Raw genomic sequence first — 113,654 nt, 5'->3', positions numbered from 1 at the left:
GTGATCGTCGCGCACTTCACCCCGACGCCGTGCTCCTTGATGGCGTGGGCGGCGTCGACCGTCACCTGGTCGCTGGTGGCGTCGCGGTTCTCGATGCCCAGGTCGAAGTAGTTCAGCTCGACGTCGAGGTACGGCAGGATCAGCCGGTCCCTGACGGACTGCCAGATGATGCGGGCCATCTCGTCGCCGTCCAGCTCGACGACGGGGTTCGCAACCTTGATCTTGGTCATGAGCCGGAACGTCCCATCTCACGCAGCTAGGGGTCTCCCCGCCGGATGGCGCGGCGCCCCTCCCCCGCCACCGGGAGCGGACCCCGGGAGCGGACCCCGGGGACGGATCCCGGGGGACGGGTCCCGGGGACGGATCCCGGCGGCGGGGAGGGAATGCCTCGTCGTCCTCGCCCTCAAGGTACTCGACGTCACTGCACGGTGAAGTGCAGCACGTCGTCCAGGAAGGGGAGCTTCAGCCACGCGTGCGGCTGGGCCATCAGGGCCAGCAGGAAGATCGCCGCGCCCAGGCCGCCGTACGTGAAGATGTCCGTGAACCGCGAGCGCACGGCCAGCATGCCCACGGACGGCAGCATCCAGCGCAGCACCGCGCCACCGATCAGGGCCAGCCCGATGACGATCGTGCCCACCCGGAAGGCGTCGAAGGCGACGATCAGCAGGCCCAGGCCCGTGGCCCCGAGCACCGCCAGCAGGGGCCACTGGCGCGCGGGCGCCGGGGCGCCGCCGGGGGCCGCCCGGCCACCGCCCTCGGGGCGCGCGGTGTCCCGGGTGAGCTGGAAGCGGCGCGACTTGCCGGCGCCGGGGGGCGAGGGCTTGCCGGTTTCGTCGGCGGGCTTGGGCTCGTGGGCGGCCTTGGGCTCGCCGGCAGCCTCGGGCTCACCGGCCCCCTTGAGTTCGCCGGATCCCTTGGGCTCCTCGGCTCCCTCGGCTCCCTTGGGTCCCTCGGACCCGTTGGCCCCCGCCGCCCCCGGCTTGCCCGACTCAGCCCGCATTGCCGATTCCGGCGGCGCGCTCGGCGGCCTCCACCACGTTGACCAGCAGCAGCGCACGGGTCATCGGACCCACGCCGCCCGGGTTCGGGCTGATCCAGCCGGCGACCTCGCGCACGCCCGGGTGCACATCGCCGACGATCTTGCCGTTCTCGTCCCGGCTGACGCCCACGTCGAGGACGGCCGCGCCCGGCTTGACGTCCTCGGGCTTGATCAGGTGCGGCACGCCCGCCGCGGCCACGATGATGTCGGCCCGCTTCAGGTGCGCCGCCAGGTCCCGGGTGCCGGTGTGGCACTGGGTGACGGTGGCGTTCTCGGAGCGGCGGGTCAGCAGCAGCGGCATCGGGCGGCCGATGGTCACGCCGCGGCCCACGACGACCACCTCGGCGCCGTTGATCTCGACGCCGTGGCGCCGCAGCAGGGTGATGATGCCGTTCGGGGTGCACGGCAGCGGGGCGGGCTCGTTGAGGACCAGCCGACCGAGGTTCGTCGGGTGCAGCCCGTCCGCGTCCTTCTCCGGGTCCATCAGGCCCAGCACACGGTTCTCGTCGATGCCCCGGGGCAGCGGCAGCTGGACGATGTAGCCCGTGCACTCCGGGTCCTCGTTCAGCTCGCGGACGACCGCCTCGATCTCCTCCTGGGTGGCGGTGGCGGGCAGCTCCCGCTGGATGGAGGCGATGCCGACCTCGGCGCAGTCGCGGTGCTTGCCCGCGACGTACTTCTGGCTGCCCGGGTCGTCGCCGACCAGGATCGTTCCCAGACCCGGCGTGACGCCCCGGGCCTTCAGCGCCTCCACACGGGAGGTCAGTTCGGACTTGATCGCGGCCGCGGTGGCCTTGCCATCGAGAATCTGGGCGGTCATGTTGTCCATCCTCGCGGATGCGGTGGCCATGGTTCCAATCCTTGCGGTCCGGCGGGCGCCGCAGGACGCCGGGCGGCGTCCTGCGGCGTCCTGCGGCGCGTTCAGCGTCCTGCGACGCCTTGTGCAGTCGTACTGCCGCGTACGACTCAGTGGAAGAAGTGGCGCGTGCCCGTGAAGTACATGGTCACGCCCGCCGCCTTCGCGGCCTCCACCACCTGCTCGTCACGGACCGAACCGCCCGGCTGGACCACGGCCTTGACCCCGGCCGCGGTCAGCACCTCCAGCCCGTCCGGGAAGGGGAAGAAGGCGTCGGAGGCCGCGTACGAGCCCCGGGCGCGCTCCTCGCCCGCGCGCTGGACGGCCAGCTTGGCCGAGTCCACGCGGTTGACCTGGCCCATGCCGACGCCGACCGTCGCGCCGTCCTTGGCCAGCAGGATCGCGTTGGACTTCACCGCGCGGCACGCCTTCCAGGCGAAGGCCAGCTCGGCCAGCTCGGCGGCGGACAGCGCCTCGCCCGTGGCGAGCGTCCAGTGGGCCGGGTCGTCGCCCTCGGCCTGGAGGCGGTCCTTCTCCTGGAGCAGCAGGCCGCCCTCGACCGGCCGGATCTCCTTGACCGCGCAGGGGGCGTCGGGGCAGCGCAGCACGCGGATGTTCTTCTTCCGGGCCAGGACCTCGACCGCGCCGTCCTCGTAGGCGGGGGCGACGACGACCTCGGTGAAGATCTCCGCGACCTGCTCGGCCATGGCCACCGACACCGGCCGGTTGACGGCGATGACGCCGCCGAACGCGGACAGCGGGTCGCAGGCGTGCGCCTTGCGGTGCGCCTCGGCGACGTCCGAACCGGTCGCGATGCCGCACGGGTTGGCGTGCTTGATGATCGCGACGCAGGGCTCGGCGTGGTCGTACGCGGCGCGGCGGGCGGCCTCCGTGTCCACGTAGTTGTTGTACGACATCTCCTTGCCGTGCAGCTGCTCGGCGGAGGCCAGGCCCTTGCCCTCGCCGTCGGCGTAGAGGGCGGCGGGCTGGTGCGGGTTCTCGCCGTAGCGCAGGACGTTCGCACGGGTGAAGGTGGCGCCGAGGAAGTCCGGGAAGCCGCTGTCGTCCGTGGCCGCGTAGTCGGCCGCGAACCAGCTCGCCACCGCCACGTCGTACGCGGCCGTGTGCTGGAACGCCTCGGCGGCCAGCCGCTTGCGCGCGGCGAGGTCGAAGCCGCCGTCGGCGACGGCCTTGAGCACCTCGTCGTAGCGGCCGGGGTTGACGACCACCGCGACCGAGGGGTGGTTCTTGGCGGCGGCGCGGACCATCGACGGGCCGCCGATGTCGATCTGCTCGACGCACTCGTCGGCCGAGGCGCCCGAGGCGACCGTCTCGCGGAACGGGTAGAGGTTGACGACCACCAGCTCGAAGGGGCGCACGCCCAGCTCGTCGAGCTGCGCGCGGTGCGCGTCGAGGCGCTGGTCGGCGAGGATGCCCGCGTGGACGCGGGGGTGGAGGGTCTTGACCCGGCCGTCCAGGCACTCGGGGAAGCCGGTCAGCTCCTCGACCCTGGTCACCGGGACCCCGGCGGCCGCGATCCGGGCGGCCGTGGAGCCGGTCGACACCAGCTCGACGCCCGCCGCGTGCAGCCCGTGGGCCAGCTCTTCCAGGCCCGTCTTGTCGTAGACGCTGACCAGCGCGCGGCGGATGGGCCGCTGCACGGCTTCGGCGGTCGTACCGGTCGTAGCTTCGGCGGTCACGGGATCCTTACCTTTCGTCCCTCTATGCGGTAGCCGTCGCGGGCCAGGCGCCCCACGACATCGACGAGCAGCGTGCGCTCGACTTCCTTGATGCGCTCGTGCAGCGCGGACTCGTCGTCCTCGTCCCGGACCTCGACCACGCCCTGGGCGATGATCGGGCCGGTGTCGACGCCTTCGTCGACGAAGTGAACGGTGCACCCGGTCACCTTCACGCCGTACGCGAGCGCATCGCGCACGCCGTGGGCGCCGGGGAAGCTGGGGAGCAGGGCGGGGTGCGTGTTGACGATCCGCCCGCCGAAGCGGGCGAGGAACTCCTTGCCCACGATCTTCATGAAGCCCGCCGAGACGACCAGGTCCGGCTCGTACGCCGCGGTGGCCTCGGCCAGCGCCTGGTCCCAGGCGTCCCGCGAGGCGTGGTCCTGCGTCCGGCAGACGAAGACGGGCAGCCCAGCGCGCTCGGCGCGCTCGAGCCCGGCGATGCCGTCCCGGTCGGCGCCGACGGCCACGATGCGGGCGCCGTAGCCGTCCGGGTCGGCGGCGATGGCGTCCAGCAGGGCCTGCAGGTTCGTACCGGAACCGGAGACGAGCACGACGATGCGGGCGGGGCGGGCGGGGGCAGCCACGATGGGGCCCTTTCTCGCGGGTGGCGCGGTAGGCACGTAGACGCGGTGGACGCGTGGACGCGGTCCCGCATCTTTGTATGGTCGTACGAAACAGCAGGGTCGCCGAATACGGGGGACTCTACGAAGCCGCCGACCGCCAGCAACGATACCGGCACACCGGACGGCCCCCGCGGGACGGGGGCACGCACGGGCTGTAGCGTCGGCACCGGGCCGGGCGGGCGGCGCGGGGAAACGGAGCGCGCCACCGTAGGCTCGAGGGTGCAGAACGACGAAACCAGGGGAAGACGCACTCCACATGCCGGACCGACGCCGCCACGCGACTCACCGCCCTCCGCTGCCCGCCGCCACCGTGCTGCGCGAGCGCCAGTCGCCGCCGTCGGCCGCCCCCGGCTCCGACGACAACCCCTTCGCCGCGCCGCCGGAGGGCCGGCCCGACCGGCCCTGGCAGCCGCGGGGCGGCGACGGCGGCGGCGAGGGCGGCGGTGCGGACCAGCAGCCGCCGGTGTGGGGCAGCCAGTGGAGCAGCCGCCAGCCCGGGCGGCACGACGGGGGCTTCGGCGGGCAGGGTCCCGGCGGTTCCGGCGGCGGCCCGGGCGGGCCCGGTGGCGGCCCCGGAGGCGGGCCGGGCGGCGGTCTCCGCTGGGATCCGACGGATCCGGCGCAGCGGCGCGCCCGCTATGCGCTGCTCGCGGGCATGTGGGGCTTCTTCTTCGCCCTCTTCAGCTTTCCGCAGGTGGCCCTGCTGCTCGGTGCGCTCTCCGTCTACTGGGGCATCAGCTCCCTGCGCGCCAAGCCGAAGCCGCGCGACCCGGACGTTCCGGCGCCGGCCGCCCCGGCTCCCGGGGGCTTCCGGCCCCAGACCACGGCGGCGGTCAGCGGGCTGGTCACGGGTGGGCTGGCGCTGGCGATCGTGGCGGCGACGTTCACGATCCACATCGCGTACCGGGACTACTACACGTGTGTGGACGACGCGTTGACGCAGACGTCGCAGGCAGCATGCGAAACCCAGCTCCCGAAGCAGCTCCGCCCGCTGCTGGGGGCGCAGGACTGAGGGGTTGCCGCCGGTTCGGCACCGCCGGGTGCGCAGCCAGTGGCTGATCGCCGTTGCGGCGGTGGAGAATTCCCCGATCCCGCCCCTTCCCGAAACCGGGGGCTCTGCCCCCGGTTTCGGGAAGGGGCGGGGTGGGGGACCTCAAAGCCCCTCGGGCTCCTCGCTCAACGCAACGTCACCCGCCGAATCCCTCAGCGCCGCCCACCGCACCTCCCGCGCACCCGAGTCGTGCCACTCCGGCTCGGAGCCCTCGGGCTCCTTGCGGCGCGGCTTCCACCACGGGTGCCGGTCCGCCGCCGCGGGCGTCCCGTCCTCCGGTGGAGCGTCGAACGTGGGGAGCAGCGGAAGCGTCTCCGGCTCGTACGTCACCGGCACCGGCTCCGGCTCCCGCTCCCGCTCGGCCGGCCCGAATCCGTACCAGGCCGCGACGCGGCGGAACCAGGACGGGCGCGACTCCTCGGCAGAGCCGGAGTCGTCGGCGGCCGACTCGGGCACCTCGCACACCTCCGGTGTCTCCATGGGCGCCTCGGCCGACGCCGAAGGCTCCACCGCAGGCTCCATCGCCAGCCCCAGCACATGCCCCACCCGGCGCCAGCCCGTCAGCCCGTCGGAGCCATCCGCAGAGCCCCGCGGCGCAGCCGCAGCGGCAGCGGCAGCGGCAGGCGCAGCCGCAACTGCCACCCCCTCCGCCACCCGCCGCACCGCAACCCCCCTCCGCCACCGCACCACCAGCGCCCCCGGCACCCCGAGCACCCCGGTCCAGGCCGCGGCCGCCGCGCCCACCCGCCAGCAGGGCGGGCCGAAGTCGGCGAGGGTGCCGTTGCCCAGGGAGCCCGACGCCGCATACGCGAGCAGCATCATCAGCACCCCGCAGAACAGCGACCCCAGCAGCGCGATCGCGGCGACCTCCCGCCGCCCCACGCGGGTGGCGCGGCGCGGTACGGCGGCCCAGGCGGCCGCGACCCCCGCCGCGGCGGTCAGCGCCGCCGCCCCGGCCAGCGCGAGCGGGCCGGCCTCGCCCGCCGCCGGGAGCGCCGCGAGCAGCGGGAAGTGCGGCAGGGCGGGGCGGTCGGGCGCGGCCCCGAGCGCCGCAAGCGGTGCCACGAGGCTGCCCGCGCCGACCGCGAAGCCCGCCCCGAGCCCGTACGCCGCCGCCCAGACCATCGCGTTGGGCAGCAACGCCACGCACAGCAGCCCCACGGCCACCCGGCCGTGCCAGCCGGTGGACAGCTGGGCGAACGACTCCCGGGCCGCGCCCGCGTGCAGGCCCAGTGACACGGTCACCAGCAGCAGTCCGCCGAGGAGCAGGACCCCCGCGGCCGCCGTCCCGGCCCTGGCCACCGACTCCATGTGGGAGCGCGTGAACCAGGCGCGTACGCCCCAGGGCACGTACCGGCGTACGAAGAGCGGGGCGGGCAGGCCGGGGCACCCCGCGCCCCTCCACACCCCGGCCCCGATAAAGGCGCCGGCGACCAGGGGCAGATGGAACAGCGCGCTCAGCGGCGCGACCCGGACCGGGCCCGGCCAGGCGTAGATCGCGGCGGCGACGGCCACCAGCAGATAGCCGCCCAGCATGGCGATGATCACTGTGCGCGGCGGCGGGCCGGTGGTGCCCGGCAGCGCGTCCTCCTCGGGCTCCAGCATGTGCTGGGCGGCGCGGTAGAGGAGCGTGCACGGGACGATGGCGAACAGCAGCGGCAGCAGCCCGATCGGCGCGGGCGCGCCGGAGAGCGTGTCGGTGCGTACGAGGTCGGCGCCGTGGGCCAGCAGCCACAGGTCGGCGGCGACGCGGAGGGCGCCCGCGGGGCCGCTGTCGGGGTACGGCGAGGTGATCCACAGCGCCAGCACGGCCATGGCGAAGGCGCCCAGTCCCAGGCCCGCGGCGAGCATCCCGCCGAAGAACACCGGGCCCGCCGCGGACGGACCGCGCACGGCGGGCCGATGGAGCGGCGGCAGTGCGGGACCGTGATCGGCGTAGTGGCTCACGGGGGCCATGCTGCCAATAACGCGCCTTTCGGGCGTGGAGCCGGTAGCCGGTAAATAACCCTCGTGTCGCCCGTATGGGGCGTATCGGGCGCATCGAATGTATCGGGAGAGGGCATTTTCATGCCCTTATTGCGCCATTCGGAGTTGCGGGCTCCCGCCCGCGTGCGGCCGCCGAACGGGCGTGGGCCCGCACCCCTGACGGAGTACGGGCCCACGCCTCGAGCGCTACGGCCTGGTTGCGGCGTCCGCTCCGGCTCAGCCGGCCAGCGCGGCGCGCGCGAGACGGGCGGTCTCGGACGGGGTCTTGCCGACCTTCACGCCCGCGGCCTCCAGGGCCTCCTTCTTCGCCTGGGCGGTGCCGGACGAGCCGGACACGATCGCACCGGCGTGGCCCATGGTCTTGCCCTCGGGCGCGGTGAAGCCGGCCACGTAGCCGACGACCGGCTTGGTGACGTGCTCCTTGATGAAGTCCGCGGCCCGCTCCTCGGCGTCGCCGCCGATCTCGCCGATCATGACGATCAGGTCGGTCTCGGGGTCGTCCTGGAAGGCCTTCAGGGCGTCGATGTGGGTGGTGCCGATGATCGGGTCGCCACCGATGCCGACGCAGGAGCTGAAGCCGAGGTCGCGCAGCTCGTACATCATCTGGTAGGTCAGCGTGCCGGACTTGGACACGAGACCGATGCGGCCGGGCTTGGTGATGTCGGCCGGGATGATGCCCGCGTTGGACTGGCCGGGGCTGATCAGACCCGGGCAGTTGGGGCCGATGATGCGGGTCTTGTTGCCCTTGGCCTGGGCCAGCGCCCAGAACGAGGCGGTGTCGTGGACCGCGACGCCCTCGGTGATCACGACGGCCAGCGGGATCTCGGCCTCGATGGCCTCGACGACCGCGTCCTTGGTGAACTTCTCCGGGACGAAGATGACCGTGACGTCGGCGCCGGTCTTCTCCATGGCGTCCTTGACGGAGCCGAAGACCGGGACCTCGTTGCCGTCGAAGTCGACGGTCGTGCCGGCCTTGCGCGGGTTCACGCCACCGACGATGTTCGTGCCGGAAGCCAGCATGCGCTTGGTGTGCTTCTGGCCCTCGGAGCCGGTCATGCCCTGGACGATGACCTTGGATTCCTTGGTGAGGAAGATAGCCATGTTTCTGGTGACCTCGTCCCTTACTTAGCGGCCAGCTCGGCGGCGCGCTCGGCGGCGCCGTCCATGGTGTCCACCTGCTGCACCAGCGGGTGGTTGGCGTCGGTCAGGATCTTGCGACCCAGCTCCGCGTTGTTGCCGTCGAGGCGCACGACGAGCGGCTTCTCGACCTTCTCGCCCTTGGACTCGAGCAGGGCCAGGGCCTGGACGATGCCGTTGGCGACCGCGTCACAGGCGGTGATGCCACCGAAGACGTTGACGAAGACGGACTTGACGTCCTCGTCGCCCAGGATGATCTCAAGGCCGTTGGCCATGACCTCGGCGGAGGCGCCGCCGCCGATGTCGAGGAAGTTGGCGGGCTTGACGCCACCGTGGTTCTCACCGGCGTAGGCGACGACGTCCAGGGTGCTCATGACGAGACCCGCGCCGTTGCCGATGATGCCGACCTGGCCGTCGAGCTTGACGTAGTTGAGGCCCTTGGCCTTGGCGGCCGCCTCGAGCGGGTTGGCGGCGGCCTTGTCCTCGAGCTCCTCGTGCGAGGGCTGGCGGAACTCGGCGTTGGCGTCCAGGGAGACCTTGCCGTCGAGCGCGATGACGCGGCCGTCGGCGACCTTGGCGAGCGGGTTGACCTCGACGAGGAGCGCGTCCTCGGCGAGGAAGGTCTTCCACAGGGTCACGAGGACCTCGGCGACCTGCTCCGCGACCTCGGCCGGGAACTGCGCCTGGGCGACGATCTCGCGGGCCTTCTCGATGGTGACGCCCTCGTTGGCGTCGACCGGCACCTTGGCCAGCTTCTCGGGGGTCGTGGCAGCGACCTCCTCGATGTCCATGCCGCCGGCGACCGACGCCATGGCCAGGAAGGTGCGGTTGGTCCGGTCGAGGAGGTACGAGACGTAGTACTCCTCGGCGATCTCCGGAGCGGTCTCGGCGATCATGACCTTGTGGACCGTGTGGCCCTTGATGTCCATGCCGAGGATGTCCGTCGCGCGGGCGACGGCCTCGTCCGGGGTGGCGGCCAGCTTCACACCGCCGGCCTTGCCACGGCCACCGACCTTCACCTGAGCCTTGACGACCGAACGGCCGCCCAGACGCTCAGTGGCCTCGCGCGCCGCCTCAGGCGTGTCGATGACTTCACCGGCCAGCACCGGTACACCGTGCTTGGCGAAGAGGTCCCTCGCCTGGTACTCGAACAGGTCCACGCGCGTCCGTCCCTTTTCCATGGATATCGCGGTTCGTTGTCTGCGCGGGCGTGCCGCAGGGCGGCGTGAGGGCGCGATCTCCGCAAAGGTCCGGGGGTTTGCGCCCCGGGGTAGCACGGGCGAGGGCGGCACACGTTCACCGTTGACGCGGCATGTCCGTCTCGCAGGTTATCCCCGCAGGCGGGAGGTCCCTAAATCACAGGTCACACTCCGGCCGTGATTACGCTCACAGATCGCGACGGCGCCCGTACGCCGCCACCCGGCCGCACGCCCGGCCCGCGCGGTGTCAGGCGGCCGCGTCGGGCACGGGCAGCGGGCGCTTCTCCAGGGCCGCGGCCATCACCTCCGGGAAGAGGTCCGGGGTGCAGGCGAAGGCCGGTGCGCCGAGGGCGGCCAGCGCCGCCGCATGGTCCCGGTCGTAGGCGGGCGCACCCTCGTCGGACAGGGCCAGCAGGGTGACGAACTGGACGCCGGACGCCTTCATGGCCGCCACCCTCTTGAGCATTTCGTTGCGGATTCCGCCCTCGTAGAGATCACTGATGAGGACCACAACGGTCTCCGCCGGACGGGTGATCCGCGACTGGCAGTAGGCGAGCGCCCGGTTGATGTCCGTGCCGCCGCCGAGCTGGGTGCCGAACAGCACGTCCACCGGATCGGTCAGCTGGTCGGTGAGGTCCACGACGGCCGTGTCGAAGACGACCAGGCGGGTGTCGAGGGCGCGCATCGAGGCGAGGACGGCCCCGAAGACGGAGGCGTAGACGACGGACGCGGCCATCGAACCGGACTGGTCGATGCAGAGGATCACCTCCTTCTTCACCGACTGCGCAGCCCGGCCGTAGCCGATCAGGCGCTCCGGGACGACCGTGCGGTACTCGGGCAGGTAGTTCTTGAGGTTGGCCCGGATGGTGCGGTCCCAGTCGATGTCGGCATGGCGGGGGCGGCTGATCCGGGCCGAGCGGTCGAGGGCGCCCGAGAGCGTGGCCCGGGTGCGCTGCGTCAGCCGCTTCTCCAGGTCCTGGACGACCTTGCGGACGACGGCCCGCGCGGTCTCCTTCGTGGCCTCCGGCATCGCCCGGTTCAGCGACAGCAGCGTCCCGACGAGGTGGACGTCCGCCTCGACGGCCTCCAGCATCTCCGGCTCCAGCAGCAGGGCGGACAGCCCGAGCCGGTCGATGGCGTCGCGCTGCATCACCTGAACGACGGAGGCCGGGAAGTACGTGCGGATGTCCCCCAGCCAGCGGGCGATGCGCGGCGCCGACCCGCCCAGCCCGGCCTCGCGCCGCCCCCCGGCGCCCGTGCCCGGCCCCGAGCCGTAGAGGGCCTCCAGGGTCCGGTCCATGGCGGCGTCCGTGCCGCCGAGCGCACAGCCCGTGCCACCGCCGTCCGCCTCGGCCCCGAGGACGAGCCGCCAGCGGCGCAGGCGCTCGGCGGATTCCCCGGCGGATTCCTCAGTAGTGATCGTCGTGCCCGTCATGTGCTCTGCCCCCTAGTCCCCATGTCCCCATGTCTCTTTGCTCCCCCGCCCCCTCGGGCTGCCGGTCCCTCGGTCCCCCGGCCCGTCGTCACGCGGGCGCCCCCGCCGTCGCCATGCCCAGCAGCAGGTGCATCGTCGGCAGCACCGCCGCCGCGCGCTCCTCGTCCAGGCCCGGGCCGAACCCGGTCCTCGCCCCGCCGGCCGCACCCGCCGCGTCCGCGCCGCCCGGCCCGCCCCGCCGGACCAGCTCGCCCAGCGTGCGGCGCACCCCGGGCTCGTACGCGGAGAAGGTGCGCCGCAGCAGGGGCAGCACGTCCGTGAACGCGTCCGGCGGCACGGCGGTGAGCCAGGCGTCGACGAGACCGAGCAGGCGCTCGTCGTGGACGAGCAGCATCCCCCCGGAGCCGCCGCTGCCGACGAACCCCTCGATCCAGGCGGCCGCCCCGGCCGGAGCCGTGCCCGGCGAGAGGGCGAGGCCCATGAGCCGGGCCGCCTCGTCCTCGGCCAGCCGCCCGTCGTCCAGGAGCAGCCGGGCGGCCCGGCCCCGTATGCCGCCGGGGAGCCCGTCCCGCCCGGCGAGGACCTTCAGCACGGCGGCCCAGCGCCCGCGTATCCCGGACGGGGAGCCGGGGCCGGCGGGCCCGTCCGCCGCGCTCCGCCCGGCGCTCTCCGCCAGCAGCGCCACCGCCTGGTGCACCGCATCCACATGGCCGCGCAGTTCGGCCGCCGCGTCCGCGTCGAGGCCCGCGCAGGCGGCGGGCAGGCCGACGAAGATGCGCTCGGCGAGACCCTCGGCCACCTCGCCGAGCGCGGCGGTGTCGGTCCGGCGCACGTCGCCGTAGCGCACGGAGCGGACGAGCGCGGGCAGGGCCTGGGCCAGGTGGGCCACGTCCGCGTCGAGGGCGGCACGGTCGGCGAGGGCGCGCATGACGACGGGCAGCGCGCCGGACAGCCCGGCCAGCAGGCACCGCTCGGCCAGGGAGGTCACCTCGGCGAGGGACCCGGCCCCGCCCGCCAGGGACTCGGCCTTCGCGACCGCCGCGCCCTCCACCGTCGTGCCCCAGGCGCTCGCTTCGGCGAGGCGCACGGACAGCTCCGGCTCCCAGCACAGCCGCCAGCTCTCCCGGAAGGTGCCGAGCCCGGTGCGTGAGGGCAGGGGCTCGCCCCAGCCGACGCCGAGCAGCCGCAGCCGGTGCAGCAATCGGCTGCGCGCGGCGTCGTTGTCCTTGCGGAGATCGAACTCCCAGTCGCGGAAGGCGGCTTCGGGCTTGAGGCGCAGGCTGCGCTGGAGCCGGGCCAGGTCGCGCTGGAGCGGTGCGGCCGGTGCGGACTCGGGGACCTCTCCGAGCACGTCGCCGACGATCAGCCGGTCGTGCACGAGCGCGAGCGGGACGTCCGAGCCGTCGCACATCACCGACCGGATGGCGTCGGTGGTCTCGGCGAGCCCGGCGAGGGGCCGTCCGCGCATCACGGCGAGGGAGTCGGCGAGCCGTACCGCTTCGATGACGTGCGCGGAGGAGACGGGGAAGTCCTCTTCGCGCAGCAGGCGGGCGACGCCGGTCATCCAGCGCTCGACGGGCCGGTCGGGGGCGCGGAAGAGGTGGCCGTACCAGCCGGGCGAGGTGATCCCGGCGCCGTAGCCGCTGTGCCGGGCGAGGCGCCGGTGGGTCCACGGCACCCAGCTCAGCTCGGCCTTGGCCTTGGGCAGGCCCTTGAGGGCCTGCCGGTCGGCGGTGACGGTCCGCTTGGCGGTCAGGGCCGGCACGTGCCAGGCGCCGCAGACGACGGCCAGCCCGTCCCCGAACTCGCCCCGGGCCTCGCGGAGTTTGAGCCGCATGTGCGCTTCCCGCACGCCGTCCCGGTCGGCGCGGCAGCCGTCGCCTTCGAGGCCGTCCTCGCCGAAGACGGCGCGCAGCTCGGCCATGGCCTCGGCGATGGCCTGGAAGGGCGCGAGCGCGTCGCCCGCCGCCGGGCCGCCGTCGCGGCGGTGCTCGACGGCGTCCTCCCACCACAGCTCCGGGTCGTCGTACCCGGCGGCGGCCGCGAGGGCGGCCAGGGGGTCGAGGCGGGGGGCGGCCCCGCCGCCGTCCGGCCCGTCCTGAGGCTCCGGCGCCCCGTCGGCCGCAGGCCCGTCCGGGGCTTCGCCGTGCAGTGCGAGGGTGTGGACGGCGGGCAGGTCGATGAAGCGGACCGGCACGTCGCGGTCCAGGGCCCAGCGGATGGCCGTCCACTCCGGGGAGAACTCGGCGAACGGCCAGAACACCGCGCGGCCGGGGTCGTCCACGGCGTGGGCGAGCAGCGCCACGGGCGGGCGCATGCCCTCGTCCGCGGCGAGGTGGACGAGAGCATCGGCCTCGGGCGGGCCCTCGATCAGCACGGCGGCGGGCCGGCACTGGTCGAGGGCCGCACGGACGGCCCGCGCGGAGCCGGGGCCGTGGTGGCGCACGCCCAGCAGCACCGGGGCGGCGGAACCGGTCATGCCGACACCTCGCGGCAGGCGCGGTAGAAGTCCTTCCAGCCGTCGCGCTCGCGCACGACCGTCTCCAGGTACTCCTGCCAGACGACGCGGTCGGCGGCCGGGTCGCGGACGACGGCGCCGAGGATGCCCGCGGCCACGTCGCCCGCGCGCAGCACGCCGTCGCCGAAGTGCGCGGCGAGGGCCAGGCCGCCGGTGACGACGGAGATCGCCTCGGCCGTGGAGAGCGTGCCCGAGGGCGACTTGAGCTTGGTGCGGCCGTCGGCGGTGACGCCGTCGCGCAGCTCGCGGAAGACCGTCACGACGCGGCGGATCTCGTCGGTGCCGCCGGTCGCGGCCGGCAGGTCGAGGGAGCGGCCGAGCTGGTCGACGCGGCGGGCGACGATGTCCACCTCGGCGTCGGCAGTGGCGGGCAGCGGCAGCACCACGGTGTTGAAGCGGCGGCGCAGGGCGCTGGAGAGGTCGTTCACGCCGCGGTCGCGGTCGTTGGCGGTGGCGATCAGGTTGAACCCGCGCACGGCCTGGACCTCTTCGCCCAGCTCGGGGATGGGCAGGGTCTTCTCGGACAGGATGGTGATCAGGGTGTCCTGGACGTCCGCGGGGATGCGGGTCAGCTCCTCGACCCGGGCCGTCATGCCCTGGGCCATGGCCCGCATGACGGGGCTGGGCACGAGCGCCTCGCGGCTGGGGCCGTGGGCGAGGAGGCGGGCGTAGTTCCAGCCGTAGCGGACGGACTCCTCCGCCGTGCCCGCGGTGCCCTGCACGAGCAGGGTGGAGTCGCCGCTGACGGCGGCGGCCAGGTGCTCGGAGACCCAGGTCTTGGCCGTGCCGGGCACGCCGAGCAGGAGCAGTGCGCGGTCGGTGGCGAGCGTGGTGACGGCGACCTCGACGACTCGGCGCGGGCCGACGTACTTGGGCGTGATCACGGTGCCGTCGGGCAGCGTGCCGCCGAGCAGGTAGGTGGCGACGGCCCAGGGCGACAGCCGCCAACGCTCGGGCCTGGGGCGGTCGTCGGCCGCCGCGAGGGCCTTCAGCTCGTCGGCGAAGGCGTCCTCCGCGTGCGGTCGCAGGGCTTCGGTCTCGATTCCGGACACGGTCACAAGTCCCCCTCGTCGTGCGGGTTCCGGGATGTGTCCACCACCCTGCACCACACCACTGACAATCGGCCCCGGCGGAGCGAAACCGCAGGTCAAGGCGATTGTCAGTGGGGGGCCCTACCTTCGTGACCATGAATCCGCAGGGGGAACGCTGGACGGCGGAACAGGTGCTCGCGCTGGCACCTGACGCCGCATCACGCAAGGCGGGCGCGAAGCTCGCGGCGCCCGGTCCGTGGTCGGGCGCGGGCGCACAGCCGGACGGGGGCGCGGGCGCGGTCTGGGGGGAGTGCGCGGGCAGCGGCAGCAAGCCGTACCGCACGGTCGTGGACCTGGCGGGGCAGAGCGGGCCGGGCTTCCACTGCAGCTGCCCGAGCCGCAAGTTCCCGTGCAAGCACGCTCTGGGGCTGTTGCTGCTGTGGTCCGAGGGGGAGGAGGCGGTGCCGGTCTCGCCGGTCCCGCCTCCCGACTGGGCAGGGCAGTGGCTGGAGCGGCGCCGGGAGCGCGCCGGGCGGTCCGCGGCGGGGGCGGCGGCCCCCTCGCCGGCGCCGGGGGATGCGGACGCGGCGCGGCGCCGCGCGGAGCGGCGGGCGGGGCGCATCGCCTCGGGCGCCGCGGAGTTGGAGCAGCGGCTGTCCGACCTCCTGCGGGGCGGGCTCGCGGCGGTCCAGGGGGCGGCGTACGGGCAGTGGGAGGAGACGGCGGCCCGCATGGTCGACGCCCAGGCGCCGGGACTGGCCGCGCGCGTACGGGAGTTGGCGTCCGTCGCCGGGGCGGGGGCGGGGGCGGACCGGGCGTCGCGGCTGCTGGAGGAGTGCGCGCTGCTGCACACGCTCGGCCAGGGGTACCTGCGCGTGGACGAACTGCCGGAGGCGCTGGCGGCAACGGTCCGCAGCCGCGTGGGCATCTCGGCCGACACGGCCTCGCTGCTGGCCTCCGGCCCGCCCGTCCGGGACCACTGGCTCGTCCTGGCCCAGCAGGACAGCGACGACGGCCGTCTGATCACCCGTCGCATCTGGCTGCACGGCCGGAAGACGGGCCGTATGGCCCTGCTCCTCGCCTACGGCGCGCCGGGCCGGGCCGTCGAGCTGTCCCTTCCCGTGGGCCTCGCCATGGACGCCGACCTGGTCTTCCACCCCGCCGCCCGGCCGCTGCGCGCGGTTCTGGGCACACGGCACTCGGCGCCCGGGCCCTGCCCGGCCCCGCCGCCGGGGGGTGACGCGCGCGCGGCGCTGCACGCCTACGGCGAGGCGCTGCGGGACGACCCCTGGCTGGAGGCCTGGCCGGTGGTCCTGTCGGCGGCCGTCCCGATACCGGACGCGGAGGGGCACGGCTGGCAACTGGCCGATGCCGAGGGTGATTTCGCCCTGCCGGTGGACGGCCGGTGCGGGGGCGACGACCCGGGTCTGTGGCGACTGGCCGCCGTGTCCGGGGGCACCCCGGTGCGGGTCTTCGGGGAGTGCGGGCACCGGGGCTTCACCCCGCTGGCGGCGTGGGCCCCCGAGCCGGTGGCGCTCTGAGCCGGGCGCCAGGTACCGGACCGGCGCTCCCACGCGACACGGCCCGGCAGGAACGGCCCCGTGGACACGGGCCGACACGCAGGAACGGAAGGCAGGCAAGCACATGACGACCGGCACCTGGGACGACCTCGTCTCCGCCGCCCTGCTCGGCACCGAGCGGCGCACACCGCCCACCCGGCCCCGGGAGGGGCAGGACTCCGCCGCGGCGCTCCTGGACGCGGCCGCGCTGCGCACCGTGCAGCGGCGCGCCGCACTGCTCCCGGCGGCCGCCGCGGCACGGCCCGCGGCCGCACCGGAGGATGCCCGGGCCCCGCTGCCGGAAGCCGCGCGGCGGCGGCTGACGCTGCTGCTCGCGGACCGGGCGGCCCCCGGCGGCGGACGGCGCGGCAGCACACCCGACCTCACCGAACTGCTCCCCCAGTGGCTGGAGGCCGCCAACGACCACGGCTACCGCGCCCCCGAGGCGCTGCTGCCCGGCCTGCTCGAGGCCGCCCGGGCCCGCAGCGACCTGCGCCCGGCGGCCCTGGCCCTCGGCGGGCCCCGTGCCCTGTGGCTGGCCCGGCTCAACCCGCAGTGGAAGTACGCCCTGCGCGGCCGCCCGGCGGGCGGTGCGGCCCCGGCGGCGGGCACCGGCTCCGGGCCGGAGAGCGAGCAGCGCGTCTGGGAGGAGGGCCTGTTCGCCGAGCGGGTCGCCGTGCTGACGGCCGTACGGCGCCGTGATCCGTCCGCCGCGCGGGAGATGCTCACGGAGGCATGGCCGAAGGAGCGCGCGGAGGACCGGCTGCTGCTCCTGGACGCGCTGCGCGAGGAACTCTCCCTCGCCGACGAACCCTTCCTGGAACAGGCCCTGTCCGACCGCAGCCGCAATGTGCGGGCCGTCGCGGCCGAGCTGCTGTCCGCCCTCTCCGGCTCCGCGCTGTCGGCGCGGACGGCCGAGCGCGCCAGGGCCTGCGTGGCCTTGGACCGCACCGGGGGCACCGGGCCGCGCATCGTGGTCGAGGCCCCGCACGAGTGCGACTCCGGAATGCAGCGGGACGGCATCGTGGCCAAGCCGCCGTCGGGTCGCGGCGAGCGCTCCTGGTGGCTGAGCCAGCTGGTGGAGACGGCTCCGCTGGACATCTGGTGCGAGCGCCTCGGCGTGGACGGCGCGGCCGCGGCCGTGGCCCTGCCGGTGGCCGACGGCTGGCAGCCGGAGCTGCACGCGGCCTGGTGCCGGGCCGCAGTGCGCAGGCGGGACGCGGAGTGGTCGCGCGCTTTGCTCGGCCCGGCGACGTCACCGCCCAGGCCGGAGGGCTCCTCGTGGCTGGACCCGGCGAAGCTGCTGTCGGCGCTGCCACCGGAGGAACGGGCCGCGTGGGTCGCCGAGTTCATCGGGGCGCACGGGCTGTCGGAGGCGTTCCGGCTGCTCGGGGTGTGCGAGGTGCCCTGGGCCGAGCCGCTGGGACGGGCGGTCGTGGACGCCCTGGACAGCGCCCGGGACGCGGGCGGCTACCCGTGGAGCTTCAGCGGGGTGATGGGCCTGGCCGAGCGCTGCCTCGACCCGCACCAGGCCGACCGGCTGGAGGCGCTCACCGCCCGCCCGGAGACGGCGCCGGACGCTGCCGGCGAGTCGGGCGCATCCGGTGCGTCCCGTACATCCGGTGCGTCCGGTGCGGCGAGCTATTGGGAGGAGGCGTTCCAGCGCCTCATAGGCACGCTCCGGCTGCGCGCCACGATGCAGGCGGAACTGGCCGGGGACGCGCCCCGGCCCCGCGGGGACGGGCGCTGACCTGCTGGGACGTCCTCCGGCCCACGGGCCGTGCCCCGCCCTTGCGGGGCGCGGCCCGGCAGGTCAGGCGTCGGCCGGGTGACGGACGTTGGCGTTGACCCATTCCACGATCGACGCCGTCGTCGCACCGGGGGTGAAGATCGCCGCGACGCCCTGGGCCTTGAGCGGGGGGATGTCCTCCTCGGGGATGATGCCGCCGCCGAAGACCTTGATGTCCGCCGCGTCGCGCTCCCTCAGCAGCTCTATCACCTTGGCGAAGAGGGTGTTGTGCGCGCCGGAGAGGATGGACATGCCGATCGCGTCGGCGTCCTCCTGGATCGCGGTGTCGACGATCTGCTCGGGCGTCTGGTGCAGACCGGTGTAGATGACCTCCATGCCGGCGTCGCGCAGCGCCCGTGCGATGACCTTGGCGCCGCGATCGTGGCCGTCGAGCCCCGGCTTGGCCACCACCACACGGATCGGACCGGTCACTCCCATCACTGCCTCCATGTACGGCTGCCGTCAACCGGCCGCGAGGTTCCCCGCGCCCACAGGGCCGAGGACGTGAACGAACGTTATCCCCAGCATCCCGCAACCGGCAGTTTCGTGGCGAGGAGCGAGGGGCAAATCACACGTGGGACACCACGTTCGCTACGCACCGCTCCCTTCCCCCGCGCCTCATGGGCCACACAAGCCGCTCGTTCTTCCGAGCCGCCGGGCGGGGGCGCTGCGAGGGGAGCCGCGACGGGGCCGCCGGGCCGGTGTGCCGCCAGCCGCACGGCACAGGGGCCCGGCAGGCCGCGACCGGCTGCCTGTGAGAGCACCCGGGAGAGGGAGTCGCCTCCGGGTGCCGTTTCGGGAGGTCGGTCGGCCATGGGGCCCTCTTCTTTCATCTCCAGCTTCTTACGCACGCGTGCGTTTCTGCGTTCCTGCTCGCTCCTGCGCCCGCGCCCGCTCGCGCTCCCGTCGGCCGCGCTGGTGCGGTCCACGGTCCTGGAGCTGGCGATCCTCACCGCGCACGTCCTGATCTACCCCACCGGAATCGCCCAGGAGCGCCGCCCGCCGCCGGCGCCCGCGGCACCCGGACCGCCCGCCTCTCCCGCGGCGGACGCCGTGGCGCCCGCCGTGCAGCTGCCCGTCCTCCTGCTCCACGGCTTCGTCGACAACCGCTCGGTCTTCGTGCTGCTGCGCCGTTCGCTGCGCCGCCACGGCTGGCAGCAGGTGTGGTCCCTCAACTACTCCCCCCTGACCACCTGCGACATCCGCACGGCCGCCGCGCTGCTGGGCCGGCACGTCGAGGAGGTGTGCGCCGCCACGGGCGCGCAGCGGGTCGACATGGTCGGGCACAGCCTGGGCGGCCTGATAGCGCGCTACTACATCCAGCAGCTCGGCGGCGACGCCCGCGTGCGCACCCTGGTCACCCTCGGCACGCCGCACGGCGGCACGCGGGTGGCGCCGCCGATGTCCGTACATCCCCTGGTGCGGCAGATGCGCCCCGATTCGGAAGTCATCGCGGCGCTCGCCGCGCCGGTCCCGCATTGCGCGACGCATTTCATCGCCTTCTGGAGCGACCTCGATCAGATCGTGGTGCCGGTCGAGTCGGGCCGTATCGATCACCCGGATCTGCTTTCCCGCAACGTGCGGGTGAGCGGCGTGGGGCACCTCGCCCTGCCCGTGCACGGGACGGTGGCGGCGGGCATCCGCGAGGCGCTGACCATGGAGGAGTCGGCCGCGGGAGCATCGGGAGCCGTTTCGGTCGCCTGACGGAACGCTCCGCTCCGGGCTGGTGCGGCTCCGCCGCCGCTCCCCCTGCCGCCCTGCGTGTCCGATAACGAGTCGAACGAATGTCGAACGTCAAGTCGACTCATCGCGACTCAGTCCACCAAAAGGCGGCTAAATGCCCAACGCCCCGCCGCCCGAAACGTGATGAAGATTGTCGCAGCCGCATACCGCCGGGTACAGTCGCCGCTAATTCTCCTGCTGCCAAGGCGAAATGGAACTGGTGGTGAACGACCGTCACCCGTCGGCGGGTCCCGGCCCGACCGTTCCCGCTCCCGATGCCTCCTATGGGCACTACATGCCGTACGGGCAGCAGAGCGCTCAGCAGACCTTCACCGGCTACGACGGCTACCACGGCCATGACAGCGGCCAGTGGGACGTTTCCGGCACGAGCGGCACGAGCGGCACTTCGGGCCAGTGGGACACCACCAGCCAATGGGGCGTCACCGGCCAAACCCAGACCTGGGACTTCAGCGGTTACGACACCGGCGCCTACGGCAACGGGCAGTCCGACACGCCCAGCGCCGACGGCCAGTGGGACGTCTCCGGCGCTCACAGTGGTCAGTGGGACTCGGGTGCCTGGAGCACCGCCGCGCCGGCGGCCGGTTCGTACGACACCTCGGGGCACGGCTACCACTCGGGCTGGGGGCACCGCCCGGACGAAGTCTGGGGGAGGGACACCGGCACCTACGACCACGGCCAGGCACAGGCACAGGCCTGGGAGTCGACCGGGCAGTACGCCTCCACCTCCTGGGACGCCGCCGGCCAGCACGGTCAGTCCAGCCAGTCCGGCCAGTGGGACATCAGCGCCCAGCCGACCCAGATGTGGGACACCAGCGCCTACGCGTCCATGGACGACCACCACCCGGAACCGGGCGGAGCCGGGCCCGCCGCCGAGCCGCAGCGCACCCCCACGGTCATGGTCGACCTCTCCGAGGTCGGGGCCGCGCCCGCACCGGCGCCCGCCGCCCGCGCCGTGGCCGACGCCGAGACCCGGACCATGTCGTTCGTCGAGCCCCCGGAGCCCGAGGACACCGCGGCACCGGAAACGGCACCCGAAGCGGCCCCGGCCCCGGCGCACCGGGACGCCCACGCGGCCCGCGCCAACCGCCGCAAGGGCGCCCCCTCCCGGGCCGGCTACCGGCCCCGCCGCAAGGCGCTGCTCACCGTCGCCGTGCCCTCGGTCGCCGTGATGGGCGTCGCCGGCATCGCCGCCGCCTCCGTGGTGACCGGCGGCAAGAAGGACGACACCACGCACACCGCCGCGGCCGCGGCCCCGGACACGTCCGTCAAGCTCTCGGCGGCCAACAGCAAGCTGGACACCCAGCTGGCCGGCCTCAGCCGGGGCGCCGACGACTTCGCCACCCGCGCCAACCGCACCCAGGAGCGCATCGACCTCAAGGCCCGCCAGGACGAGGAGCGCAAGCGCAAGGCCGACGAGGCCGCCCGCAAGGAGCGGGAGCGGCCCAAGTTCTCGCTGCCCGTCACCCAGCACGGGCTCAGCGCCTACTACGGGCAGGCGGGCGTCAACTGGATGTCGGTGCACACCGGCATCGACTTCCCCGTCTCGTACGGCACGCCCGTCATGGCGGCCACCGACGGCACCGTCCGCACGCAGTACAACGTGGCCTACGGCAACATGGCCATAGTGACGGCACCGGACGGAACGGAGACCTGGTACTGCCACCTCAGCAGCACCAAGATCCGGTCCGGGTCCGTCAAGGCCGGGGACGTCATCGCCTACTCCGGCAACTCCGGCAACTCCACCGGACCGCACCTGCACTTCGAGGTGCGGCCCAACGGCTCGGCCGTCGACCCGCTGCCGTGGCTGCGCGGCCACGACCTCGACCCGACGTAGGGGCGCGGGGCTGCGTCGATATGCGACTCCGTCGCCGGGGCGCGACCAGGCCACAGACGGCCCGCAGCCGCCGACCAACAGCACCCGGCAGACGGAACCGCGCCCCCGGCAAAAGAGCTAGAGCTTCTCGACCGGCGCGTACCGCAGCAGCAACCGCTTCGGCTTCTCGTCGCCGAAGTCGATCGTGGCCTCGGCGTTGTCCCCGCTGCCCTTGACGGCCACGACCGTGCCCAGCCCGAACGAGTCGTGCGTGACGCGGTCGCCGATGACGAGCGCCACCACCTCCCGCTCCTTGGCCCGCCGCGTCGCGAAACCGCTCGGCTGCGGCCGGGACGTGCTCCGCGACGAGAACCCCGAGGTGATACCGGACCCGGCGCCCAGCGAGGACGCCGAGGGCGTGGCGGGCCCGGTGCGGCGCCACGACACGTACTGCTCGGGGATCTCCTCCAGGAACCGCGACGGCGGGTTGTAGGCGGGCTGGCCCCAGGCGCTGCGCATGCTCGCCCGGGTCAGGTACAGCCGCTCGCGGGCGCGGGTGATGCCCACATAGGCGAGCCGCCGCTCCTCCTCCAGCTCCTTCGCCTGGCCGAGGGCGCGCATGTGCGGGAAGACGCCGTCCTCCATGCCGGTGAGGAAGACGACGGGGAACTCCAGGCCCTTGGCCGTGTGGAGGGTCATCAGCGTGATGACGCCCGTGCCCTCTTCGTCCTCGTCCGGGATCTGGTCGGAGTCGGCGACGAGGGCGACCTTCTCCAGGAAGTCGGCCAGCGTGCCCGGCTCCTCGCCCTCGCGCTCCTGCTCGAACTCGAGCGCGACGGCCGCCAGCTCCTGGAGGTTCTCGATGCGGGTCTCGTCCTGCGGGTCGGTGGACGCCTGCAGCTCGGCGAGGTAGCCCGTGCGCTCCAGCACCGCCTCCAGCACCGTGGCGGGCCCGGCCCCGGACTCGACGACGGTGCGCAGCTCCTCCATCAGCACGTTGAAGCGCTTGACCGCGTTCGCCGAGCGGGCCGCCATGCCGTACGCGTCGTCCACGCGCCGCAGCGCCTGGGCGAAGCTGATCTTCTCGCGCAGCGACAGCGCGTCGATCATGGCCTCGGCGCGCTCGCCGATGCCGCGCTTGGGGACGTTGAGGATGCGCCGCAGGGGCACGGTGTCCTCGGGGTTGGCGAGCACCCGCAGGTAGGCCAGGACGTCCCGGACCTCCTTGCGCTCGTAGAAGCGGACGCCGCCGACGACCTTGTAGGGCAGGCCGACGCGGATGAAGATCTCTTCGAAGACGCGGGACTGGGCGTTGGTCCGGTAGAAGACGGCGACGTCCCCGGCCCTGGCGTCGCCGGAGTCCGTCAGCCGGTCGATCTCGTCGGCGACGAACTGGGCCTCGTCGTGCTCGGTGTCGGCCACGTAGCCGGTGATGGCGGCGCCCGCCCCGGCCTCGGTCCACAGGTTCTTCGGGCGGCGGTTCTGGTTGCGCTCGATCACCGCGTTCGCGGCGCTCAGGATCGTCTGCGTGGAGCGGTAGTTCTGCTCCAGCAGGATCGTGGTGGCGTCGGGGTAGTCCTCCTCGAACTGGAGGATGTTGCGGATGGTGGCACCGCGGAAGGCGTAGATCGACTGGTCGGCGTCGCCCACCACGCACAGCTCGCCGACGCCCTCCTCGCCCGCGTTCTCGTCCGTGCCCACCAGCTCGCGCACCAGGGTGTACTGGGCGTGGTTGGTGTCCTGGTACTCGTCGACCAGGACGTGCCGGAAGCGGCGGCGGTAGTGCTCGGCCACGTCCGGGAACGCCTGGAGGAGGTGGACGGTGGTCATGATGATGTCGTCGAAGTCCAGGGCGTTGGCCTCGCGCAGCCGTGCCTGGTACATCGTGTACGCCTGGGCGAGCGTCTTCTCGAAGCCGTCGGCGGCCGTCGCCGCGAAGGCCTCCTCGTCGATCAGCTCGTTCTTCAGGTTGGAGATCTTCGCGCTGAAGGACTTCGGCGGGAACTTCTTCGGGTCGAGGTCGAGGTCCCGGCAGACGAGCGCCATCAGCCGCTTCGAGTCGGCCGCGTCGTAGATCGAGAAGGAGGACGTGAAGCCCAGCTTCTTGCTCTCCCGGCGCAGGATCCGCACGCACGCGCTGTGGAAGGTCATGACCCACATGGCGTGGGCGCGCGGGCCGACGAGCTGCTCGACGCGCTCCTTCATCTCGCCCGCGGCCTTGTTGGTGAACGTGATCGCGAGGATCTGCCCGGGGTGGACGTTGCGCGCGCCCAGCAGGTGGGCGATGCGGTGGGTGAGGACGCGGGTCTTGCCGGACCCGGCGCCCGCGACGATCAGCAGCGGCGACCCGGTGTGCACGACGGCGGCACGCTGCTGGTCGTTCATCCCCTCGAGCAGCGCGGCGGGGTCGACGACGGGGCGCGCGGCACCGTCGCGGTAGTAGGCCTCGTGCGGCACGGGTACGTCGAAGGCCCCGCCGAACAGGTCGTCCGGCAGGGGCTCCGGGGTCGCGTCCTCCGGGGGCGGCGGGGGGTGCTCCTCGTCGGAGGGGGCCAGATCCGCCAGGAAGCTGTCGTCAAAGAGGCTGCTCATCGCCTCCCGAGTCTAGGCCGCCCCACTGACAGCCGGTCCCGGATCCCGTCAAAGGTGGCCACGCCCACAGCGGGGCGCGGTCGGCGGGGAGGAGGCCGGGCCCACCGGCGGGAGGCCCGACCCGCATCACGGAAGATCAGACCCACATCACGGCGATGAAGACGTTCGCCGCGGTCAGTGCGCCGACGGTGCCGAAGGCGGCCGCCTCGACCTTCTCGTCGTCCCGCTTCACGTAGACCAGGCCCAGGATCACGATCAGCAGCGCCAGCTTCACGCCGATCTTGAAGGTGTTGATCGTGTGGTCCTCGGCCTGGTTGAGGCCGACCAGCGCGACCCCGGTGACCAGCATGGTCAGCGCGCCGTGCAGCATGGCGGGGACCATGCGCGCCTCGCCCTTGCCCATGGCCTTCATCTGGGTCAGGAAGCCGCCCAGCAGGGAGGCGATGCCGACGATGTGCAGACCGACGACGGCGTGAATCAGTACGTCCATGAGGCCCGACCTTAACCGGGCCCGTACCACCCCCCGGCCGCCAGGTGGGGCGGGATCCGCGCTTCGATCACTCCGCGGCCACATCCTTCCGAACCGGCCGGGGCCGACCGGCCACGTGCGGTCGCCGAACATCGGAATTGGGGCAATACCGGTCATGCCCGTTTCCGGGTGACCCTGCGGTTTAGCGTCCTCCTCCAGACGGCGGTGGCCCGCCCACACCCCCCTCGCGCGGGCCGCCGCCGCCATCCCTTGCGGACCGGAAGGAAGTGACGGCCGAGGTGGCGACGCACCGAAAGCCCAAGCAGCACCCGCTCGCCGGCGGCACCGCCCGCACCGCGGCCACCCTCGCCCTGGCCGGAGCCGCCACCGCCACCGCCCTCGAGGGCACCGGCCACGCCGCCCCCGCGCTCACCCCCGCCCAGGCGAAGGCCCAGGTGGCCCGGTACTACCAGCAGGCGGAGGCCGCCACCGAGCAGTACAACGGCGCCAAGGAGCGGGCCGACCGGGCCCGGGCCGCCCTCGACCGGCTCCAGGACGAGGCCGCCCGCAAGACCGAGCGGCTCAACGCCGCCCGCAACGCCCTGGGCTCCTTCGCCACCGCCCAGTACCGCTCCGGCGGCGTCCCCGTCGGCGTCCGGCTGCTGCTCTCCTCCTCGCCCGACCGCTTCCTGGACGAGGCCTCGCTGGCCGACCGCGCGGGCTCCCGGCAGGCCACGGCCGTGGCCCAGGTGCGGCACGAACTCCGGGACGTCCAGCGGGTGCGCAGCACCGCCGGCACCCGGCTCACCGAGCTGAAGGGCGAGCAGGCCGAGCTGGCGCAGCACAAGCGCACCATCGAGGCGCAGCTCGACAAGGCCAGGAAGCTGCTGGCCGAGCTGCCGACCGAGGAGCGCGCGGCGGTCGAGAGCGCGGACACGGCGACCGGTGCGACGGCCGGCGCGACCGTCTCGCACGTCAAGGGAGCGGCCGAGGCCGCAGGGGACGCCGTACGGTCGGCGGCAGGGGCGACAGGGGCGGCAGCTCCCTCGTCCCGCGCCGCGCAGGCGGTGGCCTTCGCCTACTCGGCGCTCGGGAAGCCCTATGTGTGGGGGGCGACCGGCCCGTCCTCCTTCGACTGCTCGGGGCTGGCCCAGGCGGCCTGGCAGGCGGCCGGGGTGTCGCTGCCGCGCACCACCTACACCCAGATCAACGCCGGGCACCGGGTCGCGCGGAACCACCTGGCGCCGGGCGACCTGGTGTTCTTCTACCCGGGCATCAGCCACGTGGGCATCTACATCGGCGACGGCAAGATGATCCACGCCCCGCACCCCGGGGCGCCCGTGCGGATCGCCCCGGTCGACGAGATGCCGTTCGCGGGCGCCTCCCGGCCGGTGTGACGACCGCGGTTGATCGGCTCGATCAGTACTCGATCAGTACGAGACCTGCTTGGTCAGCCACCGGAAGACGTCGGGCACCTGGCGCTTCCACACGGCCGTCCCGTGGCCGCCCGCACCCGCCGGTATCAAGGTGACCTGTACGGTCGTCGGCGGCTTGGCCGCCTGCTTGACGGCCTGCCCGCCCTGGTAGCCGTCGGCCTCCGCGCCCGAGAAGAACAGCGCCAGATGCGGCGGGGTCTTGGCCCGCTCCAGCATCTTCAGGGGGTTGTTCTCGTCGCGCAGCTGCGGCGTCTTCGCGGTGAGGGACGAGGGCTCGCCCGCGGGGTCGTTGTAGCCGGACAGGCTCACCGCCGCGCGGTAGCGGTCGGGGTGGGCGATGGCGAGCCTGGCGGCGCAGTGGGCGCCCGCGGAGTAGCCGGCGACGGCCCAGCCGTCGGGCTTGTCGGACACCCGGAAGTTGTCCAGGACCATCTTGCGGACGTCGACGCTCAGCCAGGTGTCCGCGTTGACCTTGCCGGGTATGTTGGCGCAGCCGCTGTCGACGTCGCCGAGCAGCGTGGTGCGCGGGGCCACGATGATGAACGGCGCGACCTCGCCCTTCTGCATCATCGGCTTCAGCTGCGAATTGACCTCGAGGGTGCCGAACCAGGCCTTGGCGGAGCCGGGGAAGCCGGGCAGCACCTCCACCACGGGGAACTTCTTGTCCTTGTACGCGGGGTCGTCGTACTGCGGCGGCAGCCAGACGTAGACCTCGCCCTCGACGCCGGATATCCGGCCCTTCAGCTCGGTCTCCTGGACCCCGGGCCCCATGCGCTTGTCGGACGCCGGCGCGAACTTCTGCAGCACCTTCGGCTCGTCCTTGACCGACTTGCCGCCCGTGCCGTCCGGCCCGAGGTCGGCCGCCGCCCTGACGTGGTCGCCGGTGCCGAACAGATCGGCCCAGTTGTCGAAGAGCCCGTTGGTGTTGTTGACGATCACGAACACCAGGACTATCGCCGTGGCCTGCGCGAACAGCAGCATGAAGAACCGGGTCACGTGCCGTACGAGCTTGGGCCCGCCGATCTTTCCCCAGAGCGTGAGCGGCAGTGCGAGGGCCACCACGACCAGGACTATCGCGGTCAGGAAGAAGGGGGTTCCCGTCAGGCTCATGGGGTCATCGGGCTCTCGTTTCCGGTTCTGCGCCTCTCGCCTGTGTCTAGATGCGGCGGAGGGCGGGAAGGTTCCGCGACTGCTTGACGGGGGCGTATGCCGGGGGCGGGGGTGGTGGCATCCTCCACCCCGAGCTGATACTCTCCGTAATCAGTCGACTCCGCATCGTGTTCACGGGGAGGACCTATGCCGCCTGCCACCGCTTCGGGGCTCAAATGGACGACCGACAGCACCGAACTCAAGACGATTGCTCTCCTGGACGTGCCGTGCGCCGCTCCGCAAGCGGACGCCCGGCTGCAGATCACCGGGCGGCAAAGCAGCAGCCTCGCGCACACGTGGCACAAGCGCGACCTGGGATGGAACTCCTGGGAGGCATGGGGGACGTACGACGGAACGAGCAACCCGGTCGGCTGCCAGGCCACGCTGCGTGATGCGAGCGGCTCCGTCAACATCTTCTGGCGGCTTGCCAACGGACAGCTGTGGTGGCTGCGCCAGTCGTCAATCAACAGTGGCTGGACGACTCCCCAGCGGATCGCGATGGACGTCGGGGGCGACCCCGCCGTCGCTCTGAACGCTGACAACAGGGTCTCCGTCTTCTACAACGACACCAGCGGTCGCCTGTGCCACGTCTACCAGCAGCGGACGGACTACACCGGCTGGAGCGACGACCCGAACGTGCTGGGCGGCGACGCGGGTGACAGGACCCGGTTCGCCCCTGCCGCCGCACGGAGCGGGGACGGCAGGCTGCACGTCTTTGTCACCGCCAAGAACGGTGACGTCCTGGCCGTCTCCCAGACCGAGGCGGACGCGACGGAAAGCTGGAGCAAGCCCGTGCCGATCTCGGCCGACAAGGGCCCCGCAGACGGCGGTCCGTCCGCAGTCACCGACGCCAACCAGTGCGTCCGCGTCTTCTGGCGCTCGGGCAGCACCGGCTATCACACGGCCCAGGACGCCTCGTATGCCGCGTGGGCACCTCCGCGGGCGCTCACGGGTGACATCAGGGAGACGCCGCTGGCCGTCCGCGGGCAGGACGGCGTAGTGGAAGTCTTCGCCTACACCACCAACAGCAGATCCGTCTCCATCGCCCGGCAACAGCGCATCAACAGCCCGGACTTCTCCGCCTTCGAATCCATCAGCAGCAGCGGCTGGCTGGGGCCCATGGCACCAACCCTGTTGCCCGACAACCGCATCTGCCTCGTACTGCGCTGGACCGACAACAAGGTCTATGTCATCCCGCAGCAGTGGGCCTGACCGCCGCCACGAACACCACGCACAGGTAAGGAGCACCCGTGCCGCCCTCCACCGCCTCAGGTCTCAAATGGGACGCGAACCCCGTCAAACACAGCGGCACGGGCCTGGAGGCCGGCTTCCTCGGCAGACCCGCGATGGCGCTCAGCGCCGACAACCGCCCCCAGTACTTCGTCCGCACGAAGAGCAACGCCCTGGCCTTCAAGTGGTGGCTCCGGAGCAAGGAGGTCTGGTGCGACAACTGGGCCGTGGCCACCGGCACCGAGGGCAATGTCGGCGGCAGCCCCACCGCCCTGCGCGGTCCGGACGGGCTGACCTATGTCTTCTGGCGTGGGCCGGACAGCTCTCTCTGGCAGTACGCCCAGTCGGACATCAACAGCAACTGGGCCGCGCCGAAGATGCTGCTCGACAAGGCCGTGGCCGGGGACCCGACGGCGGCGCTGAACGCCGACGGCCGGATCTCCGTCTTCTTCACCCACAGCAGCAAGCAGCTCTGCCACATCACCCAGGAGCAGCCGGGCTCCAGGAAGTTCACCCAGCCTTACGGGATGGGCGGCGACCTCTGCACCAGCGAGATTCCCCTGGCCCCCGCCGTCGCCCGCAACAACCAGGGGCGGCTGTTCGTCTTCCGGCACGACGACCGGCACTGCATCAGCGGGAGGGCCCAGAACAAGGCCAACGGCACCATCAACTGGGGCGAGTGGTTCCGCGCCTCGGGCCCGAACGCCAACGTCGGCGGCGCCCCATCCGCCGTCACCGACGCCAATCAGTACGTCCGGGTCTTCTGGCGCTCCGGTACGAGCGGCTACCACTCGGGCGCCGGGCCGGGCCACCGCTCCTGGGCCAACCCCCAGAAGCTGCCGGGCGAGACGGACGCCACCCCGGCGGCGATCCTGACGCAGGACGGGAAGCTGGAGGTCTACCAGCTCAAGGACAAGAGCAACTTCACGGTCTGCCGGCAGGACGCCGTCAACCGCGGTGACTTCTCCCTCACCGATGCCGTCGCCGGCACCGGCAAGTACTCCGCCGACGCACCGCCCGCCCTGACCCTGACGCCCGACAACCGCGTCATCGTCGGTCTGCGGGGCAACCCGGACGGCTTCGCCTACTACCACCAGCAGATCTGGTAGCGGCGGTCCGCGCCGTGCCGGACCGCCGTCAGGGCTCGCGTCAGACCAGGCGCCGCGCCGTCGCCCAGCGCGTCAGCTCGTGCCGGTTGGACAGCTGGAGCTTGCGCAGCACCGCGGAGACGTGCGACTCCACCGTCTTCACGGAGATGAAGAGCTGCTTGGCGATCTCCTTGTAGGCGTAGCCGCGGGCGATCAGGCGCAGCACCTCGCGCTCGCGCTGCGTCAGCCGGTCCAGGTCCTCGTCCACCGGCGGCGCGTCCGTCGACGCGAAGGCGTCCAGGACGAAGCCGGCCAGCCGGGGCGAGAAGACCGCGTCGCCGTCCTTGACCCGGAAGACGGCGTCGATCAGATCGGCGCCCGTGATGGTCTTGGTGACATAGCCGCGCGCACCGCCGCGGATGACGCCGATGACGTCCTCCGCGGCGTCGGAGACGGACAGCGCGAGGAAGCGCACGGGCGCCTCCTGATCGGCCATCATGGCGGCGCTGCGGCGCAGCACCTCCACCCCGCCGCCGCCCGGGAGGTGGACGTCCAGCAGGACGACCTCCGGCCGGGTCGCGGTGATCACAGTGATCGCCTGGTCGACGTCGGCGGCCTCGCCGACGACCTCCACGCCCGTCCGGTCCGTGGCCCCGATCTCGGCCTGCACGCCCGTGCGGAACATCCGGTGGTCGTCCACCAGCACGACCCTGACGTGTCGCTCCGCCGTCTGCCCGGCCGTCTGTTCGGTCGTCATGACGCCTTCTCCGCCCTCTCCATCTCCAGCTCCACTTCGGTCCCCCCGTCGGGCGCGGAACGCAGTCTCGCCGTGCCGCCGTTGCGCTGCATCCTGCCGATGATCGACTCGCGGACGCCCATCCGGTCGTCCGGCACCGAGTCCAGGTCGAAGCCGGGGCCCCGGTCGCGCACGGAGATGAAGACCGTGCGCCCCTCGACCTCGGCGTAGACCTGTACGGCGCCGCCCTGGCCACCGTACTTGGCCGCGTTGACCATGGCCTCACGGGCGGCCTGCAGCTGGGCGCCCAGCCGTTCGTCCAGGGGGCAGTCGCCGACCACGACGACCTCGATGGGCACCCCGTGGTAGTCCTCCACCTCGGCGGCCGCGGCCCGGACGCCCTCCGCCAGGGTCTGCGGCTCCTCGGCCTCCTCCTTGCCCCGGCCCTCGGGGTTGTAGAGCCAGGCGCGCAGCTCCCGCTCCTGGGCCCGGGCCAGGCGGGCGACCTCGCGGGAGTCCTCCGCATTGCGCTGGATGAGGGTGAGGGTGTGCAGGACGGAGTCGTGGACGTGCGCGGCGACCTCGGCACGCTCCTGGGCGCGGATGCGCATGGTGCGCTCCGCGGAGAGGTCCTGGGCCATGCGGACGACCGAGGGCCCGGCCAGCAGCGCGATGCCGACCAGCACGGCGAGCGAGGCCTGGAGCACGGTGCCCAGGTGCTCCGCCGAGCCCTGGAGCACGACGATGCCCGTGGCGCCGACGCCGACGAGCAGCACGCCCGCCGCGGCACGGGCGACCGGCAGGACGCGCTTGCTGCGGCCGACCTCCATCCAGTGGGCGCGGCGGGCGTTGTCGGCCTGCCGCCAGACGAGGGCGACGCCCGCGCCGATGAGGAGCAGCGGCCAGACATAGGTGTTGGCGCGCCCCAGCTCCAGGCGGTCGATGAAGACCGCGGCGCTGATGACGATGGCGAGGAGCGCGAAGACCTGGCCCCGGTCGGGCTTGCGGACGAGCCTGCGGCGACCGTCCGGGGTGACCTCGGTGGCCACCGGGCGCGGCACCTCGACCCCGCCGATGCCGAGGGGCACGACGAACCAGAACACCGCATACAGCAGTGCGCCCATGCCGTGGCCCATGAACAGCGCGACGAAGACGAGCCGCACCCAGGAGACGGGCACTCCGAGGTGTCCGGCGAGCCCGCGCGCAACGCCGCCGAGCATCCGCCCGTCGGCACTGCGGTAGAGCTTGCGCAGGGGTGGGCTGTCGGGGCGTGGAGCGGTGGTCATGAACTGATCGTCACATGGGGGCGAAGGCGGGGGCATCAGGGTCACCCCTGATCGCTCCCTCATACCGGCTCAGTGCCCGGCGGGCAGCCGGAATCCGTCCTTGACGTCGTCGAAGACCTTCTTGTGCTTCTCCCAGTCGGCCTTCGGCGCCGAGAGGTAGATCGCGTACTCCTTCTCGCCGGGCCGGCCGAAGCCGAGGTCCACGGCCCGGAACTCGCGTGCCTGGCCCTGGAAGGTGAACTCCCATATCGCGGCCGGCTGCCCTCGGTACGTCGTGCTCTGCATGCGCAGCTGCTTGTAACCGGGCAGCTTGCCCTCCGCGACGGACTTGGTCTCGTCGTCCTTCCAGTGCTGCAGGGGATCGGTGCTCGCGAAGTCCAGGACGTTGATCCGCAGACCGACGAGCCCGCTCGGGTCCACGAAGACGATCGCGTCGTTGTCGGGCACCTTCTTGCGCTTCCAGCCGTCCGGCACGGGAAAGGAGACGCCGACCTCCTCCGCGTTGACCAGGTGGTAGCCCTTGGGCACGGCGGGCGGCTGCTGGGAAGGCGCGGTGGATGCGATGTCCCGGGCAGGGCTCGGGCCGGCCTTCTGCTCGGTGGCAGGGGTGGACTCGTCCCCTTCGTCGTCGCCGCCGTCCTGGGGGAGGAGGTACGCGACGGCCGCGAGGCCCGCCACGACGACGGCCGCGGTCGCGAGCCACCAGACCGTCCGGGCACGGCGCGGGCGTTCGGGTGCGGGCGTGGCCCGCACGGTCGGTGCCGTGGCCGTCGGGACGGCAGCAGCAGCGGCCGCGGGCGCTGGCGCTGGCCGGGGCTCGGGCACCACGGGCGGCGCGGGGGCGGTCGTGGGCTCTGGAGCGGTCGCGGGCGGCGGCACCTGGAGGGAGGCCGTCTCGGGCTCGGCCGCGGGCTCGCGCAGGATCTGTTCGACCAGTTCGGCCGGGGGCCGCAGCGCGGGGTCCTTGGCCAGCAGCGTCTCGACCAGCCGGGTCAGCGGGCCCGCGTTGCGGGGTGGCTCCAGCGGGTCCATGGCGATGGAGTACGCGGTCTCGACGGCCGTGTCCCGGCGGAACGGAGGTCTGCCCTCCAGGGCCTGGTAGAGGGTGGCACCCAGGGCCCACAGGTCGGCGGCGGGGCCGGGCTTGGCGCCCTTGACCCGCTCGGGGGCGATGTAGTCGATCGAGCCGACCATCTCGCCGGTCTTGGTCAGGGTCGAGGTGCCGGTGGACTGGGCGATGCCGAAGTCGGTGAGGACGACCCGCCCGTCGTGGCCGAGCAGCACGTTGCCGGGCTTGACGTCGCGGTGCAGGACTCCGGCGGCGTGTGCGGCGCGCAGGGCCGCGATCATGCCGCGGCCGATGCGGGCGGCCTCGTCGGGGGTGACGGTGCCGCGCTTGAGCACGTCGCCGAGCGTCGTCGACGGCACGTACTCCATCACGATGCACGGCAGACCGCCGTCGTCGACCACGTCGTGGACGACGACAACGTTGCCGTGGCTGATCCGGGCGGCGCTGCGGGCCTCGCGGCGGGTGCGCTCGTAGAGGGTGGCGAGTTCGTCCTCCTCCAGGCCCAGGGAGACGTGCAGCCGCTTGACCGCCACCTGACGGCCCAGCAACTCGTCCTCGGCGCGCCAGACGGTGCCCATGCCGCCCCGGCCTATGCGCTCGGCCAGGCGGTACCGCCCGGCGACGATCCTGCCCGCTTCGGCCGTCCCGCCGGGCACCGCGCCGAACGCGGCCCCGCGCCCTGCCCCATCCACCGCGCGCCCCTCCGGATACCCCTGTGTGTGTTCGATGCGACACCCTAACCGTCAGTTCTAAGGGACGATCTCAGGGAACGGCCAGGGTCGCCACGGATGCCGCACGTTCGTTCCGCTTGACACCATGTCCCCATGACCGACGCACCACCGACCGCCGAGCAGGTCACGAGGCCGCCACTGCGGCGCAGCCGCGAGCACAAGGTGATCTCCGGAGTCTGCGGGGGACTCGGCCGCTGCTTCGATATGGACCCCGTCGTCTTCCGTGTCGTCCTCGGCGTGCTGGGGGCCACCGGCGGGCTCGGGCTGATCGTCTACGGCTTCGCATGGCTGCTGATCCCGCTCGAGGGCGAGGACGAGAACGAGGGCCGCCGGATGCTGTCGGGCCGGGTCGAGGGCCCGGCGCTGACGGCGCTGCTGTGCGCGCTGGTGGGCTGCGGCCTGTTCCTGTCGATGCTCAACAACGGCGGCGTGATGGCCTTCGGGCTGATGCTTGCCATCGCCATCAGCGGTGCCGCGTACTGGTCGCAGCAGCGCCACCACCCGGCCGAGGGCGAGGAGGAGGGGGGCACCGCGGAGCCCTCGGTCCCTGGAGCGCACAAGGCCCACAAGCCGCACAAGACCGTCGAGGCTCCGCCGGAGACGCAGGCTCCCCCGGCCCCGGGCGGCCCCTCCTGGTGGCGCGACCCCGTCCGGGACCCGGCTGCTGCCGCGCCGGGCTCCGGCACCCGCTATCTGTGGGGTCCCGACGAAGGCCCGTACGACGCGGAGAAGGCGGCCCGGGAGCGGGCCGTGCCGGTGCCCACCGGCCCCCGGCTGGGCGGCTGGACCTTCCTGCTCGCCATGGCCGCCCTCGCCCTCGGCACGGGCCTGACCTGGCATCACCGGCCACTGGGCACCTCCCTGGAGATCGGCCTGGCCTGCGCGCTGGGCGTCTACGGCCTGGGCATCGTGGTCAGCTCGGTGTACGGGCGCACGGGCGGCGGCACGATCGTCTCGGCGGTGCTGACCGGTGCGCTGCTGTGCGGCGCCGCGGCGCTGCCCAAGACGGTGACCGCCGAGTGGACCCGCACCACCTGGCGCCCGGCGGCCCTGACGGACGTGCAGCGGCACTACCTGGTGGGCAGCGGCGAGGGCGTGCTGGACCTGACCGGGGTGCCCCTCGCCCAGGGCGGGCCGGCGCTCACCACGAGCGCCGAGGTCGGCGCCGGCCGGCTCAAGGTCGTGCTGCCCCCGGACGCCACGGCCGAGCTGGACATCGAGGTCGGTGTCGGCGACATCCAGCTGCCCGGCGAGCAGCCCGGCGACATCGACGTGCGCCCCGGCACCCACAAGCGGACGACCCTGCGCCCGGCCGCGGGCCACACGGCGCACGGAACGCTGGAACTACGGCTCAAGGCCGGTCTCGGCCAGGTGGAGGTGGTCCGTGCGGCGGCATGACTTCGACCCCGGAAGGCTCGTCATCGGGCTGGTCCTGCTGGGGGGTTGCGCGGCCTATCTGGCCGCGGCCGCCGGCTGGTGGCGTTTCCCCTCCTATGCACTGCTGCCCGCCATGGCCGCCGGCCTCTGCCTGGGCGGAGTGCTCTCCGCCCTCGCCTTCGCCGTGCGCCGCCACCGGGCGCGCGGCGCGGACCGGGTGGACGGCCGCCCCGGCCGCCCGGCCGGGCTCAGCTGAACAGCGTGCCGCGCCGGGCGCGCCCTTGCCGGAGACGGGCGCGGTGCCACGCCGCGTCCACCGACAGCAGGGGCGCGCCCGCGAGTATGAGGGGCAGCCAGGCCATCAGATAGGCCAGGTCGTTGCCGTAGTAGTAGGGCGTGGTGGTCCAGCTGACCGTCAGCCACAGGCTCAGCGAGATCAGGGCGCCGCCGGCCGCCGCGAGCCGGGCGAAGACCCCGAACAGGGTGCCCAGGCCGACCGCCAGCTCGCCCAGGGCGATCGCCCAGCCGAAGCCGACGGGGCTCTTCAGCGCCAGGTCGACCAGGCCGGGGACGGCGGCGGTGTCGCGCACCGCGTGCATGAGCGCGCCGATCGAGCCCTGGCCGTCGCTCGCCATGAAGGCGGAGTCGGTGAGCTTGTCGAGGCCCGCGTAGACGAAGGTGACACCGAGGAAGAGGCGCAGCGGCAGCAGGGCGTAGCGGGAGAGGCCCGCCCGCCGGTCCGCCCCCGTCGGCACCGGCGTCCGCGTCCGCATCTCCTCACGACCGATGAACGTCATGACCCGCGCCACCTCTTCCTTCGTCCGCTCGCCTGCGCGACCCGTCGTCACCCGACCATACGCGCGGCGGACGTTCGATGTTCAGGCCTGTGGACAACCTCGGCGCATGCGGGTGGCGAAGTTGTCCACAGGCTCTGGACAGCCGGCCGGGGAGGGTGGGAGCGGGCTCAGCCGCCGGTGCGGATGCCCAGCGCGCTGCCCGCCAGCCACTGCTCCCAGGTGAGGTTCCAGTCGCCGTAGCCGTTGCCGAAGTGGTCCATGGGCTTGGGCTTGGTGCTGCCGGTGACCTGCACGACGTCGCCCTTGCGGCTCAGCCCGTACAGCCACTTGGCATCCTCGGCGGACATGCCGATGCAGCCGTGGCTGACGTTCTCCTTGCCGAAGGACTCGGCGTTGTCGGGGGCCGCGTGCACGTACTCGCCGCTGATCGTCTCGCGCATGCTGTAGTCGTACGAGCCGTAGAAGCCGTCGGGGTGGTTGCGCGGGATGCCGATGGAGAGCGAGTCCATGACGACCCGGCCCTCCTTGGCGAGGATGGTCTTGGCGCCCTCGCGGGTGCCGAAGCCCTTGCTCTCGTCGCCGCCGCTGACCGGGATCGTGCGCAGCGTCTCGCCGTTGCGCACGACGGTGAGCTTGTGGGCCTTGAGGTCCACGGTGCTGACCATCGAGTCGCCGATGGTGAAGGAAATCTTCCGGTCGCGGTCGGCGGCGGTCCCCTCGGCGAGCTTCACCCCCGCGAGCCGGGCGTCCAGGGTCACCTCGGTGCCGGCCGGCCAGTACTTCTCGGGGCGGAAGTGGACGCGGGTGTCGCCCTTGGACTCGTTCCAGTGCCAGGCGCCGGGGACCTTCGCCGAGGTGGAGACCTTCAGCCGCCCCTCGATCCCCGCGCGCAGCTCCCGGGAGACCTTCTGCTGCTTGAAGACCACGGCGATGGGCTGGCCCACGCCGACGGTCTCGCCGCCCTCCGGGGCGATCTCGGGGCGTACGACCCTGGCGGCGCCGGTCAGCGTCTGCGCGGGCGGCGCGGGCTTCTCCGTGGGCGCGGCGGAAGAGGAGGCGGAGGGCGCCAGGGCGGCGGACTTCGCGGGCCGTTCCTCGGCCTCCGCGCCCCCGCCGCATCCGGTGACGGCCAGGCCCGCCAGGGCCAGGGCGGCGGACAGCCCGAGACTGCGGGAACGGGAGAGGCGCATGGTGCTCCTGCCAGTGGTTCTTCCGGACGCATGACACAGCCGGGGCGCCCCCGTACGCCCCGGCTGTCCATCCATCGTAAACAAGGTAAAAGCAATGCAAAGGAGCCCTGGAGGACGAGCCACCCCCGCCGACGGGCGGGGGTCCCGGCCCGTCGCCCGGCGACCCGGCCCGCGCCGGTCTCAGCGCAGCAGCTCGGGCTCGCTGCGGGTGATCTGCTGGTACAGCGGCTGGTAGTTGATCCACGCCACCAGGTCGTTGCCCAGCTGGTCGCGGGTGTGGGCGGCGCTCGCCGCGTCGATGAGGACCGGCTTCCCGGCGGCCTTGGCGACCAGCTGCACCTGGCAGGAGCGCTCCATCGTGATGAACCACCACGCGGCGGCGTCCACCGAGTCGCCGACGGTCAGCAGTCCGTGGTTGCGGAGGATCACCGCCTTGTGCGGGCCCAGGGCGGTCGCGATGCGCCGCCCCTCCTCCTCGTCCACCACGACTCCGGTGTAGTCGTCGAAGAGCGCGTGGTCCTGGTAGAAGGCGCACACGTCCTGGGTGATCGGCTCCAGCAGCTCGCCCAGCGCGGACAGCGCCCGCCCGTAGGTGGAGTGGCTGTGCGCGGCGGCCACGACGTCGGGCCGGGCCCGGTGGATCTGCGAGTGGATCGCGAAGGCCGCCTGGTTGACGTGGTGGCGGCCCTGGACGACCTGCCCGCGGTGGTTGACGAGGATCAGATCGCTCACGGTGATGTGCTTGAACGACATCCCGAACGGATTGACCCAGAAGTGATCCGTGAACTCCGGGTCGCGCGCGGTGATGTGCCCCGCGACGCCCTCCTCGAAGCCGAACCGCCCGAAGAGCCGCAGCGCCGCCGCGAGCCGCTCCTTGCGGTACTGCCGCTCGCCCTCGGCCGAGTCGTGCTTCGGGGGCATGGCGAAGTGGAGCCGGTCGGTGGGTATGGGCTCGGGGGCGGTGACACTGGCGCCGGCCTCGGGCATGGGGGCCTCCTCCGTGATCCATGGCTGTGGACGGAAGCTACCGCCGGGTGCGGGAGGAGGCCAGAAGTGCAGCAGGAACGCCGCTACAGCTCGTTGATCTCAGCGAGATCGATGTCAACCTCGAAGGGGGCATCGAGCCGGGCCGTTGCGCTTGTCGATCACCACGGCCATCTCGCGCCGAACCCGGAACTCGGGCGGCGCGGTGCGACGCAGACCGTTCACCAGCAGATCGATCACAATGCTGTGGAAATCACGCTGCGGGCTCGCGAAAACCAGGCTCCCGTCGATCAACTCCGTGTGCGGCGGGAGGTCGGGCAACGTCAGCAGGTCGTCCACGGTGTACCCGTCCTGCGGCGGCACCGGCCAGGCGTGCGCGGGCTCAGCGGTCATGGTTCCTCATGGACGGGATTCTCGGCCGTAAGCCAGCGTACCCACCGCAAACGCCACCGCCGCCGCTCAAACGAATGAGCGACGGCGGTGGCGTTGACCTTCTGGTCCTACGGGAGCACTACTCCCACTCGATCGTCCCCGGCGGCTTGCTGGTCACGTCCAGCACCACGCGGTTGACGTCGCGCACCTCGTTGGTGATGCGCGTGGAGATCCGCTCCAGGGCCTCGTACGGCATGCGCGTCCAGTCGGCCGTCATGGCGTCCTCGGAGGACACCGGGCGCAGCACGATCGGGTGGCCGTAGGTGCGGCCGTCGCCCTGGACGCCGACCGAGCGGACGTCGGCCAGGAGGACGACCGGGCACTGCCAGATCTCGCGGTCGAGACCGGCGGCGGTCAGCTCCTCGCGGGCGATCGCGTCGGCCTCGCGCAGCAGGTCCAGGCGCTCGCGCGTGACCTCGCCGACGATGCGGATGCCCAGGCCGGGGCCCGGGAAGGGCTGGCGCTGGACGATCTCGTCCGGCAGGCCCAGCTCCTGGCCGACCATGCGGACCTCGTCCTTGAAGAGCTGGCGCAGCGGCTCGACGAGCTTGAACTCCAGGTCCTCGGGGAGGCCGCCCACGTTGTGGTGGGACTTGATGTTGGCGGTGCCGGTGCCGCCACCGGACTCGACGATGTCCGGGTAGAGCGTGCCCTGGACGAGGAACTCGACAGCCTCGCCGTCGGCGGCGCCCTCGGCGACGATCTCGGCCTGGGCCTGTTCGAAGACCCGGATGAACTCCCGGCCGATGATCTTCCGCTTCTCCTCGGGGTCGCTCACCCCGGCGAGCGCGACCAGGAACTGCTCCTGCGCGTCGACGACCTTGAGCTGGACGCCCGTGGCGGCGACGAAGTCCTTCTCGACCTGCTCCGTCTCGCCCTTGCGCATCAGGCCGTGGTCGACGTAGACGCAGGTCAGCTGGGAGCCGATGGCCTTCTGCACGAGCGCGGCGGCCACGGCGGAGTCCACACCGCCGGACAGGCCGCAGATCGCACGCTTGGTGCCGACCTGCTCACGGATGGCCTCGATCTGCTCCTCGATCACGTTGCCCGTGGTCCAGGTCGGCTCGATGCCCGCGCCGCGGTAGAGGAAGTGCTCCAGGACCAGCTGGCCGTGCGTGGAGTGCATCACCTCGGGGTGGTACTGCACGCCGTAGAGCTTCTTCTCGTCGTTCTCGAAGGCGGCGACCGGCACGACGTCCGTGGACGCGGTGACGGTGAAGCCCTCGGGAGCCTCCGAGCAGGCGTCGCCGTGCGACATCCACACCGGCTGCTCCTCCGGCGTGCCCTCGAAGAGGGTCGAGCCGGGCTTGGAGACGTGCAGCGGCGTACGGCCGTACTCGCGGGCGCCGGTGTTGTCGACCGTGCCGCCGAGCGTGGTGGCCATCAGCTGGAAGCCGTAGCACATGCCGAAGACCGGGACACCGGCCTCGAAGAGGCCGAGGGCGTCGTCGAGGCGGGGCGCGCCCTCCTCGTACACCGACGAGGGGCCGCCGGAGAGGATGATCGCCCGGGGGTTCTTGGCGAGCATCTCGGAGACGGGCATCGTGCTGGGCACGATCTCGCTGTAGACCCGGGCCTCACGGACGCGGCGGGCGATGAGCTGAGCGTATTGCGCGCCGAAGTCGACGACGAGCACGACGTCGGGGGCGGCGGGGGGTGCTGCTGGCACGGGAGCGGCCTTCCGGCGGTGGAGGGGGTCTGTATTTGTCGATTCTACCGGGGCGCGGGTGCTTGCTTTTGTCTCACCATCCGAATGCGCATTGGCCCCGGGACCGCTCCCGGGCCATACTGTGCGCCATGCACAAGCACCTGACCTTCGTCTTTACCTATGGCACCGGGCCCGTCCGGCTGCCATGGTCGTGCTGCTTGAGCAACTGACAAGCGACAGACTTCCCAGGCGCCCCGGGCCGACAAGGCCCGGGGCGCCTGTCGTTTCTCCCGGGCTCTGCCGCTCCGGGGCCCCGGCCCCGGTCTCCGGAGATTTGGAGAAACACACATGAGCACCACGACCGTCGCCAAGCAGCCCGCCGACACCGGCGCCCGCACCGAGGAGGCCGCGGGCGTGATCGTCGACGCCCGCGAGCGCATCGACGACCTCGACGGCCGGATCATCGGGCTCGTCCAGGAACGGATGGCCGTCTCGGCGGTGATCCAGCGGGAGCGCATCTCCTCCGGCGGCGGGCGGGTCAGCCTGTCCCGCGAAATGGAGATCCTCCACCACTACAGCGAGCAGCTCGGCCGGCCCGGCACCACGCTGGCCATGACCCTGCTGGAGCTGTGCCGGGGCCGCATCTGAGTTCGGTGGCCGTCACCCGTACGGCGCGTGACCGGCCGCCGACCGGCTTCGTTGGAACCGGTGTCGCGCCAGCCAGGAGCGGCCCACCGAGTATCCACGCGTGGCTTCCGTCCCTGTTCATCTGGGCGCCCGGCAACGACAGGGCGGATCCATCGGAGTGTGTGACGCGCGAGCACGCGCGTCGTGGGACCTCACTCCGGTGGCAAGGCGGTCGGACGGCAGGGGACAGCAGCCCGGCCGCCACTCAGGAGCGGTCGGTTCCAGGGACGCCTGGAACCGACCGTATCCGGTCGAAGCGGTTGCGCACCGCGCGGCTCATCCCGCACGATGCCAGGGGAAGGGCACGGCCGAGGTCAAGTCCCTTGGCCCGCACCGCCATTGGTCCACACAACCTCAGCCCGCGGCGCTCCCCCCGGCGCCGCTCCGCGGCACCGACGCTGCCCTGTTCTCGGTGCCGGCAGTCAAGGGCCCCGAGGCCGTCCGCACGCCCCCGCGGAGCCGGCCCGGGGCCCTTCGCCATGCCGGTCCCCTCGCCGCATCGCCGACCGGAGACGGCATTGATCGTGACTCCTGTCACATAAGCCCGATATTTCACCGCAGACCGCAACCTTTCCCCTGGGCCCGTCAGTCATGTACGCGTAATCGCAGGCCTTCGGAAGAGGAATCGATGAAGCTTCGCCGCACCCTGGCGACCGCAGCCGTCCTGGCCGCGGTCGGGCCCGCCGCCGCCCTGCTCGCCGTGCCCGCGTACGCCGCCGAGCACGCACCCGCCGCGGACGTCACACCCTCGGCCTCCCCCTCGGTCCCGGCCGGCGACGCCAAGCCGCCCACGGCCCCGGCCAAGCCGAGCGCCTCGGGCACCGGGCAGCCGGCCCAGAAGCCCGCCGAGCCCTCGAAGGCCCCGGGCGCGCCCTCGTCCGAGCCCCCGGCCAAGCCGTCCACCGCGCCGACCGCCACGCCCTCCCCGGACTACACCCGGCCGACGTTCTGCTCGCCCATCTTCGACGAGGACCGCGGCAAGACCGGGCTCCGCGGCCTCCCGAGCAAGATCGTCTCGGGTTCGGGCTGGCACGAGTTCACCTACCGCGTGACCAACGTCTCCAAGGTGACGGTGATGGAGACCGACATCTCCCTCATGCTCGGCACCGCCGACCCCAAGATCAAGGACGTCGACGAGCTGGACGTGACGGTCGAGTGGTACAACACGGCCAAGCACAGCTGGACGGCGATCGAGGGCGGCGGCGCCGACGTCCTCGCCAACTACGACTTCGCCACCGTGAAGAAGCTCAAGCCCGGCGAGTACGCCGACGCCAAGATGCGCATCAAGGTCGGCGAGAAGGCCAAGGCGGGGACCGGCTACTTCTTCACCATCGGCCACTCGTACGGCGAGGACGGCAAGTGCGGCTCCGACGAGATCAGCCAGTTCGACTTCACCGTCCTGAACCCGGGCAGCAAGCCCGGCAAGGTCGACGACGCCAAGGGCAAGCCGGGTAAGCCGGGCAGCATCGACACGAGCCGCCACCAGGGCGGCGGTCAGAGCGGCCAGGGCGGCAACAAGCCCGCCGCCCAGGGCGAGCGTCCCGAGATCCCCGTCAGCGGCAAGCTCGCCGAGACCGGCTCGTCCTCCTCGATGCCGCTGATCGCGGGCATCGGCGGCGCCGCCGTGGTCGCGGGCGCGGGCGCGCTCTTCGTCGTCAAGCGCCGCAAGGGCAACGCCTCCGCGTAACTCCCGGCCGGCGACAGCGAATAGGTAAGGACCGCACTCCATGGAGTGCGGTCCTTACCTGTGTGCCGCCTGTGTGCCACCTGTCCGCCGCTACCCGCGTCGTACGTACAGCGGCAGCCGCAGCGCCCCGAACGCCTCCTTCGGCACCACCGGTCGGCGCGGCTCGACGGCGGCCACACGCGCGTACGGCTTCCCCTGCGGCGGACGCGGATCGGCCTCGCCCTTGTTGGGCCAGAAGGACATCGCCCGCTCCGCCTGCGCGGTGATGGTCAGCGACGGGTTGACGCCCAGGTTCGCGGAGACCGCCGCACCGTCGACCACCGAGATGCCCGGGTGCCCGTACAGCCGCTGATACGGGTCGACGACGCCCCGCGAGGCGTCCGGGCCGATGGGGCAGCCGCCGATGAAGTGGGCGGTCATCGGCATGCCCACCAGCTCGCCGACGTTGCTGCCCGGGAAGCCGTTGATCTCCCGGGCCACGAGGGCCGCCGCCTCGGCCGCCTGCGGGATCTGCCGGGGGTTGGGGGCACCGTGGCCCTGCCGGGCCGTGAGCAGCCCCCTGCCCGGGCCCCTCTGCTTCCGGTACGTGGTCAGGGAGTTGTCCAGCGACTGCATGACGAGGCCGATGATCGTGCGCTCCGACCAGCGGCGGGTGGAGAGGGACATCAGCAGCTGAAGCGGGTGCCGCGCGCAGCGGGCCGCGAACGCCACCCCACGCGGCGCCCGGCCGCCCACCGGCACCTGGAGGATCGACAGGAGGCCCATGGCGTTGGACCCCTTGCCGTACCGCACGGGCTCGATGTGGGTGTCGGCGTCCGGATGGACCGACGAGGTGATGGCGACGCCCCGGGAGAAGTCCGCCTTCTCCGCACCGTGCGCCTTGCGGTAGCGGCGGTCGGTGGTCTGAGCGCCCACCACCGCCTCGGAGTTGGTGCGGGTCAGCTCGCCGAGCCGGGCGGACAGGCGGGGCAGCAGCCCCTTGTCCCGCATGGTGTGCAGCAGCGTCTGGGTGCCGTACGTCCCGGCCGCCAGCACCACGTGCCCGGCGCGCAGCACGTGCGGGCGGGCCTTGCGGCGCCGGTCGGTGGGCACGGCGACCACGCGGAATCCGCCGTCCCGGTGCTCGTGGACGGCCACCACCGTGGTCATCGGACGGATCACGGCCCCGGCGCGCTCGGCGAGGTGGAGGTAGTTCTCGACCAGCGTGTTCTTCGCGCCGTGCCGGCAGCCGGTCATGCACTCGCCGCACTCGGTGCAGGCCCTGCGGGCCGGGCCCGCGCCCCCGAAGTAGGGATCGGGGACCTCCTCCCCGGGCCGGGCACGCGGCCCGCCGCCCGTATCCCCGCCGTCCCCGCCGTCCCCGAAGAACACCCCGACGGGCGCCATGTGGAAGGTGTCCCCCGCCCCCATCTTCTCGGCGGCCGCCCTGAGATGGACGTCCGAGGGGGTCATGGTGGGGTTGAGCCGCGCCCCCAGCATGCGCCGCGCCTGGTCGTAGTGCGGGCGCAGCTCCTCCTCCCAGTCGGTGATGCCCGCCCACTGCGGGTCGTCGAAGAACGCCTTCGGCGGTACGTACAGCGTGTTGGCGTAGTTGAGCGAGCCGCCGCCGACCCCGGCGCCCGCGAGGACCATGACCTTGCCGAGGAGGTGGATGCGCTGGATGCCGTAGAGGCCCAGGGCCGGCGCCCACAGGTAGTTGCGCAGGTCCCAGGAGTTCCTGGGCAGGCTGCCGCGGGTGAAGCGGCGGCCCGCCTCCAGCACGGCCACCCGGTAGCCCTTCTCCGTCAGGCGGAGGGCCGCTACGGAACCGCCGAAGCCGGAGCCGACGACGATCACGTCATAGTCGAAGTCCTGGTCGAAGTCCTGGTCGAAGTCCTGGTCGCCGTCGCGCTCTTCGTGATCGCAGTCGTCGTCTTGCGTCGTCACCGGAGCCTCCAGACCCTCACCGCAGCCGGATCGTCTTCAGCAGCCGCAGCCCGCCCGTCATCAGCCGGGCGTACTGCTCGTCGTCCAGCCCGAACGCCGGGGCCAGCGGCATGATCCGCTGGTGGGCGACGGTCTGGGCCTCGGTGTACTTGAGGATGCCCTCCGAGCCGTGCCGGCGGCCCAGCCCCGAGTCGCCCATGCCGCCCATCGGCGCCCGCGCGCTCCCGTAGGCGGCCGCGTACGCCTCGTTGACGTTGACAGTCCCGGCGTTCAGCCGGGCCGCGACCGCCCGGCCCCGCCGCCCGTCCCTCGTCCAGACACTGGCGTTCAGGCCGTACGGAGTGCCGTTGGCCAGGCCGATCGCCTCCTCCTCGGAGTCGAAGCGGTAGACCGACACGACCGGGCCGAAGGTCTCCTCCGTGCACACCGCCATGGGCGGCTCGACGCCGTCCAGGACGGTCGGCTCGTAGAAGAACGGACCCACGTCCGGGCGGGGGCGGCCGCCCGCAACGACCCGGGCGCCCTTGGCCACCGCCTCGTCCACGTGCCGGACGACGGTGTCCAGCTGCCGCTGCGAGACGAGCGAGCCCATGTCCGCGCCGTAGGCGAGCCCCGTGCCGAGCCGCAGGGCCTTGGTGCGGGCGGCGAAGCGGCGCAGGAACTCGTCGGCCACCGAGGAGTGGACGTACAGCCGCTCGATGGATATGCACAGCTGCCCCGCGGAGGAGAAGCAGCCGCGGACCGCGCCGGCCGCCGCCTTCTCGACGTCGGCGTCGCGCAGCACCAGCATGGCGTTCTTGCCGCCCAGTTCGAGCGTGCAGCCGACCAGCCGGGCGGCGGCCCCCTGCGCGACCTCGCGGCCGGTGCGGGTGGAGCCGGTGAAGGCGACGTAGTCTGCGCCGTTCACGACGGCCGGTCCGACGACCGGGCCCTCGCCGAGCACGATCTGCCAGACGCCCTCGGGCAGGCCCGCCTCGACGAGCACGTCCCGGGCCCAGAGGGCGGTCAGCGCGGTCTCCGTGTCGGGCTTCATCACCACCGCGTTGCCCGCGGCGAAGGCGGGCAGGGCGTCCCCGACGGACAGCTCGAACGGGTAGTTCCAGGGCGCGATCTGGCCGACGACACCGCGCGGCCTGCGCAGCTCGACGACCTTGGTGAGGACGGGCAGAACCCCGGTGTGCGACCGCGGGCGCAGGTACGCCGCCGCGGCCGTCCCGTAGTGGCGGGCGGCGACGGCGACCGCCTGCACCTCCTCGTGCGCGTGCAGCCGGGCCTTGCCGGTCTCCAACTGGATCAGGTCCAGCACCTCGGTCTGCCGGGCGAGCACGAGGTCGTGGAAGCGCCGCAGGACGGCCGCCCGCTGCCGTACGGGCACGGCGGCCCAGGCGCGCTGCGCCTTGTGGGCCCGCTCGTAGGCGGTGGCAACGTCCTCCGGTGTGGAGACGGGGAGTTGGGCGAGGACCTCGCCGGTGAAGGGGGCGTGGCTGGGGGCGGTGGCGCGGTCGGCGCTCACGACGTGACGCGTGAGGCGTGAGACGAGTTCGGGGGTGACCACGTCGGCGGCGGTGCGGGGGCCCGTCGGGGCGACGGGGTTGCCGTCCTCGGCTGTTGCGGTGTCCTGCGGGTCCGTCATGCGGGTGAGCGTATGCCGGGCGGGACGCTTTGGGTACCCGTAAGTAACACGATCGCGTCACCCGCCGGTCCGGGCGGTGCGCCGCGCGGCCGGCGTCAGGGGGACGAGACGGGCCTGGTCCTCACGAACGTGGACAGCGCGGTGTCGAAGTAGCGGCGGGCCTCGTCCGCCTTGCCGACCGGGGAGGAGACCCACAGGTCGTACATCTTGTCCCCCTCGTCCCAGGCGATGTCGTAGGTGTGCCGGGTGCCGCGCGGGGCCTTCTGCTCGGTCTCGTCGAAGCCGTCCCAGGTGAACTCCCAGGAGGCGCCGCGGTGTCCGTTGTGCTCGGTCCGCTCGACCCTGCCGTCGCGGTAGCCGGGATAGCGGTCCGGGGCGAGGGCGGCCGAGGTGCGCATCGCGGCGATCGGGCCGCCCTCCTGGACGTCCTGGATGAGGACGCCGATGCGGAACTCCTTGCCCGGCGAGTAGTAGAAGACGCGCGGCGGCTCGAAGGAGCGGGTGAAGCCGCCCGGCACCGCCAGTGCGAAACCGGCCGGATCCTGCACGGAGCGGTACCCGTCGGGGGCCCTGACCGAGGCGCTGGCGGGCGGTTCGGGGACCGGGGACGGCGCGGACAGGCCGGTGGAGGGCCGGGCGGACCTGCCGTCGTCGCGGGCGGTGCCGTGGTCCATGAGCAGGGCCGCCGCGCCCGCGCCCATGCCGGCCATCGCGACGACGGTGATGGCCGCCATCAGGGCGCCGCGGGCCCGCGTGCCGACCGCCTGGGGCGGGCGGCCCGGCCCGGCGGGCAGGTCGGGGCGGGTCGCCGTGTACCGCGCGGCGGGGACGGGCGTGCGGCCCGACTCCAGGTAGGCGCGCAGCAGGCGCTCGGCCTCGTCCGCGCCCATCCGGTGCGCGGGGTCGCGCTCCAGCAGGCCCCGTACGACCGGCAGCAGCGGGCCCGCCGACACGGGCGGCCGGATCTCGTCGTACACCACCGCGTGCAGGATGCCGCCCAACGAGTCGCGGTGGAAGGGCGATTCGCCGTTCATCGCGGTGCACAGCAGCACCCCCAGCGACCACAGGTCGGACTCCGGGCCCGCGCGGCCGCCCGACATGCGCTCCGGCGCGGTGTATTCGGGCGAGCCGACGAAGGCCCCCGTCTCGGTGATCGTCGTGGCCCCCGACACCTGCGCGATCCCGAAGTCCGTGAGCACGACCCGGCCGGTGCCTGCCTCCAGCAGGACGTTGGGCGGCTTGAGGTCCCGGTGCAGGACCCCGCGCGCGTGCGCGGCGCGCAGCGCGCCCAGCATCGCGATCCCGATCCGGGCCGCCTCCTGCGGGCCGATCGGCCCCTCGGTCGCCAGCAGGTTGGACAGGGAGCGGCCCTCCACCAGCTCCATGACGATCCAGGGGCGGCCGTCCTGCTTGACGATGTCGTGCATGACGATCACGTTCGGATGCTTGATCAGCGCGACCGCGCGGGCCTCGCGCAGCATCCGGTCGTGCTGGGCCCGGGCCTCCTCCGGGGTCTGCTGCTCGTCGGTGTGCAGCTCCTTGACCGCGACTTCCCGGGCCAGCAGCTCGTCCGTGGCGCGCCATACGGTGCCCATGCCCCCGCGGCCGATCTTCCGGCCGAGCCGGTACCGCCCGGCGATCAGACCGCCGTGTGCAGCGTAGGTGCCCATGGGCTCATCTTGCCCCACCTTGCCCTGTCCGACCGGGCCCGTACCGGTCGCTTCACTCCGGGTAGTGGAGCCCGCAGGTGGAAATAGCACCGGAATACTTCATGTACAGTTGTTCCCGCGACGCCGACCGGTCAGCGGAAACGACTGCCGGGGGCAGAGCGCTCGTAGCTTAACGGATAGAGCACTTGACTACGGATCAAGAGGTTGCAGGTTCGAATCCTGCCGAGCGCACAGCGGTGAAGGGCCCCTTCCGGGATCGGAAGGGGCCCTTCGGCCTTTTTGTCTTCTGCCGGCCTTCTGCTTGTCTTCCGTTTGCCTTCTGCTGATCTTCTGCTGGTGTCAGAGGACAGGATCCGTCCTACATGCCCTCTACCGTCGCCCCATGAGCACCAGCCCCCGCATCAGCGACGAAGAACGCCGGGCCCGGCTCGGCCACCGCCATCTCCTCGTCCCGGCGCGGCGCGCGGCCGCCGTCGAGGACGTGGCCGACGCCGTCGTCGGGCTGCACGCCACCGACGCCGCGACCGTCTACCTCTCCGCCTGCGCGCGGCTCGCCGAGCCCTCGGCCGCGGAGGTGGAGCGGGGGCTGTACGAGGACGTCACGCTCGTGAAGCTGCTCTCCATGCGGCGCACGATCTTCGCGGTGAGCACCGAGGTCGCGCCCTGTGTGAACGCCTCCACGGCCCTCACCATCGCCCGGCGCGAGCGGGCGACCCTGCTGAAGGCGCTGCTCACCTGCGCCGACGCGGCCGCGCCCTGGGACGGGCACCGGCTCGCCGAGACCGAGCGCGCCGTGCTGGAGGCGCTCGCGGCACGCGGGGAGGCCACGACGGCCGAGCTGGCCCAGGACGTCCCCGCGCTCAAGGAGTCGCTCGTGTCCGCGCCCGGCAAGCCGTACGAGGGGCGGCAGAGCGTCGGCAGCCGGGTGCTGCGGCTGCTGGCGTCCGACGGGCATGTGCGGCGCAGCCGGCCACGCGGGTCGTGGACGAGCAGCCTGTACGCGTGGGCGCCCGCGCCGCGGCTTCCGGAGCTGCCGGAGCGCGAGGCCAAGGCGGAGCTGGTGCGGCGCTGGCTCGCCGCGTACGGGCCCGCGTCGGAGGCGGACCTGAAGTGGTGGACGGGGTGGTCGCTGCGGGATGTGCGGGCGGCGCTGGCGGACGTTCGGGCGGAGGGTGTGCGGCTGAGCCACGGGGACGGTTTCGTGCTGCCCGGCGACCTCGGGGGCGCGGTGGCCCCCGAGGCCCCCGCCGGGGACTGGGCGGCGCTGCTGCCCGGGCTCGACCCGACGGCCATGGGGTGGCGCGAGCGGGACTGGTATCTCTCCCCGGACCACGTCCCCTTCCTGTTCGACCGGGCCGGGAACATCGGGCCCACGGTGTGGTGGAACGGGCGGATCGTGGGCGGGTGGGCCCAGCGGGCGAACGGGGAGATCGTGTGGCGGGGGCTGGAGGACGTGGGGCGGGCTGCGGTGGAGGCGATCGAGGGGGAGGTTGAGCGGCTGGCGGGGTGGCTCGGGGGTGTGCGGGTGACTCCGCGGTTCCGGACGCCGCTGGAGAGGGAACTGGTGCGGTGAGGGTGGGTGGATGCCGGGGTTTTGTTCCCCTACCCCGCCCCTTCCCGAAACTGGGGCTGCGCCCCAGACCCCGGACCGCGCTGCGCGCGCCGCGCGGCGGAGCCGCAAATCGAGCGCAGCCTCAAACGCCGGACGGGCTGGACTTTCCAGCCCGTCTGGGGGCACCTCCCAGCGGTAGCTGGGGGAGTTTGAGGGCCAGGGGTCCGGGGGCTTGCCCCCGGTTTCGGGAAGGGGCGGGGTGGGGAAAAGAACGCCCGCCCTCAGCCCCGCACCTGCCACCTCACCTCCGCCGACAACCGCTTCCGCAGTTCCGGATCGCGTACCGACCCCGTCTCGTCCGTCGCCCTCGCCGTCAGCGTGTGCGGGCGGCCGTCCGCCGGGACTCCCAGCCGGCGGGGGACCACCGCCGTGCTGCCCCGGGCCTGTACCGCCTCGCGGCCGTCCACGTACCAGCGCACCTGCGTGCCCGCGACCGCCGGCCACACCCGGACCGTCGCCCGGCGGGACACCTCGCCGCCCGCGCCCGACAGCACGCTCGCGTGCCGGTAGAAGCCCGCGATCATCGCCTCCCTGCCCGGCAGGTTGAACTCCCTCCCCAGCGACCGCATGATCGAGTTCTCGGTGGGGCGGAAGAGGCCCTTGGGGTAGTAGCCGCCGCCCTCGTACGCCCCGACCGCGCCGCCGTCCGGCGACTCCTGGCCGATCCAGCGGTACCACTTCGTCCGCTGTGCGGTCATCCGCGCCGCGTCGAGCGTGCTGATGTTGGATTCCCAGGGCTCGGCGCCGGTGTAGGTGCCGTAGTCGTCGTACTGGTACTCGTCGGCGAGCTTGCCCAGCGAGTGGCCGGTCTCGTGGACGGCGATCTGGTCGGACTTGTCGTTGTCCGCCGAGGCGGTGGCGATGCCGTCGTAACCCACCTGCGACACGATGTCGTTGTAGCCCGCGCCGCCGTACTTGGCCGAGTTGGCGAGGACGACCACGAGGTCGGCGGCCGGGGCCTTGGCCGCGTACGACTCGACCTTGTTGGTGTCGACGCACAGCAGCCGCTCCACGCCGTCGCAGAAGAAACCCGACCCCAGGGCGGTGTTCCGCACCACGCCCCGGTCCGGGTCGCCGGAGACGCCCGAGTCCGGGGAGACGGCGTCGACGGCCCACACGTTGAAGAGGTTCCGGTAGGAGGCGTACGGCTCGACGGCGGACATCTTCTCCCACTTGGCGCGCACGGCGGCGTGGAAGGCGTCCTGCTGGGCGGCCGTGTAGCCGTCGCCGATGAAGACGACGTCGAGCTTGGTCTCCACGGGGCCGTTGTGGACGACGGACGTCACGTCGCCGTCGCCCTTGACCCAGGGGCGGAGGGACGGGGCCGGGGTCCGCGGGCCGGGCACGGTCGTGTAGTGGGGGTGACCGCCGGGCTCGGTGAAGTACTCCACCCGTTGGGTGGGTTTGGGGTGCGGAGTCGCTCCAACGGCGGGAGCGGCCGCAGCCGCACTCGTTCCGGCGGCAAGCACGGCCAGGGCGGCCGCGCCTGCCGCGACGGATATTCGTCGACGCATGGGGGGTTCCTCCCGAAACCGAAACCCGCTGCATAAGCAGCGAGTTAAGTCGCGTTAAGATGCGGCTCAACCTAGGGGTTCGGGAGGTCCATGACAATGGATGTGAACAACCGATGTGACAGCCCGGCGCCTACGCCTCGTCCCTGACCAGCCTCAACAGCCGGTCCAGCACCACGGTTCCACTCGCCCGCACGCCGTCGTGCTCGTACTCGTCCGTGACCCAGGTGCGCAGCCCCGCGATGGTCCGCGCGGTGCACAGCGAGTGCTCCGTCTCCACGTACAGGTCGTCGTGGTAGACCACGGCGGCCACCGGCACCGTGTTGCACGCCAGGCGTCCGGCGTCGTACAGCGGGGTCCAGCCCTTGTGCTCGGCGAGCAGTTCCGCCGTCTCCCGCAGCGGGCGGAGGGCCGGCTGGGTGCGCAGCATCCACGGGTGGACGGTCTCCCCGGTGAACAGAAAGCGTGCGCCATCCTCGAAGTGGCTTTCGAACTGCGGAAATTCCCTTCGGATGCGCTCCGCGGACCAGTGGGTAGCACGCCCGTCCTGGGCATAACACGCCTCATGAAGGAGGGTGTAGAGGGGACTCGAGGCACGCGAGAGCACGGCCGCGACCTGTTCGCCGAACGCGTCGGACAGACGGGGCCCGGCGGCGGTCGGCACGAAGGCGTCCTCGAGCAGGTAGTGCAGCCGGTGCGAGCCGTCGCCCGTACCCAGCAGGATGCCGAGCTGCTGGAACGCCTCCACGGTCAGCAGCGAGCCGTCCGGCAGCACCTCCTCGTGCTCGGCGAGGTGCCCGGCTATGCGCCGGGCCGCCGCCTCGTCCCCGGGGTAACGGGCGTAGTGCGCACGGGTCTTGCGCTCCATGCGCGGGTAGGCGGCCCGGTAGACGGTGTCCGCGTCCGCGTCGAGGCCCGGCAGGCCGCCCGTGATCAGCACCTCCGCCAGCCCTTCCGGCGCGTACGAGAGGTAGGTGACCGCACAGAAGCCTCCGAAGCTCTGGCCCAGCACGGTCCAGGGGCGGCCGCCGGTCAGCCGGGGGCGGATGAACTCGCAGTCGCGGACGATCGAGTCGGCGCGGAAGTGGGCGAGGTAGTCCGCCTGGCGCTCCGGGGTGCCGCGCAGCGGCAGGGTCTGCCGGTTGGCGGGCGTGGAGCGGCCCGTGCCACGCTGGTCCAGGAGCAGCACGCGGTAGTCCCGCAGCGCGCGGTCGAGCCAGTTCTCGCGGCCCACGGGCCGCCCGGCGGGGAAGCCGGGGCCGCCCTGGAGGTAGACCAGCCAGGGCAGTTCGTCCCGGACCCGGTCCGCGGCGACGACCTCGCGGGCGTACAGCCGGATGGTCTCGCCGCCGGGGGCCGCATGGTCGAGCGGCACGTCGAAGAACCGGTCCCTGAGGACGAGCCCGGGCTGACGGACGGCTGCGGATGGCGCGGACGACACGAACGACACGGTTGCATCCTCACGTAAACAGTCTTAACTCACGGTTTGAATCACGGCGCAATGTACCGAGGGGCGGAAGTGGCCGAGAACAGCACCCACGACATACGGGCGGACGAGCCGGCCGACATCGGCCGTCGCGTCCTGCGACTGCGTAACGAACTCGGCCTCACTCAGAAACAGTTGGCCGAACCGGCCTACACGGCCGCGTACATCTCCACGCTGGAGGCGGGCAAGGTGCGCCCCTCCGAGACCGCGCTCCGGCACCTGGCCGGGAGACTGGGCACCACCGTGGAGGAGCTGGCCACCGGCCGGCCGCCGCACCTGGCCACCGAGCTGCGGCTGCGGCTGACCGACGCCCGGCGCACCCTGGCGACCGGCGCCGCCGAGGACGCGGCCGTGCTCTTCCGCGCCCTGGCCGGGGAGGCGGCCGGGTTGGACCTGGTGCCCGAGCGGCACACCGCGCTGCTCGGGCTCGGCGACTGCGCGCTGGAGACGGGCGACCTCACCGACGCCCGCGACCTCTTCGCGGAGGCGGAGGCGCTGCTCGCCCACGAGCCGCTGCCGCGCCGCGTGCCCGCCCTGCGCGGGCGCGCCACCGCCCATCTGCTGGCGGGCGAACTCCGCTACGCCTGCTACCTCCTGGAGACGGCGGTCGACGAGCTGAACGCCGCCGGGCTGCACGACCCGGACGCCCTGCTGCTGCTCTACACCGCCTCCATCGCCCCCTACATGGACATGGGGGCGCATGCACGGGCCGCGCACGCCGCGGAGCTGGCGCTGGCGCTCGCGCCCCAGGTTGACAATCCGGCGCTCGTGGCGGGCATGCACCGGGGCGTGGCCCGCACCCTGATCGCCGAGGGCCGGATAGCCGAGGCGGACACCTCCCTCGCCAAGGCCCAGGAGCTGTACCAGCAGTTGCACATCCGCACCGAGCTGGCCCACTGCCACTGGATGCGCGGCTACGTGCACGCCCAGGACGGCAACCTCAGGAAGGCCGAGAGCGAGCTGCGCACGGCCCGCGACATGCTGGCGTCCAAGCGCGCCGCGCTGTTCACCGTGCAGGTGGAGGTGGAGCTGGCGGACGTGCTGCGGCGCCGGGGCAAGGCGGCCGAGGCGGAGGAGCTGCTGCGCCCGCTGCTCTCCCCCACCGCGCTGGGCGCCGAGCGCGGCGCCGTGCACGCGGGCGGCGCGCACCGGCTGCTGGGCCTCATCGCCGAGGAGCGCGGCGACACCGAGGCCGCCGAGGAGCACTACTGCGCCGCGCTGTCCCTGCTGGAGCGGACCGGCGCCGCCGGGGACCTGGCCGATCTGTGCCGGCTGCTGGGCGATCTGCTGCGGCGCACGGGCCGTACGGAGGCCGCCCTGGACGCGTACCGCACCGGCCTGGGCCACCGGGCCGCCCCCGGCACCACCACGCTGGGACCGGCGCCGACCGCGCCCCCGCAGTACCCGTGAGCCACCGGTCTCCGGTGGACGGCGGACGGGCCGCCGCGTGTGGGGAACGCGGCGGCCCGTGCCGTCGGCAGCACCCGTGCCCGGTCCCGGCGCGGGCGCGCCGGGACCGGGCCGGAGTCCGGGGGGAGGTCTCCGCATGGTGCAGCATGGGACAGCACTCTGCCCCTCGGGCGGCCCGCCCGGCATCCGCCGCGGGTCCCGGTGCCCCCCGCCGGTCGGCGGGGGTGTTCCCGGCCAAGGATGGAGTGACAGACTCCGCCTTTGCACCGCCGGTACGGCAGGCTGGAGGTGGCCGGAAAGCGGCCGGAGGGCCTGCCGACGGACCGGACGACGGGCAAGGCGACGGGCCCGGCGACGGCGACAGCAGGGAGAGGGAGCAATTTCGGTGATCCGTGTTGCGGTGGTGGACGACGAGCAGCTCGTCCGGTCCGGACTGCGGATGATCCTGGGCACGGCCCCGGACATCGACGTGGTGGCGGACTGCGGGGGCGGCGAGGCGGTGGCCACCGTGACCGAGTGCGCGCCCGACGTGGTCCTCCTCGACATCCGGATGCCGGACGTGGACGGCCTCACCGTGCTCCGCAGCCTGCGGGCCGGGCCCCGGCCGCCCGCCGTCGCCATGCTCACCACCTTCGACAACGACGACTACCTCGCCACCGCCCTGCGCCTGGGCGCCGCGGGCTTCCTGCTCAAGGACACCGACCCCGAACAGCTCGTCCGGGCCGTGCGCACGCTCGCGGCGGGCGGCAGCGTCCTCGACCCGGGGGTGACCCGCGCGGTCATCGGCGGCTACCTCGCCGCCGAGGCCGAGTCGACGGCCGCCGCGGCGGTGCGCGCCCTGACGCCGCGCGAGCGCGAGGTGCTGGCCCTCCTCGGCGCGGGGCTGGCCAATCCGCAGATCGCCGAGCGCATGGGGCTCGCGCCGAGCACCGTCAAGGACCACGTCCGCGCGGTGCTGGGCAAGCTGGGCGGGCTCAACCGGGTGCAGGCCGCGGTCGTCGCCGACCGGGCGGGCCTGGTGGCCGCGCGACGGGAACGGGGCGTGCGGTGACCCTCCGCGCCCGGTGGGCCGCGCTGCCCGGCCCGCTGCGGGTCTGGGCGCCGGTGATCGGGCCCGCGCTCCTCGCGGCCGGGGACGCGCTGCTGGTCAACGGCGTCACGCCGGGGCTCCGGCTGTGGGTGTCGCTGCTCGCCGCGGTGGCGCTGCTGTGGCGGCGGCGGTTCCCCGCCACCGTCTTCGCGGCCTCGCTGCCGGGCATGTACTTCTCGTACATCTGGCTCGCGCCCATGATCGCGCTGTACACGGTGGCCGCCCGGCGCCCCCGCCGGCTGCTGCTGGCCGTGCTGGGGCTGCTGATGGCCGCCGCGCAGTTCCTGCCGTACCCGGTCTCGGACCTGTCGCTGTCCAACCGGCGCGAGGCGGCCGTCAACCTGGTCGACGCCTTCGTGGTGGCGGCCACGCCCATCGCGCTCGGCCTGCTCACCCGCACCCGCCGCGAACTCGCCGACCGGCTCGACGAGCTGACCCGCAGCCGGGCCCGCGAGGACCGGCTGCTCGCCGACCGGGTGCTGGCCACCGAGCGGGCCCGGCTCGCCCGCGAGATGCACGACGTCGTCGCCCACCAGGTCAGCCTCATCAGCCTGCAGGCGGGCGCCGTGCAGATCAGCACCGACGACGCCCGGGCCCGCGACGGCGCCCGGACCATCCGCGAGCTGTCCGTGCGCACCCTGGACGAGCTGCGCCACATGGTCGGCATCCTGCGCGCCGCCGGAGCCGACACCGAGGAACTCACCCCGCAGCCCAGCCTGTCCGACCTGCCCCGGCTGGTCGAACTGAGCGCGCTCGACGTCGCCTTCGAGGACCGCTCGGGCCCGGCGGCCGGGCGTTCGGAGGCCGTGGACCGGGCCGCCTTCCGCACGGTGCAGGAGGCGCTGACCAATGTGCGCAAGCACGCGCCCGGGTCGAAGGTGCGGGTGCGGGTCGACGAGGAGCCCGAGGGGCTGCTGGTGGAGATCCGCAACGGCCCGGCGGACTCGGCCGCGCCGGCGCCGGGGCTGCCGGGCGGGGGCCACGGCCTGGTGGGGCTGCGCGAGCGGGCGCAGAGCCTGGGCGGGACGCTCGAGGCGCACGCGACGGAGGAGGGCGGTTTCGTCGTACGGGCCCGCTTCCCCCGGGAGACGCACCGGGACGCGGGCGGCGGGCCCGGCGAGCCGGGGCGGGACGCCCCTTAGAGCAGGAAGACCTTCAGGGCGAGACCTTCAGGGCGAGGGCTTCAGGCCGGGAAGCTCAGGCCGGGAAGCTCAGGCCGAGAGCGGGTCGGCCGCCTCCGACGTCGCGCTGTCCAGGTCCGGGTAGACCTCGAACAGCCTGCGCACCCCCAGGGCGGCCAGCACCCTGTTGACGTGCGAGCCGTCCACCGCTCCCCGCTCGGGCAGGATCAGCCGCAGCCGGCCCTGGCAGGAGCGCATCAGCCGGCGGGCGGCGATCAGCACGCCCACCCCGCTGGAGTCGCAGAAGCGGACCTCGCCGAGGTCGAGCACCAGACTCCGCCGGCCGTCCGCGACAGCGTCGTGCACATGCTGCCGGACCGCCGGTGAGGTCACCAGATCGAGTTCGCCGCAGACCTGGAGCACGGCCCAGTCCCCCCGCTCGTGCTCCGACACCTTCAACGTCACGCGCTCGAGCCCCTTCACTCGGACTGTTCTTATGGAATGGACCCTTCCGCGGTGTGGGCTGCCTGGCGCTTCCCCCGTGCCGCGCCGCGTGAAACACCCCCGTCCCGGACGCGGTGCGAGCCGACCGCTGTTGAGCCTATGCCCCGCCGGAAGCCCCAATCCCCATAGATCCGGTCACACCCGCATAACACATCGGCACATTCGGGCGCCCGTGACCAGCATCGATCAGTATCGATCGCCCCGCTCGATCGGATATCCACCCAAAGTGACGACGGCCATACCATGCGCAGCCGTGCCGAAGGTCCACCTTTCCGGGTTTCATCCCAAACGCTCGTGCGCTGTCCGACCCTGCCGATAGATTCGGCAGTGGGGCGTACAGCAGTGCAGAAGTGCAGGAGCGCGTACGGAGGGGCCGGGCCGGATGAGTCACGACGCACCACCTCGGTGGGACCGCAGGATGCAGCAGCGGCTCTCGCACGGCGAGGCCGCCGCGCTCGGCGAGCTGTACGACCGCTACGCCTCCCTCGTGCACGGCATGGCCCACCGCGTCCTCGGCGACGAGGGCGGCGCCGACGCCGTCACGCGCGAGGTTTTCGGCCACATCTGGGAGCACCCCGGGGAGTACGACCCCAGACAGGGCCCGCTGCGCTCCTGGCTCGCCGGGCTCGCGCACCGGCACGCCGTCAGCCGGCTGCGCAGGGCGGCGGACGACGGGGAGCGCTCGCCCGAGGAGATCGAGGCCAAGGTGCGCGCCGCCAGCGCCGCCGCCCGCGCGGACTACATCGTCACGTCCATGCCCGCTCCGCTGCGGGCGGCGCTCGACCTCGCCTACTTCCGGCGGCTGGACTACCGGCAGGCCGCGGCCCGGCTGGGCGTCACGGAGGACGAGGCGCGGCGGCGGCTGCGGCTCGGGCTCCAGCTGCTCTCCACGGCCCACGACGGCCCCCGGGCCCGGGCCGTCTCCCCGCCCGGCGGCTTCCTCGGAGCCGTGCGGTGAACGGCCCGTCCCGCCCTGCTCCCCGGCCCCACCCGGTGCTCAAGTCCCTGCTGGGGGCCTGGGCGCTGGCCGCCTGCTCGGCCGAGGAGACCGCCGCCGTCGAGGAGCACCTGACCGACTGCGCCTCCTGCGCGGACGAGGCCCTGCGGCTGCGCGACGCGGTAGCCCTGCTGCACCCCGAGGACAGCCTCGACCTCGACCCCGCGCTGCGCTCCCGCGTCCTCGCCGGGGCGCTCGTCCGCAGGCCCGCCCGGATCCCCGTGCCGCCCTGGGCCGCGCCCTACGAGGCGGAGACCTCCCGGCTGGACGCGCTGCTGCGCGACATCGGCGAGGCGGAGTGGCGGGTGCCGGTGCGGCTGTCGCGGTTCGACGGGCGGCGGGCCGTGGAGCGCGAGGAGACGGTGGCCGGGGTGATCGGCCATCTGACGGCCGTGGACGGGCTCGTCGCGGGCACGCTGGGGCTGCGGACGGCCGACGACGGCGCGGGCGAGGCGGCAGCGGCAGCGGCAGCGGCAGCGGAAACGGGGCCCGGAGAGGTGCGGGCCGCCTGGCGCGACCAGGGACGGGCGCTGATACGCACCGTCTCCTTCGCGGACGGCGGGGTGGCCGACGCCCCCGTGGAGTACGGGCCGTTCAGCCTGCCGCTGCGGGACGCCTTCCTCGACCGGGCCTTCGAGTGCTGGGTCCACGCGGAGAGCATCGCGGAGGCGGTCGACTACCCGTACGAGCCGCCGTCCTCGTCCCACCTCCACCGCATGATCGACCTCGCCGCGCGGCTGCTGCCGTCCGTGATCGCGGCCCGGCGCCGGGCGGGGCTGGCCGCGCCCGCGCGCACGCTCGTCCTGGCGGGCACTCCGGGGCGGGCGCTGCACCTGGAGATCGAGGGCCGGGGCGGTGGCCACTGGTACATCGCGCTGGACTCACCGGGGTCGGTCGGGACGCCGGCGGGCGAGGTGGCGCATGTGGCGCTGGACGGGGTGGAGTTCTGCCGGCTGGCGGCGGGGCATGTGGTGCCGGGGGAAGCGGCGGCGGGGTCGCTGGGTGATGCGGAGGCCGTGCGCGACGTTCTGTACGCGACGGCTTCGCTGTCGCGGCGGTAGCCGGGGGCCGAGCCCCCGGCCCGGCTCACTACGCGAAGACCACAGTCCGGGTGCCGTTGAGGAGGACGCGGTGCTCGCTGTGCCACTTCACTGCGCGCGCCAGCGCCTGGCACTCCACGTCGCGGCCGATCGCCACGAGCTGCTCCGGGCTCACCTCGTGGCCCACGCGCTCGACCTCCTGCTCGATGATCGGGCCCTCGTCGAGGTCGGCCGTCACATAGTGCGCGGTTGCGCCGATCAGCTTCACACCGCGCGCATGCGCCTGGTGGTACGGCTTCGCGCCCTTGAAGCTCGGCAGGAAGGAGTGGTGGATGTTGATGACGCGGCCGGACAGCGCCTTGCAGAGGTCGTCCGAGAGCACCTGCATGTAGCGGGCGAGCACGACCAGCTCGACGTTCTCCGCCTGGACCAGCTCCAGCAGCTTCGCCTCGGCCTCCGCCTTGTTCTCCTTCGTCACCGGGATGTGGTGGAAGGGGACGCCGTACGAGCCGACCAGCTCGGCGAAGTCCGTGTGGTTGGAGACGACCGCCGCGATCTCCACCGGAAGGGCCCCGATCCGCGCGCGGAAGAGCAGGTCGTTGAGGCAGTGCCCGAACTTGGACACCATCAGCACGATCCGCATCTTCTCGTCGGCGCGGTGGATCTGCCAGTCCATGTGGAAGGAGTCCCCGACGGCCGCGAAGCTGGCCCGCAGCTTCTCCAGGGTCACCGGGTCCTCGGCGCCGAAGTGGACGCGCATGAAGAACAGGCCCGTGTCGCGGTCACCGAACTGCTGGCTGTCCTCGATGTTGCAGCCGGTCATGAAGAGGTAGCTGGACACCGCGTGCACAATGCCCTGCTTGTCCGGGCAGGAGAGGGTGAGGACGTACTGCTGGGCCTGTTCGGTGGTCATAGCCCAATAGCGTCGCACATCCGCGGGCCCCTCCCGACCGGCCACGGCCCCACGCCCAAGGTCAGATCCGGGTCAGATGCGCGAGAACGGCCAGCGAGCGGGGCTGCACGTCCGGGTCGTCCCCGTCGTTCACGGCCAGCCTTGCGTGTGCCTCGCGTGCGGCCCGTACCGCCTCCGGCCAGCCGTGGTGCTCGAGGAACGCCGAGACGGGCGCGTCCGCCCCGACCTGGTGCATGATCCGCAAGACCCGCAGTACGGCGACGTCGACGAGCGCGGCCTCCCCGGAGTCCCGGAAGACGGTGCCGACGTACTTCTCGGCCGACCAGTTGTCCAGCCAGGTGTCCTCGACCAGGCGGTAGACGGCGTCGGTCACATCTCCGTAGCCATCGAGCCCGGCGAGCCAGCACTCACGCTGGAAGACCGGGTCCGAGAGCATGTGCAGCGCGGAGCGCACGTTCGTGCGCCAGCGCCACCACGGCATGTCATTGAGCGGCATGCCGTCCATGGTGGTCGAGCGGCGGCCGCGACGGGAAGACTTCTCCGAACCTTGCACAGCAATCGATCGTACGTTCCTACCGTCCGGCGCCGCCGTCCCCCCTCCGGCTGCTACAGCTGCGACCAGTCGTGCGGGGTCAGCCCGTACTGCTTCGCGATCGGGTTCCACAGGTCCGCGGCCCGCTTCTTCGCGGCCGTCGCGTCGGCGCTGGCGCGGTCGCCGAGGAGGCTGTCCTTGCTCGGGCGCGCTTGGCCGCCGATACAGCCCTTCTTGCCCTTGGCCTGGTCCGCCCAGGCCGCGTAATGGCTGTCCGCCGAGGCCGACGACTTCCACGCCTTGGACAGCTGGGCCTTCAGGTCCGCGTTGTTGGGCAGCTTGTCCAGCTGCGCCTGGTCGAGCCGGGAGGCCAGGCCGTTGCGCTGGCCCGCGGCGTCGCGGAGGTCCCCGGCGGACTTGTCGAGGTCCTTGCAGTTCCGGGTGGAGTCGACCGCCTTGATCACGGCGTCCCGGCTGCTGCTGCTCTCCTTGAGCAGCGCGTCCAGCGCCTTGGCCTGGGCCAGGGCCGGGTCGTCGGACTGCTGGGGCTTGGACGGCTCGGGCTTGGCGGTGGCGTCGTCGCCCTTGTCCGTCGAGGGCGCGGTGGGGGCCGTGCTCGCGGCGGTGTTCTCCTTGCCGCCCTTGTCGTCTCCCCCGCCGCTGAGCAGCGCGCCTGCGCCGAGCCCGGCCACGGCACAGCCCGCGACCACGGCGGCGATCAGCACGGCGGGCGACTTCTTGCGCCCGGGGCCACGGCCACCGCCCTGGGCGCCCCGGGGCGCGTTCGGGCCCTGCGGCGTGCCCGGCCCGCCGGGTACGGGCGCCGGGGCCGCCATCGGGGCGGAGTACGCCGGGGACTGCGGCGCACGGTGACCGGCCGGCGCGGGGGGCGGGACGGGCGGCAGCTGCTGCGTCGGTGCAGCGGCGCGGAAGAGCGTGTCGAACTCGGCGGGCGGCGGACGGTCGCCCGCGGGGGCCATCACGCTGTAGGGCGTGGCGACGTTGACGGAGCCGGCACCGGCATCGGCACCGACCGGCGGCACCACGACGGTGGGCGCCGCGTCCACGCCGGCACCCGGCGCGGCAGGGTTCGTTCCGCCCGGACCCGCAGCCCGGACCGGCGGGATGACGGCCGTGGGGGCCGCATCGGCAGGTGTGCCGCCCGGCGGCGCGTACGGCGGAGGCGGCAGCGGGGCGCCGCCGGGCATCGAAGCACCCGGCATCGGGGATGCGCTCAGCGGGGGCAGCAGGGTCGTCGCCTCGGCGTCGCTCGTCCGGGGCGGAGCGAGGCGGTCCTCGTCCGCGTTGACGATCGGCGGCAAGTACTGGGTGGCCTGCTCGGCGTCCGTCCGCGGCGGCACCAACTGCGTGGCTTCCGAGGAGAATTCGGGAACTCGGTGCGATATAGGCGGAGTCAGGGGCGTGCCGGATATGCCGGGCATGCCTCCGTTGCCGGCTCCGCCCACGGGCGGCAGCAGCGCGGTGGCTTCGGCGTCCGTCCCGGCAGTCGGCGGCGCGTACGGCGGAGGCGGCAGCGGCACACCGCCCGGCATCGGGGCACCACCCGGCATCGGCACACCACCGGCCGCAGGAGCACCACCCACAACCGGAGCACCGCCCGGCATCGGGGGCGCGCCCAGCGGGGGCAGCAGCGCCGTGGCCTCCGCGTCGCCCGCGCCCCGCGGGGCCTCCGGCGGGAGCGGGGTGCTCCTGGTCGCGCCACCCCAGGGGTCGGCCCAATCATGGGCAGGCCGCACTGGCGGCGCGGGCGGGACCGCAGGATGCTGCGGTTCGTTCCCCTGTCCGCTCTGCGTCACCGGGACTCCTCAGGCTGTAACGGGACTTACGGAACCGGCGGCTCACGCTACCGGGTCGCCCCAGTACTCGGCCAAGTACCGCCAATTCGCCCCGTTCACCCCTGTCGCTCCCGGCCGCCCCAGGCCCCGGACCGTCGGTCCGGACCCTGGGGCCACTTCCTATGCCGCCTGCAACTCCATCCGCGCCCCGAACTCCCTTACCACCGGCTCGTCCCGGTAGGGCTCCAGCCGCTGCTGGAAGTCGTCCAGGTACTCCGAACCGCGGTTGGACCGCAGGGTGCCCAGCAGTTCCAGGGCCCGGGTGCCCGTCGCGCAGGCCTCCTCCACCTCGCGCTGCTGGACGTGTGCCGTGGCCAGCAGCAGCAGGTCGATCGCCCGCCTGCGCACCCGGCCCTGCGGATGCACGGCCAGCGCGTCCTCCGCGTGCCGCCGCGCGGGCTCGGCCTGGCCCAGGTCACGGTGACAGTGCGCCAGTTCGTCCGAGAGGTACGCCCGGTCGAAGTGCCGGATCCACGGCGGATCGTCGCCGGAATCCTGCCCGTTGTCGGCGGCCTCCAGCCGGGACACCGCCCGGGAGGCGACCACCTGGCAGGAACGGGCGTCGCCGAGCAGCGCGTGGCCGCGCGCCTCGGCCGCGTAGAACATCGCCTCGGCCCGGGGCGGCACATGCCCCCGCGCCCCCTCCTGCGCCGCCTTGGCGAGCTGTGCGATCTCCCTGGGGTTGCCGAGGGAGGCGGCGAGGTGACTCATGCTGGCGGCCAGGACGTAGCCGCCGTAGCCGCGGTCGCCCGCGGCCTGGGCCAGCCGCAGCGCCTGGATGTAGTAGCGCTGGGCGAGACCGGGCTGGCCGGTGTCCACAGCCATGTAGCCCGCCAGCTCCGTCAGCCGGGCGACGGCGGCGAAGAGTTCGCGGCCGACGGCCTCCCGGTACGAGCCGGCCAGCAGCCCGGAGACGACGCTGTTGAGGTAGTGGACCACCACGGGCCGTACGTGCCCGCTGCCGTACCGGTGGTCGAGTTCGACGAGCGCCTCCGTGGTGGCCCGGACGGCCTCGACGTCGGACGGGCCGACGCGCGCTCCCGCGCTCCGCGCGACCTGGGCGTCGGCGGCGGTGATCAGCCAGTCGCGGCTGGGCTCGACGAGCGCGGAGGAGGCCACCGACGTCCCGCTGAGGAAGTCGCGGCGGCCCACGTCGCTGCGCCACAGCTCGCAGACCTGCTCGATGGCGCCGAGGACGGTCGGGGAGAACTGGAGCCCCACGCCCGAGGCGAGGTTCTTGCCGTTGGCCATGCCGATCTCGTCGATCGTGACCGTGCGGCCCAGCTTGCGGCCGAGGGCCTCGGCGATGACGGCCGGCGCCCGGCCCCGGGGCTGCTGCCCCCGCAGCCAGCGGGCTACGGAAGTCTTGTCGTACCGGAGGTCCAGCCCGTGCTCGGCACCGCACATATTGACTCGGCGGGCCAGCCCGGCATTGGAGCAGCCGGCTTCCTGAATGAGCGCCTGCAGCCGTTCGTTCGGCTGTCGCGCCACGAGTGGCCGTGCGGCCATTTCTTACCCCCTGGGACTGCTATGCGTTCGCGATGAGAACCGCGAGATGCGGAGTAGCCGGTACGGCTGTGAACGCCTTCTCCTGTGATCTTTGCCCCCCTGATATGCGGAGAATGCAGGACTTGCCGGTATTGACATCAATAGCGGCAATGACCTAGGTCAGCGTCCGCCGCCCAGGTGGCTACCCCTTCGCGGCGGCGAACCCCCGCCTGCGCCCCCGTACATGCATCCGTGCGCCCCGCGTGCTGTCGCCGCCCGTTGCGAGGAGGGTCCGCCGGAGCCGTAACCCCTGGTGACAGCGGGAGTTGTGATGAACGTGGAAGAGACCATCGGAGTAGGAGCCCCGCACATCCCCCAACAACGCGCCGAGCACGTACTCGACGCCGCGGCAAGGTACGCGGAGGACCGTCACTGGGACGTATTCGCCGGCACCTGGCTGGAGGCCGTGGAGGGACGGGAGCGCTGCTCGTGCGGTGACCTCGGCTGCCCCGCCCCGGGCGCCCATCCGGCCCGCCCCGACTGGGCCGCCCAGGCCACGGGCAGCGCGTCCACCGCGCGCCGCATGTGGGCGAAGCAGCCGCGGGCCTCGATCCTGCTGCCGACGGGCCGTACCTTCGACGCGATCGACGTCTCCGAGTCCGCCGGGTTCCTGGCGCTGGCGCGCATGGAGCGCATGGAGATCCCGCTGGGGCCCATCACCTGCACCCCGTTCCGCCGGATGCTGTTCTTCGTGCTGCCGGGCGGGGCGGCGAAGGTCCCCGACCACATCCGGAAGCTGGGCTGGGCGCCCTCCTCCCTCGACCTGGTGGCCCGCGGCGAGGGCGGCTACGTGGTCGCGCCGCCCACCCGCATCGGCAACCGGGGCCGCGTCCAGTGGGCACGTCAGCCCACGGCCGCCAACCGCTGGCTGCCCGATGCGGAAGAGCTGGTCAGCGCCCTGGCGTACGCCTGCGGGCGCGAGGCCGCACTCAGCCGCAGCCGCTGACGACCGCACCCGAGCGCCCGCCCCTCGCGCCCCCCGGGGCACCCCCTAGGGTGGCCCCGGGGGGCGGGGTTGTGTTCCGTTCCCCGCAGCTTCACCCAGCACCACGCAACAGCACGGGGATCGAGGAACGAGCAGTGGAACGGGACGGAATATCCACGGCGGCCGCCGTACGCATCGAGGGCCTGTGGAAACGCTTCGGCGAGCAGGTCGCGGTGGCCGGCATCGACCTGGAGATACCGGCGGGACAGTTCATCGGCCTGGTCGGGCCGAACGGCGCCGGAAAGACGACGACCCTCTCGATGGTCACCGGACTGCTGCGCCCCGACTCGGGGCGGGTCGAGATCGCCGGCCATGACGTATGGCAGGACCCGGCTGCCGTCAAGACGCGCATCGGTGTACTGCCCGAGGGCCTGCGGATGTTCGAGCGCCTCTCGGGGCGCGAACTCCTCGCCTACACCGGGCGGCTGCGGGGGCTGCCGGGCGACGAGACCGACAAGCGCGCCACCCAGCTCCTCGACGTGCTCGACCTCGCGGGCGCGCAGCACAAGCTCGTCATCGACTACTCCACCGGCATGCGCAAGAAGATCGGCCTGGCCGCCGCGCTGCTGCACAACCCCGAAGTCCTCTTCCTCGACGAGCCGTTCGAGGGCGTGGACCCGGTCTCGGCCCAGACCATCCGCAAGGTCCTGGAGCGCTACACGGCCTCGGGCGCCACGGTCGTCTTCTCCAGCCACGTCATGGAGCTGGTCGAGTCGCTGTGCTCCTGGGTCGCGGTGATGGCCGCCGGCCGCATCCGCGCCCACGGTCCGATCGCCGAGGTGCGCGGGGACGCGCCGACGCTCCAGGACGCGTTCCTGGAACTCGTCGGCGCCCGGGGCCGGTCCTCGGGCGACGACCTCGACTGGCTGGGCGGCACCGCCCGATGAGCACCGCGGCACCCTCCCTGATCGGCACCTTCGTCCGCATCAAGCTCTCGCTCCTGCGGAACGGCCTGCGCCAGTCGTCGGGCCGCAAGTCCGTCTACATCACCTCGATCGTCCTCACCGCGCTCTTCGGGGCGCTCCAGCTCCTCGGTCTGATCGCGCTGCGCGGCCACGACCACGTCGCGGCGCTGACCGTGCTGCTGGCCGCCGTGCTGGCGCTGGGCTGGGCGTTCGTACCGCTCTTCTTCCCCGGCGGCGACGAGACCCTGGACGCCTCCAAGCTCGTGATGCTGCCGCTGCGGACGGCGCCGCTGGTGGTGGCGCTGCTGGCGGCCTCGCTGGTCGGCATCGGCCCGGCCTTCACCCTGCTGATGCTCGTCGGCTCGGTGATCGCGACGGCGCACGGCACCGTGGCGTTCCTCGTCGGCGTGCCCGCCACCGTGCTGTCGCTGCTGCTCTGCCTGGCGTTCGCCCGCGCGGTCGCGACCGCCAACGTCCGGCTGCTGACCAGCCGCAAGGGCAAGGAAATGGCCCTGCTCAGCGGCCTGATCATCGCCGTGGGCATGCAGTTCGTGAACCTCGGCATGTCCAAGCTGAACGCCATCGGCGGCCTGGCCCGGCTGGAGCCCGTCGCGGACGTGCTGCGCTGGGTGCCGCCGGGCTCCGCGCTGGACGCGGTGCGGGCGGCGGGCGAGGGCTCGTACGGACTCGCCGCGGCCGAACTGGCCCTGTCCGCGGCCGTGCTCGCCGCGGTGCTGTGGTGGTGGCAGCGCGGCCTGGCCGGGGTGATGACCTCCGGGGACGCCTCCACCCTGCCCGCCGCCGAGCCGGCCGGGAAGGCCGGCACCGGAACCGGCTTCGGCACCGGCGCGGCCCGGCTGCTGCCCGCCGGGCGGCCCGGCGCGGTCGTGTTCCGCTCGCTGCGCTACCTCGCGCGCGACCCCAAGGCCCGGATGTCCTGGGTGTCCTCGCTGCTCATCGGCCTGGTGCTGCCGCTCGTCAACGCGGCGCAGGGCAGGGGCAGCATCTACTGGGCGTTCTTCGCGGCCACGATGCTCGGCCTCCAGACGTACAACCAGTTCGGGCAGGACGGCTCGGCGTTCTGGATGGTGATGCAGACGATCAGTTCCCCGCGCGACGCCTACCTCGAGCTGCGCTCGCGCACGGCGGTCCTGACGCTGATCGCCCTGCCGTACGTGACGCTCGTCGTGCTCGTCTCGGCCGGGATCACGGGCAACTGGCGGGCCATGCCGATGGTGTGGGGGCTGTGCCTGGCGCTGGTGGGCGCGCTGTTCGCGACGGGCGCCATGGCGTCGGTGCGCTTCCCGTACTCGATCCCGCAGGAGGGGGCGTTCAAGAACGTCGCGCCCGGTCAGGGCGGGATCGCCTGGCTGAGCCTGATGCTCGGCTCACTGACGGGCGCGGTGCTCTGCGTGCCGGTCGTGGCGCTCGCGGTGTGGCTGCACTCGGCGGACTCGCCGGGCCTGCTGTGGGCCCTGGTGCCGGCCGGCGCCGCCTACGGCCTGCTGATCGCCTGGGCGGGGCTGCGCCTCGCGGCACCGCAGGCCGCGCGCCGGCTGCCGGACATCCTGGCGGCGGTCAGCAAGGGCTGACCGCGACGGTGACGGCGACGGTCCGGACCGGCACCCCCGCGGCCGGTCCGGGCCCCCTCAGAAACGGGCCGTTTCGGCGGCCCGTTCCACATATCCGTCGGGGCGCACGAGCAGGCTCGTGCCGCTCGCGTCGGCGCGGGTGACGTTGACGACGGGGATCCCGCCCGTCTCCGACGGCGGGGTCGCCCCGCGCGGCAGGACGCGCACATAAGTGCCGCCGCGCAGCGCCTCGTACAGCCGCGTGGGCCCCTTGCCGTCCAGGGGCTCGGCGAGCGGCAGGTCGGGGGCGCGCCGCCCGGTGAGGGGGTGCGAGCCGGGCGGCGCCGGGTAGGAGATGCCGATGCCGGAGACGAAGAGCATGGCGCGGCGGATGGCACGGGGGGCGAAGTAGGCGCCCACGACGGCCGCGTTGCGCAGCCCCCGGGTGAGGGGCGATGTGGCGAGGGCGGCGCGCACTAGACCGCCGCTGACGCGCAGGACGTTCCGGCCGACGGGGTGGCGCTCGGTGTGGTAGCTGTCCAGGAGGAAGTCGTCGGCCTGGCCCTTGACCACGGCGGCGAGCTTCCAGCCAAGGTTGGCGGCGTCCTGGAGGCCGGTGTTCATGCCCAGGCCGCCCGCCGGGGAGTGGACGTGCGCGGCGTCCCCGGCGAGGAAGACGCGGCCGTCGCGGTAGTGCGGCACCTGGCGCTCGTCGCTGTGGAGGCGCGAGGTCCAGCGGGCGTCGTGCATGCCGAAGTCGCTGCCGAAGGCGGCCCGGACGACGGCCCGGACGGCGTCCATGTCGACGGGGGCGTCGGTGGGCAGGTCGGAGCCGCGCTCCCAGGCGATGACGCGGTACCAGCCGTCGCCGAAGGGGACGAGCAACGCAAAGCCCTCGGCACTCCCGCGGAAGGCGGGCAGTTCGGCGGGGTCGGTGTCCAGACGGACGTCGGCGAGCATGACGGAGCGCAGGACGGACCGGCCCGGGAAGGGCATGCCGAGCGCCTGGCGCACGGCGCTGTGCACGCCGTCGGTGCCGACGGCGAAGCGGGCGCGCAGCGTGCAGTGCCCGCCGTCGCCCGCGGCGCCGGTGTCCTCGGGCCGTACGTCCACCTCGACGCCGTCCTCGTCCTGGCGCAGGCCCGTGACCCGGGCGCCGCGGCGGAACTCGGCGCCGTGCGCGAGGGCACGCTCCTCCAGCAGCCGCTCCACCTCGTACTGCGGGGTGATGAGGGTGCCGCCGAAGCGGGTGGGCAGCTTGGTCAGGTCGGCGGTGGTCGGGCCGAAGAAGCGGATGCCGGGGATGAACGTGCCGGTGGCGATGAGCCGCTCGGCCAGCGAGCGGGCGTCGAGGACCTCGAGGGTGCGGGCGTGGACGGCGAAGGCGCGGGTGAGGTTGGACTCCCGGCCGCGCCGCTCCAGCAGGACGACGCGCACGCCCGCGGCGGCGAGGTCGCCGGCCAGCAGCAGGCCGGTGGGGCCGGCCCCGACGACCAGGACGTCGGCGTCGAAGGCAGGGTCGGGGCGGCGGCCGGGGAGATCGGTGCGGGGATCGGTACGGGGTGACATGACGGCTCCCGAAGGGTGCTGCCGCGGGTCTGCGCCCTGTGCTGCGCACGGCTCCGCGTACTTCCAGTGCACACCCGGCGGCGAATTATGTCAACGACCGTTGAATTAATGCGGAGGGCCCCGTGCCCCGTACGGGCCCGGCCCGCGACTATGCCGGAATGGCCGCTTCCAGGAAGGGCTCGGCCACCCGGCGCCAGCCGTCCGGCTGGTCGTAGTGGACGAGGTGCCCGGCGTCCGGGATCTCGGCGTAGCGGCCGCGCGGCAGGACCCGGACCATCTCCTGGGCCTCGGCCCGGCCGAGCGCGCCGTCCAGGCCCCGCACGACCAGCGCCGGGCACTCCACCAGGGCCAGCTCCTCCCAGTGCGCCTCGTGGGCGTACGCCTCGCGGGCCTGGAGCATCTGGCGGCGGAAGAAGAGCGGGCGCCAGCCGTCGGCCCGCTCGGCCATCACCTCGGCGTAGAAGTCGCCCCGGGCCGGCGCGGGCCGCTCCAGCGTCGGATCGTCCTCGCCGAACCACTTCCGGACGTCCGCCAGCGTCGTGAACGGCACCGGCCAGGAGCTGAACCACTCGCTCCACTCGCGCTGGGTGGCCGCACCCAGGGCGGAGGCCCGCATGTCGCAGATGACCAGGGCGCGTACCAGATCGGGGCGGCGGGCGGCGAGCTGCCAGGCCGTGAGGGCGCCCATGGCATGGCCGATGAGGGTGACCGGGGCGAGGCCCAGCTGCTCGACGGCGGCCTCGGCGTCGGCGACATATGCCTCGGGGACGTAGGGGCCGCTGACGGGCTTGTCACTGCGGCCGTGCCCGCGCTGATCGAGGGCCACCGTGCGATAGCGCCGGGAGAGCCAGCGGGCGGTCTCCGCCCAGTGGGCCGCGCGGCCCAGCAGGCCGTGGAGCAGCAGCACCCCGCCCCGGCCCGGCCCGGCGGCCCGCCCGGCACAGCGGCCGCCGCCGCGCGCCTTGGGCGGCTCGCCGAACTCCCAGGCGGCGAGCCGCACTCCGCCGCTTCCGGCCACCTCGATACGCCGCACCATGAGCCCTGGCACCCCCTACGTCTCCCCCGAGCAGCTCCACCCTATGGAACTTCCATTCGAATGAACCGTTCTCGCGCGCAACACCCCTCGTTCGAGTGACCGGGCAGCAGGATTGACCGTCTGCACCAAGGGGAGAAATCGACCTGGGCGCGGACCGCTCGGGGAAGAAGGTCCGCGAGGCGCACCCTGGGAGCTCGGGGCTCCGGGTCGCCACGGGGGAAAACGGGGAGGTGGGGCCCCGGCCGCCCGCGAGGGCGCCGGGGCCCTTTGACGTGGTGGGCGTGGTGCCCGCGGGCGTGGCGCCCGCGGCAGGCGGCGGTCGTGCGGCCCGCTGCCCTCATCCCGAAGCCCCCTCCCCCAGTCGGCGGCGCGCGCATATGCGTTTCGGCGTCCAGCGCCAGGGTGGCATGCCGGGACCTCGGGCGCGCCGTTTCCGCCGGGGCTCGGCAGGTTTACGTAACGCGGTATACGTACCCGGCGCGGCCGGGCCGGCGGCCGGTGTCGAGGCCGGTCAGCGCTTGGCGACGAACACGTGGGAGGCGATCTCGGCGGCCAGCTCGGCGGCCTCGCCACTGCTGCCCACCATCACCCCACCGGGCGACTCGGTCACGCTGACCACCGCACCGGGCTGGACCCCGGCCCGGCGCAGCGTGTACATGAGCTGGGCATCCGTCTGGATCGGCTCGCCGATGCGGCGTACGACCACCGTCTTGCCCTCGGTGCCGGGCTCCAGGTCCATCAGGCTGACCATGCCCTCGTTGAGGAAAGCATCCGCCTCGGCCTTCTCGCCCAGCTCCTCCAGGCCCGGGATGGGATTGCCGTAGGGCGACTCCGTGGGGTGGCGCAGCAACTCCAGCACGCGGCGCTCCACGGCCTCGCTCATCACGTGCTCCCAGCGGCACGCCTCGGCGTGCACCTGCTCCCACTCCAGGCCGATCACGTCGACGAGCAGGCACTCGGCGAGCCGGTGCTTGCGCATCACGCGGGTGGCCAGCTGCCGGCCCTCCTCCGTCAGCTCCAGGTGACGGTCGCCGGCCACCGTGACCAGGCCGTCGCGCTCCATGCGGGCCACCGTCTGGCTCACCGTCGGACCGCTCTGGTCGAGCCGTTCGGCGATGCGGGCACGCATGGGGACCACACCTTCCTCCTCCAGCTCCAGGATGGTGCGGAGGTACATCTCCGTGGTGTCGATCAATCCGGACATGCGGTGCCCCTCGGTAAGTCGTGCGCTGTGGCCCTGCACCCAATTCTGACGCATGGCAATGACAAGAGGGCCGCGTACGGCTCCGCCTGCCCCTTCGTATTGACAGCGCCAGGGTGCAGACCGCAACGTGATCCGCGCCACGAGAGCGCGCCGGCGGGCGCGCGCACCGACCCGGACCGAGCCGAGGAGAGCCGCAGCGATGAGCGAGAACGAGCTGGCCGGGCAGTTCTTCGACGCCGCGATCGGGCTCCTCCGGCGGGTCCGCGACGAGGAGGCCGAGGCCGTCGCCGAAGCCGGTGTCGCGCTGGCCGACGCCGTGGCGGACGGCGGCCGGCTCTTCGTCTTCGGCGCCGGACACTCCTCGCTGCCCGCGCAGGACATCGTCTACCGCGCCGGCGGGCTCGCCCTGATGAACCTGCTCGTGGTGCCGGGCGTCATCGGCGTCGACGTCATGCCCGCCACGCTGGGCAGCGCGCTGGAGCGCGTGGACGGGCTCGCCGGGGCCGTCCTCGACACCAGCCCCGTGCAGGCCGGGGACGTGCTGATCGTCGTCTCGCTCTCCGGGCGGAACTCACTGCCCGTGGAGATGGCCATGAACGCCCGGGCGCTCGGCCTCAAGGTCATCGGCGTGACGTCCGTCGCCTACGCCGAGGAGACGAAGTCCCGGCACGTGTCCGGGACGTTCCTCAAGGACCACTGCGACATCGTCATCGACACCAAGATCGGCGTCGGGGACGCGGAACTCTCCGCCGAGGGGGTCGCGGCCCCCTTCGGCCCGGCGTCGACGGTGGTCACGAGCGCGGTGCTGCAGGCGGTGGTGGCGTCCGCGGCCGGGGAGCTGGCGGGGCGGGGGGTCGAGCCGCCGATGCTGCGGTCGGGGAACGTGGACGGGGGGCACGAGTGGAACGGGCGGGTGCTGGAGGAGTACGGGGATCGGATCTTCTTCCGGCACTAGGGGGTGGCGGACACCGGAGGTTCTTTTCCCCTACCCCGCCCCTTCCCGTAACCGGGGGCTCCGCCCCCGGACCCCCGCTCCTCAAACGCCGGAGGGGCTGACATTGCCCGCCAGATCGATCGCTGCCGCCACCCGTGAGGCGATGTCCTCCGCGTACACCGCGTCCGCCCTGTCGAACGGGCGTCTCGACGGGCCCCTGAGGAAGGTCAGGCAGCCGACCGTGCGGCCCCTGCTGCGGAGGGCCGTGGAGAGGCCGTGCCGCGTGCCGTCCGGCCATCTGCGCTCCGCCGCCCAGCCCTCCGTGCGGTCCGCGGCCGCCCGCACCGAGCCGCAGCGCTCCACCGCCTGCAGCGCGGGGTGGCCCTCCATGTACGGCACGGGGAGGCCGCTGCCCAGCGGGAGCGGGCCCGGGCCGGCCGCCCCGGCGGGCGTCGTGGCGGCCCGGACCAGCCGGACCGGGCCGTCGGCGACGGGCTCCGGGTCCGCGACCAGGTCGATCAGGGCGTGGTCGGCGAAGCCCGCGAGGGCGAAGTCCATGTAGAGGACCGCCGCCTCCATGGGGTCCTCGCACTCGGCGACCGCCCGCCCCGCACGGTGCAGCTGGCTGCCGCGGAACCGCAGCTTCGCGCTCTCCTGTTCGGCCAGCCGCGTCTTGGTGATGTCCAGGAAGAGCCAGGCCACCCCCAGCGGCACGGGCTCCTCCACCAGCGGGCTGGACAGCCGCAGGAAGCCGCTCCGCCAGCAGCGGCGCTCGGGGACCACGGCGCTGCCGCCGCGCAGATCGCGCACGGTCACCCACAGCTCCATGGGCGCGGGTGGGCTGCCGGAGGCGAGGACGTGCTGGATCGCGCTCTCCAGCTCCTCCACGCCCTGCTCCAGCAGGTCGCCGAGGGGCCGCCCGAGCAGGGCGCTGCGGCTCGTCCGCAGGGCGCGCGCGGCATGGGCGTTGGCGAGCGCGGGGCGCAGGTCGGCGTCGACCAGCACCACCCCCCACGCCGAGGCCTCGCCGAACAGCGCCTCGCTCAGCGCGACGGACCGCTCCAGGTCGATCTGCGTGTGCACCTCGCTGAACGCGCAGTACACGCCCGCCGGCGTGCCGTCCGCGCCCGGCACGGCGGAGGACTGGATGCGGACCAGCACCCGGCTGCCGTCCTTGGTGAGCAGCGCGAACTCGTCCACCTGGCGGCCCTGCGCCTGCATCGCGCCCAGCAGCCGCGCGGTGACCTCCCGGGCGTCCGCCTCGCGCGCCGCCCAGCCCGCGAGACCGTGCCGGCCCACGGCCTCCTGCGCGGACCAGCCGAGTATCCGCTCGGCCTCGCGGTTCCAGTGCGTGACCGTGCCGTCCGCGTCGAAGGCGCACAGTGCGGCGTCCATCCCGTCGAGGAGGGCCGCCAGCAGGTCGTGGTCGTCGCTGTCCGGGGCCGCGCCGTGGCGGGCCGCGCCGGACTGGTGTGGTGCGGTCACGAGGTACCCCCTGCCGGCCGCGTCTGCATGTCCTGCACGACCGGCATTCAACTCGACACCGGCGGACACCACACCGTCTTCGCCGAAATCGATGCCCATGGAAATTCGGTTGCCGGTGGCGCGGCGCCGTTCCTAGGGTGTGGAGCACACGAGAAGGGAGGTGGTTCGGGACATGATTTCTTTCCGGACGCGTGAGGTGACTGCGGGCTAGCGCCCGTCGTCGCGTAGAACGCAGCGCCGGCGGTTGGGCCGGCCAATCCCAGGCAGTCACCCGATCCGTGGGCCGCCGAGTCGTCCGCTCGGCACCGCGGCACCGCCACGGGGCGGTGCCGCGGTAACAGCCCACGGATCGTCTGCGTTCGGGGCCGTCCATCGGACGGCCCCGAGCCGCCGGCTCAGGGGCAGAGGCGCTCCACGCGCCACGCGCCGCCCTCGCCGCGCTCGGCCTCGCCGGTCCGTACGTATCGCAGCCGGTCGTGCAGCCGGTTCTCCCGGCCCTGCCAGAACTCCACCGTCTCCGCCCGCACCCGGAAGCCGCCCCACTGCGGCGGGACCGGCACGGGCTCGCCCTCCGGATGGCGCTCCGCCACCCGCCGGTACGCGGCGTCCAGTTCGGCCCGCGAGGCCACCACGGTGGACTGTTCGCTCGCCCAGGCGCCGATCTGCGAACCACGCGGCCGGGAGCGGAAGTAGGCGGCCGTCTCCTCCGCGGACACCCGTTCGACGGTGCCGGAGACGACCACCTGGCGGGCGAGCTGATACCAGGGGAAGAGCAGGGAGACCCGGGGGTTCTCCGCGATTTCCCGGGCTTTGCGGGAGCCGTAGTTGGTGTAGAAAACGAAACCCCGTTTGTCGTATCCCTTCATCAGAACGGACCTGGAACTGGGCCTTCCGGCGGCGTCCGCGGTGGAGAGGACCATGGCGTTGGGTTCGAGCAGGTCGCCCGCGACCGCATCCGCGAACCAGCGCCCGAACTGCTCGTAGGGGCCTTCCGCCAGGTCCGTCTCGGCGATGCCCGCGGACCTGTAGTGGGCGCGCATGGCGGCGGGGTCGTGGTGGTGCTCGTAGGCGAGCTCGTCGGAGTGGGACACGGCCACATCTTGCAGGAGCGGGCGGCCGGGGAGAAGCGCGGCCGAATGCCTTTCCCCTGCGGAGGCCGCACGTAACCCTTTCGCCGCCGAAAAGCGCGTGTGCCGGACATCACCTTCCCCCGCACGAGGCGAACCCACCAAAATCACGAAGTGGATAGCTGTGGCACCGCCCCTTCACCGCTATCGTGTCCGGCCCCGGGCGGGCGGAACCGGCCTCCTGCGGAAGCCGGGTGACGCACCGGGTGAAGTACAGCCGCACGGGGCATGACCGGGTTGACCGGATCGGACCGCGAGCCGCACCCGTGGCCGCGGAGCCGCACCGGCGCCACAGCAGCACAGCCACCAGCCATGAGCCTTCAGCCGGGCGAGCCGGACACCCCGGCCCGGCCGTCGGCAGCCGCTTGTCGAACACATCATGAGGAGCCGCCTGATGTCCGACTTCGTACCCGGACTCGAGGGAGTCGTCGCGTTCGAAACGGAGATCGCCGAACCCGACAAGGAAGGCGGTTCGCTCCGCTACCGAGGCGTGGACATCGAGGACTTGGTGGGCCATGTGTCCTTCGGGAACGTGTGGGGCCTGCTGGTCGACGGCGCGTTCAACCCCGGCCTGCCGCCCGCCGAGCCCTTCCCCATCCCGGTCCACTCGGGTGACATCCGGGTCGACGTGCAGTCGGCGCTGGCAATGCTCGCCCCCGTCTGGGGCCTGAAGCCCCTGCTCGACATCGACGAGGCCACGGCCCGGGACAACCTCGCCCGGGCGGCGGTCATGGCGCTGTCGTACGTGGCCCAGTCGGCCCGCGGCCAGGGGCTGCCGATGGTCCCGCAGCGCGAGATCGACAAGGCGGACACCGTCGTCGAGCGCTTTATGAAGCGCTGGCGGGGCGAGCCCGACCCCAAGCACGTCAAGGCCGTCGACGCCTACTGGACCTCGGCCGCCGAACACGGCATGAACGCCTCCACGTTCACCGCGCGCGTCATCGCCTCCACCGGCGCGGACGTGGCCGCCGCGCTGTCCGGCGCGGTCGGCGCCATGTCCGGCCCGCTGCACGGCGGCGCGCCCTCCCGTGTCCTCGGCATGATCGAGGAGATCGAGCGCACGGGGGACGCCAAGACCTACGTCAAGCAGTCCCTCGACCGCGGTGAGCGCCTCATGGGCTTCGGCCACCGCGTCTACCGCGCCGAGGACCCGCGCGCCCGCGTCCTGCGCCGCACGGCCAAGGAACTGGGCGCTCCGCGCTTCGAGGTCGCCGAGGCCCTGGAGAAGGCGGCCCTGGAAGAGCTGCACAACCGCCGCCCGGACCGCGTCCTGGCCACGAACGTGGAGTTCTGGGCGGCCATCGTCCTCGACTTCGCCGAGGTCCCGGCGCACATGTTCACGTCGATGTTCACCTGCGCCCGCACGGCGGGCTGGAGTGCGCACATCCTCGAGCAGAAGCGCACGGGCCGCCTGGTCCGGCCCTCGGCCCGCTACATCGGCCCGGGCCCGCGCGACCCCCGCAACGTGGAGGGCTACGCGGACATCAAGGGCTGACGCCCGCCACCGCCGTTGCCGCGCCCCACCCCCGTCGGGGCGCGGCAGCCGTCTCCCTCCCCCGGCACGGCTCGCATTTAGTCGACCGTCGGCCAGTCCCAGCCCAGCTGCAGGAACATGCCCAGGCGGTCGCTCACGGCGCGTATCTCGGCGATCTTGCCGTCGCGCATCGTGAACCACCACATCTGCTCCACCTCGCAGGAGCGGTTCGTCGGCTCCGGCATCCGGGGGTGCGTGCCGGTGTGGGTGCCGGTGACGATCAGCCGGGTCACCACGGTGTCGCCCTCGGCGATCAGCTCCTGCGGCATCATCCCGCCCTCACCGAAGGCTTCGAGCTGCTGACGGAAGCCGTCGAAGGCCGCGCCCGGCTCGTCCTCCTCGCCGTGGATGATCTTGTTGTGGTCGATGACGTCCGCCGCCATGTAGAGCGGGAAGTCCTCCATCCGGCGCTCGTTGATCGCCTGGAAGAAGTCCGCGACGACCTGCTTGTTGGCCTCGGTGCTGCTGCTGGTCATGACTTGTCCCGCCCCATTCTTACTTCGTAAGAGTCCGTCGAGGACTACGATGCACTTACGTTGTAAGAATGTCAACGGGGGCCGAGCGAGCTGAGGACCGAATGGTTGCGGGCAAACGCACACGCGGCGAACGCGCAGGACTGACCAGGGAACGCATCCTGGATGCCGCCCTCGAACTGGTCGACCGTGAAGGGCGCACCGCCCTGACGATGCGCCGCCTGGGCGCCGAGCTGGGCGTGGAGGCGATGACCCTCTACCACCACGTGCCCAACAAGGAAGCCCTGCTGGACGGCCTGGTGGAGCGCGTCTTCGCGGAGGCCCTGCCCCCGACCGGAACCACCGGAGAAGGAGGCGAAGGAAGCGAAGGAAGCGAAGGAGGCAAGGCAGGCGAGGGAGGCGAGGGAGCGGACTGGCAGACCGTCCTGCGTACGTACGCCGATTCCCTGCGCGCCACCCTGCTCCGGCACCCGGGGGTCCTCCCCCTGCTGACGGGCCGGCTCGCCACGACTCCTGCGACGCTCGACACCGTCGAGCGCGGCCTGCGCGCCCTGACCGCGGCGGGCTTCGCGCTGGCCCCCGCGGTCCACGCCCTCAACTCCCTGTCCCTCTTCGTCCTCAGCCACACCACCACCGAGGCCGCCGCCCACCCCGAGCACTCCCCCGGCACGGCGGACTGGCTCGTCGAGCTGGACTCCGAGCGCTACCCGCTCGTCGTGGAGGCCGCAGGCAGCGGCGCGGGCACGGACGACGCGGAACGGTTCCACTTCGCCGTCGAGGCGCTGATCGCGGGCTTCGGGACGGCCGCGGTCGGGACGGCCGCGGTCAGCCGTCCAGAACCCCCTCCAGGATCCGCAGCCACTGCATGACCACGCGCCTGCGCCGCGCACTGTCGTCCGTCAGCAGCGTCGCGAGCCCCAGCCCGCGCGCCATGTCGAGCAGCCCCTGGACGGTCTCCCGCACGCTCGGCACCGCCTCGTCCGCGCCCAGCAGCTCCACCGCCATCCGGTGCGTCTCCCGGCCGATCCGGGCCTCCAGGTCCGCCACGCGCGGACCGAGCCGCGTGTGGTCGTTCGACGCCGCCACCCACAGCTGCAGCGCCGCCCGGAACAGCGGCCCGGTGTACAGCTCGACCAGCTCGGTCACCACGACGTACCGGCGCGCGGGCCCCACGATCGGGGAGGCGGCCTCCACCAGGGCCCGCAGCGCCGCCGAGCGCTCCTCGGCCACGTACTCCACGGCCGCCGTGAACAGGTCCTCGCGCGTGCGGAAGTGGTGCTGGGCCGCACCCCGGGACACCCCCGCCCGCGCGGCGACCACCGACACCGTGGACCCCGCCCAGCCGTACTCCGCGAGGCACGCGATGGCGGCCTCCAGCAGCCGCTGCCGCGTGGCGCGGCTGCGGTCCTGCTTCGGGACGGCCGACGCGGCCATGCGGGGCTCCGCCACTCCGGGAACGCCGCCGCGCATCCGGACGTCACCTTCTCTCAGTAGGCCGGCAGTTCGGACGGGTCAGTAGGACTTGGGCAGGCCCAGCGTTCGGTGGGACACATAGTTGAGGATCATCTCCCGGCTCACCGGCGCCACTCGCGTCACCCGCGCCGCCGCGAGGAGCGAGGCGAGCCCGTACTCCGTGGTGAGCCCGTTGCCGCCCAGGGTGTGGACCGCGTGGTCGACGGCCCGTACCGCCGCCTCGCCCGCCGCGTACTTCGCCATGTTGGCCGCCTCGCCCGCCCCGGTGTCGTCGCCCGCGTCGTAGAGGTGCGCGGCCTTGTACGTCATCAGCCGGGCCAGCTCGATCTCGATGTGCGAGCGCGCGAGCGGGTGCGCGACGGCCTGGTGCGCGCCGATCGGCTCGTCCCACACCCGGCGGGTACGGGCGTATTCGACGGCCCGCCCCAGCGCGTAGCGGCTCATCCCGATCGCGAACGCGGCCGTCATGATGCGCTCCGGATTCAGCCCCGCGAAGAGCTGCGCCAGCCCGGCGTCCTCGTCCCCCACGAGCGCGGAGCCCGGCAGCCGGACGTCGTCCATGACCAGCTCGAACTGCTTCTCCGGAGCGGACACTTCCATGGGGATCCGGCGGTACGAGAACCCCGGCGCGTCCCGCCCGACGACGAAGAGACAGGGCTTGAGCCTGCCCGTGCGGGCGTCCTCGGTGCGCCCGACGACGAGCGCCGCGTCGGCGGTGTCCACGCCGGAGATGAAGACCTTGCGGCCGGTGAGCAGCCAGTCGCCGCCGTCGCCGTCGCGGCGGGCCGTGGTGGCGATCCGGTGGGAGTTGGAGCCGGCATCCGGCTCGGTGATCCCGAACGCCATCTTCAGCGTGCCCGCGGCGAGGCCGGGCAGCCAGGTGCGCCGCTGCTCGTCCGTGCCGTAGCGGGCGATCACGGTGCCGCAGATGGCAGGCGAGACGACCAGCAGGAGCAGCGGGCATCCGGCTGCAGCCAACTCCTCCAGGACGATGGCCAGTTCCGCTATCCCTGCGCCGCCTCCGCCGTACTCCTCCGGGAGGTTGACCCCGAGGTAGCCGAGCTTTCCGGCCTCGGCCCACAGTTCGTCGGTGTGCTTGCCTTCGCGTACGGCCTCGGCGAAGTAGGCGCGGCCGTAACGGGCGCCGAGGGCGGCGACGGCGGTCCGGAGGGAGCGGTGCTCCGGTGACTCGATGAGCGGGCTGCCGCTGTTGTTGCTGCCGTTGTTGTCGTTCATGAGTGCTCCTCCTCGGTCTCGGTGACCACAGCGAGCAGTTCCCCCATGTCCACCTGCCGGCCGGGGGCCGCATGGAGGGCGGCGAGCGTGCCGGTGGCCGGTGCCACGACGCGGTGCTCCATCTTCATCGCCTCCAGCCACAGCAACGGCTGTCCCGCCCGTACGGGGCTGCCCGCGGCGACTCCGTCCGCGATCCGCACGACGGTGCCGGGCATGGGGGCGAGGAGGGAGCCGGGCTCCGTGCGGGGGGTGGGGGCGGGGAAGCGGGGGAGGGGGGTGAGGGTGTACGAGCCTGCGTGCGGGGTGTCGACGTGGACGCGGGCCTCGCCTCTGTACGCCGTCACCTCGACGGCGTAGCGAAGGCCGTCGGCCTCCAGGGTCACCCCGGTGCGGGTGGCCGCCAGGACCCGGACGCCGGGGAAGTCCTCGGCCGTTGTCCCGTCCCGGGTGAGGTGGTAGCGGATCTCGTACTCGGCTCCGTCGGGCTCGGAGCGGTAGCACTTGATCTGCGGTTGGGAGGGGATGTTGCGCCAGGCGCCGCCGAAGCGCGATCGCCCCTGTGCGTCGGCGACGGCGGCGGCGAGGGCCGCGAGGCGGGCGCCGTCGGGGTCGCGGGAGGCGGTCAGTTCGGGCAGGTGGCGGTCGTAGAAGCCGGTGTCGGGGCGGCCCTCGGTGAAGGCCGGGTGGCGGAGGGTGCGGACGAGGAGGTCGCGGTTGGTGACGGGGCCGTGGATGCGGGCGTGCTGGAGGGCGTGGGCGAGCTTGCGGATGGCTTCGGGGCGGGTGGGGGCCCAGGCGATGACCTTGGCGAGGAGGGGGTCGTAGTGGGGGGTGACGGGGTCGCCGGGGGCGTAGCCGGTGTCGAGCCGGAGGGAGGCTTCCCCGATCCCCAACGCCCGCACCACCCCCACCCCCGCCGCGAACCCCCGCCCCGGGTCCTCCGCATACACGCGCGCCTCCACCGCGTGGCCCCGCGGCGCCGGAGGGGCCGGCGGCAGGCGGTCGCCCTCGGCTACGCGCAGTTGGAGCGCCACCAGATCCAGCCCGTACACGCACTCCGTCACCGGATGCTCCACCTGCAGCCGCGTGTTCATCTCCAGGAAGTACGGGCCGCTCCCATCCGCCCCCAGCAGGAACTCCACCGTGCCCGCCCCCACGTACCCGATCGCCCGCGCCGCCGCGACGGCCGCCGTGCGCAGCGCCTCCCGCGTCGTGTCCGACAGGCCCGGTGCCGGGGCCTCCTCGATCACCTTCTGGTGGCGGCGCTGGAGCGAGCAGTCGCGCGTCCCCAGCTCCCACACCGTCCCGTGCGCGTCCGCGAGCACCTGCACCTCCACATGGCGCCCGCCCTCCAGGTACGGCTCGACGAAGACCTCGCCGTCCCCGAAGGCCGACTCCGCTTCCGCCCGCGCCGCGGTCAACTCAGCTTCCAACGCCCCGAGTTCGCGTACGACGCGCATGCCGCGGCCGCCCCCGCCCGCCGCCGCCTTGACGAGGACCGGCAGGTCGCCGGCGGTCAGCGTGCCGGGGTCCAGCGGCGGCGGCAGCGGCACCCCGGCCTTCGCCATGACCGTCTTGGCCCGGGTCTTGGAGGCCATCGCCTCGATCGCCCCGGCCGGCGGGCCGATCCACACCAGCCCCACCTCCCCCACCGCCCGCGCGAACGCCGCGTTCTCGGAGAGGAATCCGTACCCCGGATGCACCGCGTCCGCCCCCGCCGCCAGCGCCGCACGCACCACCAGGTCGCCGCGCAGGTACGTGTCCCGGGGCGCCGTCCCCGGCAACCGCACCGCGACGTCGGCCTCCCGCACGTGCAGGGCGCCGGCGTCCGCGTCGGAGTACACGGCGATCGTCGCGATACCCAGCTCGCGGCAGGTGCGGAAGACGCGGCAGGCGATCTCACCGCGGTTGGCGACGAGCACAGCCGAAATCATCAGCCCTCGATCCCCTTCGAACCCTCACATCCGGAAGACGCCGAAGCCACCCCGCGCCCCCTCCACCGGCGCCGAGTGGATCGCGGACAGGCACACCCCGAGGACGGTCCGCGTGTCGCGCGGATCGATGACCCCGTCGTCGTACAGCCGCCCGGACAGGAACACCGGCAGCGACTCCGACTCGATCTGCTGCTCGACCATTGCGCGCAGCCCGGCGTCCGCCTCCTCGTCGTACGGCTGCCCCTTCGCCGCCGCCGACGCGCGGGCGACGATCGACAGCACCCCGGCCAGCTGCTGCGGGCCCATGACGGCCGACTTGGCGCTCGGCCAGGCGAAGAGGAAGCGCGGGTCGTACGCCCGCCCGCACATCCCGTAGTGCCCGGCCCCGTACGAGGCGCCCATCAGGACCGACAGGTGGGGCACCCGGGAGTTCGAGACGGCGTTGATCATCATCGCGCCGTGCTTGACGATGCCGCCCTGTTCGTAGTCGCGGCCGACCATGTAGCCCGTGGTGTTGTGCAGGAAGAGCAGCGGGATGTCCCGCTGGTTGGCGAGCTGGATGAACTGCGCGGCCTTCTGCGACTCCGCACTGAAGAGCACCCCCTGCGCATTGGCGAGGATGCCCACCGGGTAGCCGTGCAGCCGCGCCCAGCCGGTCACCAGGCTCGGCCCGTACAGCGGCTTGAACTCGTCGAAGTCGGAGCCGTCCACGATCCGGGCCACGACCTCGCGGGGGTCGAAGGGGATCCGCAGATCACCGGGCACGATGCCCAGCAGCTCGTCCTCGTCGTACAAGGGGGCGTCACGCAAAGGGGCGTCGGACCGGTTCGGATCCGGATCGGGGTGCGCCTTGCGCCAGTTGAGCCGGGCCACCACGCGCCGCGCCTGCCGCAGCGCATCGTGCTCGTCCACGGCGAAGTGGTCCGCGAGGCCGGAGACCCGGGCGTGCATGGCCGCCCCGCCGAGGGACTCGTCGTCGCTCTCCTCCCCCGTGGCCATCTTCACCAGCGGCGGCCCGCCGAGGAAGACCTTGGCCCGGTCCCCGACCATCACCACGTGGTCGGACATGCCGGGGACGTACGCGCCGCCCGCGGTCGAATTGCCGAAGACGACCGCCACCGTGGGGATCCCGGCGGCCGAGAGCCGGGTGAGGTCCCGGAAGAGCGCGCCGCCGGGGATGAAGATCTCCTTCTGGCTCGGCAGGTCCGCGCCGCCCGACTCGACGAGCGAGACGACGGGCAGGCGGTTGGCGAAGGCGATCTCGTTCGCGCGCAGCGCCTTCTTCAGCGTCCAGGGATTGCTGGCACCGCCCCGCACGGTCGGGTCGTTGGCGGTGATCACGCACTCGACGCCCGCCACCACCCCGATGCCGGTCACGAGGGAGGCCCCGACCGTGTAGTCGCTGCCCCAGCCGGCGAGCGGCGACAGCTCCAGGAACGGTGTGTCCGGGTCGAGCAGCAGCTCCACGCGCTCCCGCGCGAGCAGCTTGCCGCGCGCCCGGTGCCGGGCGGTGTACTTCTCCCCGCCGCCCGCGACGGCCTTGGCGTGCTCGGCCCCGATCCCGGCGAGCTTGTCGAGCATGGCGGCCCGGGCGGCGGCGTACTCGGGGCCGGAGGTGTCGAGCGCGGACGCCAGGACCGTCACAGCAGCACCTCCGGTATCTCCAGGTACCGGGCCCGGAGCCACTCGCCGAGGGCCTTCGCCTGCGGGTCGAACCGGGCCCGGGAGGCCACGCCCTCGCCGAGCAGCCCCTCGACGACGAAGTTCAGGGCCCGCAGGTTGGGCAGCACATGACGCTCCACGCGGTAGCCCACCGTCTCGGGCAGCAGCTGCCGAAACCTTTCGACGGTCAGGGCGTGCGCCAGCCACCGCCACGCGGCGTCGCTGCGCACCCACACCCCCACGTTGGCGTTCCCGCCCTTGTCCCCGCTGCGCGCCCCGGCGACGAGCCCGAGCGGAGCGCTGCGGGCCGGCCCGGCGGGCAGCGGCTCGGGCAGCCGCGGCCGTACCGCGGGGGCGGGCGCCCCGGACTCCCGGGTGGGCGCCGGGAGCACGGGCACCCTCGTCCCGTCCGGCAGCACCGCCGCGTGCCGCACGGCGTCCGCGTCCACGTACGCCGCCTCGAAGATCCCGTACTGCGTGCCCTTGCCCGGCGGCGGGACGACGTGGAAGCCGGGGTAGCTGGCCAGCGCCAGCTCCACGCAGGCCGCGTTGACGGCCCGCCCCACCTCGGGGTCGTGGTCGCGCACGACCAGCCGCAGCAGCGCGCTCGCCTCCTCCTGTACGGGCGCGTCGGCGCGGTCCGTACGGGCGAGGGTCCACCGGACCTCGGCCGGGCGGTGCGTGGCCAGCACCCCGTCCAGCTGGGCGCGCACCAGCCGGGCCTTGGCCTCGATGTCGAGACCGGTCAGCACGAAGACGACCTCGTGCCGCCAGCCCCCGGCCCGGGTCAGCCCGACCTTGAGCGTGGCGGGCGGGGACTCGCCGCGCACCCCGCTGATCCGTACCCGGTCCGGGCCGTCGGGCGCCAGCCGCACCGAGTCCAGCCGGGCCGTGACGTCCGGCCCGAGGTAGCGGGCGCCCGCCGTCTCGTACAGCAGCTGGGCCGTGACCGTGGAGACGGTGACCGCACCGCCCGTGCCGGGGTGCTTGGTGATGACGGCCGAGCCGTCCGCGTGGATCTCGGCGAGGGGGAAGCCGGGGTGCCGGACGTCGTGCTCGCCGAAGAAGGCGTAGTTGCCGCCCGTGGCCTGCGCCCCGCACTCCAGGACGTGCCCGGCGACGACCGCGCCCGCCAGCGGGTCCAGGTCCTCGGCGCTCCACCCGAAGTGCGCGGCAGCGGGCCCGGTGACCAGGGCGGCGTCGGTGACACGGCCGGTCACCACGATGTCCGCGCCCGCCCGCAGGCACTCCGTGATCCCGGCGCCGCCGAGGTAGGCGTTGGCGGTGAGCACGCCCTTGTCCCAGGCCCCCTCCGCCAGCAGGTCGTCGCCCGTGACCCAGCCGATGCGGGCGGGCACGCCCAGGCGGTCGGCCAGCCCGGCGATCCGCTCGGCGAGGCCGGCCGGGTTGAGCCCGCCCGCGTTGGTGACGAGCTTGACGCCCAGCTCGACGGCCAGCCCCAGCGTCTCCTCCAGCTGGGCGAGGAACGTCCGGGCGTAGCCGCTGCCGGGGTCCTTGAGGCGGTCCCGGCCGAGGATCAGCATGGTCAGCTCGGCGAGGTAGTCACCGGTCAGGACGTCCACGGGGCCGCCGGTGAGCATCTCGCGCAGGGCGTCGAACCGGTCGCCGTAGAAGCCGGAGGCGTTGCCGATTCTCAACACGGGAGCGGGCATGGCACCGGAGGGTGACAGCGGCCCGGAAAACAAGCAACCGTGCTTGCATCATTTTCGGCCGGAGGGCCGGGGGGTGTCCGAAAGGGCATCCGCGACGATTTCGGCCAGGTGTTTCCCCTGTACACCCGCGAGTTGGCCGATCTGTGTACGGCAGGAAAAGCCGTCCGCCAGCACCGCAGCCCCGTCCGGCGCCCGCCTCAGGGAAGGCAGCAGCTGCTCCTCGGCGCAGGCGGCGGAGACGTCGTGGTGCCCGCGCTCGAAGCCGAAGTTCCCGGCGAGGCCGCAGCATCCGCCGCTCAACTCACCGTCCATCCCCATGCGTTCGCGCAGCCGCCGCTCGGCCGCGTCGCCGAGCACCGCGTGCTGGTGGCAGTGGGTCTGCCCGACGACCGGCCGGTCGAGGCGCGGCGGCACCCAGCCGGGGGCGCGCTCCTCCAGGACCTGCGCGAAGGTCCGTACGGCCGAGGCGAGCCGGGCGGCGCGCGGATCGTCCGGAAGCAGCTCCGGGAGATCGCTGCGGAGGGCGGCGGCACAGCTCGGTTCGAGGACGACGACGGGAAGGCCGGCGGCGAGGGCGGGGGCCATGACGTCCAGGGTGCGGCGGGCGACGGCACGGGCGCGGGTGAGCTGGCCGGTGGAGATCCAGGTGAGGCCGCAGCACGGCCGCTGCCGCTCTGACGGTACGGATACGTGGAACCCGGCATCCTCCAGGACGGTCACTGCGGCCCGGCCCACGCCCGGGGTCAGGTAATTGGTGAACGTGTCCGGCCACAGGACGACGTGCGTCGCGCCTTCGGCGCGGGTTTTCCCCCACCCGCCCGCCCGTCTCCCGGAACCGGCGCGGTTGCCGACGGGGGCCACGCCGTCGGGGCGGCCGCTCCGCGGCACAGCCCCGGCCGCGGCCCGCTCGCGCCACCAGCGCGTGAACGGCTCCCCTGCCAGCTCCGGAATATCCCGCTCCGGGGCGATGCCCCCGATCCGCTTCGCCACGGCGGCGAGCAGCGGCCGCCGCCCAGCCGCGTTCACCACCGCGGCCGCGCCCCGCACCGCCGCCACCCCCCGCAGCCACACCGGCAGCCACCCCATCGTGTAGTGGGCCGCCGGGCGCACCCGCCCCGCGTAGTGGTGGTGCAGGAACTCCGCCTTGTAGGTGGCCATGTCCACCCCCACCGGGCAGTCGCTGCGGCACCCCTTGCACGCGAGGCACAGGTCCAGCGCCTCCCGCACCTCCGCGGAGCGCCACCCGTCCGTGACGACCTCGCCCGCCAGCATCTCGTGCAGCAGCCGGGCCCGCCCGCGCGTGGAGTGCCGCTCCTCCCTGGTCACCCGGTACGAGGGGCACATGACGCCGCCCGAACCGATCGCCGTCTCGCGGCACTTGGCCACCCCCACGCAGCGCCGTACCGCCGTGCCGAAGTCACCGTGGTCACCCGGATAGGTGAATTCGACGTCCACCGGCTCTCTCGGCAGGACGTCGAAGCGCAGGTTCCGGTCGAGCCGGTACGGGCGGACGACCATGCCCGGGTTGAGCCCGCCCGCAGGGTCCCAGAGGTCCTTGAAGCGCTCGAAGAGGCGTACGACCTCTGTTCCGTACATCCGGGGCAGCAGTTCCGCCCGCGCCTGGCCGTCCCCGTGCTCGCCCGAGAGCGATCCGCCGTGCGCGACGACCAGGTCGGCCATGTCGCCGGAGAACTCGCGGTAGCGGCGCACACCGTCCGCCGTCAGCAGGTCGACGTCCAGCCGTACGTGCACACAGCCCTCGCCGAAGTGCCCGAACGGCGCGCCACGCAGCCCGTAGCGGCCCAGCAGCGCCCGGAATTCCCGCAGGTAGGCCCCGAGACGCTCCGGCGGAACCGCGCAGTCCTCCCAGCCCGGCCAGGCCTCCCCGCCGTCGGGCAGCCGGGTCGCGGTGCCGGCCGCGTCCTCCCGGACCCGCCAGAGGGCGCGCTGGGCGACCGGGTCGGCCAGCACCGCGTGCCCGCTCGCGCCGTCGGCGGCGGCCGCGCGGCGGATCTCCTCCGCCCGGGCCGCGGCCTCGGCGGGGGTGGCGCCGCCGGCCTCGACGTAGAGCCAGGCCGCGCCCTTCGGCAGCCCGGCGGCGTCCCCGACCAGGTCGGCGGCCATGCCCTCGACGGTCAGCGGCCCGTACGGGAGCAGCCGCGGCACGGCGTCGGCGGCGGCGCCCTCGTCCGGGTACCCGAGCACCACCAGCGCCCGGGCGCCGGGCAGGGGCACGAGCCGGACGGTCGCCTCGGTGAGCACCCCCAGGGTGCCCTCGGTGCCGGTGAAGGCGCGCGCGAGGTCGGTGCCGCGCTCGGGCAGCAGGGCGTCGAGGGCGTAACCGGAGATGCGGCGGGGGAGAACGGGGAAGCCGGTGCGCAGGAGGGCCAAGTTGCCGTCCACGAGGGCCCGTACGCCGTCGGAGAGGCGAGCCGGAAGTCCGCCGAGCCCGTCGAGTCCTTCGGCTCCGTCAAACCCCTCGAGTCCCGCGCCGAACCGGGCGCGCTCGCCGCCGTACGTCAGCACGTCCAGCCCGACGACGTTGTCGGCCGTGGTCCCCCAGGCCACCGAGTGCGCCCCGCACGCGTTGTTGCCGATCATCCCGCCCAGGGTGCAGCGCCCGTGCGTCGACGGGTCCGGCCCGAAGGTCAGCCCGTGCGGCGCAGCGGCCGCCCGCAGTTCGTCGAGGACGAGCCCGGGCTGGACGACGGCGGTGCGCGCCTCGGGGTCGATGCGGACGACGGTGTTCAAGTGCCGTGTGAAGTCCAGCACGACGCCCTCGCCGGTCGCCTGCCCGGCGATCGACGTCCCGCCGCCCCTCGGCACCACCGGAACGCCGTGCTCCCGGCACACGGCGAGCGCGGCGGCGACGTCGTCGGCATCGCGGGGAGCGACGACGCCGAGCGGCACGCGCCGGTAGTTCGAGGCGTCCATGGTGGTCAGGGCGCGGGCGGAGGAGGTGAAGTCGACGTCGCCGCGCACGGATGCGCGGAGCGCGGCCCGGAGACCGCCGTGATCAGCCGGGTGAACAGCCGTGTGATCGACCATGTGATCACCATGCCCGGGGAGACGCCCGGCAACCGGCAGAATCGTCTCATCGGGTGGACCGAACGACCCGACGGGCGGGATCACGGATTAGGCTGCGCCCGTGGCTGACATCCAGATCCCCGCTGACATCAAGCCCGCCGACGGTCGTTTCGGTGCGGGTCCGTCCAAGGTGCGCACGGCCGCCCTCGACGCCCTGGCCGCCACCGGAAGCTCCCTGCTGGGCACCTCCCACCGCCAGCCGCCGGTCAAGAACCTCGTCGGCAGTGTCCGCGACGGCATCCGGCAGCTGTTCTCCCTCCCCGACGGCTACGAGGTCATCCTCGGCAACGGCGGCTCCACCGCCTTCTGGGACATCGCCACCCACGGCCTGATCGAGAACAGGTCCCAGCACCTCACCTTCGGCGAGTTCTCCTCGAAGTTCGCCAAGGCCGCGAAGCTGGCGCCGTGGCTGGCCGAGCCCACCGTCATCTCCTCCGAGCCCGGCACCCACCCCGAGCCGAAGGCCGAGGAAGGCGTGGACGTCTACGCCCTCACCCACAACGAGACCTCCACCGGCGTCGCCGCACCCGTGAAGCGCGTACCGGGTGCCGACGACGGCGCACTCGTCCTGGTCGATGCCACCTCCGGCGCGGGCGGCCTGCCCGTCGACGTCGCCGAGAGCGACGTCTACTACTTCGCCCCGCAGAAGTCCTTCGCCGCCGACGGGGGCCTGTGGCTCGCCCTCTTCTCCCCCGCAGCGCTGGAGCGCGCCGCGCGCATTCACGCGAGCGGCCGCCACATCCCCGAGTTCTTCTCCCTGCCGACCGCGATCGACAACTCGCTGAAGAACCAGACCTACAACACCCCCGCTCTGGCCACCCTCTTCCTCCTCGACCAGCAGCTGAAGTGGATCAACGACCAGGGCGGCCTGGACTGGGCCGTCCGCCGCACCGCCACCTCGGCGCGGACGCTCTACGGCTGGGCGGAGGCGTCGAAGTACGCCGCCCCGTTCGTGGCCGATCCGGCCCAGCGCTCGGCCGTCATCGGCACCATCGACTTCACCGATGACGTGGACGCAGCGGCGGTGGCCAAGGTCCTGCGCGCCAACGGCATCGTCGACACCGAGCCCTACCGCAAGCTCGGCCGCAACCAGCTCCGCATCGCGATGTTCCCCGCCATCGACCCCACCGACATCGAAGCCCTCACCACCTGCATCGACTACATCATCGAACGCTTGTAACCGGACGGCTCGGCACTATCGGCGGGCCCGCCGGAACCAGCGGGCCACGCCGATGCCCAGCACGATGAAGACGGCGGCGATGCCCGCCCCTACCGCGGGATTGAGCCCGCCGTTCCCCTTCTTCTCGGCCGAGGGGTGTTTCGCTGCCTTCTCCCCCTTGCCGCCCTCGTCCCCCTTGTTCTCCCTGGGTGCGCTGTCCGGCAGCAGATCACCGCTCAGGGAGATGGGCGTGACGCGGCTGCGGGCGCCCTCGGAGCCGTACATGAGCGTGCGCCCGTCGGGCGTGAAGGCGACCGACTCGCCCTGCCGCTGGAGCGGCACGGTCGGCCGGCCGACCTCCTTCACCGGCCGGCCGTCCTGCCACAGGTACTCGCGGGCCTCGAAGTAGCCGCGGACGACCAGCCGCGTGCCGTCCGGGGAGAAGGCCCCGTCCGTGGCCCATACGTTGATGTCGGCGACGCGCCGGAAGGTGTTGATCCCGGACGCGGAGAGTTTCTCCGGCGCCTCGTAGAGCGCGCCCTTCCCGGACTGCTTCTTGCTGACGATGTAGACGCGCCCCGTCCTGGGGTGGACCATCAGCGACTCGGCGTCGCGCGGCCCGTCCTCGTAGCGGACGGTGTAGCGGACGGGGGTGACGTGGATGTCGCCCTTCAGTTCCTTCGGCTCGGGGAAGCGGTAGATCCACACCTCGGGCCAGGTGCCGCCGAGGTTGTCCCCGGTGTCCCCGAGGTAGATGTTCCCGTCGGGCCCGATCGAGATCGCCTCGACGTCGCGCGCGTCGATCCCGTCGAGGATCACCCTGGCGACCGTCTGCCCGGTGCGGCTGTCGACGGCGAAGGCGTACGGCCCGTCGCCACTGTCGTTGTGCGTCCAGTAGATGCCGGGGTGGGCCCGGCTGGCGGCGAGGCCGCTGGACTCCTTGATGCGGGAGTCTTCGATGGTGAAGGCCGAGGGGGTGCCGCTGCCGGCGCTGCTGCTGCGGCTGTCGGCGGCGGCGGGCGCGGCGAGGGGCAGCACGGCCAGGGCGGCGGCGATCCCGAGGGCGGGGAGGAACGGGCGCATGGGACAAGACTGCCATTCGGCCGCCCCCAGGGCGGGCGCGGTCCGGCGCAGCACGCACGGTGTGCAGTGGCACGTCTCCGACCAGGTAATATGGGCAGCGCGCGCCGCTAGCTCAGTTGGTTAGAGCAGCTGACTCTTAATCAGCGGGTCCGGGGTTCGAGTCCCTGGCGGCGCACCCGTAGACGAAGGCCCTCACCGTGGTGAGGGCCTTCGTCGTATGCCTGCTCGCCGTGTGCGCGGCGATGACCTGGCGCCTACTTCGGGTCGCGGTTGAACTGTGCCTTCGACCAGCGGTAGCCGAGTGCGGTGAGGCCGAGGCACCAGGCGATGGTGATCCACCAGTTGTTGCCGATCTCGGTGCCGAGGAGGAGTCCGCGCAGGGTCTCGATGGCGGGGGTGAAGGGCTGGTACTGGGCGATGGGCTGGAACCAGCCGGGCATGGAGTGCAGCGGGACGAAGGCGCTGGAGAGCATCGGCAGGAGGATCAGCGGCATGGCGTTGTTGCTGGCGGCCTCGGCGTTCGGGCTGACCAGGCCCATGCCGACCGCGATCCAGGTGAGCGCCAGGGCGAACAGGGCGATCAGCCCGAACGCCGCGAGCCATTCCAGGACGCCGGCACCGGTGGAGCGGAAGCCGATGGCCACGCCGACGGCGCCGACGAGGACCACGCTCATGACCGACTGCAGGACGCTGCCGATGACGTGTCCGATGAGGATGGAGCCGCGGTGGATGGCCATGGTGCGGAAGCGGGCGATGATGCCCTCGCTCATGTCGGTGGAGACGGACACCGCGGTGCCGATCACGGTGGAGCCGATGGTCATCAGCAGGATGCCGGGCAGGAGGTAGGTGACGTAGGCCGAGCGGCCCGCGCCGCCGCTCATCGCGTTGCCGAAGATGTAGACGAACAGCAACAGCAGCATGACCGGGGTGAGCAGGAGGTTCAGGGTGAGGGAGGGGTAGCGCCGGGCGTGCAGGAGGTTGCGGCGCAGCATGATGGAGGAGTCGCGCACGGCGAGGGTGAGGGAGCTCATCGGACGGTCTCCTTGGACTGGTTGGGGATGTCGGCGCTGCCGGTCAGGGCGAAGAACACGTCGTCGAGGTCGGGGGTATGGACGGTGAGTTCGTCGGCCTCGATGCCGACGGAGTCCAGCCGGTCGAGGATGGCGCGCAGTTCGCGCTGGGTGCCGTCGCTGGGGATCTGCAGGGCGAGGGATTCGTCGTCCCGGGTCACCTCGTGCAGCGCTGAGGCGGCGGACCGGTACGCGGCCGGGTCGGTGAAGCGGAGCCGGATGTGTCCGCCGGGGATGAGCCGCTTCAGCTCCTCGGCGGTCCCTTCGGCCGCGATCTTGCCGCCGTTGAGCACCGCGATGCGGTCGGCGAGTTCGTCGGCTTCCTCCAGGTACTGGGTGGTGAGGAAGACGGTGACGCCGCCGGAGACGAGTTCGCGGATGATCTGCCACATGTTGTGGCGGGAGCGGGGGTCGAGGCCGGTGGTCGGCTCGTCGAGGAAGATGATCCGCGGGTTGCCGACGAGGGTCATGGCGATGTCCAGGCGGCGCTTCATACCGCCGGAGTAGGTGGAGGCGGGCTTCTTCGCGGCCTCCACCAGGTCGAAGCGCTCGAGGAGTTCGGCGGTGACCCGCCGTCCCTCGCGCTTGGACAGGTGGTGCAGGTCCGCCATGAGGAGCATGTTCTCCTCCCCGGTGATCAGACCGTCGACGGCGGAGAACTGCCCGGTGACACCGATCGCTGCACGCACGGCCTGCGGGTCGGCGGTGAGGTCGTGGCCCGCGACCTGGGCCTGCCCGCCGTCGGCGGTGATGAGGGTGGACAGGATCTGCACGGTGGTGGTCTTGCCGGCGCCGTTCGGGCCGAGCAGCGCGAACACCGACCCGGCCGGGATGTGCAGATCGATGCCGTCGAGCACGGTCTTGTCGCCGTACGACTTGCGCAGACCGATGGCGGAAATGGCGGTGGGCGACTGCGGACCGCCATTCCACCTGGACGTGGACATGACAGACGAAGGCATGGAGCCCTCCGTTCGAAGGCTGAAGTGGATGCGGGACGAGGCGGGTTGAGGATGCGGCGCTCAGGCCTTGGCGCGGCGGATGTCGATGTTCCCGTACCGGGTGCGGGCGCGGACCTCGACGATGTCCTCGGTCTTCTCCGGGGCCTCGGAGGCGGTGAGCGCATTGCGCACCTGACCGGAGCCCGAGCCGGCGTCGAGCCAGGCGGCCGTGCCCTCGCGAATGCCGATGTCGATGGCGCCGTAAGAGGTCTCCAACGTGACGGTTCCGCGGGCCACTTCGCCCACGCGCACGGTGCCGTGGGCGGTGGTGGCGGTGACCGAGGCCTCGGCGCGCCGGATCTCGATGTCGCCGTTGGCGTTGCTCACCCGCAGCTCACCGGTCGCGGCGTCGACGGTCGTGGTGCCGTGCGAGTTCTTCAGGACGGCGGGGCCGTCGACGAGGCCGACGCGCAGGCTGCCGGTGCTGGTGGTGATCTCGGCCATGCCCTCGATGCGGTCCACGGTGATCGAACCGTGCGACGCCTTGAGGTCCAGCGGGCCGGTCGCGTCGAGGCGGACGTCGCCGGACGAGGTCTTCACACGGACCTCGCCGAGCCGGCCCTCGCCGAGCACCTGGGCCCAGGCGCCGGTCATGTCGATGCGCGAGCCCGTGGGCAGTTCGACCGTCACATCGACGACGCCGGTGCGCCCGACGAGGTAGCGCGCCTTGGGCGTCCTGACGGTCAGGACGCCGTTCACGTACGTGACCTCGGTCTGGTCGGCCGCCCGCACGTCAAGATCCTTCTTCGGGTCGCGGGGCTGCACGTCGACGAGGGCGTCGAGGCGGTCGCTCGCGACGAACTGGATGGAACCGGCCTCCACGTGCGCGGTGACCGAGATCGGTTCGGGAGTGTCGAAAGAAGGCATGGCTGTCCCGTCCTCTTGGGTCTTCAGGACGTCCCCCCTGGTGGGACGTGGTGTGGGTGAAGTGGTGGTGCGGGTGCAGTGGTGCGGGCGGGGGCGCGGCTAGCGCACCCAGCCCGTGATGCTCTGTCCGACGGTCCGGGTCTTCTCGGCGGACCGCGTCGGCCGCGGCTGCGTGCCGCCGTCGACCGCGGCCGACACGGCCCGTACCAGCCACGCGTTGACCGACAGGCCCGCGTGGCTCGCGGCCTCCTCGGCGCGGGCCTTGAGGTGGGCCGGCAGACGCAGGTTGACGCGGGCGGTGCCGCCCTCGTCGCCCTCGGCGGGAACCGGGGCCGCGAGTGGTGCGGCGGGCGCGGCCGGCTCCGTGGGGGCGGCGCTGTCGGCGGGCGGCAGTGTCACCACGAAGTCGGGGTCCAGCCCGCGCAGCCGTACGTCGACCGAGCCGGGGGCGAGTTCGCGGGTGATCTCGTCCATCGCGGCGGAGAGCACGTTGAGCATGGTCAGCCGGGTCGCCGACTCCAGGGGAGCGGTGAGTCTCTCGGCCAGCTCACGGGCATCGTCCCCGCCGGCTTCGGCGGCCACCGCGAGTTCGCGGCGGAGAGTGTCGACATACGGGGTGAGGTCCATGACGCCATCATGGCACCACGTTGGCGCCACACGCAAGGCCGGGTGACACCTCATGGGGGCGGAGGGCGCAGACGGCGCCTGTGACCTGCGAAAACGCAAAAGAAGCGCCCCTGAGTCAGAGTGGCACCATGGGCACTCATTCGCCCCCAGGGATATGAAATGGCGCCGGGTGGCACCGCATAACGCCAGATCGCGCCACGTGGCGTCACGTGACGCCGCGTGACGCCATGCGTCGGCGTTCGAAGCCCCGCCGCTGCTTCAGCGATGTGTGAAGTCACCCTCCTGCCGCCCGTGCCTGTGTCACCCTGTCGGCTACGGCAAGTCCCGTCTGCGCAATGGGCTTTGACGGCCTGAGTCCGATGGGTCATGCAACTGCCATCTCAGGGAGGTACCCCATGGGCGCGGGAGCCGACAACGCCGGCGACGACATGGTCGTGGGCAGGACCAACGAGAGCCAGGAGCGGACGATCCTGGTCGCCAAGGGCGGGGACGACGGCGGCTACGGCGAGGACTACGTCCTGCGGGTGGCGATCGAGAACGACAAGGTCCTGCGTGACGTGCCGGATGGTGTCGACGCCATCCATGCGACGGGCACCGTCGCCCTCCCCACCGGCGGAGCCGTCGGCACCCTCCCGCCCGGCAACGGCCTCGTCGCGACCGGAGCGAACGGCGTGGTCGGCTACGTCCACGGCGCGACTCGCGACAAGCCGCAGGAACAGCAGGTGCAGGCGGGTGTTCTGGGCGCGGGCAGCACCGCCTCGCCCGGCGTCTTCGGACGCGGCTCGGCCGGCGTGCTCGGCTACTCACAGGACGCGGTCCGGGACACCGCATGGGAAGCGGAGGATCCGTCGGCCGTGATCGGGCGGGCCACGGGCGTCGGAGTCCGCGGAAAGGGCGACGACGGTGGCGTCCGTGGAGAGAGCGAGAACAACTTCGGGGTCGAGGGGAAGAGCACCCTGGCCTCCGGCGTCCGCGGGGAGAGCACAGAGGCCATCGGCGTCCGCGGGGAAGGCTCTCCCGGCGTCTGGGGCTTCTGCCCGGGGACCGACAACGGCGGCGTCTTCGAGTCGGCAAAGGGAGCACAGCTATGGCTCCTCCCCCGCCCGACCACCCCTCTCGGCCCGTCGACGCCGACCACCCCCGAGGCGGTCCTCGTCAACGAGCGGAACCACGGCCCGAAACTCCCCAAGAACGGCCGCGCCGGCGAGTTCACCGCCCTCCAGGGCCCGGACGGCACCTGCACCCTGTGGTTCTGCGTCAGCGGCCCCGGCGTGAGGCCGGCCCGGTGGGCTCAGGTGCTGCTGGGGCCGGCGTTCGACGGGCGGGGCTGAGCGATCGCGAGGCGGTTTGCCGCCGCACGGTACAGGGGCTTGTGGGCGCTGCGCCGCCGTCGCGTATCTGGTGAGCCCTACGAACGGCGGGCCCGCAGCGTGCCGAGCGTCGGCTCACGGGACGGCAGCGCATCTGCGGCGCTGAGCAGAGTTGTGCGAGCCTCTTGCACGAGGCGCTCGAGCGAGATGGTGGCGAGCGAGGGAGCGCTGTAGGCCATCAGGCGGAGGGCGTCCACACGGGTCCGGTCCTGCTCTCCCAGAAGCGACAGCGGTACGGCGGCGAAGAGTTCGTGGCGGGGACGTGAATTGAGCCCATCGGCCAACTGCCTGATGGCCAGGTCATCCGCGACATCGGACGCTTCACGCGGCTGGACTGCGATGTGATCCCTGATTGCCACATGCAGAGCGAGGGACACTATGGTCCGCACCAGTTCCCGACCTGTCGCGGCATCGATTTTCCAGGTACGGAATCGGTCGCACTGCTCTTGTTCTCCGCGTGGGGACCGAAGTCCCGGCGCGAGGACGAGTTCGGCCAGCGAGCCGCATAAGTTCCAGACGTCGATACTTGCTTCGTCATCCGTCATGCCCACATTGTGCCGGGGAGCCACCCGTTTCGGGCAGTTCCCCGGCCGTAGCGGTGCATCAGATGCACTTCAGGGACGCAGTTGTTGATTCCCCCCACCCCGGTGACGACGCCGCCACTGTAGTTGGGTTTCTGGGCGATCAATTGACAGGTGACGATGTCGCTGCTTTCCGGCGAACCAGCATTGAGCTGCGGCTTCTCCGGGGGTGGCTGGGGAGGCTCCGGGGCTCCGTATGCGAATGATCCGCTGAGCGCCAGGGACAAGGAAGCGATGGCTGTCCGAGCAACCCGCAGCGCATTGCGTCTCGTCTGCAAGGTTCCCCCTTGAGGGATACGGCGGTCATGGGCACACTCTTCCAGAAGGCTGAGCGTATGCAGATCGCCCTTCTTGGGCCAGGGGAGTCTTTTGTATTCCAGTAATTGGCCGGATTCGCTCCCGCATGGTTTGTTCTCGTTTGATCTGCTACTTCGCCAGGCTGATCGGGTTTCCGGGCTCGTCCAGCCAAGCCCGCTGACCGGCATGATCGAGGGTTAGTCCCAACCGTGCGAAGCCGGGCCGGTCATAGCCTTCCCACCACTGGTACGCGGCTTCGACCTCGCCCCACAGGCTGCGTGGGCCCGATTGGTAGACCGTGAACTCGGCCTTGTCGTCCTGGTAGACGACGCATGCCCAGGATCGGTCCGACAGGCTGTAAAGCCATACCGGCCGCTTGCCGTCGCGTTCGCGGTCGACCAGGTGTACGCAGTCGGGCACCCGCAGGCCGAGCACGAAGCGGTTTACGTCGTACGTTCCCGCCAACACCTCCTCGCGGGTGAGAGACGTGGACGACGTGCGGGCCGCGTCTCTGCTCTCCGCGGTGACGTAGACGCCGTATTCGGCTGGGGCAAGACGCTGGGCGCGCAGGCGCATGAAGGTCACCGGCTGCGTGAAGGGGCCGTGGGCACTGCGCCCGTCGTCGGCGACCACCAGCCGGGCGGTGGCCTCGGTAGACGAGAAGTGGCTCCCCCATGGCGCCACGATGACGCCACCCGGTCGTGTCTGCTCCACCCACGCGAATGGCAGGGTGCGCAGCCCGCACGTTGCAATGAGCCGGTCGTACGGCGCTCCAGAGGGATGACCGGCATAGCCATCCCCGTGCACGACCTCGGCCGACAGCCCCCGCCGCGCAAGGCGCTCGCGCGCCGCCCGCACCGCGCCCTCGTCGATGTCCATGGTCACGACATGGCCCGCGCCCAGGCGATGGGCGAGCAGCCCGGCGTTCCACCCGGTCCCGGTGCCGACCTCGAGGATCCGGTGCCCGGGCTCCACCCCGAGGTCGTCGAGCATGGCGAACACCAGCGACGGCTTGGAGGAGGAGATCGTCGCCGTCTTTCCGCGCTCGGGCCCTTGATGCCGCCCGTCGTCCCACTGCGTGACGAGCGGCATGTCCGTGTCGGCGGCTGCTTGCCAGCCTTCCGGGTCGGCGCGGCGATCGACGGCGAGCACGCTTCCGGTGTCGATGTCGTGCTGCCACACGAGGTCGGGGAGGAAGGCGGTTCGGGGTACGGCGTCGAAGGCCGGCAACCACTCGTCGGCCAACGGACCATCCTCCGCGAGGAGCCGACGCAGGCCGTCCATGGTCATGCCCGGGGCGGCCGTCACTTGCGGTGCTGCCCGTCGCCCTGGGGCGAAGAGCCGTCCGTGGTCGGTTCGTCGGTCGGCTGCCACGGCTGGCCGGGGAGCATGTCCTTGTCGTTGCCGTCGCCGTTGTCGTCCTTGCTGTGCTTGGACATTGGATGCCTCCATCGTCGTGTGGCTGGCAAAGGATGACCGCTGATGTGGTCGGCCTTCAGCATCGCGAAGCGAACCCCAGCGGCGATCCGCACTTGCGCGCATTTGCTCCGCAACCTGGTCGGAGTGCCAAGCCACAGAGCCGGGCATAGAAGTTCGTGCAAGTTGCTGGAACCGCTCACGCAGGGAACGCATGCTCGTCCATGCGAACGTCACTCCACGACAGGAGACACGACATGGCGCTGCACAAGCTGGGCAAGGACCCCGAAAGCTCCGACGGGAAGTCGCCCACTGTGTACTACGACGACCAGACGGACAACTATGTGCTCCAAGGGTGGCGGGTCCTGGACACAGAACGGTTGTCGCAGATGGACATCCCCGACCACGAAACCGTGATCGAGTTCCCCCGACGGATGATGCAGTTCTTCCCGGAGGTGAGCGGTGGCAGCACCGACGCTTGAGGAACTTCTGGGCCAGTGTGAACGGTCCGCCCTCCACCTGGAGATGCGCGACGGCTACATGCGCGACGACCCGATGTTCGTAGCGTGGCAGAAGGGGCACCGGGCAGATCAGTCCGACCAGGACTCGTGGTGGAACCCTTGGCTGAGCCTCATGCACCAGATCACGAACCGTGGCGTGGAGGTGCGCCGAGCGCGCGTCGTCAGCGAACCGGTTTCCGACTACGTACAGTTCGAATACGACGTGACGTTCCGCAACGTCGCAGCGGGTGAACAGGTCCGCTGGCTCCCCCGCCGCCGCGCCACCGAACTCGCTCTTCCCGGCAATGACTTCTGGCTGCTCGACGGCACCACGGTGATGGTCCATCACTTCGGCGGGGACGGCCAGTTCATCGACGACGAGGTCGTCACGGAACCAGCAGTGGCCAAACTCTGCGCATCGGCTTTCGAAGCCGTGTGGGAACGAGCAGTGCCCCACGAGGAGTACCGGCCCTCCTGATCGCCGCATGCCCTCGTCGTCCAGCGTTCAGCAAGCCCAGCAAGCCCTGGGTCAGCGCCTGCGCGAGATCCGGAAGGACTCCGGTTTGACCGCTCGGGCGCTGGCCGCGCTGGCGGGATGGCACGAGTCGAAGTGCTCGCGCCTCGAACACGGCCGCACCACGCCCTCTGATGCCGACATCAGGGTTTGGACGCTGCACTGCGGTGCACAAGATCAGACAGCGGATCTCATCGCCACCGCCCACAACATCGACGGCATGTACGTGGAATGGCGGCGTGTGGAACAGGCCGGGCTGAAGCGCGTACAAGAGGCCGTGCTGCCGCTGTTCGAGCGCACCCGCCGCTTTCGCATGTACCAGTCGTGGGTGGTCCCCGGGTTGTTCCAGACCCCGGCGTACACCACAGCCGTGCTGAACACCGTCGTAAGCCTCCGGCAGAGCGCTGATGATGTTGCCGAGGCAGTGGCGGTCCGCATGGAACGGCAACGCATCCTGAGATCAGGTGATCACTGCTTCGCTGCGCTCGTGGAGGAGTGGGTGTTGCGCACCGTGATCGGGGACACGGACGTCATGGCCGGCCAGCTGGGGCACTTGATCTCGGTGGCTTCCTTGCCGTCCGTAAGCCTGGGGATCATCCCCATGGGCACCCCACGCGGCTCCGGTTGGCCCGTCGAGTCGTTCACCATGTACGACGACACTCAGGTGAACGTCGAGCTGGTCTCCGCGCACCTGACTGTCACCCAGCCGCGCGAGATCCGTGATTACACCACGACGTTCAATGCGCTGGCCGCCATCGCTGTGTACGGATCGGCTGCGAGATCCCGGATCACAGCAGCCATCGACGCTCTCGACTGATCCGACGCAAGTCGGTGCAAGCTCGTTGAGGGCTCCACGGCCGCGTTCCTACTGTAGTGGCATGCCTCACTTCTACTGCCGGGCAACGAAGGAGCCCATGCCGGGCGTGGTGACGATCAGGCCCTCCTCGCGAAGCGCGGCGGTCGCCTTGCGAACCGTCACCCGCGCCACACCGAATTCCTGCTCCAGACGCCCCTCGGAGATCAGGTGATGCGGCGGGTAGTCGCCACTCGCAATGCGCTGCCGGATGACATCGGCGATCTGCGTCCACTTGGGACGAGTGGGGTCAAATTCCATCACACTCAGGAGTGTATGTATTCGCACGCAGTCGAACATAGCGGCCTCAGGCGGTAGTTGGCTATAGACAGGCCTCTACCGCTTTCCTAGCCTGATCCCACAGCAGACCCCCGCGACCGCGCGACCGGTCCGGGGGCATGGCCGCCAGCCTCGAAGGAGCTGATGACATGCCAGAGCCTATCCGCCGACTTCTCGACCGGTTGAAGGCGCTGTTCATTCCCCCCACCGCACCCGCTCAACCAGCGCCAGACCCCCACCCCTCCCCCAAGTTCCCCCCATACATCGACGACAGACCCGCCACCCCCGGCCAGCCCTACGTCTGGGTATCGGCCCACGGCATCAACCTCATCCCCCGCCGGCCCCAACCGAGCCCCGCCCCGGGCGCATTCGTCGTCGACACCCACCTCGGCAAGGTCGGCCAGGTCATGGGCCACGTAGGCCCACGCCTCCAGCTGCGCCCGCCCTCCGGCGGCCGGGAGTGGGAAGCAGAACCGTACGCCGTGCGCCCCGCCACCGATGCCGAGCGGCTCAGCGCCAAGGTTCACGCGGTCAATTCGCACAGCAGGTGGGGGAAGTGATCCCCCGCATCGACATCGGCACAGTCGCCGTGGACACCGTCACCAACGGGCTCGGCGCCGTGGTCGAAATCGGGAACGGGCTCGTCCGGCTGGAGCACCCCAACAGCTACAGCTGGCAGGCCTACACCTCGAATCTGCGGCCGCCCACCGCCGCAGAACAGCGCCGGTTCGAGGCCGCCCAGCGCAGATGGCAGCGGACATAGCCCGACCGCCCCTGGGTGGGGGCCTGTGAGCGGCCCCCACCCAGGCCTCGGACGACCGGTCTCACGCCCACGGATCGGTGAACGACCGTCCGGGGACCGGCTTGGCGATGAGGGCGACGGAAATGAAGAAGTTGACCTGCCCAATGGCAATCATCAAGGTGGCGAGCGCCTTGTCGTCGTAGTGCTCGGACACCTGGGCATACAGCTCGTCGGACACCCGCTCGCCGTGTGCGGACGGCTGGAGCACGGCCTCCACCAGAGCCAGCGCGGCACGCTCGGCGCCGGTGAAGTACGGCGCGTCCTGCCAGGACGCCACCGCAGTGATCCGCTCCTCCGACTCCCCGGCCTTGCGCAGGAAGCCCGTGTGCAGGACGGTCAGGTAGGTGTTGCCGACGATCTGGCCGGCGCGCAGCTGGACCAGGCTGATCGTGGTCCGCGGTACCGAGCCGTTGCCGGTGGCCTTGAACAGCGCCGCCGACACCTCCGCCAGCTCGGGGACCAGCTCCACAGGGTCCTGGGACATCCGCGGCCGCATCGGTACCTCCGCAGTGATCGAACGTGCTTCCATCGTCGTCTTCCCTTCGGCTTCACGTTGCTGTCACTGCTCTGACGGATCACAGCGGAGGAATGTGACCGGCGGGCAAACTTCGCGACGGTTCTTCTGCGGCAGCGCCGAGAGGCGCCAAACGTTCGGAGGGCCAAGCTCGACCTCTCCCACAAGCACGTACGTGAACCGATGCACAACACACGCGAGTTACGGGCTCACGCCGTCACATGCCCCGAGACAACGCACGTTAGTGGGAAGCCGGCCAAGTCGCGTGTGCGGCACCTCGATCAGGCGCTAATGTCATCCGCGGCGCAGACCTCGTGCGCCCCCTCTCACGAGGACACCACCTTCCGGACGCTCGTCCCAGGGCGCCCGGCATGGGCGTCCTCCGGAGCACCCACCGGACATGGGTGCAACCGTGGAGAGGGGGCGCCCATGGCTGGGCGTCACCGGAAGAAGCCGCTTCTTGAACGCCTTATCGCGGTCATCCGCGAGTTCGGGAGGTGGTTGATCGGCCGGTGACCTGCCAGTCCTCCGACATGGTGAGGACTGACAGGTAGGCCGTTCTTTCGGTCCGACCCTCGTTGCGGAGTGTCCGCTCCGCAGCGGGGGTCACCTGTCGCACCGGGTGGGACACCCGGCCGTACGCGCATCAAGCTAGCACCAGCGGCGTGCAGTATCGACCCGGCGTCCGGAGTCTTTCCCACTACCAGGCGAACGCCTCCGGCGACTCCCCCGGCCCCGGGAAGATCTCGTCCAGTTGCGTCAGCAGCTCCTGCGACAGCTCCAGTTCGAGCGCCCGCAGCGCGGACTTGAGCTGATCGAGCGTGCGCGGGCCGACGATCGGGCCCGTGATGCCGGGGCGGGTCAGGAGCCAGGCCAGGGCCACCTCGCCGGGGGCCAGGCCGTGCTTGTCCAGCAGGTCCTCGTACGCCTGGATCTGCTCGCGCACCTTGCTGTTCGCCAGCGCCTCCGCCGAGCGGCCGGCTGCGGCGCGGGCGCTGCCGCCCTCCTTCTCCTTGCGGATGACGCCACCCAGCAGGCCGCCGTGCAGCGGCGACCAGGGGATGATGCCCAGCCCGTACGCCTGGGCAGCCGGGATGACCTCCATCTCGGCGCGGCGCTCGGCCAGGTTGTACAGGCACTGCTCGCTCACCAGGCCCAGCGTGCCGCGCCGCCGCGCCGCCTCGTTGGCCTGGGCGATGTGCCAGCCGGCGTGGTTGGAGGAGCCCGCGTAGACGATCTTGCCCTGCTGGACGAGGACGTCGATGGCCTGCCAGATCTCGTCCCATGGAGTGGCCCGGTCGACGTGGTGGAACTGGTAGAGGTCGATGTGGTCGGTGCCCAGCCGGCGCAGACTGCCCTCGACGGCGCGCCGGATGTTCACGGCGGACAGGCGATCGTGGTTGGGCCAGAAGGCCCCGTCCGGGCCCATGTTGCCGAACACCTTCGTCGCGATGACGACCTTCTCGCGCCGACCGCCGCCCTTCCCCAGCCAGCTGCCGATGATCTCCTCGGTGCGGCCCTTGTCGTCGCCCCAGCCGTAGACGTTGGCGGTGTCGAAGAAGTTCAGGCCCGCGTCCAGTGCGGCGTCCATGATGGTGTGACTGTCGGCTTCATCGGTCTGCGGACCGAAGTTCATCGTGCCGAGGACGAGTCGGCTGACCTTGAGTCCGGTGCGTCCGAGCTGCGTGTACTCCATGGCGACCTAGCCAACGCCTTCGAGCGCGCTCGAGGCAAGGGTGACCCGCGGGCACAGCTGTGCGGGTGCGTACCCGGGGGACCCGCCCGGACATTTGCCGTGGAATCGCTTTCTAGAAGAGGCTTTTACTTTTGGTGCACCAAGGGGCGGCCGTCACTGCTGGCAGCATCACTCACAAGCCAAACAGATCAAGCCAACAGAACACCGATGGGAACCGACCATGTCCCCCAAGCAGCTGCGCGGTGAGGCCACCGTCGACCGCCTCCTGACCGCCGCGCTGGAGGTGTACGCCACGTCCGGCCAGTCGGGGTTCACGGTCAACGCGGTCACCTCCGCCAGCGGTGTCAGCCTCGGCAGCCTCTACCACCACTTCGGCAACTTCGACGGTCTCGCCGCGGCCCTGTACACCCGCTGCCTTGAGCAGCTGTTCGACGAGATGATCGACGCCCTGACCCGCGCCCGGACCGCCCGCACCGGCATCCGCGCACTCGTCAGGGCCTATCTGCGCTTCACCGAGGAGCACCGGGACGCAGCCCTGTTCCTCCACGGCTCCGCCTACTCCGGCTACCTCACCGCTCACTCCGACCGCATCCGCGCCGCGAAGGCCGCCAAGCTGGCGGCGATCGCGGACTGGCTGCGGCCGAGGATCGAGGCGGGCGAGATCGCGCCGCTGTCCGCGCCGCTGATCGAGGTGCTGGTCATGGGCCCGATCGCCGAGACCGCGCACCGCTGGCTGTCCAGTACGTACGACATGGACCTCGCCCAGGCCGCGCGCATCCTGCCGGACCGGATCTGGCGGTCCCTCCAGCCGGACTAGGGCGACCCCTGGCGCCCCTGCTTCAGACGCCGTCCACCTCGGCCACCGTGAACGGCTGCGGCGTTCCCTCACCCATCGGGCCGCCCTTGTCGAACTGGGAGCGGACGACGAGCATCCGGCCGCCGCTGTGAACCACCGTGGTCGGGATCTGGAGCGCCGGGTCGGTGATGCTGCGCTCCATACGGGCGGACCCGCCGTCGTCGCCGACCTTCCACCGGCTGACGGTGTTGGTCACGTTGTGGACGACCCAGAGGGTGTTGCCGCGCATTTCGAGACCGTCACCGTGCAATGCGTCCCCGCCGTGCAGGGCGACTTGGCGTACCGCGCCCGACGCCAGGTCGACGCGGTAGAGGGTGCCCGCGGTCATGTCGACGGTGAGCAGGTACCGGCCGGAGGGGTCGGCCACGATGCCGTTGAGCGAGATGCGGCCGGCCGGGGCCGGGGAGAGCACAGGGGTCAGGTCGTAGGCCGTGGTCAGCTCGGCGCGTCCGCCGTGCGCGGCGGCCCGCGCCAGCTGCCCGGGGGTGACGCGGTAGAGAACACTCCGGTAGCTGTCGGTCAGATAGGCGCTGCCGTCCCGGGCGATCGCCAGGTCGTTGACGAACGACTTGGCGCTTCCCGTCACGTCGAAGCGCGCGATGAGCTTGCGGGTGTGCAGGTCGTAGACGGTGACGCCGGCGGTCGAGTCGATGACCCACAGCCGGCCGGCCCGGTCGACCTTCAGGCCGTTCGCGGTGGTGCGCCCGTCTGTGCTGGACGGCAGGAAGACCCGGGCGGCACGGTGCCCGGGCGTCGCCTTGTAGACGGCACCGGTCGTGTACGAGCCGACGTAGATGTCGCCGGTGCGCGGGTCGGCGGCGATGCCTTCCGGGTAGGCGCGGTCGCCGGGCAGGTCGTACGCGGTGGAGACGTGGGCGCTGGGCTCGTGCCGGGCGGCGGTGTGCGCGGCCGGTGACGTGTCCGCGGGCCGGGCGCTCGCGGTGGCGGCCGGCGGTACGACGACGGCCGTCAGGGCCAGGGCGGCCGAGGCCAGTACGCGGCGGGCGGTCGCTTGGATCATGGGTGGGTGCCTCCCCCTTCACGGTGCCTGCGGGTGTACCCCCAGGCAATCGAATGAGTGCGAACTCAGATTAGAACTCTAATGACCATCAAGCCCCTAATCAACGCATGGGCACTAACAGCTGGGTGGGGTCTTCCCTGCTATACGGCCGTTACGATGCGGAGATGACGTCCATGCCCGTGTCCGAGCGTCTCGGTTCCTCCATCAAGCGCGCCGAGCAGGCCCTGAACGGTGCCAAGAACGCGGCGCTGAAGCCGGCCGGCCTGACGGTCCCGCAGTACGCGGCCCTGCTGCACAGCTCCGAGCGACCCGGCATCTCGGCTGCCGCGCTGGCGCGGGCGTGCGGAGTGACGCCGCCCACGATGAACACGGTGCTGAAGAACCTCCTGGAGCGCGGCCTCATCGAGCGCACGCCGCACGAATGGCACAAGAACGTCCTGGAGATCCGGCTCACCGACGAGGGCCGCGCCGTCCTGGAGACGGCCGACTCGCAGGCGGTGCGGGTGGAGCGGGCGCTGGCCGCCGAGTTCACCGACGAGGAAAGGGCGGCGCTGGTCGGCCTGCTCGGCCGGTGCGCCACCCTGCTCGATTCCCTGCGGCCTGCCTGAGGCACTCAGCCCGTGCGCGTGCCTGTGAGCTGGTAATTGTTGCCGGCTACCTGCATGGTGATGTTGTACGACGGCGAACCGTTCGTACCGCCGGTGAACTTCCCGCTCAGCGCGTAGATCGCGGACGTCTTGGCGCCGCTGCCGGGCGTAGTGTCGGTGACTATGGTCCCGGGGTTGTAGCCGGTTTCCCGGATTGTGCCGTCCTCCTCGATCCAGGCGTTCATCGGGCCGATCGTCTCGTTGATCGTGCTGGCCACGCCCGTGAACGCCGGTGTCCAGTTCACGGCGGTGAAATTTATGGTGATCTTCCCGGCATTGTCCTCGCCGGGCCCGGTCGGGTCGCTCACCTTCGTCACCGTGACGTAGCACTCGGGCTTCACACAATTCGCTCCGTTCACAGTCCCGTTGTAGTCCCCGTTGATGTTGAGCGACGGCGGAGCCGCGGGAGCGGCCGGCTGCTGCTCGGTGCCGGGCTGTTGCGGGGCGGTGGGGGCGGACGGGGGCGGCGCCGGCTTCGAGGTGAAGTGGTTGTAGGCCCAGTAACCGCCTATCGCCACACCGGCGATGATCACGAGACCCACGAGCACCCTGCCGAGGCGCGAGGCGCCCACGAGTTCGGCTCCGGCGCCCGCGGCCGCGTCACCGCCCGCGAGCGCTTCTTCGCCCGCGGCCAGAGGCGCGACCGGCGGCGGCTCGGGGGGCACGGGGACGCCGCCGGCCGGGGGAGGCTCGGGGGCCGCGCCGATGCCGCCGGGCACCTCGGCGGCCTCCGGGGCGGGAAAACCTCCTGTGGGAACGTCCTGCCCCACGCCTCCGCCGGGCTTCCGTACGAACCCTTTGACGGGAGGTTCCACCGGAACGTCGGGGGCCACGTCGGCGCCGCCAGGTGCCGGTGCGGCCTGCTGGCCGGGAGGAGCGGCGCTGTCGACCATGTTTCTCCATGTCTGGCGGAACATGTCTTTCCCGGCCTCGAGCTGCCGGAGCATCGAGCGGCATGCCTCCGGCCCCCGCGACAGCACTCCCCGCGCCTCTTCGATCCTCTGCTGGACGGACTCGATGCTCTCCCGGAGATGCTCGATCCAGAACCTTGTCTCCTCCGGGGCTGCACCGTGGGGGCCGCCCTCCGTGAGGGCCCGCTCCTTCGTCGCCAGGATCGTTCGTTTGGCATCCAGCTCAAGCTCCCACAGCCTGATCTTCTCCTGCACCTTTTCCATCTGCATGAGGTCGTCGAATGCCTGCCAGTGGCTCATGACAACTCCTCGCCTCCGGCAGCAGGCCCGCTCTCGGCGGGCAGGGGCACGTGGCGCAGACCGATGCCGTCGTAGCAGTGCCAGCCGCTCGCGAAGTCCCATATCCACGCCTCTTCGCCGCACAGGACGAGACCGGCGCGGAACGCCTGGGCGCGGAAGGAATCGGGGTCGATCAGCCCGGCTTCCAGATCCTCGAGCAGCCGTGAACAGGTCGACAGGGCGGCCTGCAGCTGCGCTGTCAGCTCCTCGGCATCGTCCGGAGGGGGCGTGGAGCCGGCGGGCTCGGTGCCCGGGACCCCTGTCGGCTTCGTATCGGGCTTCGAATCGGGCTTCATGGTGCTCGGCCCTTCTCGGGGGATCCCCCTGGTCTCAGCCTTGCACCATGGGCCCGCCCGATCAAAGGGCCTGGTCAGCGACGCTGTGCAAAACTCCCCCGCTCTGCTGTGCAGCGCGCCGTGCCGCCCACAGCGCCCCGAAGGCACGGCGTGCGACATCGGGCGCGGCATGGCTGTGGCGGGGCAGCTCCACGGCCGCCACCCCTCGGTACCCGATGTCGTCCAAGGCGCGCAGGGTCCCGGGGAGATCGAGTTCGCCCTCGCCGAATTCGAGGTGCTCATGCACATCGGGGCGCATGTCGTCGAGCTGGACGTTCACCAGCAGACCGGCCGCCTTGCGGATGCAGGCCGCGGCGTCGACCGGTTCGACGGCGACGCAGTGCCCCACGTCCAGCGTGATCCCGAACAGATCGGGAGCGCCGAGTTCGTCGCGGAGTGTCAGGGCCTCGTCGAGGTGCTGGACGAACATGCCGGGTTCAGGCTCGAGCCCCAGGGACATGCCGTGGCGATCGGCCTCTTCGAGAACGGCGGACACGCCCGCTTTCATGCGTGCCCATGCCGTGCCGGGGGGCACGTGGGCCGGCCTGATTCCGGACCAGTAGGAGACGCAGTCGGCGTCGAGTTCGGCCGCGATGCGTACCGCGCGGGCCAGGAAGTCGACACGGACCTGCGGATCGTCACTCACCAGGGTGGGGTGGTGCTTGCGGAGCGGATCGAGCAGGTAGCGGGCGCCCGTCTCGACCACACAGCGCAGACCGAGCGTGGACAGGGTGCGGGCCGTGTCCTCGGCCCGGGCGAGGGCGTCGGGCGCGAAGGGGTCGAGGTGGGCGTGGTCGAGGGTGAGGGCGACGGCCGTGTATCCGAGATCGGCGATGACGCGCAGGGCGTCGTCGAGCCGGTGATTGGCGAATCCGTTGGTCCCGTAGCCGAACTCGAAGGCAGCCGGTGTCTGCGTGGCCATCGTCCCGTGGCCCCCCTTGGTCCGTGTGGTCATCCGAGCGCTCCTCCTCGTGCCGACGCCGGTCTCAGGCCGGCCCGCCCCAGCGGCGACCGCTGCCGTTCGCGGGCACCTCATGGGCCACGAAGTCGGGCTCGGTCCCGCGTCGGACGACTGTGACGCTCTCTCCCGCCGCCAGGCGGACGGCACAGCTGCCGGGCCCGGTGATCTTCACATCGGCCCTGCGGCTTCGTCCGTCCTTCTCGATGCGGATGTCGGCCGCCCCGTCCACGCCATGACGGAGCGTCAGAGTCCGGGCGGCATCGCTCCGTACGCGGACCCAGTCGGTGCGCCCCTGGGACCGGGCCGCGTCCACGACGAACGCGCCGGGTGCCCGCAGGCCGGCCACCGAGGCGTCGCGCCAGTCGGCCGGGAGGGCCGGGAAGACGTCGACCACGTCGGACTCACCGGCTACGAGGAGATCGAGCAGGGCCTGCCCCGCGGCGGACGGAACCGTGAGATCGGTGGCGGAGCCGTCCCAGTACGCCGTGTTGGACAGCAGTTCGCCCCTGCCCACCGGCTCTCCCTCCAGCAGGCAGTGGAGGAACGAGAGCGCCTGGTCCCCGGTGCGCACAGCCGCGGCCAGGGACGCGCCCACCGCGTAGGAGCGCCCGTCCCACTCCTGGCGCATGCCCGCCCAGTGCTCGAAGCTGCGACGCATGAGGTCACGGTCGCCCGGGCGGCTCCAGCTCTTCTCGTACAGGGGGTGGATCCACAGCAGGTGCCCGGCTCCGGCGTGCGAGCGGGACAGCCGGACGCCGGAGCCGATGCGCACTCCACTGTCGTCCTGGTGATAGGCCACCAGTCGGCTGGCGATCTCCTGCCAACGGGCCAGCCCGGGCTCGTGGATCCGCAGGCGGCGCGTGGAGTCGAGGAGGGTGGTGACGGCCCACCGCAGCAGGGACAGGTCGTGCGTCGAGTCGGTGACGTCCGCGTAGCCGGGCGAATGCGTGGCGGGAAGGTGGAGACTTCCCCCGGCTCCTTCGACGAGGAAACCGGAATAGAAGTCGACGGCACGCCGCAGCAGGGGGTGGAGCAGGTCACGCAGGATCCGCTCGTTCCCGGTGTGCCGGTACGCGTCCCAGATCTCCGGGGCGCCCCAGGCGGGCAGCAGGTTCCACGACGGTCCGGCCTTCGATCCGACGCCCGGGAAGGCCGTGGTGAGGGGCGCCTTGTCGGGCGACCAGCCCTGCCCGCCCAGGGCCGCCGCCACCCCGCCGATGTCGGTGTGACCGGACCGGTTGAGCAGCATCGGTGCGCTGTGGACGGGCTCCGCCCCGGGGTCGAGGAGCGAGGCGGCGGCGTAGAGCTGGGCCCAGTAGAAGCGCTGCAGCGTCTTGTCCGGTACGGAGAGGTGGCTGCGGCTGTAGTAGTCGTGCCACCAGGAGCGGTGCTGTGTGACGGCCCGGTCGGGGTCCGTGGCCAGGGCACGCCGGGCGTCACCGCCGGGGAGCGAGGCGACGACCGTCGTGCGGCCACCGGTGCGCTGCTGGGCGAGCACCGCCCGCCCGCCTTCCCCGTCGCGGGCCGTGACGGAGAAGGCGGGTTCGCGTCGGCCTTCGACCGCGGAGGACACGAGGAGTGCCCCGCTGCCGTGCGGGACCAAAGCGCGCAGCGTCAGCGTGCCCGCCGACGTGGTGAGCCTGCCGGTGAGTTCGGCATTCCAGAGGTCGAGCTGGAACTCCGCGCCGGTGAGCGCACCGGCCGGCGCCAGGTCGAGCTGGACGGATGCGGCGTCCCGCAGGCGGCCGGGGCGGGCGAGGCGGAACCTCAGCGCCTTGCCGTCCTGCGGGAGGAAGACCTGGACGGCAAGCGAGCCGTCGCCCAGGAAGGGCGCGCTGCGCTCCTCGCCGGGCGCCTGCGACCACACCATCCGGGCGTCGTACAGGGAACTCTCGTGCAGGCTCCCGGCCGATCCGGGGGCCGGTGCGGCCCATGCGCTCCGCTCCGCCGACGCCCACGTCGTGCCGGCCGCGGCGAGGCCGGTGCCTGCGGAGGTGCGCAGGAATGTCCTTCTCCCGAATCCGGCTTTCACGAGTGGTGTCCCCCGTCGAAGAATGTCTGTGTATCAACCAAGAGATCGGCGGATCCAGCCGGCCTGCCCGGTGTGCGGCCGGTACGGGGCGCACACCGCAGGGATACACGCCGGGCGGGCAGACGGGCGTGGCGGACCCTGCGCTCTGGCCGGAACCGGCATGCGGGGCAGCACCGGCAGGCGCACCGGATGAGGCTCCATGGCAGGTAGCGGACAGTTGTGTTGCCCTGCCCACGGCCCCTCTTCTTGGCTTGTTCCTGGTCTTGCGCCCTGGAGAGGGCAAGCGACGCGCGCCGCCCCGGCGGCCGTCCGGAGAGAAGAGAGTCGTGTCCTACCTCGGGTTTCCCCGGCTGAACTTCGCCGGCACTTTCCAGGCCGACGTGGCGACCGCCAACAACGCCGCCCCCTACTACGACAACAACGTGTTCGAACCCCGCCATGGGCGGTTGATGAACTTTCCCCAGGACCTCAACGGCCTGTGGAACCCCCGCGGCTCGAACACCATCCGGCTCACCGACATCAAGGTGACCGGCTGCTGCACCCCCGACGGCAAGCTGATCACGGATGCCCGCGCCGACAGCGTGATCGGCGGCCGGCTGGTCGACGACGACCAGCGCACCAACGGCAAGTTCGTCGACCTCGACCCCATGGACCAGACGGTCCCCGAACTCCGCGGCTTCCGGCCCCGGTTGCTGGACTCGGCCGGGCACCAGGTGCTGCGCGGCGACTACCTCCCCGCAGCCGTCGAGGACCTGTGGATGCGCTCCCTGACCTCCCCGGTCGGGATGCCCGACCCGTCGGGCACCTACCAGTCCGTACTGTCCGGCCTGGAATGGGCGGACCGCCTCGACTCCCCGCTGCTGCGCGCGCTGCGCGAGCGCACCCAGGACGGGCTTCTCTCGATCAAATTCACCATGGACTCCGTCGACCTGGGCATCGCCGGCTGGTCGGAGACCGTCACGTTCGGACGCATGGTCGGTTCCATCGGTCCGTACTGCTCCGGCGAGCCCAAGCGGTTCGTCGCGGGCCGGCGGCTCCGCCGCATCGGCGACGACGGCCCGCTCAACCACGCCCCCTGCCGCGTGGACGAGGCGACGGGCACGGTCTTCGTCGACCTGGCCAACAGCATCGCCACCACCAAGCCGCGCGGCCCCCTGGCCGACGTCGGGCCGCTGAACCTCGCCGTGCTCGACGACAAGGACAAGGCCACCGTCCTCGCTCCCCTCACCGGCATCGACGAGCACTTCTACGAGCAGGCGGCGGGCATCGCGACCGCGCACCTGTCCAAGGAGCAGCTGGGCCTCGCGGCCGGCCGGCGGCTGGCCCTGGTCGACGGTGCCGCGACGCCCAAGACGCTGCTCAGCGAGAACGCCGACGCGACCTGGATCCACGCCGACGGTGTCGCCCACCGCCTCTACGCCGGCACCGGCAAGGGCGAGTCCGGCTCGACCACCCTCTTCGCCACCCGGTACGGCAAGCCGGCCGCAGGGCTGCGGCTGTCCCTGTCCAAGGCCCAGCCCAAGGACCCGGTATCCGTCCCGGCCGAGGTCGTCACACGTGCCGACGGCAGCGCGACGGTGGCGTTCAGCTGCAGTGACCCGGGCAACCCCCGCAAGAACATCGACGGGTTGGTGGCCCTCGTCTCCTACGGGTCGGCACACCGTCCGGGCGAGCCGGAGGGCCAGCTCCACCTCCGTGTCTTCGACGCCTACAAGCCGCCCAAGCGCCCCACCTGGGTGCGCGACGTACAGCCGATCCTGCAGCAGTACGCCAACCTCTATCCCGTCATGCGCGACATCTGCGACCTCGGGAACTACAACCACGTGCTGCGGCACGCGACGTACATCAAGCGCACCTTGCTGGCCCCGCTCGACTCCCCGAATCACATGCCCGCCAGCAGGGACCTCTCCCCAGGAAAGCGAGACATGATCGTGAGCTGGCTGAACACGAAGCCGGTGCCGCCCGTCCTCGACATCGCCTCGGTCGGTGATCTGCGGGACATCCTGCAGCAGGCGGTCCTGGTGGAGCTGGCCACCATTCCGCCGTACCTGTCCGCGCTGCTGTCCATCAAGCCGGACCGCAACGTCAAGATCGCCGCGCTGATCCGGAGCGTGGTCATCGAGGAGATGCAGCACCTGGCGCAGGTCTGCAACCTGCTCAACGCCGTGGGCGGCAGCCCGCAGATCGGCCGCCCGGGGCTGGTCCCCACCTACCCCAACCGGCTGCCCGGCCCCATCCTGCCCGACCTTCAGGTCCGCCTGCGCAAGTTGTCCCTGGAGCACGTCAAGGACGTGTTCATGGGCATCGAGCAGCCGCAGCACCCCGTCGTGGCGGGCAAGCCGTTCAAGGGAGCCGTCATCAGCCCCAAGAGCGTCCAGCTCGACGGAGCGGGCAAGGTGCTCTCCGCGGACGGCTCCGCCATGCGCACCCTGGAGAACTGGTTCACCGCCGCCGAGTACCAGCCGATGACCATCGGGTGGCTGTACAACCAGATAGCCCGGGCCGTCGTCAAGCTCGACAAGGGCGGGAAGCTGTTCACCGGCGACCCGCGCAAGCAGGTCGCCTGGCCCGACGCCCCCAAGACGCTCTACCAGGTCACGGACAAGCGATCCGCGCTCCTGGCCATCTACCAGATCGTCGAGCAGGGCGAGGGAAGCCCGCACGACCTCAACGGCGACAACATCGGCGACCCCGAGGAACTCGGCCACTACTACCGGTTCGAAGAGATCGTCAAGGGCCGGCAGCTCATCAGGAACAGCAGCGGGCAGTGGGTCTACGAGGGGCCGGAGATCCCCTTCGACCCGGACGGCGTCTACCCGGTGGTCGACGACGCCGACACCTACAAGCTCCCGGTGGACTCCGCGGAGCGGCGTGAATCCCAGCGCTGCGACGAGTCCTACACCAACCTCCTCAAGGCCCTCCACCGGGTCTTCAACGGCAACCCCAAGGAACTCGACAACGCCGTCGGCCTGATGTTCCAGTTCCAGGTGCAGGCCAAGCGGCTGCTCGACGTGCCTTCGTCGAAGGACGCCTCGACCGTCCTCGGTCCCGCGTTCCAGTCCCCCGGCTTCTGACCGGGCCCGGCAGGGCCCCTGCTGGCCGGAAGCTGCCACCCCCCGGCGGCGGGCACGAGCGCCCGCGGCACGGGGGGCGCAGTAAACGGCCAAGGCCGTAGGGCGTTCCGCTGCTCACGTTCCATGATCGGGGCACACGGACCAACCACTTCTGGGGGAAAGAGCGCATGCGGCCAGGCAATCGCATCGGGGTGTGGCTCGTCGGCGGCCGGGGTTCGGTGGCGACGACGGTGGTGGCGGGCGCGGCCGCGATCGGCGCCGGTCTGACACCCCCTCTGGGGTGCGTCAGCGAACTGCCGATGCTGCGGGACCTGCCGCTCCCGGCCTTCACCGACCTCGTCTTCGGCGGCCACGACATCGCGGCCACGCCGCTCCCCGAGCGCGCCGAAGCCCTCGTCGACGCGGGCGTGCTGCCGGACCGGATCCTGCGCCGGGTGAGCGGCGAACTGGCGGCCGCGGACGAGGAGATCCGCCCCGGTGCCGCCGGGGACGCCGTCCCCCAGGCCCGCCAGGCCGAGGCCCTCGTGGCCGACCTCGAGTCCTTCCGCGACAGGCACGGGCTCGAGACGGTGATCGTGGTCAACCTCTCCTCGACCGAACCGGCTCCCGGCGACCACGAGGCGTTCCACACGCTCTCCGGCCTGCGGCAGGCGCTCGAGACGTCCGCCACGGTGCTGCCCTGCAGCTCGCTGTACGCCTACGCGGCCTTCTCCGCCGGTTTCCCCTTCATCGACTTCACCCCGTCCACCGGAGCCCGGTTGCCGGCGCTGCGGCAACTCGCCGACGAGCGCGGTCTGCCGTACACCGGCCGGGACGGCAAGACGGGCGAGACGCTGGTGAAGAGCGCTCTTGCGCCCATGTTCGCCCACCGCGCCCTGCGGGTGCGCTCCTGGTCGGGCACCAACCTCCTGGGCGGCGGAGACGGTGCCGCTCTGGAACAGCCGGCGGCCGCACACAGCAAGACCGTCTCCAAGACGCGGGTCCTGGACGAGATCCTGGGCAGCCACGTCGAGGGGACCGTCCACATCGACAACGTGCCAGCGTTGGGCGAGTGGAAGACGGCCTGGGACCACATCTCCTTCGAGGGCTTCCTGGGCGTCACCATGACGATGCAGTTCACCTGGCAGGGCTGCGATTCGGCACTCGCGGCGCCGCTCGTCCTCGACCTCGTACGGCTGATGGCGGTGGCCCGGGCGGCCGGGGCGACCGGCCCCCAGTCCCAGTTCGGGTTCTTCTTCAAGGACCCCGACGGGTCTGCGGACCCGTCCCTGGACACGCAGTACCGCGCGCTGCTGGCCTGGGCCGAGGCGGTGAGCGCGGAGTGAGGGGAGCCGGACCGGGGGCGCTGATCGAGCTGGTGCGCGCACCGGCCGCATTGACCGTGCCGGGGGACGTGCTCGCCGGCGCCACCGCCGCGGGCCGCCCGCTGGGCCCTGCGTGCGCCACGCTGGCCTCCGCCTCGGTCTGCCTGTACTGGGCCGGAATGGCCCTCAACGACTACGCGGACCGGGAAGTGGACGCCTGGGAGCGCTCGCACCGCCCGGTGCCGTCCGGCCGCGTGCGGCCGCGGACCGCGCTCGCCGTCGCGGTCGCCTGCACGGCCGGGGGGCTGGGGCTGGCCGCCGCGGCCGGCGGACGCCGTTCCCTGACCGCCGCCTCGGCGCTGGCGGCCTCGGTATGGGCCTACGACCTGTGGCTGAAGTCCACTCCCTTCGGACCTGCCGCGATGGCCTCGGCCCGGGCCCTGGACGTGCTGCTCGGCGCCACCGCGCCCGGGCCCGCCGCCTCGGGCACTGCGAAGGCGCTCTTCCCCGTCGCCGCGATGGCGGCGCACACCGCGACGGTCACCTGGCTCAGCCGCAGCGAGGTCACCGGATCGGAGCCGGCCCTGCCCGCCGCGACACTGGCCGCCACAGCAGCAGTCACGACTGCCGTGGGCCTGCCCGCCGCACTCGGCGTGCGCACGGCCCCCCGTTCCGGCAAGGCGGCCGGAGCCGTGACCGCCGCCC

At 72.4% G+C, this 113,654-nt stretch carries 96 protein-coding genes, 2 tRNA genes and 1 pseudogene (2 of these 99 only partly in view); 38 read left to right on the top strand and 61 right to left on the bottom strand.

Translation table 11 applies throughout. From position 1 onward, the window contains the following. The 5 genes from AC1Z4A_RS19320 to purN all read right to left on the bottom strand — a co-directional run. On the bottom strand, positions 1-230 hold the start of the coding sequence (locus AC1Z4A_RS19320) for an NADP-dependent isocitrate dehydrogenase (RefSeq protein ID WP_483680464.1). It extends 988 nt beyond the left edge of the window; the window shows 230 of its 1,218 coding nt (coding positions 1-230); the start codon lies at positions 228-230; the stop codon falls past the left edge of the window. A gap of 188 nt (positions 231-418) precedes the next feature. Next, on the bottom strand, positions 419-1,000 hold the full coding sequence (locus tag AC1Z4A_RS19315; RefSeq protein WP_483680463.1) for a DUF3017 domain-containing protein: 582 nt from the start codon (positions 998-1,000) through the stop codon (positions 419-421). After that, positions 990-1,859 (bottom strand): bifunctional methylenetetrahydrofolate dehydrogenase/methenyltetrahydrofolate cyclohydrolase, encoded by an 870-nt coding sequence (locus AC1Z4A_RS19310; RefSeq protein WP_483683648.1) that lies wholly within the window; start codon positions 1,857-1,859, stop codon positions 990-992. The genes AC1Z4A_RS19315 and AC1Z4A_RS19310 overlap by 11 nt, the downstream gene beginning before the upstream one ends. Positions 1,860-2,005: 146 nt before the next feature. Next, entirely contained in the window at positions 2,006-3,595 is a 1,590-nt protein-coding gene (gene purH / locus AC1Z4A_RS19305) for a bifunctional phosphoribosylaminoimidazolecarboxamide formyltransferase/IMP cyclohydrolase (protein ID WP_483680462.1), read from the bottom strand. Then, positions 3,592-4,221, bottom strand: a complete 630-nt coding sequence (gene purN / locus AC1Z4A_RS19300; RefSeq protein ID WP_483683647.1) for a phosphoribosylglycinamide formyltransferase — start codon at positions 4,219-4,221, stop codon at positions 3,592-3,594. The genes purH and purN overlap by 4 nt, the downstream gene beginning before the upstream one ends. Before the next feature lie 292 nt (positions 4,222-4,513). Between purN and AC1Z4A_RS19295 the strand changes: the two genes are divergently transcribed. Next, positions 4,514-5,269, top strand: coding sequence for a hypothetical protein (locus AC1Z4A_RS19295; RefSeq protein WP_483680461.1), 756 nt, complete (start codon positions 4,514-4,516; stop codon positions 5,267-5,269). 141 nt (positions 5,270-5,410) lie between these two features. Here AC1Z4A_RS19295 and AC1Z4A_RS19290 read toward each other — a convergent pair whose 3' ends face one another. From AC1Z4A_RS19290 to AC1Z4A_RS19265, 6 genes are all read right to left on the bottom strand, one after another. Next, positions 5,411-7,255, bottom strand: a complete 1,845-nt coding sequence (locus AC1Z4A_RS19290; protein WP_483680459.1) for a cell division protein PerM — start codon at positions 7,253-7,255, stop codon at positions 5,411-5,413. Positions 7,256-7,510: 255 nt separating this feature from the next. Beyond that, complete coding sequence (gene sucD / locus AC1Z4A_RS19285) at positions 7,511-8,395, bottom strand: succinate--CoA ligase subunit alpha (RefSeq protein WP_483680457.1); 885 nt, start codon at positions 8,393-8,395, stop codon at positions 7,511-7,513. Positions 8,396-8,415: 20 nt separating this feature from the next. Then, entirely contained in the window at positions 8,416-9,591 is a 1,176-nt protein-coding gene (gene sucC, locus AC1Z4A_RS19280; RefSeq protein ID WP_483680455.1) for an ADP-forming succinate--CoA ligase subunit beta, read from the bottom strand. A gap of 286 nt (positions 9,592-9,877) precedes the next feature. Beyond that, positions 9,878-11,065, bottom strand: a complete 1,188-nt coding sequence (locus AC1Z4A_RS19275; RefSeq protein ID WP_483680453.1) for a VWA domain-containing protein — start codon at positions 11,063-11,065, stop codon at positions 9,878-9,880. Between the two features lie 88 nt (positions 11,066-11,153). Next, a complete protein-coding gene (locus AC1Z4A_RS19270; RefSeq protein ID WP_483680451.1) occupies positions 11,154-13,544 on the bottom strand; it encodes a DUF5682 family protein in 2,391 nt (796 codons plus the stop codon). Beyond that, positions 13,541-14,641, bottom strand: coding sequence for an ATP-binding protein (locus tag AC1Z4A_RS19265; RefSeq protein ID WP_483680449.1), 1,101 nt, complete (start codon positions 14,639-14,641; stop codon positions 13,541-13,543). Before AC1Z4A_RS19265 ends, AC1Z4A_RS19270 begins: the two co-directional genes overlap by 4 nt. A 128-nt stretch (positions 14,642-14,769) precedes the next feature. Here AC1Z4A_RS19265 and AC1Z4A_RS19260 point away from each other — a divergent pair, with 128 nt between their 5' ends. Continuing rightward, positions 14,770-16,155, top strand: coding sequence for an SWIM zinc finger family protein (locus AC1Z4A_RS19260; protein ID WP_483680445.1), 1,386 nt, complete (start codon positions 14,770-14,772; stop codon positions 16,153-16,155). Positions 16,156-16,258: 103 nt separating this feature from the next. After that, on the top strand, positions 16,259-17,923 hold the full coding sequence (locus tag AC1Z4A_RS19255) for a DUF5691 domain-containing protein (protein WP_483680443.1): 1,665 nt from the start codon (positions 16,259-16,261) through the stop codon (positions 17,921-17,923). A 63-nt stretch (positions 17,924-17,986) separates the two neighbouring features. Here AC1Z4A_RS19255 and icmB read toward each other — a convergent pair whose 3' ends face one another. Then, positions 17,987-18,400: a coenzyme B12-dependent isobutyryl CoA mutase small subunit gene (gene icmB, locus AC1Z4A_RS19250; RefSeq protein ID WP_483680441.1), complete on the bottom strand. Its 414-nt coding sequence runs from the start codon at positions 18,398-18,400 to the stop codon at positions 17,987-17,989. A gap of 375 nt (positions 18,401-18,775) precedes the next feature. Between icmB and AC1Z4A_RS19245 the strand changes: the two genes are divergently transcribed. Together AC1Z4A_RS19245 and AC1Z4A_RS19240 are read left to right on the top strand one after the other, a co-directional pair. Next, entirely contained in the window at positions 18,776-19,666 is an 891-nt protein-coding gene (locus AC1Z4A_RS19245) for an esterase/lipase family protein (protein WP_483680439.1), read from the top strand. Between the two features lie 241 nt (positions 19,667-19,907). Further along, entirely contained in the window at positions 19,908-21,539 is a 1,632-nt protein-coding gene (locus AC1Z4A_RS19240; protein WP_483680438.1) for a M23 family metallopeptidase, read from the top strand. A gap of 117 nt (positions 21,540-21,656) precedes the next feature. Here the strand turns inward: AC1Z4A_RS19240 and pcrA are convergent, their stop codons facing one another. Both pcrA and AC1Z4A_RS19230 read right to left on the bottom strand, forming a co-directional pair. Continuing rightward, positions 21,657-24,110, bottom strand: a complete 2,454-nt coding sequence (pcrA, locus tag AC1Z4A_RS19235) for a DNA helicase PcrA (RefSeq protein ID WP_483680435.1) — start codon at positions 24,108-24,110, stop codon at positions 21,657-21,659. Between the two features lie 136 nt (positions 24,111-24,246). Continuing rightward, positions 24,247-24,600, bottom strand: coding sequence for a hypothetical protein (locus AC1Z4A_RS19230; RefSeq protein ID WP_483680433.1), 354 nt, complete (start codon positions 24,598-24,600; stop codon positions 24,247-24,249). A gap of 278 nt (positions 24,601-24,878) precedes the next feature. Here AC1Z4A_RS19230 and AC1Z4A_RS19225 point away from each other — a divergent pair, with 278 nt between their 5' ends. Beyond that, complete coding sequence (locus AC1Z4A_RS19225; RefSeq protein WP_483680431.1) at positions 24,879-25,976, top strand: C40 family peptidase; 1,098 nt, start codon at positions 24,879-24,881, stop codon at positions 25,974-25,976. A 33-nt stretch (positions 25,977-26,009) separates the two neighbouring features. Here AC1Z4A_RS19225 and AC1Z4A_RS19220 read toward each other — a convergent pair whose 3' ends face one another. Then, complete coding sequence (locus tag AC1Z4A_RS19220) at positions 26,010-27,125, bottom strand: alpha/beta hydrolase (RefSeq protein ID WP_483680429.1); 1,116 nt, start codon at positions 27,123-27,125, stop codon at positions 26,010-26,012. Positions 27,126-27,311: 186 nt separating this feature from the next. Here AC1Z4A_RS19220 and AC1Z4A_RS19215 point away from each other — a divergent pair, with 186 nt between their 5' ends. Both AC1Z4A_RS19215 and AC1Z4A_RS19210 read left to right on the top strand, forming a co-directional pair. Continuing rightward, entirely contained in the window at positions 27,312-28,376 is a 1,065-nt protein-coding gene (locus tag AC1Z4A_RS19215; protein WP_483680426.1) for a DUF8189 domain-containing protein, read from the top strand. A gap of 38 nt (positions 28,377-28,414) precedes the next feature. Further along, positions 28,415-29,503, top strand: a complete 1,089-nt coding sequence (locus AC1Z4A_RS19210; protein WP_483680424.1) for a DUF8189 domain-containing protein — start codon at positions 28,415-28,417, stop codon at positions 29,501-29,503. 40 nt (positions 29,504-29,543) lie between these two features. Here the strand turns inward: AC1Z4A_RS19210 and AC1Z4A_RS19205 are convergent, their stop codons facing one another. From AC1Z4A_RS19205 to AC1Z4A_RS19195, 3 genes are all read right to left on the bottom strand, one after another. Next, entirely contained in the window at positions 29,544-30,239 is a 696-nt protein-coding gene (locus tag AC1Z4A_RS19205) for a LuxR C-terminal-related transcriptional regulator (RefSeq protein WP_483680423.1), read from the bottom strand. Further along, positions 30,236-31,504: a PspC domain-containing protein gene (locus AC1Z4A_RS19200; RefSeq protein WP_483680422.1), complete on the bottom strand. Its 1,269-nt coding sequence runs from the start codon at positions 31,502-31,504 to the stop codon at positions 30,236-30,238. The genes AC1Z4A_RS19205 and AC1Z4A_RS19200 overlap by 4 nt, the downstream gene beginning before the upstream one ends. 69 nt (positions 31,505-31,573) lie before the next feature. Further along, entirely contained in the window at positions 31,574-33,151 is a 1,578-nt protein-coding gene (locus AC1Z4A_RS19195; protein ID WP_483683646.1) for a protein kinase domain-containing protein, read from the bottom strand. A 246-nt stretch (positions 33,152-33,397) separates the two neighbouring features. Here AC1Z4A_RS19195 and AC1Z4A_RS19190 point away from each other — a divergent pair, with 246 nt between their 5' ends. Both AC1Z4A_RS19190 and AC1Z4A_RS19185 read left to right on the top strand, forming a co-directional pair. Continuing rightward, positions 33,398-34,702 carry a PspC domain-containing protein gene (locus AC1Z4A_RS19190; RefSeq protein ID WP_483680421.1) on the top strand — a complete coding sequence of 435 codons (1,305 nt, stop codon included), beginning with the start codon at positions 33,398-33,400 and terminating at the stop codon, positions 34,700-34,702. Next, a complete protein-coding gene (locus tag AC1Z4A_RS19185) occupies positions 34,689-34,937 on the top strand; it encodes a hypothetical protein (RefSeq protein ID WP_483680420.1) in 249 nt (82 codons plus the stop codon). The genes AC1Z4A_RS19190 and AC1Z4A_RS19185 overlap by 14 nt, the downstream gene beginning before the upstream one ends. Here the strand turns inward: AC1Z4A_RS19185 and AC1Z4A_RS19180 are convergent. The 5 genes and pseudogenes from AC1Z4A_RS19180 to guaA form a co-directional block, all read right to left on the bottom strand. Then, complete coding sequence (locus AC1Z4A_RS19180) at positions 34,930-35,454, bottom strand: DoxX family membrane protein (RefSeq protein WP_483683645.1); 525 nt, start codon at positions 35,452-35,454, stop codon at positions 34,930-34,932. The two genes, AC1Z4A_RS19185 and AC1Z4A_RS19180, sit on opposite strands and share 8 nt — an antisense overlap. Before the next feature lie 191 nt (positions 35,455-35,645). Then, entirely contained in the window at positions 35,646-36,668 is a 1,023-nt protein-coding gene (locus AC1Z4A_RS19175) for a L,D-transpeptidase (RefSeq protein WP_483680419.1), read from the bottom strand. 180 nt (positions 36,669-36,848) lie between these two features. Further along, positions 36,849-37,655, bottom strand: a complete 807-nt coding sequence (locus tag AC1Z4A_RS19170) for a class II aldolase/adducin family protein (RefSeq protein WP_483680417.1) — start codon at positions 37,653-37,655, stop codon at positions 36,849-36,851. Between the two features lie 138 nt (positions 37,656-37,793). Further along, a pseudogene (locus AC1Z4A_RS19165) lies at positions 37,794-38,045 on the bottom strand (Uma2 family endonuclease); the annotation flags it as partial. A gap of 118 nt (positions 38,046-38,163) precedes the next feature. After that, positions 38,164-39,753 (bottom strand): glutamine-hydrolyzing GMP synthase, encoded by a 1,590-nt coding sequence (guaA, locus tag AC1Z4A_RS19160; RefSeq protein ID WP_483680413.1) that lies wholly within the window; start codon positions 39,751-39,753, stop codon positions 38,164-38,166. A 327-nt stretch (positions 39,754-40,080) separates the two neighbouring features. Here guaA and AC1Z4A_RS19155 point away from each other — a divergent pair, with 327 nt between their 5' ends. Next, positions 40,081-40,380 (top strand): chorismate mutase, encoded by a 300-nt coding sequence (locus tag AC1Z4A_RS19155; RefSeq protein ID WP_483680411.1) that lies wholly within the window; start codon positions 40,081-40,083, stop codon positions 40,378-40,380. Between the two features lie 667 nt (positions 40,381-41,047). Next, entirely contained in the window at positions 41,048-42,106 is a 1,059-nt protein-coding gene (locus tag AC1Z4A_RS19150) for an LAETG motif-containing sortase-dependent surface protein (protein ID WP_483680409.1), read from the top strand. A 90-nt stretch (positions 42,107-42,196) separates the two neighbouring features. On the opposite strand, the gene AC1Z4A_RS19145 is transcribed toward AC1Z4A_RS19150, so the two are convergent. From AC1Z4A_RS19145 to AC1Z4A_RS19135, 3 genes are all read right to left on the bottom strand, one after another. Then, the gene (locus tag AC1Z4A_RS19145; RefSeq protein WP_483683644.1) at positions 42,197-43,942 is read right to left on the bottom strand and encodes a GMC oxidoreductase; all 1,746 of its coding nucleotides are present in this window, start codon (positions 43,940-43,942) and stop codon (positions 42,197-42,199) included. A gap of 106 nt (positions 43,943-44,048) precedes the next feature. After that, positions 44,049-45,665 (bottom strand): succinic semialdehyde dehydrogenase, encoded by a 1,617-nt coding sequence (locus tag AC1Z4A_RS19140; RefSeq protein WP_483680407.1) that lies wholly within the window; start codon positions 45,663-45,665, stop codon positions 44,049-44,051. A 95-nt stretch (positions 45,666-45,760) separates the two neighbouring features. Then, the gene (locus AC1Z4A_RS19135) at positions 45,761-47,335 is read right to left on the bottom strand and encodes a serine/threonine-protein kinase (RefSeq protein ID WP_483680405.1); all 1,575 of its coding nucleotides are present in this window, start codon (positions 47,333-47,335) and stop codon (positions 45,761-45,763) included. A 158-nt stretch (positions 47,336-47,493) separates the two neighbouring features. Between AC1Z4A_RS19135 and AC1Z4A_RS19130 the strand changes: the two genes are divergently transcribed. Then, positions 47,494-47,566, top strand: a tRNA-Arg gene (locus tag AC1Z4A_RS19130). A gap of 151 nt (positions 47,567-47,717) precedes the next feature. Continuing rightward, entirely contained in the window at positions 47,718-48,908 is a 1,191-nt protein-coding gene (locus AC1Z4A_RS19125) for a winged helix DNA-binding domain-containing protein (protein ID WP_483680403.1), read from the top strand. Between the two features lie 260 nt (positions 48,909-49,168). Here the strand turns inward: AC1Z4A_RS19125 and AC1Z4A_RS19120 are convergent, their stop codons facing one another. Beyond that, entirely contained in the window at positions 49,169-50,461 is a 1,293-nt protein-coding gene (locus AC1Z4A_RS19120; RefSeq protein ID WP_483680401.1) for a M64 family metallopeptidase, read from the bottom strand. A 130-nt stretch (positions 50,462-50,591) separates the two neighbouring features. Then, positions 50,592-51,908 (bottom strand): alpha/beta fold hydrolase, encoded by a 1,317-nt coding sequence (locus AC1Z4A_RS19115; protein WP_483680398.1) that lies wholly within the window; start codon positions 51,906-51,908, stop codon positions 50,592-50,594. 69 nt (positions 51,909-51,977) lie between these two features. Between AC1Z4A_RS19115 and AC1Z4A_RS19110 the strand changes: the two genes are divergently transcribed. The 3 genes from AC1Z4A_RS19110 to AC1Z4A_RS19100 all read left to right on the top strand — a co-directional run bounded on the left by AC1Z4A_RS19110 (position 51,978) and on the right by AC1Z4A_RS19100 (position 55,586). Further along, positions 51,978-53,354, top strand: a complete 1,377-nt coding sequence (locus AC1Z4A_RS19110; protein WP_483680396.1) for a helix-turn-helix domain-containing protein — start codon at positions 51,978-51,980, stop codon at positions 53,352-53,354. A gap of 385 nt (positions 53,355-53,739) precedes the next feature. Then, positions 53,740-54,405: a response regulator gene (locus tag AC1Z4A_RS19105; RefSeq protein WP_483680394.1), complete on the top strand. Its 666-nt coding sequence runs from the start codon at positions 53,740-53,742 to the stop codon at positions 54,403-54,405. Next, complete coding sequence (locus AC1Z4A_RS19100) at positions 54,402-55,586, top strand: sensor histidine kinase (protein WP_483680393.1); 1,185 nt, start codon at positions 54,402-54,404, stop codon at positions 55,584-55,586. The genes AC1Z4A_RS19105 and AC1Z4A_RS19100 overlap by 4 nt, the downstream gene beginning before the upstream one ends. Before the next feature lie 69 nt (positions 55,587-55,655). Here AC1Z4A_RS19100 and AC1Z4A_RS19095 read toward each other — a convergent pair whose 3' ends face one another. After that, positions 55,656-56,030 carry an STAS domain-containing protein gene (locus tag AC1Z4A_RS19095; protein WP_483680391.1) on the bottom strand — a complete coding sequence of 125 codons (375 nt, stop codon included), beginning with the start codon at positions 56,028-56,030 and terminating at the stop codon, positions 55,656-55,658. Positions 56,031-56,451: 421 nt separating this feature from the next. On the opposite strand from AC1Z4A_RS19095, the gene AC1Z4A_RS19090 reads away from it, so the two are divergent. Both AC1Z4A_RS19090 and AC1Z4A_RS19085 read left to right on the top strand, forming a co-directional pair. Beyond that, complete coding sequence (locus AC1Z4A_RS19090; protein WP_483680389.1) at positions 56,452-57,027, top strand: RNA polymerase sigma factor; 576 nt, start codon at positions 56,452-56,454, stop codon at positions 57,025-57,027. After that, positions 57,024-58,127, top strand: a complete 1,104-nt coding sequence (locus AC1Z4A_RS19085; RefSeq protein ID WP_483680387.1) for a maleylpyruvate isomerase N-terminal domain-containing protein — start codon at positions 57,024-57,026, stop codon at positions 58,125-58,127. Before AC1Z4A_RS19090 ends, AC1Z4A_RS19085 begins: the two co-directional genes overlap by 4 nt. 28 nt (positions 58,128-58,155) lie before the next feature. On the opposite strand, the gene purU is transcribed toward AC1Z4A_RS19085, so the two are convergent. The 4 genes from purU to AC1Z4A_RS19065 all read right to left on the bottom strand — a co-directional run bounded on the left by purU (position 58,156) and on the right by AC1Z4A_RS19065 (position 62,916). Next, positions 58,156-59,019 (bottom strand): formyltetrahydrofolate deformylase, encoded by an 864-nt coding sequence (purU, locus tag AC1Z4A_RS19080; protein ID WP_483680385.1) that lies wholly within the window; start codon positions 59,017-59,019, stop codon positions 58,156-58,158. Positions 59,020-59,080: 61 nt separating this feature from the next. After that, positions 59,081-59,578, bottom strand: a complete 498-nt coding sequence (locus AC1Z4A_RS19075; protein ID WP_483683643.1) for an SCO4402 family protein — start codon at positions 59,576-59,578, stop codon at positions 59,081-59,083. A gap of 47 nt (positions 59,579-59,625) precedes the next feature. Continuing rightward, on the bottom strand, positions 59,626-61,368 hold the full coding sequence (locus AC1Z4A_RS19070; RefSeq protein WP_483680383.1) for a hypothetical protein: 1,743 nt from the start codon (positions 61,366-61,368) through the stop codon (positions 59,626-59,628). A gap of 159 nt (positions 61,369-61,527) precedes the next feature. Next, a complete protein-coding gene (locus tag AC1Z4A_RS19065) occupies positions 61,528-62,916 on the bottom strand; it encodes an NsdA family TPR-like regulatory protein (protein ID WP_483680381.1) in 1,389 nt (462 codons plus the stop codon). A gap of 310 nt (positions 62,917-63,226) precedes the next feature. On the opposite strand from AC1Z4A_RS19065, the gene AC1Z4A_RS19060 reads away from it, so the two are divergent. The 3 genes from AC1Z4A_RS19060 (at position 63,227) to AC1Z4A_RS19050 (ending at position 66,437) form a co-directional block, all read left to right on the top strand. Beyond that, complete coding sequence (locus AC1Z4A_RS19060; RefSeq protein WP_483680379.1) at positions 63,227-63,901, top strand: bifunctional DNA primase/polymerase; 675 nt, start codon at positions 63,227-63,229, stop codon at positions 63,899-63,901. Between the two features lie 134 nt (positions 63,902-64,035). Further along, positions 64,036-64,827: an ABC transporter ATP-binding protein gene (locus tag AC1Z4A_RS19055; RefSeq protein ID WP_483680378.1), complete on the top strand. Its 792-nt coding sequence runs from the start codon at positions 64,036-64,038 to the stop codon at positions 64,825-64,827. Continuing rightward, complete coding sequence (locus AC1Z4A_RS19050) at positions 64,824-66,437, top strand: transporter (protein ID WP_483680376.1); 1,614 nt, start codon at positions 64,824-64,826, stop codon at positions 66,435-66,437. Before AC1Z4A_RS19055 ends, AC1Z4A_RS19050 begins: the two co-directional genes overlap by 4 nt. A gap of 57 nt (positions 66,438-66,494) precedes the next feature. On the opposite strand, the gene AC1Z4A_RS19045 is transcribed toward AC1Z4A_RS19050, so the two are convergent. From AC1Z4A_RS19045 to AC1Z4A_RS19035, 3 genes are all read right to left on the bottom strand, one after another. Next, entirely contained in the window at positions 66,495-67,985 is a 1,491-nt protein-coding gene (locus tag AC1Z4A_RS19045) for an FAD-dependent monooxygenase (RefSeq protein ID WP_483680374.1), read from the bottom strand. A gap of 148 nt (positions 67,986-68,133) precedes the next feature. Then, positions 68,134-69,021 (bottom strand): alpha/beta fold hydrolase, encoded by an 888-nt coding sequence (locus tag AC1Z4A_RS19040; RefSeq protein WP_483680373.1) that lies wholly within the window; start codon positions 69,019-69,021, stop codon positions 68,134-68,136. 511 nt (positions 69,022-69,532) lie between these two features. After that, positions 69,533-70,225, bottom strand: coding sequence for an iron-dependent transcriptional repressor DtxR (locus AC1Z4A_RS19035; protein WP_483680372.1), 693 nt, complete (start codon positions 70,223-70,225; stop codon positions 69,533-69,535). 199 nt (positions 70,226-70,424) lie between these two features. Here AC1Z4A_RS19035 and AC1Z4A_RS19030 point away from each other — a divergent pair, with 199 nt between their 5' ends. Next, complete coding sequence (locus tag AC1Z4A_RS19030) at positions 70,425-71,180, top strand: SIS domain-containing protein (protein WP_483680370.1); 756 nt, start codon at positions 70,425-70,427, stop codon at positions 71,178-71,180. Between the two features lie 81 nt (positions 71,181-71,261). On the opposite strand, the gene AC1Z4A_RS19025 is transcribed toward AC1Z4A_RS19030, so the two are convergent. Continuing rightward, positions 71,262-72,644: a PAS domain-containing protein gene (locus AC1Z4A_RS19025; RefSeq protein WP_483680369.1), complete on the bottom strand. Its 1,383-nt coding sequence runs from the start codon at positions 72,642-72,644 to the stop codon at positions 71,262-71,264. A gap of 395 nt (positions 72,645-73,039) precedes the next feature. After that, positions 73,040-73,684: a pyridoxamine 5'-phosphate oxidase gene (pdxH, locus tag AC1Z4A_RS19020; RefSeq protein WP_483683642.1), complete on the bottom strand. Its 645-nt coding sequence runs from the start codon at positions 73,682-73,684 to the stop codon at positions 73,040-73,042. A gap of 481 nt (positions 73,685-74,165) precedes the next feature. Here pdxH and AC1Z4A_RS19015 point away from each other — a divergent pair, with 481 nt between their 5' ends. Continuing rightward, on the top strand, positions 74,166-75,266 hold the full coding sequence (locus tag AC1Z4A_RS19015; RefSeq protein ID WP_483680367.1) for a citrate synthase 2: 1,101 nt from the start codon (positions 74,166-74,168) through the stop codon (positions 75,264-75,266). 77 nt (positions 75,267-75,343) lie between these two features. On the opposite strand, the gene AC1Z4A_RS19010 is transcribed toward AC1Z4A_RS19015, so the two are convergent. Next, positions 75,344-75,781: an ester cyclase gene (locus AC1Z4A_RS19010; protein WP_483680365.1), complete on the bottom strand. Its 438-nt coding sequence runs from the start codon at positions 75,779-75,781 to the stop codon at positions 75,344-75,346. A gap of 101 nt (positions 75,782-75,882) precedes the next feature. Between AC1Z4A_RS19010 and AC1Z4A_RS19005 the strand changes: the two genes are divergently transcribed. Then, positions 75,883-76,647 (top strand): TetR/AcrR family transcriptional regulator C-terminal domain-containing protein, encoded by a 765-nt coding sequence (locus tag AC1Z4A_RS19005; protein ID WP_483680363.1) that lies wholly within the window; start codon positions 75,883-75,885, stop codon positions 76,645-76,647. Here AC1Z4A_RS19005 and AC1Z4A_RS19000 read toward each other — a convergent pair. The 6 genes from AC1Z4A_RS19000 to AC1Z4A_RS18975 are packed head-to-tail and all read right to left on the bottom strand — an operon-like array spanning position 76,604 to position 86,804. Continuing rightward, entirely contained in the window at positions 76,604-77,248 is a 645-nt protein-coding gene (locus tag AC1Z4A_RS19000) for a TetR/AcrR family transcriptional regulator (protein ID WP_483680361.1), read from the bottom strand. The two genes, AC1Z4A_RS19005 and AC1Z4A_RS19000, sit on opposite strands and share 44 nt — an antisense overlap. A gap of 42 nt (positions 77,249-77,290) precedes the next feature. Continuing rightward, on the bottom strand, positions 77,291-78,487 hold the full coding sequence (locus tag AC1Z4A_RS18995) for an acyl-CoA dehydrogenase family protein (protein WP_483680359.1): 1,197 nt from the start codon (positions 78,485-78,487) through the stop codon (positions 77,291-77,293). Further along, positions 78,484-80,421 carry an ATP-binding protein gene (locus AC1Z4A_RS18990; protein ID WP_483680357.1) on the bottom strand — a complete coding sequence of 646 codons (1,938 nt, stop codon included), beginning with the start codon at positions 80,419-80,421 and terminating at the stop codon, positions 78,484-78,486. Before AC1Z4A_RS18990 ends, AC1Z4A_RS18995 begins: the two co-directional genes overlap by 4 nt. Before the next feature lie 24 nt (positions 80,422-80,445). Beyond that, a complete protein-coding gene (locus AC1Z4A_RS18985) occupies positions 80,446-82,065 on the bottom strand; it encodes an acyl-CoA carboxylase subunit beta (RefSeq protein WP_483680356.1) in 1,620 nt (539 codons plus the stop codon). After that, positions 82,062-83,756 (bottom strand): acyclic terpene utilization AtuA family protein, encoded by a 1,695-nt coding sequence (locus AC1Z4A_RS18980; protein WP_483680354.1) that lies wholly within the window; start codon positions 83,754-83,756, stop codon positions 82,062-82,064. Before AC1Z4A_RS18980 ends, AC1Z4A_RS18985 begins: the two co-directional genes overlap by 4 nt. 48 nt (positions 83,757-83,804) lie before the next feature. Further along, positions 83,805-86,804 (bottom strand): FAD-binding and (Fe-S)-binding domain-containing protein, encoded by a 3,000-nt coding sequence (locus tag AC1Z4A_RS18975; RefSeq protein WP_483680353.1) that lies wholly within the window; start codon positions 86,802-86,804, stop codon positions 83,805-83,807. 100 nt (positions 86,805-86,904) lie between these two features. Between AC1Z4A_RS18975 and serC the strand changes: the two genes are divergently transcribed. Beyond that, positions 86,905-88,023 carry a phosphoserine transaminase gene (serC, locus tag AC1Z4A_RS18970; RefSeq protein ID WP_483680352.1) on the top strand — a complete coding sequence of 373 codons (1,119 nt, stop codon included), beginning with the start codon at positions 86,905-86,907 and terminating at the stop codon, positions 88,021-88,023. A gap of 15 nt (positions 88,024-88,038) precedes the next feature. Here serC and AC1Z4A_RS18965 read toward each other — a convergent pair whose 3' ends face one another. Continuing rightward, positions 88,039-89,085, bottom strand: coding sequence for a hypothetical protein (locus AC1Z4A_RS18965; RefSeq protein WP_483680350.1), 1,047 nt, complete (start codon positions 89,083-89,085; stop codon positions 88,039-88,041). A gap of 101 nt (positions 89,086-89,186) precedes the next feature. On the opposite strand from AC1Z4A_RS18965, the gene AC1Z4A_RS18960 reads away from it, so the two are divergent. Continuing rightward, positions 89,187-89,260: transfer RNA gene (locus AC1Z4A_RS18960), tRNA-Lys, on the top strand. A gap of 79 nt (positions 89,261-89,339) precedes the next feature. On the opposite strand, the gene AC1Z4A_RS18955 is transcribed toward AC1Z4A_RS18960, so the two are convergent. The 4 genes from AC1Z4A_RS18955 to AC1Z4A_RS18940 form a co-directional block, all read right to left on the bottom strand. Further along, entirely contained in the window at positions 89,340-90,116 is a 777-nt protein-coding gene (locus tag AC1Z4A_RS18955; RefSeq protein ID WP_483680349.1) for an ABC transporter permease, read from the bottom strand. Then, positions 90,113-91,099 carry an ATP-binding cassette domain-containing protein gene (locus AC1Z4A_RS18950; protein ID WP_483683641.1) on the bottom strand — a complete coding sequence of 329 codons (987 nt, stop codon included), beginning with the start codon at positions 91,097-91,099 and terminating at the stop codon, positions 90,113-90,115. Before AC1Z4A_RS18950 ends, AC1Z4A_RS18955 begins: the two co-directional genes overlap by 4 nt. A gap of 75 nt (positions 91,100-91,174) precedes the next feature. Further along, positions 91,175-92,020 (bottom strand): DUF4097 family beta strand repeat-containing protein, encoded by an 846-nt coding sequence (locus AC1Z4A_RS18945; protein ID WP_483680348.1) that lies wholly within the window; start codon positions 92,018-92,020, stop codon positions 91,175-91,177. A gap of 99 nt (positions 92,021-92,119) precedes the next feature. After that, positions 92,120-92,647, bottom strand: coding sequence for a toxin-antitoxin system HicB family antitoxin (locus AC1Z4A_RS18940; protein WP_483680347.1), 528 nt, complete (start codon positions 92,645-92,647; stop codon positions 92,120-92,122). Positions 92,648-93,042: 395 nt separating this feature from the next. On the opposite strand from AC1Z4A_RS18940, the gene AC1Z4A_RS18935 reads away from it, so the two are divergent. Beyond that, entirely contained in the window at positions 93,043-93,978 is a 936-nt protein-coding gene (locus tag AC1Z4A_RS18935; RefSeq protein ID WP_483680346.1) for a hypothetical protein, read from the top strand. A gap of 77 nt (positions 93,979-94,055) precedes the next feature. On the opposite strand, the gene AC1Z4A_RS18930 is transcribed toward AC1Z4A_RS18935, so the two are convergent. The 3 genes from AC1Z4A_RS18930 to AC1Z4A_RS18920 all read right to left on the bottom strand — a co-directional run bounded on the left by AC1Z4A_RS18930 (position 94,056) and on the right by AC1Z4A_RS18920 (position 96,334). Next, a complete protein-coding gene (locus tag AC1Z4A_RS18930) occupies positions 94,056-94,562 on the bottom strand; it encodes a hypothetical protein (RefSeq protein ID WP_483680345.1) in 507 nt (168 codons plus the stop codon). 462 nt (positions 94,563-95,024) lie between these two features. Then, complete coding sequence (locus AC1Z4A_RS18925; RefSeq protein WP_483680344.1) at positions 95,025-96,185, bottom strand: methyltransferase domain-containing protein; 1,161 nt, start codon at positions 96,183-96,185, stop codon at positions 95,025-95,027. 14 nt (positions 96,186-96,199) lie between these two features. Continuing rightward, on the bottom strand, positions 96,200-96,334 hold the full coding sequence (locus AC1Z4A_RS18920; protein ID WP_483680343.1) for a hypothetical protein: 135 nt from the start codon (positions 96,332-96,334) through the stop codon (positions 96,200-96,202). A 234-nt stretch (positions 96,335-96,568) separates the two neighbouring features. Between AC1Z4A_RS18920 and AC1Z4A_RS18915 the strand changes: the two genes are divergently transcribed. Genes AC1Z4A_RS18915 through AC1Z4A_RS18905 form a run of 3 tightly spaced genes read left to right on the top strand, consistent with a single transcriptional unit; the run spans position 96,569 to position 98,142 of the window. Continuing rightward, the gene (locus AC1Z4A_RS18915; RefSeq protein ID WP_483680342.1) at positions 96,569-96,793 is read left to right on the top strand and encodes a hypothetical protein; all 225 of its coding nucleotides are present in this window, start codon (positions 96,569-96,571) and stop codon (positions 96,791-96,793) included. Between the two features lie 43 nt (positions 96,794-96,836). Further along, the gene (locus AC1Z4A_RS18910) at positions 96,837-97,289 is read left to right on the top strand and encodes a DUF6879 family protein (RefSeq protein ID WP_483683640.1); all 453 of its coding nucleotides are present in this window, start codon (positions 96,837-96,839) and stop codon (positions 97,287-97,289) included. A 7-nt stretch (positions 97,290-97,296) separates the two neighbouring features. Then, complete coding sequence (locus tag AC1Z4A_RS18905; protein ID WP_483680341.1) at positions 97,297-98,142, top strand: DUF5753 domain-containing protein; 846 nt, start codon at positions 97,297-97,299, stop codon at positions 98,140-98,142. A gap of 72 nt (positions 98,143-98,214) precedes the next feature. On the opposite strand, the gene AC1Z4A_RS18900 is transcribed toward AC1Z4A_RS18905, so the two are convergent. Further along, positions 98,215-98,442, bottom strand: coding sequence for a GntR family transcriptional regulator (locus AC1Z4A_RS18900; RefSeq protein ID WP_483680340.1), 228 nt, complete (start codon positions 98,440-98,442; stop codon positions 98,215-98,217). Between the two features lie 164 nt (positions 98,443-98,606). On the opposite strand from AC1Z4A_RS18900, the gene AC1Z4A_RS18895 reads away from it, so the two are divergent. Both AC1Z4A_RS18895 and AC1Z4A_RS18890 read left to right on the top strand, forming a co-directional pair. Beyond that, complete coding sequence (locus AC1Z4A_RS18895; protein ID WP_483683798.1) at positions 98,607-99,017, top strand: hypothetical protein; 411 nt, start codon at positions 98,607-98,609, stop codon at positions 99,015-99,017. Beyond that, positions 99,014-99,220 (top strand): hypothetical protein, encoded by a 207-nt coding sequence (locus tag AC1Z4A_RS18890; RefSeq protein WP_483680339.1) that lies wholly within the window; start codon positions 99,014-99,016, stop codon positions 99,218-99,220. Before AC1Z4A_RS18895 ends, AC1Z4A_RS18890 begins: the two co-directional genes overlap by 4 nt. 61 nt (positions 99,221-99,281) lie before the next feature. Here the strand turns inward: AC1Z4A_RS18890 and AC1Z4A_RS18885 are convergent, their stop codons facing one another. Both AC1Z4A_RS18885 and AC1Z4A_RS18880 read right to left on the bottom strand, forming a co-directional pair. Beyond that, positions 99,282-99,788 (bottom strand): carboxymuconolactone decarboxylase family protein, encoded by a 507-nt coding sequence (locus AC1Z4A_RS18885; RefSeq protein WP_483680338.1) that lies wholly within the window; start codon positions 99,786-99,788, stop codon positions 99,282-99,284. A gap of 685 nt (positions 99,789-100,473) precedes the next feature. After that, positions 100,474-101,469: an aldo/keto reductase gene (locus tag AC1Z4A_RS18880; protein ID WP_483680337.1), complete on the bottom strand. Its 996-nt coding sequence runs from the start codon at positions 101,467-101,469 to the stop codon at positions 100,474-100,476. Between the two features lie 220 nt (positions 101,470-101,689). Here AC1Z4A_RS18880 and AC1Z4A_RS18875 point away from each other — a divergent pair, with 220 nt between their 5' ends. Next, complete coding sequence (locus AC1Z4A_RS18875) at positions 101,690-102,286, top strand: TetR/AcrR family transcriptional regulator (protein WP_483680336.1); 597 nt, start codon at positions 101,690-101,692, stop codon at positions 102,284-102,286. A gap of 22 nt (positions 102,287-102,308) precedes the next feature. Here AC1Z4A_RS18875 and AC1Z4A_RS18870 read toward each other — a convergent pair whose 3' ends face one another. After that, entirely contained in the window at positions 102,309-103,346 is a 1,038-nt protein-coding gene (locus tag AC1Z4A_RS18870; protein ID WP_483680335.1) for an SMP-30/gluconolactonase/LRE family protein, read from the bottom strand. 164 nt (positions 103,347-103,510) lie between these two features. Between AC1Z4A_RS18870 and AC1Z4A_RS18865 the strand changes: the two genes are divergently transcribed. Then, positions 103,511-103,954, top strand: coding sequence for a MarR family winged helix-turn-helix transcriptional regulator (locus tag AC1Z4A_RS18865; protein WP_483680334.1), 444 nt, complete (start codon positions 103,511-103,513; stop codon positions 103,952-103,954). A 5-nt stretch (positions 103,955-103,959) separates the two neighbouring features. Here AC1Z4A_RS18865 and AC1Z4A_RS18860 read toward each other — a convergent pair whose 3' ends face one another. From AC1Z4A_RS18860 to AC1Z4A_RS18845, 4 genes are all read right to left on the bottom strand, one after another. Beyond that, the gene (locus AC1Z4A_RS18860; protein ID WP_483680333.1) at positions 103,960-105,204 is read right to left on the bottom strand and encodes a hypothetical protein; all 1,245 of its coding nucleotides are present in this window, start codon (positions 105,202-105,204) and stop codon (positions 103,960-103,962) included. Further along, positions 105,201-105,539: a hypothetical protein gene (locus AC1Z4A_RS18855; protein ID WP_483680332.1), complete on the bottom strand. Its 339-nt coding sequence runs from the start codon at positions 105,537-105,539 to the stop codon at positions 105,201-105,203. The genes AC1Z4A_RS18860 and AC1Z4A_RS18855 overlap by 4 nt, the downstream gene beginning before the upstream one ends. 61 nt (positions 105,540-105,600) lie before the next feature. Then, positions 105,601-106,533, bottom strand: coding sequence for a sugar phosphate isomerase/epimerase family protein (locus AC1Z4A_RS18850; protein ID WP_483680331.1), 933 nt, complete (start codon positions 106,531-106,533; stop codon positions 105,601-105,603). 31 nt (positions 106,534-106,564) lie between these two features. Further along, positions 106,565-108,571 carry a glycosyl hydrolase family 95 catalytic domain-containing protein gene (locus AC1Z4A_RS18845; protein WP_483680330.1) on the bottom strand — a complete coding sequence of 669 codons (2,007 nt, stop codon included), beginning with the start codon at positions 108,569-108,571 and terminating at the stop codon, positions 106,565-106,567. A 326-nt stretch (positions 108,572-108,897) separates the two neighbouring features. Between AC1Z4A_RS18845 and AC1Z4A_RS18840 the strand changes: the two genes are divergently transcribed. The 3 genes from AC1Z4A_RS18840 to AC1Z4A_RS18830 form a co-directional block, all read left to right on the top strand. Next, on the top strand, positions 108,898-111,645 hold the full coding sequence (locus AC1Z4A_RS18840; protein WP_483680329.1) for a ferritin-like domain-containing protein: 2,748 nt from the start codon (positions 108,898-108,900) through the stop codon (positions 111,643-111,645). 167 nt (positions 111,646-111,812) lie between these two features. Beyond that, positions 111,813-112,970, top strand: a complete 1,158-nt coding sequence (locus AC1Z4A_RS18835; RefSeq protein ID WP_483680328.1) for an inositol-3-phosphate synthase — start codon at positions 111,813-111,815, stop codon at positions 112,968-112,970. Beyond that, positions 112,967-113,654, top strand: partial view of an SCO3242 family prenyltransferase gene (locus tag AC1Z4A_RS18830; protein WP_483680327.1) — the 5' portion only. It continues 221 nt past the right edge of the window; only the first 688 of its 909 coding nucleotides appear in the window; it begins with the start codon at positions 112,967-112,969; its stop codon lies beyond the right edge, outside the window. The genes AC1Z4A_RS18835 and AC1Z4A_RS18830 overlap by 4 nt, the downstream gene beginning before the upstream one ends.

Source organism: Streptomyces sp. 17_S59, assembly GCF_056930295.1.
This window is presented reverse-complemented; position numbering and strand designations above follow the sequence as displayed.

Coding starts and splice junctions, on each gene's coding strand:
- AC1Z4A_RS19315 (WP_483680463.1), bottom strand. CDS start 1,000: ATGCGGGCTGAGTCGGGCAAGCCGGGGGCGGCGGGGGCCAACGGGTCC.
- AC1Z4A_RS19310 (WP_483683648.1), bottom strand. CDS start 1,859: ATGACCGCCCAGATTCTCGATGGCAAGGCCACCGCGGCCGCGATCAAG.
- AC1Z4A_RS19295 (WP_483680461.1), top strand. CDS start 4,514: ATGCCGGACCGACGCCGCCACGCGACTCACCGCCCTCCGCTGCCCGCC.
- sucD (WP_483680457.1), bottom strand. CDS start 8,395: ATGGCTATCTTCCTCACCAAGGAATCCAAGGTCATCGTCCAGGGCATG.
- AC1Z4A_RS19275 (WP_483680453.1), bottom strand. CDS start 11,065: ATGACGGGCACGACGATCACTACTGAGGAATCCGCCGGGGAATCCGCC.
- AC1Z4A_RS19270 (WP_483680451.1), bottom strand. CDS start 13,544: ATGACCGGTTCCGCCGCCCCGGTGCTGCTGGGCGTGCGCCACCACGGC.
- AC1Z4A_RS19260 (WP_483680445.1), top strand. CDS start 14,770: ATGAATCCGCAGGGGGAACGCTGGACGGCGGAACAGGTGCTCGCGCTG.
- AC1Z4A_RS19255 (WP_483680443.1), top strand. CDS start 16,259: ATGACGACCGGCACCTGGGACGACCTCGTCTCCGCCGCCCTGCTCGGC.
- icmB (WP_483680441.1), bottom strand. CDS start 18,400: ATGGGAGTGACCGGTCCGATCCGTGTGGTGGTGGCCAAGCCGGGGCTC.
- AC1Z4A_RS19245 (WP_483680439.1), top strand. CDS start 18,776: ATGGGGCCCTCTTCTTTCATCTCCAGCTTCTTACGCACGCGTGCGTTT.
- pcrA (WP_483680435.1), bottom strand. CDS start 24,110: ATGAGCAGCCTCTTTGACGACAGCTTCCTGGCGGATCTGGCCCCCTCC.
- AC1Z4A_RS19230 (WP_483680433.1), bottom strand. CDS start 24,600: ATGGACGTACTGATTCACGCCGTCGTCGGTCTGCACATCGTCGGCATC.
- AC1Z4A_RS19220 (WP_483680429.1), bottom strand. CDS start 27,125: ATGAGCCTGACGGGAACCCCCTTCTTCCTGACCGCGATAGTCCTGGTC.
- AC1Z4A_RS19215 (WP_483680426.1), top strand. CDS start 27,312: ATGCCGCCTGCCACCGCTTCGGGGCTCAAATGGACGACCGACAGCACC.
- AC1Z4A_RS19205 (WP_483680423.1), bottom strand. CDS start 30,239: ATGACGACCGAACAGACGGCCGGGCAGACGGCGGAGCGACACGTCAGG.
- AC1Z4A_RS19200 (WP_483680422.1), bottom strand. CDS start 31,504: ATGACCACCGCTCCACGCCCCGACAGCCCACCCCTGCGCAAGCTCTAC.
- AC1Z4A_RS19195 (WP_483683646.1), bottom strand. CDS start 33,151: ATGGGCACCGTCTGGCGCGCCGAGGACGAGTTGCTGGGCCGTCAGGTG.
- AC1Z4A_RS19190 (WP_483680421.1), top strand. CDS start 33,398: ATGACCGACGCACCACCGACCGCCGAGCAGGTCACGAGGCCGCCACTG.
- AC1Z4A_RS19180 (WP_483683645.1), bottom strand. CDS start 35,454: ATGCGGACGCGGACGCCGGTGCCGACGGGGGCGGACCGGCGGGCGGGC.
- AC1Z4A_RS19175 (WP_483680419.1), bottom strand. CDS start 36,668: ATGCGCCTCTCCCGTTCCCGCAGTCTCGGGCTGTCCGCCGCCCTGGCC.
- AC1Z4A_RS19170 (WP_483680417.1), bottom strand. CDS start 37,655: ATGCCCGAGGCCGGCGCCAGTGTCACCGCCCCCGAGCCCATACCCACC.
- AC1Z4A_RS19155 (WP_483680411.1), top strand. CDS start 40,081: ATGAGCACCACGACCGTCGCCAAGCAGCCCGCCGACACCGGCGCCCGC.
- AC1Z4A_RS19150 (WP_483680409.1), top strand. CDS start 41,048: ATGAAGCTTCGCCGCACCCTGGCGACCGCAGCCGTCCTGGCCGCGGTC.
- AC1Z4A_RS19140 (WP_483680407.1), bottom strand. CDS start 45,665: ATGACGGACCCGCAGGACACCGCAACAGCCGAGGACGGCAACCCCGTC.
- AC1Z4A_RS19135 (WP_483680405.1), bottom strand. CDS start 47,335: ATGGGCACCTACGCTGCACACGGCGGTCTGATCGCCGGGCGGTACCGG.
- AC1Z4A_RS19125 (WP_483680403.1), top strand. CDS start 47,718: ATGAGCACCAGCCCCCGCATCAGCGACGAAGAACGCCGGGCCCGGCTC.
- AC1Z4A_RS19120 (WP_483680401.1), bottom strand. CDS start 50,461: ATGCGTCGACGAATATCCGTCGCGGCAGGCGCGGCCGCCCTGGCCGTG.
- AC1Z4A_RS19090 (WP_483680389.1), top strand. CDS start 56,452: ATGAGTCACGACGCACCACCTCGGTGGGACCGCAGGATGCAGCAGCGG.
- purU (WP_483680385.1), bottom strand. CDS start 59,019: ATGACCACCGAACAGGCCCAGCAGTACGTCCTCACCCTCTCCTGCCCG.
- AC1Z4A_RS19065 (WP_483680381.1), bottom strand. CDS start 62,916: ATGGCCGCACGGCCACTCGTGGCGCGACAGCCGAACGAACGGCTGCAG.
- AC1Z4A_RS19060 (WP_483680379.1), top strand. CDS start 63,227: ATGAACGTGGAAGAGACCATCGGAGTAGGAGCCCCGCACATCCCCCAA.
- AC1Z4A_RS19050 (WP_483680376.1), top strand. CDS start 64,824: ATGAGCACCGCGGCACCCTCCCTGATCGGCACCTTCGTCCGCATCAAG.
- AC1Z4A_RS19045 (WP_483680374.1), bottom strand. CDS start 67,985: ATGTCACCCCGTACCGATCCCCGCACCGATCTCCCCGGCCGCCGCCCC.
- AC1Z4A_RS19040 (WP_483680373.1), bottom strand. CDS start 69,021: ATGGTGCGGCGTATCGAGGTGGCCGGAAGCGGCGGAGTGCGGCTCGCC.
- AC1Z4A_RS19035 (WP_483680372.1), bottom strand. CDS start 70,225: ATGTCCGGATTGATCGACACCACGGAGATGTACCTCCGCACCATCCTG.
- AC1Z4A_RS19030 (WP_483680370.1), top strand. CDS start 70,425: ATGAGCGAGAACGAGCTGGCCGGGCAGTTCTTCGACGCCGCGATCGGG.
- pdxH (WP_483683642.1), bottom strand. CDS start 73,684: ATGCGCGCCCACTACAGGTCCGCGGGCATCGCCGAGACGGACCTGGCG.
- AC1Z4A_RS19015 (WP_483680367.1), top strand. CDS start 74,166: ATGTCCGACTTCGTACCCGGACTCGAGGGAGTCGTCGCGTTCGAAACG.
- AC1Z4A_RS19010 (WP_483680365.1), bottom strand. CDS start 75,781: ATGACCAGCAGCAGCACCGAGGCCAACAAGCAGGTCGTCGCGGACTTC.
- AC1Z4A_RS19005 (WP_483680363.1), top strand. CDS start 75,883: ATGGTTGCGGGCAAACGCACACGCGGCGAACGCGCAGGACTGACCAGG.
- AC1Z4A_RS19000 (WP_483680361.1), bottom strand. CDS start 77,248: ATGCGCGGCGGCGTTCCCGGAGTGGCGGAGCCCCGCATGGCCGCGTCG.
- AC1Z4A_RS18995 (WP_483680359.1), bottom strand. CDS start 78,487: ATGAACGACAACAACGGCAGCAACAACAGCGGCAGCCCGCTCATCGAG.
- AC1Z4A_RS18990 (WP_483680357.1), bottom strand. CDS start 80,421: ATGATTTCGGCTGTGCTCGTCGCCAACCGCGGTGAGATCGCCTGCCGC.
- AC1Z4A_RS18980 (WP_483680354.1), bottom strand. CDS start 83,756: ATGCCCGCTCCCGTGTTGAGAATCGGCAACGCCTCCGGCTTCTACGGC.
- AC1Z4A_RS18975 (WP_483680353.1), bottom strand. CDS start 86,804: ATGGTCGATCACACGGCTGTTCACCCGGCTGATCACGGCGGTCTCCGG.
- AC1Z4A_RS18965 (WP_483680350.1), bottom strand. CDS start 89,085: ATGCGCCCGTTCCTCCCCGCCCTCGGGATCGCCGCCGCCCTGGCCGTG.
- AC1Z4A_RS18955 (WP_483680349.1), bottom strand. CDS start 90,116: ATGAGCTCCCTCACCCTCGCCGTGCGCGACTCCTCCATCATGCTGCGC.
- AC1Z4A_RS18950 (WP_483683641.1), bottom strand. CDS start 91,099: ATGTCCACGTCCAGGTGGAATGGCGGTCCGCAGTCGCCCACCGCCATT.
- AC1Z4A_RS18945 (WP_483680348.1), bottom strand. CDS start 92,020: ATGCCTTCTTTCGACACTCCCGAACCGATCTCGGTCACCGCGCACGTG.
- AC1Z4A_RS18940 (WP_483680347.1), bottom strand. CDS start 92,647: ATGGACCTCACCCCGTATGTCGACACTCTCCGCCGCGAACTCGCGGTG.
- AC1Z4A_RS18935 (WP_483680346.1), top strand. CDS start 93,043: ATGGGCGCGGGAGCCGACAACGCCGGCGACGACATGGTCGTGGGCAGG.
- AC1Z4A_RS18930 (WP_483680345.1), bottom strand. CDS start 94,562: ATGACGGATGACGAAGCAAGTATCGACGTCTGGAACTTATGCGGCTCG.
- AC1Z4A_RS18925 (WP_483680344.1), bottom strand. CDS start 96,185: ATGACCATGGACGGCCTGCGTCGGCTCCTCGCGGAGGATGGTCCGTTG.
- AC1Z4A_RS18920 (WP_483680343.1), bottom strand. CDS start 96,334: ATGTCCAAGCACAGCAAGGACGACAACGGCGACGGCAACGACAAGGAC.
- AC1Z4A_RS18915 (WP_483680342.1), top strand. CDS start 96,569: ATGGCGCTGCACAAGCTGGGCAAGGACCCCGAAAGCTCCGACGGGAAG.
- AC1Z4A_RS18910 (WP_483683640.1), top strand. CDS start 96,837: ATGCGCGACGGCTACATGCGCGACGACCCGATGTTCGTAGCGTGGCAG.
- AC1Z4A_RS18905 (WP_483680341.1), top strand. CDS start 97,297: ATGCCCTCGTCGTCCAGCGTTCAGCAAGCCCAGCAAGCCCTGGGTCAG.
- AC1Z4A_RS18895 (WP_483683798.1), top strand. CDS start 98,607: ATGCCAGAGCCTATCCGCCGACTTCTCGACCGGTTGAAGGCGCTGTTC.
- AC1Z4A_RS18885 (WP_483680338.1), bottom strand. CDS start 99,788: ATGGAAGCACGTTCGATCACTGCGGAGGTACCGATGCGGCCGCGGATG.
- AC1Z4A_RS18880 (WP_483680337.1), bottom strand. CDS start 101,469: ATGGAGTACACGCAGCTCGGACGCACCGGACTCAAGGTCAGCCGACTC.
- AC1Z4A_RS18875 (WP_483680336.1), top strand. CDS start 101,690: ATGTCCCCCAAGCAGCTGCGCGGTGAGGCCACCGTCGACCGCCTCCTG.
- AC1Z4A_RS18870 (WP_483680335.1), bottom strand. CDS start 103,346: ATGATCCAAGCGACCGCCCGCCGCGTACTGGCCTCGGCCGCCCTGGCC.
- AC1Z4A_RS18865 (WP_483680334.1), top strand. CDS start 103,511: ATGACGTCCATGCCCGTGTCCGAGCGTCTCGGTTCCTCCATCAAGCGC.
- AC1Z4A_RS18860 (WP_483680333.1), bottom strand. CDS start 105,204: ATGAGCCACTGGCAGGCATTCGACGACCTCATGCAGATGGAAAAGGTG.
- AC1Z4A_RS18855 (WP_483680332.1), bottom strand. CDS start 105,539: ATGAAGCCCGATTCGAAGCCCGATACGAAGCCGACAGGGGTCCCGGGC.
- AC1Z4A_RS18850 (WP_483680331.1), bottom strand. CDS start 106,533: ATGACCACACGGACCAAGGGGGGCCACGGGACGATGGCCACGCAGACA.
- AC1Z4A_RS18835 (WP_483680328.1), top strand. CDS start 111,813: ATGCGGCCAGGCAATCGCATCGGGGTGTGGCTCGTCGGCGGCCGGGGT.